The organism is Pedobacter sp. UYP30 (assembly GCF_040547165.1).
In the GTDB taxonomy this organism is placed as follows: Bacteria; Bacteroidota; Bacteroidia; order Sphingobacteriales; family Sphingobacteriaceae; genus Pedobacter.
The window spans coordinates 1-110060 of the sequence record NZ_JBEPPD010000015.1 but is presented as its reverse complement, the minus strand read 5'-3'; the positions used below and the strand labels follow the sequence as shown (position 1 = coordinate 110060).

At 36.8% G+C, this 110060-nt stretch carries 109 protein-coding genes and 3 pseudogenes; 42 read left to right on the top strand and 70 right to left on the bottom strand.

Annotated elements, in window-relative coordinates:
* Positions 1–126: 126 nt before the first annotated feature.
* The 4 genes from ABIB40_RS15705 (at position 127) to ABIB40_RS15690 (ending at position 5448) form a co-directional block, all read left to right on the top strand.
* Complete coding sequence (locus tag ABIB40_RS15705; protein WP_354360335.1) at positions 127–2550, top strand: peptidase domain-containing ABC transporter; 2424 nt, start codon at positions 127–129, stop codon at positions 2548–2550.
* 40 nt (positions 2551–2590) lie between these two features.
* Positions 2591–2887 carry a hypothetical protein gene (locus tag ABIB40_RS15700; RefSeq protein ID WP_354360334.1) on the top strand — a complete coding sequence of 99 codons (297 nt, stop codon included), beginning with the start codon at positions 2591–2593 and terminating at the stop codon, positions 2885–2887.
* A gap of 75 nt (positions 2888–2962) precedes the next feature.
* Complete coding sequence (locus ABIB40_RS15695) at positions 2963–4279, top strand: HlyD family secretion protein (RefSeq protein ID WP_354360333.1); 1317 nt, start codon at positions 2963–2965, stop codon at positions 4277–4279.
* A 389-nt stretch (positions 4280–4668) separates the two neighbouring features.
* Entirely contained in the window at positions 4669–5448 is a 780-nt protein-coding gene (locus tag ABIB40_RS15690; RefSeq protein WP_354360332.1) for a murein L,D-transpeptidase catalytic domain family protein, read from the top strand.
* A gap of 2 nt (positions 5449–5450) precedes the next feature.
* Here the strand turns inward: ABIB40_RS15690 and ABIB40_RS15685 are convergent, their stop codons facing one another.
* The 7 genes from ABIB40_RS15685 to ABIB40_RS15655 all read right to left on the bottom strand — a co-directional run bounded on the left by ABIB40_RS15685 (position 5451) and on the right by ABIB40_RS15655 (position 10053).
* Positions 5451–5888, bottom strand: a complete 438-nt coding sequence (locus ABIB40_RS15685) for a hypothetical protein (protein WP_354360331.1) — start codon at positions 5886–5888, stop codon at positions 5451–5453.
* Between the two features lie 153 nt (positions 5889–6041).
* Entirely contained in the window at positions 6042–6425 is a 384-nt protein-coding gene (locus ABIB40_RS15680; protein WP_354360330.1) for a DUF3037 domain-containing protein, read from the bottom strand.
* The gene (locus ABIB40_RS15675; protein ID WP_354360329.1) at positions 6403–7206 is read right to left on the bottom strand and encodes a HipA family kinase; all 804 of its coding nucleotides are present in this window, start codon (positions 7204–7206) and stop codon (positions 6403–6405) included. The genes ABIB40_RS15680 and ABIB40_RS15675 overlap by 23 nt, the downstream gene beginning before the upstream one ends.
* Positions 7207–7354: 148 nt before the next feature.
* A complete protein-coding gene (locus tag ABIB40_RS15670; protein WP_354360328.1) occupies positions 7355–7561 on the bottom strand; it encodes a hypothetical protein in 207 nt (68 codons plus the stop codon).
* Positions 7562–7782: 221 nt separating this feature from the next.
* Positions 7783–8304, bottom strand: a complete 522-nt coding sequence (idi, locus tag ABIB40_RS15665; protein ID WP_354360327.1) for an isopentenyl-diphosphate Delta-isomerase — start codon at positions 8302–8304, stop codon at positions 7783–7785.
* Between the two features lie 22 nt (positions 8305–8326).
* Positions 8327–9163: a phytoene/squalene synthase family protein gene (locus tag ABIB40_RS15660; RefSeq protein WP_354360326.1), complete on the bottom strand. Its 837-nt coding sequence runs from the start codon at positions 9161–9163 to the stop codon at positions 8327–8329.
* A complete protein-coding gene (locus ABIB40_RS15655; protein ID WP_354360325.1) occupies positions 9160–10053 on the bottom strand; it encodes a MerR family transcriptional regulator in 894 nt (297 codons plus the stop codon). The genes ABIB40_RS15660 and ABIB40_RS15655 overlap by 4 nt, the downstream gene beginning before the upstream one ends.
* A gap of 201 nt (positions 10054–10254) precedes the next feature.
* On the opposite strand from ABIB40_RS15655, the gene ABIB40_RS15650 reads away from it, so the two are divergent.
* From ABIB40_RS15650 to ABIB40_RS15635, 4 genes are all read left to right on the top strand, one after another.
* Positions 10255–10878, top strand: coding sequence for a hypothetical protein (locus ABIB40_RS15650; RefSeq protein WP_354360324.1), 624 nt, complete (start codon positions 10255–10257; stop codon positions 10876–10878).
* Between the two features lie 172 nt (positions 10879–11050).
* Positions 11051–12424, top strand: coding sequence for an exonuclease domain-containing protein (locus ABIB40_RS15645; RefSeq protein WP_354360323.1), 1374 nt, complete (start codon positions 11051–11053; stop codon positions 12422–12424).
* A gap of 2 nt (positions 12425–12426) precedes the next feature.
* Positions 12427–12771 carry an MmcQ/YjbR family DNA-binding protein gene (locus tag ABIB40_RS15640; protein ID WP_354360322.1) on the top strand — a complete coding sequence of 115 codons (345 nt, stop codon included), beginning with the start codon at positions 12427–12429 and terminating at the stop codon, positions 12769–12771.
* A gap of 68 nt (positions 12772–12839) precedes the next feature.
* A complete protein-coding gene (locus tag ABIB40_RS15635; RefSeq protein ID WP_354360321.1) occupies positions 12840–13256 on the top strand; it encodes a VOC family protein in 417 nt (138 codons plus the stop codon).
* 147 nt (positions 13257–13403) lie between these two features.
* On the opposite strand, the gene bioA is transcribed toward ABIB40_RS15635, so the two are convergent.
* From bioA to ABIB40_RS15620, 3 genes are read right to left on the bottom strand one after another with little or no spacing between them, the layout of a single operon-like run.
* Positions 13404–14702 carry an adenosylmethionine--8-amino-7-oxononanoate transaminase gene (bioA, locus tag ABIB40_RS15630; RefSeq protein ID WP_354360320.1) on the bottom strand — a complete coding sequence of 433 codons (1299 nt, stop codon included), beginning with the start codon at positions 14700–14702 and terminating at the stop codon, positions 13404–13406.
* Between the two features lie 15 nt (positions 14703–14717).
* Positions 14718–15170, bottom strand: coding sequence for an NUDIX domain-containing protein (locus ABIB40_RS15625; protein ID WP_354360319.1), 453 nt, complete (start codon positions 15168–15170; stop codon positions 14718–14720).
* Entirely contained in the window at positions 15157–16143 is a 987-nt protein-coding gene (locus tag ABIB40_RS15620) for a cation diffusion facilitator family transporter (RefSeq protein WP_354360318.1), read from the bottom strand. The genes ABIB40_RS15625 and ABIB40_RS15620 overlap by 14 nt, the downstream gene beginning before the upstream one ends.
* A gap of 111 nt (positions 16144–16254) precedes the next feature.
* On the opposite strand from ABIB40_RS15620, the gene ABIB40_RS15615 reads away from it, so the two are divergent.
* Entirely contained in the window at positions 16255–17451 is a 1197-nt protein-coding gene (locus tag ABIB40_RS15615) for a pyridoxal phosphate-dependent aminotransferase (protein ID WP_354360317.1), read from the top strand.
* A 122-nt stretch (positions 17452–17573) separates the two neighbouring features.
* Here ABIB40_RS15615 and ABIB40_RS15610 read toward each other — a convergent pair whose 3' ends face one another.
* Positions 17574–18818, bottom strand: coding sequence for an ABC transporter permease (locus ABIB40_RS15610; RefSeq protein WP_354360316.1), 1245 nt, complete (start codon positions 18816–18818; stop codon positions 17574–17576).
* A gap of 208 nt (positions 18819–19026) precedes the next feature.
* Between ABIB40_RS15610 and queA the strand changes: the two genes are divergently transcribed.
* The gene (gene queA / locus ABIB40_RS15605) at positions 19027–20076 is read left to right on the top strand and encodes a tRNA preQ1(34) S-adenosylmethionine ribosyltransferase-isomerase QueA (RefSeq protein WP_354360315.1); all 1050 of its coding nucleotides are present in this window, start codon (positions 19027–19029) and stop codon (positions 20074–20076) included.
* A gap of 94 nt (positions 20077–20170) precedes the next feature.
* On the top strand, positions 20171–20842 hold the full coding sequence (locus ABIB40_RS15600) for a 2-C-methyl-D-erythritol 4-phosphate cytidylyltransferase (protein ID WP_354360314.1): 672 nt from the start codon (positions 20171–20173) through the stop codon (positions 20840–20842).
* Between the two features lie 52 nt (positions 20843–20894).
* On the opposite strand, the gene ABIB40_RS15595 is transcribed toward ABIB40_RS15600, so the two are convergent.
* The 6 genes from ABIB40_RS15595 to ABIB40_RS15570 all read right to left on the bottom strand — a co-directional run bounded on the left by ABIB40_RS15595 (position 20895) and on the right by ABIB40_RS15570 (position 23936).
* Positions 20895–21053 carry a lmo0937 family membrane protein gene (locus ABIB40_RS15595; RefSeq protein ID WP_354360313.1) on the bottom strand — a complete coding sequence of 53 codons (159 nt, stop codon included), beginning with the start codon at positions 21051–21053 and terminating at the stop codon, positions 20895–20897.
* A 141-nt stretch (positions 21054–21194) separates the two neighbouring features.
* The gene (locus ABIB40_RS15590) at positions 21195–21416 is read right to left on the bottom strand and encodes a DUF2795 domain-containing protein (protein WP_010603503.1); all 222 of its coding nucleotides are present in this window, start codon (positions 21414–21416) and stop codon (positions 21195–21197) included.
* 81 nt (positions 21417–21497) lie between these two features.
* Positions 21498–22046 (bottom strand): cob(I)yrinic acid a,c-diamide adenosyltransferase, encoded by a 549-nt coding sequence (locus tag ABIB40_RS15585; RefSeq protein WP_354360312.1) that lies wholly within the window; start codon positions 22044–22046, stop codon positions 21498–21500.
* A gap of 44 nt (positions 22047–22090) precedes the next feature.
* Entirely contained in the window at positions 22091–22849 is a 759-nt protein-coding gene (locus tag ABIB40_RS15580) for an ABC transporter ATP-binding protein (RefSeq protein ID WP_354360311.1), read from the bottom strand.
* A 68-nt stretch (positions 22850–22917) separates the two neighbouring features.
* Positions 22918–23208: an Asp-tRNA(Asn)/Glu-tRNA(Gln) amidotransferase subunit GatC gene (gene gatC / locus ABIB40_RS15575; RefSeq protein WP_354360310.1), complete on the bottom strand. Its 291-nt coding sequence runs from the start codon at positions 23206–23208 to the stop codon at positions 22918–22920.
* A complete protein-coding gene (locus ABIB40_RS15570; RefSeq protein ID WP_354360309.1) occupies positions 23205–23936 on the bottom strand; it encodes a lysophospholipid acyltransferase family protein in 732 nt (243 codons plus the stop codon). The genes gatC and ABIB40_RS15570 overlap by 4 nt, the downstream gene beginning before the upstream one ends.
* A 376-nt stretch (positions 23937–24312) precedes the next feature.
* Here ABIB40_RS15570 and trpS point away from each other — a divergent pair, with 376 nt between their 5' ends.
* From trpS to ABIB40_RS15525, 9 genes are all read left to right on the top strand, one after another.
* Complete coding sequence (gene trpS / locus ABIB40_RS15565; protein ID WP_354360338.1) at positions 24313–25311, top strand: tryptophan--tRNA ligase; 999 nt, start codon at positions 24313–24315, stop codon at positions 25309–25311.
* Positions 25312–25433: 122 nt separating this feature from the next.
* Complete coding sequence (locus ABIB40_RS15560; protein ID WP_354360308.1) at positions 25434–26375, top strand: hypothetical protein; 942 nt, start codon at positions 25434–25436, stop codon at positions 26373–26375.
* Between the two features lie 4 nt (positions 26376–26379).
* Complete coding sequence (locus ABIB40_RS15555; RefSeq protein ID WP_354360307.1) at positions 26380–27495, top strand: PAAR-like protein; 1116 nt, start codon at positions 26380–26382, stop codon at positions 27493–27495.
* Between the two features lie 4 nt (positions 27496–27499).
* A complete protein-coding gene (locus tag ABIB40_RS15550; RefSeq protein WP_354360306.1) occupies positions 27500–28210 on the top strand; it encodes a HEAT repeat domain-containing protein in 711 nt (236 codons plus the stop codon).
* On the top strand, positions 28207–28935 hold the full coding sequence (locus tag ABIB40_RS15545) for a hypothetical protein (RefSeq protein ID WP_354360305.1): 729 nt from the start codon (positions 28207–28209) through the stop codon (positions 28933–28935). Before ABIB40_RS15550 ends, ABIB40_RS15545 begins: the two co-directional genes overlap by 4 nt.
* 8 nt (positions 28936–28943) lie before the next feature.
* Positions 28944–29699 carry a hypothetical protein gene (locus ABIB40_RS15540; RefSeq protein ID WP_354360304.1) on the top strand — a complete coding sequence of 252 codons (756 nt, stop codon included), beginning with the start codon at positions 28944–28946 and terminating at the stop codon, positions 29697–29699.
* A 384-nt stretch (positions 29700–30083) separates the two neighbouring features.
* Complete coding sequence (locus tag ABIB40_RS15535; protein WP_354360303.1) at positions 30084–30710, top strand: deoxynucleoside kinase; 627 nt, start codon at positions 30084–30086, stop codon at positions 30708–30710.
* A 162-nt stretch (positions 30711–30872) separates the two neighbouring features.
* Positions 30873–31610, top strand: coding sequence for a 3-deoxy-manno-octulosonate cytidylyltransferase (gene kdsB / locus ABIB40_RS15530; protein WP_354360337.1), 738 nt, complete (start codon positions 30873–30875; stop codon positions 31608–31610).
* 10 nt (positions 31611–31620) lie between these two features.
* Positions 31621–32172: a hypothetical protein gene (locus ABIB40_RS15525; protein WP_354360302.1), complete on the top strand. Its 552-nt coding sequence runs from the start codon at positions 31621–31623 to the stop codon at positions 32170–32172.
* Positions 32173–32432: 260 nt separating this feature from the next.
* On the opposite strand, the gene ABIB40_RS15520 is transcribed toward ABIB40_RS15525, so the two are convergent.
* Together ABIB40_RS15520 and ABIB40_RS15515 are read right to left on the bottom strand one after the other, a co-directional pair.
* Entirely contained in the window at positions 32433–32585 is a 153-nt protein-coding gene (locus ABIB40_RS15520) for a hypothetical protein (RefSeq protein ID WP_354360301.1), read from the bottom strand.
* Entirely contained in the window at positions 32575–33036 is a 462-nt protein-coding gene (locus ABIB40_RS15515; protein WP_354360300.1) for a PIN domain-containing protein, read from the bottom strand. The genes ABIB40_RS15520 and ABIB40_RS15515 overlap by 11 nt, the downstream gene beginning before the upstream one ends.
* A gap of 300 nt (positions 33037–33336) precedes the next feature.
* On the opposite strand from ABIB40_RS15515, the gene pyrG reads away from it, so the two are divergent.
* Genes pyrG through ABIB40_RS15490 form a run of 5 tightly spaced genes read left to right on the top strand, consistent with a single transcriptional unit; the run spans position 33337 to position 38829 of the window.
* Positions 33337–34953, top strand: coding sequence for a CTP synthase (gene pyrG, locus ABIB40_RS15510; RefSeq protein ID WP_354360299.1), 1617 nt, complete (start codon positions 33337–33339; stop codon positions 34951–34953).
* A gap of 20 nt (positions 34954–34973) precedes the next feature.
* Positions 34974–36785, top strand: a complete 1812-nt coding sequence (yidC, locus tag ABIB40_RS15505; protein WP_354360298.1) for a membrane protein insertase YidC — start codon at positions 34974–34976, stop codon at positions 36783–36785.
* Between the two features lie 60 nt (positions 36786–36845).
* Complete coding sequence (locus tag ABIB40_RS15500; RefSeq protein WP_354360297.1) at positions 36846–37412, top strand: outer membrane beta-barrel protein; 567 nt, start codon at positions 36846–36848, stop codon at positions 37410–37412.
* A 3-nt stretch (positions 37413–37415) separates the two neighbouring features.
* Positions 37416–38141, top strand: coding sequence for an AcvB/VirJ family lysyl-phosphatidylglycerol hydrolase (locus tag ABIB40_RS15495; RefSeq protein WP_354360296.1), 726 nt, complete (start codon positions 37416–37418; stop codon positions 38139–38141).
* A complete protein-coding gene (locus ABIB40_RS15490) occupies positions 38131–38829 on the top strand; it encodes an AcvB/VirJ family lysyl-phosphatidylglycerol hydrolase (protein WP_354360295.1) in 699 nt (232 codons plus the stop codon). Before ABIB40_RS15495 ends, ABIB40_RS15490 begins: the two co-directional genes overlap by 11 nt.
* On the opposite strand, the gene ABIB40_RS15485 is transcribed toward ABIB40_RS15490, so the two are convergent.
* A complete protein-coding gene (locus ABIB40_RS15485; protein WP_354360294.1) occupies positions 38815–41403 on the bottom strand; it encodes a phosphatidylglycerol lysyltransferase domain-containing protein in 2589 nt (862 codons plus the stop codon). The genes ABIB40_RS15490 and ABIB40_RS15485 overlap by 15 nt on opposite strands.
* Positions 41404–41761: 358 nt before the next feature.
* Between ABIB40_RS15485 and ABIB40_RS15480 the strand changes: the two genes are divergently transcribed.
* The 7 genes and pseudogenes from ABIB40_RS15480 to ABIB40_RS15450 all read left to right on the top strand — a co-directional run.
* On the top strand, positions 41762–42133 hold the full coding sequence (locus ABIB40_RS15480) for a hypothetical protein (protein ID WP_354360293.1): 372 nt from the start codon (positions 41762–41764) through the stop codon (positions 42131–42133).
* A 179-nt stretch (positions 42134–42312) separates the two neighbouring features.
* Complete coding sequence (locus tag ABIB40_RS15475; RefSeq protein ID WP_354360292.1) at positions 42313–43584, top strand: spore maturation protein; 1272 nt, start codon at positions 42313–42315, stop codon at positions 43582–43584.
* 167 nt (positions 43585–43751) lie between these two features.
* Positions 43752–44759 (top strand): sodium:calcium antiporter, encoded by a 1008-nt coding sequence (locus ABIB40_RS15470; RefSeq protein WP_354360291.1) that lies wholly within the window; start codon positions 43752–43754, stop codon positions 44757–44759.
* A 115-nt stretch (positions 44760–44874) separates the two neighbouring features.
* Complete coding sequence (locus tag ABIB40_RS15465; protein WP_354360290.1) at positions 44875–45447, top strand: uracil-DNA glycosylase family protein; 573 nt, start codon at positions 44875–44877, stop codon at positions 45445–45447.
* Between the two features lie 232 nt (positions 45448–45679).
* Positions 45680–45910, top strand: a complete 231-nt coding sequence (locus tag ABIB40_RS15460; protein ID WP_354360289.1) for a ferredoxin reductase domain-containing protein — start codon at positions 45680–45682, stop codon at positions 45908–45910.
* 8 nt (positions 45911–45918) lie between these two features.
* Positions 45919–46350: a ferredoxin reductase domain-containing protein gene (locus tag ABIB40_RS15455; protein ID WP_354360288.1), complete on the top strand. Its 432-nt coding sequence runs from the start codon at positions 45919–45921 to the stop codon at positions 46348–46350.
* 21 nt (positions 46351–46371) lie between these two features.
* A pseudogene (locus ABIB40_RS15450) lies at positions 46372–46857 on the top strand (SPFH domain-containing protein); the annotation flags it as partial.
* A gap of 107 nt (positions 46858–46964) precedes the next feature.
* Here ABIB40_RS15450 and ABIB40_RS15445 read toward each other — a convergent pair.
* The 6 genes from ABIB40_RS15445 to ABIB40_RS15420 all read right to left on the bottom strand — a co-directional run bounded on the left by ABIB40_RS15445 (position 46965) and on the right by ABIB40_RS15420 (position 52757).
* Positions 46965–47747 carry an acyl-CoA desaturase gene (locus ABIB40_RS15445; RefSeq protein WP_354360287.1) on the bottom strand — a complete coding sequence of 261 codons (783 nt, stop codon included), beginning with the start codon at positions 47745–47747 and terminating at the stop codon, positions 46965–46967.
* Between the two features lie 90 nt (positions 47748–47837).
* Positions 47838–48521: an MCP four helix bundle domain-containing protein gene (locus ABIB40_RS15440; protein WP_354360286.1), complete on the bottom strand. Its 684-nt coding sequence runs from the start codon at positions 48519–48521 to the stop codon at positions 47838–47840.
* 145 nt (positions 48522–48666) lie between these two features.
* Entirely contained in the window at positions 48667–49461 is a 795-nt protein-coding gene (locus tag ABIB40_RS15435) for a Fic family protein (RefSeq protein ID WP_354360285.1), read from the bottom strand.
* 33 nt (positions 49462–49494) lie between these two features.
* Positions 49495–49707, bottom strand: a complete 213-nt coding sequence (locus tag ABIB40_RS15430; RefSeq protein ID WP_354360284.1) for a hypothetical protein — start codon at positions 49705–49707, stop codon at positions 49495–49497.
* A 359-nt stretch (positions 49708–50066) separates the two neighbouring features.
* Positions 50067–51497: an ATP-dependent DNA helicase gene (locus tag ABIB40_RS15425; RefSeq protein WP_354360283.1), complete on the bottom strand. Its 1431-nt coding sequence runs from the start codon at positions 51495–51497 to the stop codon at positions 50067–50069.
* A gap of 120 nt (positions 51498–51617) precedes the next feature.
* A complete protein-coding gene (locus ABIB40_RS15420; protein WP_354360282.1) occupies positions 51618–52757 on the bottom strand; it encodes a putative sensor domain DACNV-containing protein in 1140 nt (379 codons plus the stop codon).
* A gap of 117 nt (positions 52758–52874) precedes the next feature.
* On the opposite strand from ABIB40_RS15420, the gene ABIB40_RS15415 reads away from it, so the two are divergent.
* From ABIB40_RS15415 to coaD, 3 genes are all read left to right on the top strand, one after another.
* Positions 52875–53681, top strand: a complete 807-nt coding sequence (locus ABIB40_RS15415) for a DUF3822 family protein (RefSeq protein WP_354360281.1) — start codon at positions 52875–52877, stop codon at positions 53679–53681.
* Positions 53672–54205 carry a 16S rRNA (guanine(966)-N(2))-methyltransferase RsmD gene (gene rsmD / locus ABIB40_RS15410; protein ID WP_354360280.1) on the top strand — a complete coding sequence of 178 codons (534 nt, stop codon included), beginning with the start codon at positions 53672–53674 and terminating at the stop codon, positions 54203–54205. Before ABIB40_RS15415 ends, rsmD begins: the two co-directional genes overlap by 10 nt.
* 99 nt (positions 54206–54304) lie before the next feature.
* Complete coding sequence (gene coaD / locus ABIB40_RS15405) at positions 54305–54769, top strand: pantetheine-phosphate adenylyltransferase (RefSeq protein WP_354360279.1); 465 nt, start codon at positions 54305–54307, stop codon at positions 54767–54769.
* 4 nt (positions 54770–54773) lie between these two features.
* On the opposite strand, the gene ABIB40_RS15400 is transcribed toward coaD, so the two are convergent.
* The gene (locus ABIB40_RS15400; RefSeq protein ID WP_354360278.1) at positions 54774–55388 is read right to left on the bottom strand and encodes an NUDIX hydrolase; all 615 of its coding nucleotides are present in this window, start codon (positions 55386–55388) and stop codon (positions 54774–54776) included.
* Between ABIB40_RS15400 and pyrE the strand changes: the two genes are divergently transcribed.
* A complete protein-coding gene (pyrE, locus tag ABIB40_RS15395) occupies positions 55387–56046 on the top strand; it encodes an orotate phosphoribosyltransferase (RefSeq protein WP_354360277.1) in 660 nt (219 codons plus the stop codon). The genes ABIB40_RS15400 and pyrE overlap by 2 nt on opposite strands.
* 39 nt (positions 56047–56085) lie before the next feature.
* Positions 56086–56484 carry an SRPBCC family protein gene (locus ABIB40_RS15390; protein ID WP_354360276.1) on the top strand — a complete coding sequence of 133 codons (399 nt, stop codon included), beginning with the start codon at positions 56086–56088 and terminating at the stop codon, positions 56482–56484.
* 997 nt (positions 56485–57481) lie between these two features.
* On the opposite strand, the gene ABIB40_RS15385 is transcribed toward ABIB40_RS15390, so the two are convergent.
* Positions 57482–57724, bottom strand: a complete 243-nt coding sequence (locus tag ABIB40_RS15385) for a hypothetical protein (protein WP_354360275.1) — start codon at positions 57722–57724, stop codon at positions 57482–57484.
* Positions 57725–57983: 259 nt separating this feature from the next.
* On the opposite strand from ABIB40_RS15385, the gene ABIB40_RS15380 reads away from it, so the two are divergent.
* Together ABIB40_RS15380 and ABIB40_RS15375 are read left to right on the top strand one after the other, a co-directional pair.
* Complete coding sequence (locus tag ABIB40_RS15380) at positions 57984–58499, top strand: GNAT family N-acetyltransferase (RefSeq protein ID WP_354360274.1); 516 nt, start codon at positions 57984–57986, stop codon at positions 58497–58499.
* A gap of 268 nt (positions 58500–58767) precedes the next feature.
* Complete coding sequence (locus tag ABIB40_RS15375; RefSeq protein WP_354360273.1) at positions 58768–59397, top strand: hypothetical protein; 630 nt, start codon at positions 58768–58770, stop codon at positions 59395–59397.
* Positions 59398–59725: 328 nt separating this feature from the next.
* Here ABIB40_RS15375 and ABIB40_RS15370 read toward each other — a convergent pair whose 3' ends face one another.
* The 6 genes from ABIB40_RS15370 to ABIB40_RS15345 all read right to left on the bottom strand — a co-directional run bounded on the left by ABIB40_RS15370 (position 59726) and on the right by ABIB40_RS15345 (position 65747).
* Positions 59726–62278, bottom strand: coding sequence for an adenosylcobalamin-dependent ribonucleoside-diphosphate reductase (locus ABIB40_RS15370; protein ID WP_354360272.1), 2553 nt, complete (start codon positions 62276–62278; stop codon positions 59726–59728).
* Positions 62279–62573: 295 nt separating this feature from the next.
* Entirely contained in the window at positions 62574–62810 is a 237-nt protein-coding gene (locus tag ABIB40_RS15365; RefSeq protein WP_354360271.1) for a hypothetical protein, read from the bottom strand.
* A 130-nt stretch (positions 62811–62940) separates the two neighbouring features.
* Positions 62941–63567, bottom strand: a complete 627-nt coding sequence (locus ABIB40_RS15360; RefSeq protein ID WP_354360270.1) for a hypothetical protein — start codon at positions 63565–63567, stop codon at positions 62941–62943.
* A 166-nt stretch (positions 63568–63733) separates the two neighbouring features.
* Positions 63734–64099 (bottom strand): hypothetical protein, encoded by a 366-nt coding sequence (locus tag ABIB40_RS15355; RefSeq protein ID WP_354360269.1) that lies wholly within the window; start codon positions 64097–64099, stop codon positions 63734–63736.
* A gap of 236 nt (positions 64100–64335) precedes the next feature.
* Entirely contained in the window at positions 64336–65046 is a 711-nt protein-coding gene (locus ABIB40_RS15350) for a DUF6891 domain-containing protein (RefSeq protein ID WP_354360268.1), read from the bottom strand.
* 194 nt (positions 65047–65240) lie between these two features.
* Complete coding sequence (locus tag ABIB40_RS15345) at positions 65241–65747, bottom strand: hypothetical protein (protein WP_354360267.1); 507 nt, start codon at positions 65745–65747, stop codon at positions 65241–65243.
* A gap of 459 nt (positions 65748–66206) precedes the next feature.
* On the opposite strand from ABIB40_RS15345, the gene ABIB40_RS15340 reads away from it, so the two are divergent.
* Positions 66207–68678, top strand: coding sequence for a bifunctional YncE family protein/alkaline phosphatase family protein (locus ABIB40_RS15340; protein WP_354360266.1), 2472 nt, complete (start codon positions 66207–66209; stop codon positions 68676–68678).
* 379 nt (positions 68679–69057) lie between these two features.
* On the opposite strand, the gene ABIB40_RS15335 is transcribed toward ABIB40_RS15340, so the two are convergent.
* The 3 genes from ABIB40_RS15335 to ABIB40_RS15325 all read right to left on the bottom strand — a co-directional run bounded on the left by ABIB40_RS15335 (position 69058) and on the right by ABIB40_RS15325 (position 71474).
* Positions 69058–69423, bottom strand: coding sequence for a response regulator (locus tag ABIB40_RS15335; protein WP_354360265.1), 366 nt, complete (start codon positions 69421–69423; stop codon positions 69058–69060).
* Entirely contained in the window at positions 69420–70961 is a 1542-nt protein-coding gene (locus ABIB40_RS15330; protein ID WP_354360264.1) for a PAS domain-containing sensor histidine kinase, read from the bottom strand. The genes ABIB40_RS15335 and ABIB40_RS15330 overlap by 4 nt, the downstream gene beginning before the upstream one ends.
* Positions 70962–71297: 336 nt before the next feature.
* On the bottom strand, positions 71298–71474 hold the full coding sequence (locus ABIB40_RS15325) for a hypothetical protein (protein ID WP_354360263.1): 177 nt from the start codon (positions 71472–71474) through the stop codon (positions 71298–71300).
* 678 nt (positions 71475–72152) lie between these two features.
* On the opposite strand from ABIB40_RS15325, the gene ABIB40_RS15320 reads away from it, so the two are divergent.
* Entirely contained in the window at positions 72153–73169 is a 1017-nt protein-coding gene (locus ABIB40_RS15320) for a sterol desaturase family protein (protein ID WP_354360262.1), read from the top strand.
* Positions 73170–73571: 402 nt separating this feature from the next.
* Here the strand turns inward: ABIB40_RS15320 and ABIB40_RS15315 are convergent.
* Together ABIB40_RS15315 and ABIB40_RS15310 are read right to left on the bottom strand one after the other, a co-directional pair.
* A pseudogene (locus tag ABIB40_RS15315) lies at positions 73572–74492 on the bottom strand (IS3 family transposase); the annotation flags it as partial.
* Positions 74493–74531: 39 nt separating this feature from the next.
* Positions 74532–74756: a transposase gene (locus ABIB40_RS15310; RefSeq protein WP_354360261.1), complete on the bottom strand. Its 225-nt coding sequence runs from the start codon at positions 74754–74756 to the stop codon at positions 74532–74534.
* 75 nt (positions 74757–74831) lie between these two features.
* On the opposite strand from ABIB40_RS15310, the gene ABIB40_RS15305 reads away from it, so the two are divergent.
* The gene (locus ABIB40_RS15305; protein ID WP_354360260.1) at positions 74832–75011 is read left to right on the top strand and encodes a DUF4267 domain-containing protein; all 180 of its coding nucleotides are present in this window, start codon (positions 74832–74834) and stop codon (positions 75009–75011) included.
* A gap of 239 nt (positions 75012–75250) precedes the next feature.
* Here the strand turns inward: ABIB40_RS15305 and ABIB40_RS15300 are convergent, their stop codons facing one another.
* The 31 genes and pseudogenes from ABIB40_RS15300 to ABIB40_RS15150 all read right to left on the bottom strand — a co-directional run.
* Positions 75251–75928, bottom strand: a complete 678-nt coding sequence (locus tag ABIB40_RS15300; RefSeq protein WP_354360259.1) for a metal-dependent hydrolase — start codon at positions 75926–75928, stop codon at positions 75251–75253.
* Between the two features lie 154 nt (positions 75929–76082).
* Complete coding sequence (locus ABIB40_RS15295) at positions 76083–78137, bottom strand: M13 family metallopeptidase (RefSeq protein WP_354360258.1); 2055 nt, start codon at positions 78135–78137, stop codon at positions 76083–76085.
* A 618-nt stretch (positions 78138–78755) separates the two neighbouring features.
* Complete coding sequence (locus ABIB40_RS15290) at positions 78756–79484, bottom strand: sialate O-acetylesterase (RefSeq protein ID WP_354360336.1); 729 nt, start codon at positions 79482–79484, stop codon at positions 78756–78758.
* Positions 79485–79694: 210 nt separating this feature from the next.
* Positions 79695–80801 carry an FAD-dependent monooxygenase gene (locus ABIB40_RS15285; RefSeq protein WP_354360257.1) on the bottom strand — a complete coding sequence of 369 codons (1107 nt, stop codon included), beginning with the start codon at positions 80799–80801 and terminating at the stop codon, positions 79695–79697.
* 39 nt (positions 80802–80840) lie between these two features.
* On the bottom strand, positions 80841–81359 hold the full coding sequence (locus ABIB40_RS15280) for an anthrone oxygenase family protein (RefSeq protein ID WP_354360256.1): 519 nt from the start codon (positions 81357–81359) through the stop codon (positions 80841–80843).
* On the bottom strand, positions 81356–81709 hold the full coding sequence (locus tag ABIB40_RS15275; RefSeq protein ID WP_354360255.1) for a DoxX family protein: 354 nt from the start codon (positions 81707–81709) through the stop codon (positions 81356–81358). The genes ABIB40_RS15280 and ABIB40_RS15275 overlap by 4 nt, the downstream gene beginning before the upstream one ends.
* A gap of 3 nt (positions 81710–81712) precedes the next feature.
* A complete protein-coding gene (locus ABIB40_RS15270) occupies positions 81713–82858 on the bottom strand; it encodes an FAD-dependent oxidoreductase (protein ID WP_354360254.1) in 1146 nt (381 codons plus the stop codon).
* 30 nt (positions 82859–82888) lie between these two features.
* Entirely contained in the window at positions 82889–83647 is a 759-nt protein-coding gene (locus ABIB40_RS15265) for a DUF6597 domain-containing transcriptional factor (protein ID WP_354360253.1), read from the bottom strand.
* A 252-nt stretch (positions 83648–83899) separates the two neighbouring features.
* Positions 83900–85177, bottom strand: a complete 1278-nt coding sequence (locus ABIB40_RS15260; protein WP_354360252.1) for a Na+/H+ antiporter — start codon at positions 85175–85177, stop codon at positions 83900–83902.
* A gap of 165 nt (positions 85178–85342) precedes the next feature.
* Complete coding sequence (locus tag ABIB40_RS15255) at positions 85343–85567, bottom strand: helix-turn-helix domain-containing protein (protein WP_354360251.1); 225 nt, start codon at positions 85565–85567, stop codon at positions 85343–85345.
* Positions 85554–85952, bottom strand: coding sequence for a hypothetical protein (locus tag ABIB40_RS15250; RefSeq protein ID WP_354360250.1), 399 nt, complete (start codon positions 85950–85952; stop codon positions 85554–85556). Before ABIB40_RS15250 ends, ABIB40_RS15255 begins: the two co-directional genes overlap by 14 nt.
* Positions 85953–86003: 51 nt before the next feature.
* The gene (locus tag ABIB40_RS15245; protein WP_354360249.1) at positions 86004–86255 is read right to left on the bottom strand and encodes a hypothetical protein; all 252 of its coding nucleotides are present in this window, start codon (positions 86253–86255) and stop codon (positions 86004–86006) included.
* Positions 86256–86388: 133 nt separating this feature from the next.
* Positions 86389–87468, bottom strand: coding sequence for an alcohol dehydrogenase catalytic domain-containing protein (locus ABIB40_RS15240; protein ID WP_354360248.1), 1080 nt, complete (start codon positions 87466–87468; stop codon positions 86389–86391).
* 151 nt (positions 87469–87619) lie between these two features.
* The gene (locus tag ABIB40_RS15235; RefSeq protein WP_354360247.1) at positions 87620–88342 is read right to left on the bottom strand and encodes an SDR family NAD(P)-dependent oxidoreductase; all 723 of its coding nucleotides are present in this window, start codon (positions 88340–88342) and stop codon (positions 87620–87622) included.
* Between the two features lie 149 nt (positions 88343–88491).
* The gene (locus tag ABIB40_RS15230) at positions 88492–89100 is read right to left on the bottom strand and encodes an SDR family oxidoreductase (protein ID WP_354360246.1); all 609 of its coding nucleotides are present in this window, start codon (positions 89098–89100) and stop codon (positions 88492–88494) included.
* Positions 89088–89252, bottom strand: coding sequence for an SDR family oxidoreductase (locus tag ABIB40_RS15225; protein ID WP_354360245.1), 165 nt, complete (start codon positions 89250–89252; stop codon positions 89088–89090). The genes ABIB40_RS15230 and ABIB40_RS15225 overlap by 13 nt, the downstream gene beginning before the upstream one ends.
* Before the next feature lie 265 nt (positions 89253–89517).
* Positions 89518–89673 carry an NAD(P)-binding protein gene (locus tag ABIB40_RS15220; protein WP_354360244.1) on the bottom strand — a complete coding sequence of 52 codons (156 nt, stop codon included), beginning with the start codon at positions 89671–89673 and terminating at the stop codon, positions 89518–89520.
* 883 nt (positions 89674–90556) lie between these two features.
* A complete protein-coding gene (gene bla, locus ABIB40_RS15215) occupies positions 90557–91441 on the bottom strand; it encodes a class A beta-lactamase, subclass A2 (RefSeq protein WP_354360243.1) in 885 nt (294 codons plus the stop codon).
* 2094 nt (positions 91442–93535) lie between these two features.
* Positions 93536–94795, bottom strand: coding sequence for a site-specific integrase (locus ABIB40_RS15210; RefSeq protein ID WP_354360242.1), 1260 nt, complete (start codon positions 94793–94795; stop codon positions 93536–93538).
* A 966-nt stretch (positions 94796–95761) separates the two neighbouring features.
* Positions 95762–96457, bottom strand: a complete 696-nt coding sequence (locus tag ABIB40_RS15205; RefSeq protein WP_354360241.1) for an SOS response-associated peptidase — start codon at positions 96455–96457, stop codon at positions 95762–95764.
* A 68-nt stretch (positions 96458–96525) separates the two neighbouring features.
* On the bottom strand, positions 96526–97767 hold the full coding sequence (locus ABIB40_RS15200; RefSeq protein ID WP_354360240.1) for a Y-family DNA polymerase: 1242 nt from the start codon (positions 97765–97767) through the stop codon (positions 96526–96528).
* Positions 97745–98185: a LexA family protein gene (locus tag ABIB40_RS15195; RefSeq protein WP_354360239.1), complete on the bottom strand. Its 441-nt coding sequence runs from the start codon at positions 98183–98185 to the stop codon at positions 97745–97747. Before ABIB40_RS15195 ends, ABIB40_RS15200 begins: the two co-directional genes overlap by 23 nt.
* A gap of 198 nt (positions 98186–98383) precedes the next feature.
* Positions 98384–99079 (bottom strand): M48 family metallopeptidase, encoded by a 696-nt coding sequence (locus tag ABIB40_RS15190; protein ID WP_354360238.1) that lies wholly within the window; start codon positions 99077–99079, stop codon positions 98384–98386.
* Between the two features lies 1 nt (position 99080).
* On the bottom strand, positions 99081–102164 hold the full coding sequence (locus ABIB40_RS15185) for a type I restriction endonuclease subunit R (RefSeq protein WP_354360237.1): 3084 nt from the start codon (positions 102162–102164) through the stop codon (positions 99081–99083).
* 4 nt (positions 102165–102168) lie between these two features.
* Positions 102169–103488, bottom strand: coding sequence for a 5-methylcytosine restriction system specificity protein McrC (locus tag ABIB40_RS15180; protein ID WP_354360236.1), 1320 nt, complete (start codon positions 103486–103488; stop codon positions 102169–102171).
* 5 nt (positions 103489–103493) lie between these two features.
* Positions 103494–105278 (bottom strand): McrB family protein, encoded by a 1785-nt coding sequence (locus ABIB40_RS15175; protein WP_354360235.1) that lies wholly within the window; start codon positions 105276–105278, stop codon positions 103494–103496.
* 84 nt (positions 105279–105362) lie between these two features.
* Positions 105363–105512 (bottom strand): hypothetical protein, encoded by a 150-nt coding sequence (locus ABIB40_RS15170; protein WP_354360234.1) that lies wholly within the window; start codon positions 105510–105512, stop codon positions 105363–105365.
* On the bottom strand, positions 105509–106678 hold the full coding sequence (locus ABIB40_RS15165; RefSeq protein ID WP_354360233.1) for a restriction endonuclease subunit S: 1170 nt from the start codon (positions 106676–106678) through the stop codon (positions 105509–105511). The genes ABIB40_RS15170 and ABIB40_RS15165 overlap by 4 nt, the downstream gene beginning before the upstream one ends.
* On the bottom strand, positions 106669–109116 hold the full coding sequence (locus ABIB40_RS15160) for a type I restriction-modification system subunit M (RefSeq protein WP_354360232.1): 2448 nt from the start codon (positions 109114–109116) through the stop codon (positions 106669–106671). The genes ABIB40_RS15165 and ABIB40_RS15160 overlap by 10 nt, the downstream gene beginning before the upstream one ends.
* Before the next feature lie 44 nt (positions 109117–109160).
* Complete coding sequence (locus tag ABIB40_RS15155) at positions 109161–109451, bottom strand: hypothetical protein (RefSeq protein ID WP_354360231.1); 291 nt, start codon at positions 109449–109451, stop codon at positions 109161–109163.
* A gap of 331 nt (positions 109452–109782) precedes the next feature.
* Positions 109783–109935 (bottom strand): annotated as a pseudogene (locus tag ABIB40_RS15150) (JAB domain-containing protein); the annotation flags it as partial.
* Positions 109936–110060: the final 125 nt, after the last annotated feature.

Genomic DNA, 110060 nt, shown 5'->3' with positions numbered 1-110060 from the left:
CATCATTCGTTCGGTAACAGATACATGTATTAAAAATGGACAAAATGTTTTAAATGCTTTTAAAACTATTGCTAAATTACAACCTGAATAGTTACAAAATAAATTATTTAATCTAAACGTCTCAAAATGCTCGATAAATTTCCCTGCGATAGACAGTTAGACATGATGGATTGTGGTCCGGCTTGTTTAAAAAATATTGCCAAGTATTATGGGAAATTTTATAGCCTACAATTTTTACGAGACAAATGTGGCGTTACCAAAGAGGGGGTTTCCTTTTTAGATTTAAGCCACGCCGCAGAAAGTATTGGCCTCCGCTCGCTTTCGCTTAAATGCAGCATTGATGATCTGCTTTACAAAATTCCACTGCCCGTAATTGTACACTGGGATAATAGTCATTTTGTGGTGGTGTATAAGGTTGATGCGAAGAGTCGGAAAGTCGTGAAGTCGGTTAGTCGTGGAGACGTTGAGGCGGATAGTCGTGAAGGCGTTGAGGCGGGAGGCGTTGGGGCGGGGGATGTTGAGGCGGATATACATGGCGCCTACAAGGAAAAACGCCCTAAGACAACCGCCCTTCGACAGGCTCAGAGTGACAGAAGAAGTAAAGGAGCGATTTACGTTGCTGATCCGGCGAAAGGACTTGTAAAATATTCTAGTGCCGAATTTGCCGCCAAGTGGCTAAAAGTCTCCCCTTCCGGGGGAGGTTTGGAGGGGGCTGGTGTATTAATGGCCATTGAGCCACAGGCAGATTTTTACGAGCGGCAGGGCGATGAGCGGATGGAGCGTCGCAAAACTTTCGAGAATTTTTTAGGTTATTTTAGGCCATACAAAAAGAGCTTCGTCAACCTTTTTGTGGTTATGCTGCTGGTTACCATTTTACAAGGCATTTTACCATTCATAAGCAAAGCGGTAATAGATGTAGGTATACAAACCCACGATTTAGATTTTATAAATATTGTGCTTATTGCCAATGTGGCCATTATTTTTAGCATGCTGCTAAGCAATTTGGTTAGAGATTGGATATTGCTGCATGTAACCAGCAGAATAAACATTGCGCTTATTTCTGATTACCTGATTAAGTTAATGCGCTTACCCATAACTTTCTTCGAGAATAAAATGACCGGCGATATTTTGCAGCGCGCACAAGACCACGAGCGCATCCGCAGTTTTATCATGAACAATTCTTTGAACATGATTTTCTCTACCTTGACTTTTGTAGTTTTTAGCGTAATTATGTTTGTTTATAATCCAATTATATTCTACATTTTTATTGGCGGTAGCGTTATTTATGTGGGTTGGGTGATGGCTTTTTTAAACATACGAAAAAAGTTAGATTGGGAATATTTCGATTTGGTAAGTAAAAACCAAAGTTATTGGGTAGAAACCATCGCTTGCATACAGGACATCAAGATAAACAACTACGAAAAACAAAAACGATGGAAGTGGGAAGCGATACAAGCTCGATTATATAAAGTAAACCTTCGGGTTTTAAATATCACAAACACCCAAAACTTAGGTGCACAATTTATAGATAGCCTAAAAAATCTTTTCATCGTCTTTTATTGTGCAAAGGCGGTAATTTCTGGTGAGATTACTTTTGGCGTGATGATATCCGTACAGTTTATTATCGGCATGCTAAATGCGCCGGTGGTGCAATTTATACAATTTGTTATTTCCTTTCAGTTTGCCAAAATAAGTTTCTTAAGGTTAAATGAGATTCATCAGCTGGATGATGAACATGACAACGTGGGCACCAATAGCGTGGAGTTGCCCGAAAATAAAAGTTTAATTATCAATAATGTAGCCTTTCAATACACGCCAAACAGCAAATTGGTGTTACAGGGCATTCGTTTAGTCATCCCCGAAGGAAAAGTTACGGCCATTGTTGGCGATAGTGGCAGCGGCAAATCTACCTTATTAAAGTTATTGCTTAGGTTATACAAACCTAGTTATGGCGAGATAATGATTGGGAGCATGAACATCAACAACATCAGTTTGCGCCAATGGCGAGATAAATGTGGCGCGGTAATGCAAGATGGAAAGATTTTTAACGATACCATTATGAACAACATTGTATTAGATGATGAGAAAATAGATTATGAGAAATTGAAGAAAGCTTTGCATACGGCAAACATTGCGCAAGAAATAGAGCAATTGCCTTTGGGCTATCAAACTATGATGGGCGAGCAAGGCAGGGGCTTAAGTGGCGGACAAAAACAGCGTGTCTTAATAGCGAGGGCGCTGTACAAAAACCCCGACTATTTATTTTTTGATGAAGCAACCAATTCCTTAGATACGATTAACGAAAAGAAAATAACAGATGCATTGGATGATGTTTTTAAAGACAAAACGGTAATAGTTGTGGCGCATAGGTTAAGCACAATACGCAAGGCAGACCAGATAATTGTTATGCAAGGCGGGATGGTGGCAGAAATTGGCACACATGTAACGTTAATGGCAAGAAAAGGGCGCTATTTCCAATTGGTGCAATCTCAGGTAGATTTAACAAGTGCAGAGGAAGTAGCTGCTTCTATTAAGGTTTTGGAGAGTTAGAAAAAACGGGTCGTCATTTTAACGGCATTAGTACGATGGGTTGAAACCCACCGCTACAGTTTCGGCCGAGCCGATGGCTCTTTTTTTTAAACTCACTATTGCCGGCTCGGTAGGATTGGCATTGCAGCAGTTTGGAGGAAAAAACGCCAAAAGCTGCTTGCACGGAAATATCACGTTATTGGTACGCAGAGGATTCGCAGCCGTGCGCTGGGCCTGGTTGAGGAAAAGGCCTCGAATCATCAATGTTAAACAGCTTGGAGAGTTTTTACCCAAAGGGATGCCAGCCTTGATTTTTGTCTCTTTTTATCAAGAAAAAGAGAGACGCCCCTCCGGCTAGGAGAGCGTGAGGCAGAGGATTGGTAATTGCAATATTAACGGATTAACTAAAGCGCAAGCGACTAGGTAAAGAAAAATGGATGAAGAAAAGCTACACTTAGTAGACCAACGAACAGAAGAAGTGCAACAAATTATAGAACGTATGCCAACACGCTTTGGCCTAGTCATCTCTTTAATTGTCGTTTTCCTCTTTATCCTACTTGGGGTTTTTGGTTTTGCAATACGTTACCCAGATATTGTTGCCGGCCAAATTACCATAAACGCAAATGCCGCCCCATTAAAATTAGTTGCAAACAGCAATGGCAAATTAAAATTATTGGGATTCAAAAACATGGACTTTGTTAAAGAGGGAGATTTAATTGCCTTCGTAGACAATCCCACTAACCCTAAAAATGTACTTCATATTGATAGCCTTTTAAAATTATATAATCCAAGTGACAAAAGTATAATTACGCTGACTCACCAATTACCCAAAAACTTTTCTCTAGGCGAACTTAACCCGAAATATTATGTGTTTGCGAATGCATTACAAGAATATGCAAATTACGAACAGGATAAACTTTATGACGAGCAAGGAGAAAATTTTCAAGAACTTTTAAGAGAGCAATTAAAATCTATTACTTCCGCAGCTGCGAAAGTTGAGATGGCGAGAAACAGTTTAGCGTTTACACACAAGTTTTTTAAAAGAGATTCTTCGTTATTGCTAAAAAAGGTAATTAGCGAGGCGGAAATGGACAAAAGTCAAATGACTTATATTTCTGCCAAAGATAACTTGCAAAACTCTATTGCCAACCTAATTAATGCTAGGCAAGCGGCTCAACAAACCAAAAGCAAGATACAGGAGCTTGCCATTCAAAAACCAGAAAAAGAACAAGAGCTACGTATCGCGTTAATTTCCGCATACAACGATCTGCTAGATAATTTTAAAAGTTGGGAACAGCGGTATGTATTCAAAGCGCCAATGGATGGGACATTACAGTTTTTGAAGTTTTATAACGAAAATCAATTTCTTCAAGCGGGTGAAGAGGTCTTTACCATCGTACCAAAAGAAGATAAGGCTTTTGGGCAGGTCGTTTTGCCTGCACAAGGAAGTGGAAAAATAAAAGTTGGGCAAGAGGTTATTGTTAAATTAGATAATTTCCCTTACGTGGAGTATGGATCGGTAACAGGTAGAGTGAAATCTATCTCTTTAACAACCAATACCGTGAAAACAGATAAAAACCAGTTTGACACCTATATGGTGCTCGTAAATTTCCCCAATCAACTAAAAACCAATTATGGAACAAAACTAGATTTTAAAGCTGAAGCTAAAGGTTCTGCAGAAATTATTACCAACGATAGAAGGTTAATTGAGCGGTTATTTGATAATCTAAAATATGTTGTAAAGAAATAGGCGTTTTTGAACTGCATTATTATTTTCTTCTGTTTATGCGGCTCTTGGGCTACTTAAGTCGTTAATAAAATAATAACAATGCCGACACCGATGCCAACCACCATAATTAAATACATGAGTATTTCTGTGGTTGCAAAATGCTTGTATTTTTTCCAAAAAGATTCATCCTCACCATTGTCATCCATTTTCGTAAAATTATTCTCAAAGATAAAAACTTAGACCAACTTCTCGCCAGATTGCCTTTGGTTTAATTTTCCGTTTTGAAGCTTTTTAAAATTGTTTGTCATATTTGCGCAATAAGGAATGGCAGCTTAATAGATATTTACTTATTTGGGCACTAACCTTCCTATCCATGCGTATTAAAATGTAAACCTTACAAATTTTTTTAAATGCCAAAGTTTTTCTTAAAGTTTACAACTGTACTTTCTCTTCTTGTTTTTTTTCACATTGCTGAGTCGCACGGTGCTGCCAAGTCATTTTATGGCAATCAGTTTGCCAACGTTATCACTACAGATAGTAGCTATAATTCTTACACGCTCGAGATTTTTAGAGATGCAGGGCTAGACTCTGCCGGATTAGACCCCATCGTTTTCCAAAAGGCCATTACCGGGTTTTATAATCTGCAATTTGATGGGTTTTCTAGCAATTCGAACGTTCTTACCGTGATAGATTTTGATAAAGAAAGTTGCACAAAACGGCTCTTTCTAATTGATATAGTTAATAGAAAATTGCTTTTAAACACTTGGGTGGCTCATGGAAGAAATAGCGGCGACGATAAACCTGAGCATTTTTCTAACGTGGTAAACTCAAACGAAAGTAGTATTGGGTTTTACCTAACGGGCGAAGCTTATTTGGGAAAGAATGGAAGATCTATGCGTTTAGATGGTTTAGATGAAGGTTTTAACGATAATGCGCGCAACAGGGCGATTGTGTTGCATGGCGCAGATTACGTTAATCAAGAAACTATTGACAACCTTGGCAGATTGGGAAGAAGTTGGGGCTGCCCTGCAGTTCCGAGCGAATTAAGTAACACCATCATAGATATAACCACAAACAAAAGCGTAATGTATATCAACTACTCTCAAGATGATTACAATTCGCAATACTTGGATATAAAAACTGCGTCGCTTGTTGCTAGACAAAAGAGCGGTTTTCTTGCTAGCATTTAAATTTAGCGCAAATTAGCAACCCTTAATTCAAGCGGAAAAATTAGCAGAACAATTGACTTAAAGTAAGCAAGTAAATCCCAAAACCAGCGATTGGTATCGCGATTCCGCTCTCCGCAATCAACAACTTTTGCTCTATCAATTAGTTTTTCAAGAAACCTCTTCAGAAAAGCAATTTTCAAATGAGGTAGAATTCTCAATCCTAGGCTATGGCAATACACATGTACCAAAATTTCTACCAACAACGAAGAATCTCGAATGTTTAGTGCTTGACTGTACTTTTCTTTATACCTTTTCTTAATTTCCCCAATTAAAAAAGAAATTTTTTGTTGATCTTTCCCTCTTAAATATCGCCAAAGTTCCAGGTTGCTGAAAACTTTAATTAACCCAGGCTCGAGTTCTACCTTTATGTCTTTAAATTGTATGTCGAGAGGTTGGTTCATTGAAATGATATGCGGATAATTTTAATGGAAAATTATGAATTCTTGATATTTCTATAGAGGATGAAAGCAAAACGCATAAAGCTTAAAAATCTGTATTACAGAATATTATATTGATTATTTATGAGATTAATTGGCGGATGCTGTGTAAATTTCTTACAAAACTAATTGCTGATGCAATTTTACTAAAGTTTTTTGCGGATTTACAGAAAAACCAGGATGCACTTTAGAACATTGAATAATGGTACTTCTTGTTGCTGTAAGCCATCTAAAGCGAGAAGCAATGTCATAAAAACCAATCACACCAGAACCTTTAACTCCCTTTGCAATATTTCCGAAAGCGAGAAGATGATTTTGAAGAACCTGGAAATCTGTCTCACTATTTAAACACATAATTCTGGATTCATCGATAGAAATGCAAGCTTCTAAAAAATTCTTTGCGCTACACAACAAAACCACGCCCACATTTAAAAACTCTTCGCGCTCTACGCGAGGCACGAACCGTATCACAGCGTATTCAAACAGAAATTTCTCTTGCATGGTTTGCCTCGTTTACAAAAATAGTTGAATGCTCCAATCTACTGGTTAAAAATTTTAAATAAGCTGCGCGATGTGCGTCTGTATCGCTAAAAACGCCTTCTGCGCGAAGCCATTGATCTGGAATCAAATCTACTATCGTCTTTAGTCGGCCTTGGGTTAATATGGCTTTAAAAAGCACATCTACCTCCTCCAATCTATTTGCCCAAGGCAATAATGCGTGATCTTTTATCAATATGAAAGGTCTTTCCGCTTGGGATTCCCAATTGTCCCATGAATGATGAAAATACAAGGCTGCACCATGGTCTATCAACCAAAGCTCTTTGTGCCAAACCAACATATTGGTATTCCTACAAGTTCTGTCCATGTTGGTTAAAAAACAATCTAACCAAACTATTTTAGAAGCAAGCAAAGGATCTATATCTCCAACTGTTGCATCGAATGTAATTGCTCCTTGCAGATAGTGTAATGCCAGGTTTAAACCCACACTGGCCTTTAATAAGTCTTGAATTTCCTCATCAGGCTCAGTTCTACCAAATGCTTCGTCTAGCGTAGCAAACACCAATTCGGGTATTTTTAACCCTAATAAACGCGCCACTTCGCCCCCAATTAACTCCGCAATCAGCGCATTTGGCCCCTGTCCAGCACCATAAAACTTCAAAACATATAAAAAACCATCATCTGCTTCTACCAATGCAGGTAGCGATCCACCTTCTCTCAAAGGACTAACGTATCGAGTAACTTGAACTGTTCTCAATATTAACAAGTTTTCAGGGTTATCCAAAAGTCTAAAATTCTAAGGTCTTTTTTTTTGATGCAAGGTACAGAAATAAATAGGCACAGTAACGACGCTAGACGAAGAGCTACTTCGACTATTAACAAGGAAAGAACTAAACACAGCTATAAAGAAACTTAATTTCTTATATGGCTTTCTAAAAGTTTTTATCCCCAATGCTGTTCTCCAAATATTCGTGTCCTTTTTGCGTTAAAGAGGCCGCCCATTGCGCATTTTCTGTATTGTATTTAACCAAACCAAGTTCCTCTAATTCCTCATATTTTTCATCCATTCCCCCAAGAATAGACGAGCTTACTTGTTGATTAATTGTTTCTAATAGCGATACAATTTCTAATTTTTCCATGATGAATAGTTTACAACGAAACACCACCAATCTTAAATTGTTTATCCTACTGATGGGAAAATATTAGCAACCAAATTGTGTACACTTTTTAACTAATTGTGTATTAGTACACTTACAAAATAGTTGAAAAAATATTTTTTTATGTAAAATGTTTTCCTACCTTTGATTCCGAGAGCGTTAATTTAGATGCGGGAGTGTGACTTAGGTTGCATTCCCGTTTTTTATTTAACAAGATTTTTAAATTCAATTACTTTAGAAAGGCAGATCTTTAACCAAGGCGTATATAAAGCGGGTTTTTCATCTATATCTAAGCTTAGCTCTTCTAACGATAAATACCTATAATCGGCGGCTTCTTCAAGATTTAAAATTGGTATCTGGTTTGTAAATCCAAAAAAAACATGGTCGATTTCATGCTCTTTCAACCCATTTTCGAAACTTGCATAATATTTAAAGAAAAATTTATGTTCGAGTTTGCAAAAAATACCCATTTCTTCCATTAACCGTCTGTCTGCGGCCAAAGCATTGTCTTCGCCAACACCTGGGTGGCTGCAACACGTATTGGTCCAAAGACCGCCACAATGGTACTTATCAAAAGCGCGCCTTTGAAGTAGCAACTGGTTTTCGCTGTTAAAAATAAATACAGAGAAAGCCCTGTGTAGCACACCACTTTCATGAACGGCCATTTTTTCCATTTCGCCAATTTCACAATCGTTCTCATCTACCAAAATTATCTGTTGGTTCATTATGCCTTATCTGTTTTTACGATCAAATAACATTTAATTTATGTCTTATCATAGAATCTAGCATCAAACCAATTTTAATTCTATTTGGAATTCTAATGCGCTCGACCATAATACGCTCTGCAGACAGGCGTTGTATTTTATTAAAAAGCTTTTGATAGTATACGTAAGCCAAGTAAACACCGTTTCTAGATTCTACCGGCAGCATTTTTATCCCTTGTAAAGCAACTTCTAAATCTCCTTTAATTTCCTTTTCTATTTCGTGTTTTTGCCTGTCGCAAAAAGCTGCCAAATTTACGTTTGGAAAATAATTCCTACTCAACTCTTGATGATCGGCTTTTACATCCCTCAAAAAATTTATCTTTTGAAAAGCTGCGCCTAATTTCATGGCGTAAGGTTTAAGTCGGTCATACTCTTTATCGTCGCCTTTTGTAAAAACTTTTAAACACATTAGCCCAACCACTTCTGCCGAACCTAAGATATATTCTTCATACAGCGCAGTGGTATACTCTTGCTTTTCTAAATCCATCTCCATGCTTTTAAGAAATTGATTGATTAGCTTGTGATCTATTTTATAGTAATTTACAACGTGTTGAAAAGCATGCAACATGGGATTTAAACTAATGCCTTGCTCAATAGCCTCGAAAGTGTCTTCTTTAAATTTTCTAAGCAAATAAGGCTTATCGAAATTATGGAAAGTATCTACAATTTCGTCTGCTAACCTTACAAAGCCATAAATTGCGTAAATAGGCGAACGCAGATCTTTGTTCAAAAAATAAATACCAAACGCAAAACTTGTGCTATATCTCTGGGTAGTCATTTTACTGCAATCGGCAGCTAGTTGGTCGTATATCGTTTTCATAACACTACAAAATTGTTAATACATTCTTCAAATTGATTTACAGTTTTTAACCAGGTTACGCCTAAAGGTTTTTCTACATGCTCTAAAACTTCTTTATTACCTGCTACATATAAAGGTAAGCCCTCACAGTGTTCAATTAATTTATCAAAGTAATTTTGCGCTTCGTTGCTATTCCTTGATTTTATCATAAACAACAATACACAATCTATAGAAATAGTTTTCACAATGTGAGCTATATCAGGCAACGGTACTTTGCCCCCGAGATAAATTACTTTTTGACCAGCCTTTTTTAATAAATATTTCGCAAAAAGTAACCCAACATCGTGGTCTTCTTGCTCAGGAAGGAACAAGAGCCAAGTTTTTCGAAAATCCTTTACAACTGGAATGGCATCTGTTTCGGCTATAATCTTTTGCCTCAAAATGTTTACTAAAAAATGCTCGTTAGATGGGCAGATATTATGTTTTAGCCACATAAAACCCAACCTAACCAGCAAGGGATACATGATGTTTTTATAACATTCTATCAATCCAAATTTTTGGATAGCCCTATTTAATAATATTTCAACCTTTTGCTCATCAAAATCAAACACATGGTTTAATACCTGCGCAATAATCAGATCAAAGCCACTCTGATTAACTTCCGACTTTTCTGCGCGGGAAATAAGTTTGTTTAAATCAGCCGGAGAAAGTTTAGAAATTTTAGAAATTTTTAAGCCAGATTTATTTAGTGTGGCGATACTTAGAAGCTTCTTCAACTCGTCATCATCGTACTTACGTGTGTTTCCTAGAGTACGTAATGGTTTTAATATCTTATACCTACGTTCCCAAACCCTAATAGTATGAGACTGAATGCCAGATAGTTTCTCTAAATCTGATATATTATAGTTCATATTTTGTTTACATTTTTTATAAAATATCTAAACAAAAATAAACTAAAAAACCATATTTAGCGCATTAAACTAAGTAAAGTTTATGTTTCACAATAATTTTAATAAATACCACTACATTTGGCTTTAGTTAAGATTTTCTGACATGGAAAAAAAAGAAACTTTTTATGTTAAAATTTGTTAAAAGCACTAAATCATACAAACATGAAAGTAAAAATACTTCTACTTACAGGCGCTGCAATTTTTGCTTCTAGCCTTAAAGTTTCTGCGCAACGTGTAGATAAACTGTACACCATGAGCGGTATAGGGTTTTCTTTTCCGGTGGGCGAGACCAACGATTTTTTAACACCAAAATTCTCTACCGCATTGGGTTTAAATCTTGGTCTTGGTAATGGAGGTTTATTCTTATATCCAAAGGTTAGTTTACATTCCTTCGGTTTTAACCAAATCACGCCCGATGCTGGCTTTACCTATAATTTAGAAAAAGGAAAATCTACAACTTACTTGCTTAACATGGCATTAGGATATAGGAAAATTGTAGAAAAATGGGCGTTTTATGGTTTCGCAGGCGCAGGTGGCGGTTTTATTCTTACACCACAGTCTGCAGTTAATTCTGCTAACTCTCAGGTTACTTTAAGCAATAAAACAAACACACTTGGCATTGCAGAGGGTGGCGCAGGGATAGAATATAACATTGGCGGTGCAAATTTATTTATTGAGGCTAGCTATATGTATGGCTTTAGTAAAATTCAAAATAGGGTTTTTAGTGCGGTGCCGATTATGGTTGGGATAAAACCAAACTTAAGCAAGTTATTGAGTAAATTGTAGGCTGAAGCTTAAAGACCAAAGCTGAGCTGAAAGGCTAAAGCTGAAAGGCTAAAGCTGAAAGACCAAAGCGGAAAGACCAAAGTGGAAAGTTAAAAGCGATATAAAAATCTAACATTTTCTTTTTTTACTAATTATTTTAGCATAGCTTTGTTTCGAAAAGATTTTATGCTAGATGTTGTACGCAGTTGTTGATATTGAAACCACAGGTGGCCATGCTTCGGCAAGTGGCATAACCGAAGTAGCCATAAATATCCACGACGATAGCGAGGTGGTGGAAAGATTTTCTACCCTGATAAACCCCGAACGTTATATACCTATTTACATCACGGCATTAACGGGAATAGACCAGAACATGTTGGTTAATGCACCAACCTTTTCTAAAGTAGCTGCAAAAATTTTTGAATTATTGACTAACAAAGTTTTTGTAGCCCATAACGTAAACTTCGACTATTCTTTTTTAAAGCACCACTTAGCAGAGGCAGGCTATGATTTACAGTGTAAAAAGCTTTGTACTGTACGGTTAAGCAGAAAAGTTTTTCCCGGAAAACCATCTTACAGCCTTGGTAAACTTTGCAATTCGCTAAACATTCCATTAAATAACAGGCACAGAGCTGCGGGAGATGCTGATGCAACGAGTATTTTGTTTAATTCTTTATTGCAATACGATCAAGAAGGAATTATTGCTGAAATGCTGAAAAAAACCTCGAAGGAACAGGCACTGCCACCAAACTTAGATAGGAAAGTAATTTTAAACCTACCAGATAGGCCAGGTGTGTATTACTTTAAAGATAAAAAAGGTAAAATAATCTATGTTGGAAAAGCCAAGAGTATAAAGAAAAGAATTACTAGCCATTTTACGGGCAACAGAACAAATAAGCAGCGTCAAGATTTTCTTAGAGAGATTTTCTACATCGAACACACAGTTTGTGGAACTGAACTGATGGCTTTAATTTTAGAAGCTAATGAAATTAAACGTCTTTGGCCAACTAACAACAAGGCTATGAAACGCTACGAACCTAAGTATGACCTTTGTGTTTTCGAAGATCAAAAAGGTTATTTGCGTTTAGCGATAGACAAACATAAAAAAAACTATAAGGCGGTACATTCTTTTAACAACTTATTAGAAGGTTTTAACTTCATCACATTTCTAATAGACAATTATCAGCTTTGCGGCAAACTTTGCCACCTACAAAAACCAGCTACATCTTGCAGCACACATTTAATTGGACAATGTTTTGGCTTGTGCAGCGAAATAGAGACCGTTTCGGTGTATAATCGCAGGGTGCAAAACGCATTAGAGGATATTAAAAAAAATCAACCTAACTTTGCCCTGCTAGACGAGGGAAGAAATGTAGACGAATGCAGTTGTTTGGTTGTAGAACACGGTAAGTTTTTTGGTATGGGTTATCTATCTAACAAAACCGAAGTAGAAGCAGGGCTACCCAATTTTAGGGAAAAACTTTCGTTATACAATAGCAATGATTACATTGTAAATCTTATTTTAAATCATGCAGCGCAACATCCACAAAAGTTGCTTAAATTATAAATATGCCACAAGTAAAACACTTTAAAAACATTGCAAACTCTTTTGAGAGCGTAATTGAAGACACACAAGCAGAGAAAACATCCTTTAAGGTAGAAGATAAGATTTTTGCCACCTTAAACACGCAGAATTTTAAGGCAATACTTAGATTGTCTACTGAAAACCAAATTAAATATAGCGATTTGGATCCTTCTGCTATATATGCCGCACCTGCGGGTTGGGGCAAACAAGGCTGGACCATCTTCGAACTAAAGTTTGTAGAAGAAGTGCTTATTAACAAGGCCTTAACACAATCTTATTGCGAAGTCGCGCCAAAACAACTTGCAGATAAATATGTTGCAGAACACTAATTTTCTTTGTTTTAATTTCTAATAATTACGCTACAAATAACAAAAGCACCTACATCAGAACCGTTTATATGACAAAATCCATTTGGCTTAACCTTCCTGTTAAAAGCGCAGAAAAATCTAAGGAATTTTTTACAGCAATAGGTTTCAAACTTAATTTAGAATATGGCAGTCGACCCGATTCTGCTTCCTTTTGCATTGGCGAGAGCAATTTTGTAATGATGTTGTTCGAACAACCGATATTTGAAGGTTTTGTTGGAACAAGTATTTCGAATACAGATAATGGTAGCGAAGTGCTCCTCTCTATCGATGCAGAAAGTAAAGATGCTATCGATGAGTTGCTTCAAAAAGTAGAAGATGCTGGAGGAACGATTTATGCTTACCCGAACGATGATGGCGGATTTATTTATGGATTTGGCTTTATAGATTTAGATGGGCATCGCTGGAATGCGATTTATATGGATGCAAACAAGATTGCTTTGGGATAATATTCTTAGAGCAGTTTTTTATATTTAACCATAAAAAACTGCTCCTTTTATATTTTTTCATGAGCAGAATTAACGTTAACCCTACAGACTAGTTTTAAAGCATATTAATAATTAAATTTCGGAATACCTGTTTGCTGTAGCCAAAACTCAGCATTCATCGAGCGCCATTTTTATTGCATCGTACACCTCACGCAAATCTTCATTGCTTATAACATACGGAGGCATTATATAAATAATGTTTCCCAATGGACGGAGTACAATACCCTTGCCTAAGAAATAGTTGTATAACTTATTTCTTAATTCGCTAAGGTAAGAAGTTCCGGTTTCTGTCTTCCATTCTATGGCAATTATGGTACCCGTTTGCCTAAGCTCCTTAATTCTTTTATGACCGCGAATTTCTTCTGCAAATTTTGCGTGACTAGCCTCTATCCTCTTAATGTTTTGCATGGTTTTAGGATCTAAGAGAATATCTAAACTTGCCAAAGATGCAACACAAGATAAAGGATTTGCTGTAAAAGAATGGCCGTGATAGAGCGTTTTTACTTTATCCTCACTTAAAAATGCATCGAAAATTTTGTTGCTGCACGTGGTAACACCCAAAGGCATTGTTCCACCAGTAAGGCCTTTGCTAAGGCAAAAAATATCGGGTTTATGCGCTAATCTCTCGCAGGCAAAAAATGTTCCGGTACGACCGAATCCGGTCATTACTTCATCTGCTATGGTCAGAATGTCATTTTCTTGGCAGCATGCAACAAGCTGGTCTAAATATTCGGCTTCGTACATCAGCATGCCTCCAGAACCGAGAATTAGTGGTTCGAAGATAAAGCAGGCGAGTTCTGATTTGAGATGTGAGATGTGAGATGTGAGTTTTGAGATATTAGCTGCGTTAGGCAAATCGATAAACTCAACATCGAATAATAGTCCATTAAAAGCGTCGGTAAAAATACTTCGCCCGCTTACACTCATAGCACCAAAAGTATCGCCGTGATAAGCATTTTTAAACGCTAAAATTTTGGTTTTTGGTTTCTCAATGTTGTTAAAATATTGCAAACACATCTTTAGCGCTACTTCTACAGCAGTAGAGCCATTGTCGGTGTAGAATACCTTATCCTGTTTGCCTGGCAGCAACGGAAGTAAGCGTTCGGCTAATCTAACTGCTGGTTCATGGGTAAATCCAGCAAAAATAACCTGCTCTAAAATAGCTAATTGTGCTGAAACTTTTTCGGCTATATATGGATGTGCATGCCCATGTATGTTTACCCACCAGCTAGAAACCGCATCTATATATCGCTTTCCGTCTTCGTCAAAAATGTGCGCTCCCTCTCCCCTAACTATCGGAATGTGTGGCAGCGCATTCTTCATTTGCGTGTATGGATGCCAAATAACCTTCTTATCTCTCTCTACTAAACTTTTGTTTTCTTCTGTTGATGGTAAATGGCTGCTCATGGTTTTTTATCTTTTCTAATTTAAATTTTCAGAATACGTTTTTAACAACGCGCCTACGGTCTTATCGGTTTTAAAGGTTAGCTCCTCTATGTTTAATTTATCTATTTTTTTCCATCTAAAAGCTTGTTTTATCTCACCTTCGGTATCAAAGTCGAATATTTTTGTTTTAAATGCAAGTTTTAGTGGCGTAATTTCCTTTACGAGATAATAAATGCTAATCACCTGACTGCCATTAAAATGCGATTTTTCAAAAAAATCTGTTGTGTAAAAATGGCTCAGCACTTCTATTGCTATGGCACATTCTTCTACAAACTCGCGTTTTAAACCGTCGATTGTTCCCTCTCCAAACTCTAGTCCACCACCAGGAAATTTGCTGAATTTAAAGCCGTACTCCTCTTCATCGCTGATCAGCACTTCATTGCTTTCATTAATCAGCAAGCCATAAACACGAACATTAAAGTAGCTCATTAGAGAAGTGTTTGTTGTTTTTTACAATGAGTTCTGGTGTCCAAATAATTTCCTTTTTAAATGCTTCTGACCGAACTGGACAATTTTCTATATGACAATAGTGGCAACATTGGGGTAAACAAGGATCTGCATGGACAAATAATTCGGCCTTTCCTATGTTGCTTTTATTTATCAGTTCATCAAAGTCAGAAATTTGTTGATGTACTTCCGTTAACTCGAAATAATAAGGCAAAGTTACATGGCAATCTATATGCAAATCGGCGCCATATTGCTGTGTTCGGAGGTTATGAACATCTATCCAAGCACTTTGCCTATTTTGTTGAAGGGTATTTGACAGCTGAGAAACCAACAAGACATCACTTTCATCCATCAAGCCCGCAACCGAACTCCGAATGAGTTTGTAGCCCACATAAACAATATAAAACGCCAATAAACCTGCGCACAAACTATCTAACCAAACTAACCCGGTAAACTGCACAAGTAGCAAACCAGTTACCACAGCTAAACTGGTGTAGGTATCTGTTAACAAATGCTTGCCATCAGCCTTTAGCGTAATCGACTTTTCTGCGGTCCCTATTTTTATAAGGTACAACCCCATCAATAGATTTGCAAATCCGGTAATGGCGATAATTACAGTACCGAGATAGAGCTGCGACACCGTTTGTGGATAAATAAAATTATATCCCGCTTTAATAATAATTACCAAACCAGCGAGAAGCACCAGAACACCCTCTAAAAAAGACGAGAAAAACTCTATTTTTCCATGTCCATAAGGATGGTTTTCGTCTTTAGGACGACTGGTTAGGTAAATGCTATAGAAAGCAAAGCTGGCAGCGATAACATTTACCACACTTTCTGCCGCGTCGCTAAAAATGGCATTACTATCGGTAAGAAAGTACGCGGCAAACTTGGCCAGCATCAGCACGATGCTCAAACCCAAAGAAATAATTATAGCCTTTTTCTTTATCTCCAAACCAATTTTTTTCCAAAAGTACGGTTATCAGCCAAATTAATTTATAAAAAGCCAGCCTTTTTTGGCTTATAAACCATTTGGTTTATATATTTGCGTTCAAAGTATTTAAACATGAGCATTTTATCGCAAAGAATAAACAACCTATCAGAATCTGCCACACTAAAAATGACAAAATTGGGCAGAGAACTTGCCTCAAAAGGCATTAACATTATTAGTTTGAGTGTTGGCGAACCAGATTTCAATACGCCAGAGCATGTTAAAAATGCAGCGAAAACTGCGTTAGACGAGAATTTTACAAGATATTCTCCAGTTCCCGGCTATCCAGATTTACGCCAAGCCATTGTAAAGAAACTGAAAGAGGAAAATAATTTAGATTATGATATTTCTCAGATTGTGGTTTCCACAGGTGCGAAACAATCGCTTTCTAACGTAATTTTAACGCTCATAAATCCAGGAGATGAGGTAATTATTCCTACTCCTTATTGGGTTTCTTACTCAGAAATGGTAGTGCTTGCAGAAGGTAAATCTGTTTTTATCAATACCGATATTGCAAGTAATTTTAAAATTACCCCTACCCAGTTGGAAGCCGCCATCACACCGAAGACCAAACTTTTTATGTTTTCTTCTCCTTGTAATCCAACAGGAACGGTTTACACTAGAGCCGAACTTGCCGCTTTAGCTAAGGTATTCGAAAAACATCCGAATATTTTTATCCTCTCTGACGAAATTTATGAGCACATTAATTTTGTTGATAAACACGAATCTATAGCACAATTTGAAAACATTAAAGACCGCGTAATTATTGTAAACGGTTTTTCTAAGGCTTTTGCCATGACAGGCTGGAGACTTGGTTACTTGGCTGCAAACAAAGAAATTGCCGCAGCAAACGATAAACTACAAGGACAAACTACTTCTGGAACTTGTTCTATTGCGCAACGCGCAGGTATTGTGGCTTACGAGCAAGGGCTGGAGACTGTAGAAAAAATGAAAGAAGCTTTCTTGCGTCGCCGAGGATTGGTGTATAATTTACTGAATGAAATACCAGGCGTAAAAACGAATTTACCAGATGGCGCATTTTATTTCTTCCCAGAAATTAGCTCGTTTTTTGGTAAAAAAGATGCTGAAGGTAATGTAATCAAAGATTCATCAGACCTAGCTCTCTATTTGTTAAATGTTGGGCATGTAGCAACAGTAGGTGGAGATTCTTTCGGAAATAACAATTACATACGCTTATCTTATGCTGCCGCAGATGATAAACTGGTTGAAGCACTAAAAAGAATTAAAGAAGCGCTGGCTAAATTGAGCTAAAGGCTGAGACTGAGAAATAGAAAATCCCTTTTCAATTTAGGTTGAAAAGGGATTTTGTCTTTTTGTAGGCTTTTGCCAATAAAACTAATTACTTCTAATCCATTGAAAGCATAGCTGATGATTTAACTTCTTATTGCCTCTACCGGATCCAATCTGGATGCAGCATAAGCTGGCCAAAAGCCTGAAATAGTGCCGATAATTACAGAAATACCGATACCCAAAGCAATATTATTAAAGCCGAGTACAATATCGAAATCGGCCACGGCGCTTATTATCTTTGTTAAAATATAAACAAGCACCAGTCCTAAAATTCCTCCCAAAATACAAAGAGAAATAGACTCGAAAATAAACTGCAACAAAATAAAGTACCGCTTTGCACCAAGCGATTTTTGAATGCCAATGATGTTGGTTCGCTCTTTAACCGATACAAACATGATGTTGGCGATGCTAAAACCCCCAACTAAAATTGAAAAACCACCTATAATCCAACCTGCAATATTTACCATATCAAACAATTTATTTAATTGATTGGACAAAATGGTGGTCTTATTTAAAGCAAAGTTGTCTTCTTCGCCAGGTTTTATTCTACGTATAGACCTCATTAGCCCATGCAGCTCACTCTCTACTTCTTCTAGCGAAACTTTTGCACTACCCCGAACGGTTATCTGTGGGTCGTATCTGTCGCTTTGCACGTCTAAAACTCCTTTAGCAAAATTTATGGGGATGGTTACGTTATTGTCTAAAGAAGTGCCGAGCATATCTTCGCCCTCCTTTTTAAAAATACCTATCACGGTTAACCGTCTGCCTAAAACGCTAACTTGTTTGCCAATTGGTTCATCTCCGCCAAAAAGCCCAGTCGCAATTTCGGCACCCAATAAGCAAACAGGCGAACCATTATCGCTTTCAAGTTGGGTAAAATATCTACCGTCTTCCAACTCAAAATTCCAGGTTTTATCAAAATCTTGAGAAACGGCATCTACGTTAGCCCCCTCTACCGAACTACTGCGGTATTTTATAGTACGGTTGTTTGTAGACATTTGATAGGTGATGCCGTCGGCGTATTCTAAACGAGCTCTTAAGGCATCAAAATCCCGCTCAGATGGTTGCGGACGGTTCACATACTTCCACCAAGGATAATTACCACCAAAAGCCCAAGGCCATTTTTGAATGTATAAGGTGTTTGTGCCCAACTTATCTACGCTAGATTGTAACTTTGCCCTAAAGCTATCTACCGCAGAAAAAACTGCAATGATGGTAAAAATTCCTATTGTTATGGCCAATAGCGATAAAATGGTGCGCATTTTATTCTGCCTCAAAGCATCAAAAGCAAAGCGAACACTTTCGCCAATTAACCTAAAAATTATCATAATTAAACTTTAGATTGCTAAATTACTAAAAAGTTACACCAGAATGCGAGATTTGCAACCAACAAATTATGATTTGCCACTGCACAAAAAAAGAGTTTATTTAAGCTAAACAAAACAATCAGAACAAATTAAACCAAAATACGTTGCTATAAATAACAAAACAAATTTTAAATTTGTATTTTTGCACCTCAAAAAATTTGCATCAAGCATGAAATTATCACAATTCAAATTTAACTTACCAGAGTCTTTAATTGCAGAAAAACCATCAGAACACAGGGATGAAGCCCGATTAATGGTTTTACACAAAGACAGTGGCAAGATAGAACATAAAATTTTTAAAGACGTTTTAGGTTACTTTGATGATCAAGACGTTATGATTTTAAACAATACAAAAGTTTTTCCGGCGCGCTTATACGGCAATAAAGAAAAAACAGGGGCAACTATTGAAGTCTTTTTGTTGCGTGAGCTAAATAAAGAATTGCGTTTATGGGATGTTCTGGTAGATCCAGCTCGTAAAATTAGAGTAGGTAACAAACTCTATTTTGGTGATAACGACTTGTTGGTTGCAGAAGTAGTTGACAATACAACCTCTCGTGGACGTACCATTCGTTTTCTATTTGATGGTACAGATGAGGAGTTTAGAAAAAACGTTGAAATTTTAGGAGAAACTCCACTACCAAAATACATCAAACGTAAGGCAACCCCCGAAGATAAAGAACGTTATCAAACCATTTTTGCTAAACACGAGGGCGCTGTAGCTGCACCAACAGCAGGTTTACACTTTAGTAGGGAGCTGATGAAAAGACTAGAGCTTAAAGGTATAAACTTTGCAGAGGTAACTTTGCACGTTGGCTTAGGCACGTTTAGGACTGTAGAGGTTGAAGATCTTACCAAACATAAAATGGATTCTGAGCAATTCATCATCGAGCAGAAAGATGCCGACATGGTTAACAAGGCCATTGAAGAAAAACGCAGGATATGCGCCGTAGGTACTACTTCTATGCGGTCTATAGAATCTGCAGTATCTGCCGGCAGGAGGTTAAAGCCGGCCAACGATTGGACAAGTAAATTTATCTTCCCTCCTTACGAATTTAACATTGCTAATTCGATGATTACCAATTTCCATACGCCAGAATCTACTTTGTTGATGATGGTAAGCGCTTTTGGTGGGTATGAAAATATAATGAACGCTTATGAAGTTGCCGTAAAAGAAAAATATAAATTTTACAGCTACGGAGATGCCATGCTTATAATATAGTAGCAGGTAGCATGTGTCACGTAGCAATTAGCAAGAATTAAGGAGCAAGAATTCAGACCTAAAAAAAAATAATTGGGTTAGAATACTATTTTAGATGAAAAACTATGCAATAATTGTTGCCGGTGGATCTGGCAAGCGAATGAAAACGGATTTACCAAAACAGTTTTTATTGTTGAAAGGGTTGCCGGTACTAATGCACACCATTAAGGCATTTGCAGGGAGTAAATCTCAGCCTACAATTCTTCTAGTTCTCCATAACAGCTTCCATACTTATTGGAGAGGGCTATGTTGTACCTACAAATTCGAAACGCCGCATATTCTAGTTGCTGGCGGCAAAGAACGTTTTCATTCTGTTAAAAATGCACTTGCTAACATAAGCAATGAAGGGCTTATAGCCGTACATGATGGCGTAAGGCCTTTGGTGTCTGCAAATTTGATAGATGCTTGTTTTAACGCTGCCGAGAGGTTTGGCAATGCTATTCCGGCTGTTATGGCCAACGAGAGCGTTAGAAGGAAGGTAGAAAACACTTCTCTCAGTTTAAATAGAGATGAAATTTTTCTGGTCCAAACTCCACAAGTTTTCAGTTCAGTTTTGTTAAAAAAAGCATACCAACAAGAGTTTAGCACAGAATTTACCGACGATGCAAGCGTGGTTGAAAAAGATGGCGCTGAGATTTTTTTAGTTGATGGAGAACGAACTAATTTAAAGATAACTTTTATAAATGATATAGAGATAGCAGAACTATGCTTAAGAAAAAAAAGTTAACCAAGAGGTGCCAAATTAAAATGACATCCCTTGGTTGAACTACTTTATATAATTAGCCCGCTCTGCCTATCACTTTAAGTAAAATTGCAATAACTGCCAATACTAATAAAACGTGTATTATTCCGCCCACGTCACCAAAGCCGTGAAAGATAAATCCTATCACCCATAAAATAACAAGTACGACTGCGACCAAATACAATAAATTTCCCATAATTTTTAGTTTTTTAAGTTTAAAGTAATTTTTATAGAGAGTTAACACCTGTTGGCATTTTTTGTTTTCAAAATGTAATGTTGACGTAAAAAAAAGCCCCTATTGTTTAAATAAAGGCTTTAAAAAAATTTTAAAGATTAATTAATACTCATCTTCATTAAAGAAGAAATCTTCTTTTGTAGGATAATCTGGCCAAATCTCCTCAATAGTTTCATAAGGTTCGCCGTCATCTTCTAGGGCTTGAAGATTTTCTATCACCTCTACGGGCGCTCCGGATCGGATGCCATAATCTATTAACTCATCTTTAGTTGCAGGCCATGGAGCGTCTTCCAAGTGCGATGCCAATTCTAATGTCCAATACATATCTTAAATCAATTTAATGCGGTTTTCAAATATTTCGCAAATAATATCAAAATAATCGAGCAAAGCAAACTTATTTTGAATTTATTTTCTCGGTATCCAAATGTTCTCTTCAACATTAAAATCTTGAGTGATTTTTCTTGAGAGAACGAATAGGAAATCACTCAATCGATTTAAATAGATGGTTACCTTTTCATCTACAAAACTTGTTTCGGCCAATTGGACACTTAATCGCTCTGCCCGCCTGCAAACACACCGCGCAATATGGCAAAATGCCACTATGTTGTTTCCCCCTGGTAAAACAAAATGCTTTAAAGCAGGCAACCTGCCGGTCATCTCGTCCATTTCTGTCTCTAGCAAAACAACATCCGCATCTAAAAGATCAGGAATTTTCATCTTACTTTTCTCGGGATCGGCTGCTAGAGAAGCTCCAATGGTAAACAACCTATCTTGGATCTCTTTTAATAAGCCTTTGTAATGCACATCTATTTCCTGAACGCCAATTAGTCCTATGTATGAGTTTAACTCGTCTATAGTGCCGTAGGCCTCTATGCGGAGGTGAGATTTGGGCACCCTCGTTCCACCAATTAACGCAGTAGTGCCTTTGTCACCGGTTTTTGTATAAATTTTCATAATTCCATCAGATAAAAATTCCCCAATGTAGAAGCTAACGCCTGCTATTTAATATTCTCCCAATCGCTGCCGCTCGCTTTTAAAGCTTCTAATCTTGGCGAAACAGATTTAATATCTATGTTCGGGTCATCGCTTTCTATCAAACCATCTCGCATACGCACGATCCTATGCGCATGCTGGGCAATGTCTTCCTCGTGTGTTACCAAAATAATGGTATTGCCTTTATCGTGTATTTCTTCCAGCAAACTCATAATTTCTACCGATGTCTTGGTATCCAAATTTCCTGTTGGCTCATCTGCAAGTATGATAGAAGGATTGTTTATAAGCGCTCTGGCCACCGCAACGCGCTGCCTTTGCCCGCCAGAAAGCTCATTAGGCTTATGTTCCATTCTATTGCCCAAACCCACGTTTTCAAGCGCTTGTTTCGCCCTTGCATCTCGGTCTTTCTTACTAGCGCCAGCATAAATTAATGGAAGCGCAACATTATCTAACGAAGTAGAGCGTGGTAAAAGATTAAAGGTTTGAAACACAAAACCGATTTCCTGATTCCTAACCTCCGCCAAAGCGTCATCCGTCATGTGGCTTACATTAATGCCATTTAAAATGTACGTGCCAGCCGTTGGCGTATCTAAACAGCCAAGAATATTCATCAAGGTAGATTTACCCGAACCAGAAGGGCCCATCAGCGCCACAAACTCACCTTTGTTTATTTGTAAGGTAACCGATTTTAGTGCATGGATCACTTCTGTCCCTATTACATATTTACGGCCAATTTCTTGTATTTTTATAAGTGGATCTTGCATTCCGTTTTAATTTTAAGACTTCTAAATAGCTGTACTTGTTACACGCACAAAAACTTATTTAACGCCAATTATCTTTCTATAATTTTAGGAACCATAAAATAACTCCCATTTTGCTTTGCCGCATTCTTTAAACCACCTGCGGTTGTAATCTCTTGTTTTACCACATCTTCTCGCCAAACATTCTCAGTTTCCGTCATATAAACAAGCGGCGCTACGTTGCTGGTATCTAATTCATTTAGCTTCTCCATAAACGAAAGAATTTTATTCATTTCCGGAATAAGCTTTTCCACTTTATCATCAGCAATTTCTATTCTTGCCAAATCGGCTATTTTGTGGATGGTATTTTCGTCTAATATCATGTGTAATTTAACTTGCTGTTTATAAGCTCAAAAACCTTTTCTTTTAAATCATCAGCCTCTTCCAACTTCAATTTGTCTGTGTTAATTGGGGCGTGTATGTAAATATCGCAAATTCCTGGCCTAGTTCCATGCTTTTTACCGTCATCCCACATCAATTGCCACAAGTTGCCAAGACTTATAGGCACTAAAGGTATGCTTTTATCAATAGCCAAACGAAAAGGTCCATTCTTAAATGGCGAAAGTTGAGGCGGATATTCCTCTTCTATACCGCCCTCAGGAAAAATAATTAAGCTCATTCCTTTTTCTAAGTTTTCTTCTGCTTTTTTAAACGCTCGAAATGCAGAAATTTTACTATCGCGTTTAACCGTAATGTCAATCGTTCTAAAAAATATGCCCAATATGGGGCTATTTAGCAGCTCTTCTTTGCCCATAAAATGAAAATTCCCCTTGGCAATGATGCAAAGAACCATGATGTCTAAATTAGAACTATGGTTTGCACAGTAGATATAAGTTTGATCTTTATTTAAAGCTGTTTCTAACTCAATCGAAAAAAATATGCCAGATAGCACACAACTGCAAACGCAATTAATGGTTCTTAGCACATTTAAAATAGGATAGTATTTACTACTTCGCGAGCTGAGGTAATAAAATGGATAAAGTAGAACGAAAAAGAAAATAAGCCAAAACAGAAACCATAACCGATGTAATTTTCTAAAAAAAATAACCATTCTTTAAAATGTATTATGCTGTACAATATGTGTTACCAATAGTATAGATTTATAATCGTAATTTAACCCTCTTATTTATAATCGTAATTTAACACTCTTATTTTTTGGGCGTTTTTACACGCTCTTTGCTATATCTTTTCCCGGCAGAAAAGACCTGGAAAAGGATGCCGCGACGATCGTTAACGCATAAATCTCGCGAACAAATAGTTTTTGCAAAAATTTTACTTGTGTTTGTAAAAACCAATTGCAAAACTATTAAATTTAATGATGCAAAAGAGCCAGAAAAATTAAATTCAAAAATCAATTAAACATCAAAACTGCTAAAATTTCCATTTTGCTACCTTTGCTCATATTTTATTTTTAATTTCGGGGCATGATGAAAGAAACGGTTGTAAGCGGCATACGTTCTACAGGAAGGCTACATTTGGGCAATTATTACGGTGCGATAAAGAATTTTGTAGAGATGCAAAATGATTTTAATTGCTACTTTTTCATCGCCGACTTACATTCGCTTACCACACACCCAACACCAGGAGATCTGCATGGACATGTAAAACATGTTTTGGTAGAATATTTGGCAAGTGGCATAGACCCCGAAAACAGCACCATTTATATACAGAGTGATGTGCCCGAGGTGGCAGAACTGTACCTCTATTTAAATATGAACGCCTACATGGGCGAGCTAGAACGAAGCACTTCTTTTAAAGATAAGGTTCGCGCAAATCCAGATAACGTAAATGCGGGGTTGCTAACCTATCCGGTATTAATGGCTGCCGATATTCTGATTCACAAAGCTACAAAAGTACCAGTAGGAAAAGATCAAGAGCAACATTTAGAAATGGCTCGCACGTTTGGAAATCGATTTAATCGTCTGTATAACACAGCATATTTCCCAGAACCATATGCTTTCAACTTCTCAAAAAGCTTGGTAAAAGTACCAGGGCTAGATGGAAAAGGCAAAATGGGAAAATCTGAGGGAGAAGGAAACGCCGTTTATTTATCTGATGGTCCTGAGGTAATTCGCAAAAAGGTAATGAGGGCGGTGAGTGATGGTGGCCCGACAGCAGAATTTCAGGCAAAACCAGAGCCCATCCAAAACCTTTTCGATTTAATGAAGGTAGTCTCTAGTGAAGATACACACAAGCACTTTTCTGATTTGTACGACAAGATGCAAATTCGGTATGGCGATTTTAAAAAGCAATTGGCAGAAGACATGATTATTGCAACGGCGCCTATGCGAGAACGCATTACAAACATAGCGCAAGACGATGCATACCTTAAACAAGTGGCCAGACATGGCGCATTAAAAGCAAGAGAAAGTGCTCAAAATACCATTAGAGAAGTAAGAAATTTAATTGGTTTTAAGAGTTTTTAGTTTTTTTAAGAAGATATGAGATTTGAGACATTATATATAAGACAGGGCAAAGCACTTTAAACAAAAGCAGTAATATGAAATAGCAGTAAACGAAACTACAATCAACTTTAAAAGCCAGCCCTATGGTACAACAACCGACACCAATTGTTATTGATTTAAAAGACACTGTAAAAGAACGAATTTACTGTTTGGAGACGCGTACGAAATTGCGGGTGCAGAAAATGTATTTCGAGAACAATACCACAACGATAGTCAAACAGACGCTGTTGGGCACAAATATTTATAGCAACAACGACCTCTACGAATGTGAAGGTTACATAATTCAAATAGATGTTCTTTCCTTTAAGCAAACTGCGAAAGACGAACTGAACCAGCTCTTCGAAGACATTAACACCGTTACCGATAAACTAGTCTTACAAACAGACAATTTTGGCTGCATACAAGAAGTATTAAATATTGATGAGGTATTGGCCAAATGGACACAGTTAAAGCCTTTGTTGATAGAGAAACATAAAGAAAAGCCAAATGCCTTCGAATTTTTTAATGCTTTTGAACTTAAGCTTAAATCGGCGGGAGAACTAGAGGTTACGATAGAGAACAAAGGCATTTATGGTATTTTATTTGCAGGAATTTACGACAGGGATTTGGGCGAAACCTACGACCTTTACAAAACACTCGATAACTATTTTGCCAACATCAGTTTGCCAATAAAAATAACAAATAAGGTAACAGAAATAACAACCACCAAGGAGATAGCTCCAAAGCCTAATAAATGGTCGTTATTAGCCAACCCAACAAAATATGATTCCATTAAGTTGCTCGAGATAAAATCTATCCATTCATCTATCAATGAAGATGAATTTAAAAAGGGGGAATTTGCTACGCTGATTAAAACAATGACAGATGATATAAAGGCAGATACAACACTCCAATTTTTGTGCGAGGAAAACTATTGTGTTGGGCAAGAAGATGGCTGGCTGGTAAAAGCGAGCCAACTCTTGCGCACCGAGGTAGCGGGCATTTATATGAGCGAAGTTTCCAACAAACTAACCGTGCAGAACTAACACCATGGCCGGAGAAAAATATGTACCGAGCGGCGTATGGCTCACCTGCGACAAAGGCTCTACAACGAGCCAGTTTATCTCTACACCAAAAACGGTAAAGCTGTACGGTGAAGATTATGGTACCGAGGCAGATTTGGTGCCAATGGTAAATATACAGTCCTTCGGTACCTGCAGCATTGATGGTTCTGCTTGCATACCCCAGCCCGTACAATGGCTGGATGTTTTTGACGGCGGTACAACAATTACCTATTTTAAACCATTGCTTGATTGCAGCCAATGCCTTTGCGCGAAGACGGGCAAAGCCATTATACACATAAGCAGAGGTGCGGCAGATGCCCATTTGGCGGCAGAAGGCATTCATAAAGCGGCAGATGTAGCCAAAGAGGTATCTATGTGGGCATTTATTGGCGGCGTTGTGCTGGGGGTGGCTGCAGTGGCATGTGCCTTTACGGGCGTGGGTGCAGTGGCGACCCCATTTTTATTGGCCGCCGCCGGCGAATGTATGGAAGTGGCCGCAGTATCTTTTGAAGTGGGGATAGCGCTAGATGCCACCGCCTTTGCGGTAGAGCCAACAAAAGCAAACGGTTGGGTACTGGTTGGCGATGCGGCGGCATTGCTGGGCGGAAAAATAATTGGCAAGGGATTGGGTATTTTGGCAGAAGATTTGGCGGCCACCGGTTTAGGGAGAAAAATAACCGTTATAATTGAGGATGGCTCTTCGAAGGTAAAAGACCCAATAGGAACTGAGAGAACGCCAACAGGAAAACTAAGAGATGCCAAAACCAAAAAATTTGTAACAGACCCTAATGCAAAGCCAAGTGCAAAGTATAGAAGAAGCATGAGCGAACGAAAAAAGGCATTATTGAGAGATGAAGGCGACCCTAATAGTAGACTGAGTGACGATGCAAGGCAATTTATAAAAGATACTAAAGGGAAGAATGTACCGGAAGGATACGAAGTACATCATAAAAAACCACTTGCAATGTCAGCTACTCTGGAGGGAAAGGCAAATTTAGATAAAGCAGGGAATATGGAAACCATACCTAAAAGTGAACATACAGACCTCCATGTTCGTTGCGGAGATGCCTTTCATTTAATAAAAGAATCAAAGAAAAATTAATAACATGGAACAAATAAATGAAATCGAAAACTTAGTAAAGAAAATTATTTCTGAAAACAATGACTTTATTCCATTAGAAATTACTCTAAAAATGAAATCCATGTTATTGAGTTCTAATATAATTGAAATGTTGCAGTATCACTACTCATTGTTAAAATTAAGGGGGAACAAGGATTTATACTATGACGTTAGAGCAGCATTTAAAGAGCGACCAAAAGAAATAATTGAAGCTTTTTTATTGCAAAAGCTAGCTGCAGAAAAAGACGTTTCATTAAAAGCGGATGTTGTACAGTTGCTTGGGAATATTCGTTCTACAAAAATCTTACCTTATGCTATCCAAAACATCAAATCGGAAATCAGGGATATTCGTTATCGCTGTATTATAGTTGTTGGTTGGGTGGGAAGTAAAGAAAATCTACCGATCCTAAACGAACGACTACTAAATGAACCTGATGATGAATTGAGGGGTTATGCTGCAACTGCTATGCGACAAATTTGGTTTAAGAAAAAGGCTACTGCAGAAGATATTTTGCCCTATCTATATGCAGCCATTGTACGAGAAAATAATGTGGAAACGTTGGCTATGATTATCATCGTCATTCAAGATTTATTAAAACGAAAATTTGGAATGCAGGAAAGGATAGATGATGGCACTATTACAGGTGATGCTATAAAAGCCAAACAAAAAATAATAAAAGCTTTGCTATTAAAATGAAAATATACTATCACGACTATTACACAGATGAAGGCATTGACACGTACAACCCTAGGGAAGCAGATTTACCATATACTTTAGATATTTTCTACAACCTAACAGACGAAGAAAATAATTTTTTTGGAATTGTAGATGGCAATAATAGGTGCATTCAATTTGCATGGGAAAACCAAGATAAATGGTTAGTAGATATTCCCAATCCTCCAAGTGATTTAAATTATCAAACCTATGCAGATTATGACGGATGTATTGCCATGATTAAGGATGTATATCAGCTAAATAAGGTTGTACGGTTTGAGGGTATGGTAGAGGTGGATGCGATGAAAGAGACTCTAAATGAAGTGCTCAGAAAATCTAATAACCCTGGCTATTGGGTAAAAACTCCTGTCGATAGAGGTGATAAATCTGGCACCAAGTCAGAATATCAGGTGGAGACCAAGAACATGAAAAGTGGCAAGAAGAATTTTGATGACTACGACCCTAACACGAAAGAGTTTATAGATTACAAAGACTGGAACAACGGCTATCCACCAAAAACTGGAGCTAAGTTTGATTCTGCCGTTAAAGATGCTGAAACCCAAGCAAGAATAGCACAGGAGCATGGCACAATTACCAGATGGGAAGTACCAAATGAAGCATCAAAAGCGAGAATAGACGAATTGATTAAGGACAATGTTGACAGAGAATTGCAACCATACATCAAGGTAGTGGTAAACCCAAAATAAAATATAATATGAAAGAAAAGAAATTACGATTAAAAGCCTATTGGCAACACGAACCAATGACTATTAGAGAATTTTCAAATAAAGCAAAGGAGTATTTGAAGATATTAACCATACTGCATCCAAAATTTACAAACCTTTTGATATGGAAGACAGGCTTAGATAAAATAGTGATTAAAGATGATTACAGTAATTTTGAAGAACTTTTTTACAAAGGCGCCTATGACAATCAACTTGTCTATACCAATTTAGACCAAAAAGGCTTTATAACCAACGAAAGCACTGGGCCTTTTCGTATAACTTTCTCTAACAAGCGTAAACACACAGATGATGTGTTCTCAATCACGCTAAATGAAAATTACAATCCATTATTCGGTAATTTTAGCTCTATACAATTTAACTTTCCAGAAAACGACCCTTCATTTTTTGAATGGGAATTTTGTAAAAACATATTGGAGCATACCGCCAGTTTCTGGAAAGCAGAGTTTGCCAATATTTACACTTTCGATTTTATGGACAAAGTAGAAAGTATGAATACAACCTTTGGCAGCCTTGGCTGGATAAATTATTTTCCCAACAACAAGGTGTTGGATTTGGTTACTATCAAAGATGTAGACAGCATTATTACATCCTTGGGTAGCGCGCACTGCATCATTACCTTAACAAACGAAATACCCGATGTCAATAATCAAGAAGACATAAATAAAGCAATTTATTTACGGGATATCATTGCGCCAAAAGGCTTTTTAAACTGGGCAAAGCAGTAAGTAAACACACTAGTATGGCCGTTGAAAAGCATTGTCTTAATGGTGGGCCTAAGCTAGAAGAGCAAACTTTTGTTTTAAGATTAACCATAAAAAAATTATGAAACTTTTTGTTAAAAAAGAAAAACAATGGGGTAACGATACGAGACTTGAACGGATTAGGGAGCAAAGACGTGGTGTGTAAAAATAATCGAATGTATCTTATTTGAACAAAAAAAATATGAACAATTTGATTTTAAACACATTAACCTTTTTCATAGGTCATTTACAAATACTAAAAAATAATTTTACAAGATTTGAGGTAGAAGAAGCCAGATTTGAGCCAACTCGCTTAATCTCACATCACATGTCTAAATACTAAAATCTCACATCTCACATCTAAAAAATATGCACATAGCAATTGTAGGAAACATTGGCGCTGGCAAAACAACTTTGACCAGCTTATTAGCTAAAAATTATGGTTGGGAAGCTTTGTACGAAGCGATAGACAACAACCCTTACATGGAAGACTTTTACAACGACATGAAACGTTGGAGTTTTAACCTGCAAATCTATTTCTTAAATAGCCGCTTTCAGCAACTTACAGACATAGGCAAAAACAGTCGGAATGTAATCCAAGACCGCACCATTTACGAAGATGCCTATATCTTTGCAGAAAATTTGCACGAAATGGCCTTGATGACTACGCGCGATTATGAGAATTATAAGGCAATTTTTGAAAATGTTACCTCTTTTATAAAACCACCCGATTTATTGGTCTACCTCCGCGCATCTGTACCAACGCTTGTAAACAACATTCAACGCAGGGGCAGAGAATACGAAGCGGGCATACGCTTAGATTATTTAAGCAAATTGAACGAGAAGTACGAGAACTGGATAAAAAACTACAACCTCGGAAAATTGCTGATTTTGGATAAGGATAAATTAGATTTTACAAACAACCCAGAAGATTTAGGAATTATTTTACAATCTATCGAAGCAGAAATTCACGGGTTATTTCCCCAAAAAGATTAAAACCAAACTGATGCTAGCGTGTTACCGATCTTGCCAATGTTAAGACATAAAACCTGCATCATACCGAACCAGCATTACCCAAAAAAATTGTTGCACAGCTAAAATCAGGAAGTATAAAATATGAACGAGCATAAGGAAAATCCGATTTTTAGAAATTTAGAGATTAAAATTATTGGAATTATTCCCGCCCGTTTAGCTTCCACCCGATTTCCGGGCAAGCCTTTAGCAAATATTGGCGGCAAAAGCATGATACAAAGGGTTTACGAGCAAGCTTCAAAATCTAATTCGCTAGCCAAAGTAATCGTTGCTACCGATGATGCACGAATTACGGAAGAAGTTATACGCTTTGGCGGCGAGTTTGTCCTCACCTCACCCACCCATCAAAGCGGCACAGATAGATGTGCAGAAGTAATTGATCTTTTTCCAAATTTTAATGCCGTAATAAACATTCAGGGCGACGAGCCATTTATAGACCCCGCGCAAATAGATTTATTGGCAAGCTGTTTTGAAGACGCAGAAACTGAACTGGCAACGCTGGTAAAGCCAATTACAAACAACCAAGATTTATTCAACCAAAATGCGCCAAAAGTTATTTTAAATAAAAAAGGCGAGGCCATTTATTTTAGCAGACAAACCATACCATTTATTCGCAGTGCCGAAGAAAAAGACTGGCTTGGTAAACACACGTTTTTTAAACACATTGGCATTTATGGTTACAGGGCCGATGTACTAAAAACAATTACCAAATTGGCCATTTCTCCATTAGAACAGGCAGAACATTTAGAGCAACTTAGATGGATAGAAAACGGTTATAAAATTAAAACCAAAATAACCGAGTTAGAAACGCAAGCCATTGACACGCCAGAAGATTTATTAAAAATTAGCAGCGATTTACTATAACTTACACACGATGAAAAGACCCAACTATTTACTCGTACTCTTGTTTCCCCTGTTGTTTATTGCTTGCACAGGTAACGAAAAAACAGAACAAGAAAAAGAGACGACGTTAATTAAGAACGCTAGTTCTGTAGTTATCAAGTCTTTTTCTAACTTAACTAAATTAGATACCTTTAGGCTAAACCTTAGCGGCACCAAGCCCAAAGAAATGACGCTTACGTTCTCCATCACTAACTACAAGGGTCAAGAAATTTACAGTAAGGTGTTAAAAGGAGAAGAGCTGCTGGGCAGTACCGATCCGAATGTAGATTTGAGAAAGGAGAAAGATCAAATTCGATTTTTAACCACCATTGCATCACAGTTTTTTAATGAGGATAATTTTTTAGAGCCTGCGGTGATGCCCGATGATAAACCTGATAGTTACGCACCCGACAAAGCTTTTTATGATGAACTTAAAGCCACAAAACTAAATGGATTTAAATACCGTTTGGGCAAAGAGAACAACATTTATATTGCTTGGAGCGAAAAAGAACAAAAAGTAAAGGTTTATTATAACTGTTGTTGAAGGAGAAGTCTGAGGTCGGACTTGTAGCTCACGTCTTTTGCGAGGCACTGCCTTTCTCGATATTTCGGAAAAGCAATCTATAAGAGAGATATTTTTCTTGATAGCTATGTTTAAAATTAAACCCAGCCTTTCGGGATGTTAAGTTTGCGCATTCCGAAGCAGGGATAACGTCGATTTCTGAATCCCCTCGCATTAAAATGTTCGGTTACTTTTTCTTATCGAAATCGCAAATCCCGTTTTATCCAAAGTTAGCGGGAAATTTATTTTTTCTGAGCTTGCAACTTCTTTCCTTCCAAGTAGGCATTGAATTGCTCAAAGTTCATTCCCTTAATCTCTTGTGATATCTTGTCCTTTATTTCTCTGAAAGTTTTGACGGTGTCAAAATCCTTTTCTATTTTTGTTTTATTGTTCATGTCCTACAATTTCTTTTGGTGAATGAATGTTTAGATTTAAGTATCCTAAACGTAAATTTATAGAATTATAACCTCTTATTCTGTAAACATTTACAATATGTTTGAAATTCCAACTTACCAAGATGTCAACTTTGTTCAGTGTTGCTGTTGCTATATGTAAACAGTCGTCGAAACTGGTTTCTCCTACAACTTTTTCGTCAACATATGTTTGTGCAAGTTGGAAGGCTTCTGGCGTAACGAGTACTTTTTCAAGACGTTCTGGTTTTAGTTCGTTGAAATAGTTCCTAATTCTTTCAGGTGCCTTTTCTAGTTCCGATTCGGTTAGATTTGAATAAACACATCTTATTAACCCCAACTTTACCCGTTCAAAAAGCAAAAGTGTTTCTTCTTCAAATTCGATGTCGAAAACACCGCCGAAAGCTGAAGTGTCAAAATAAAAACGTTGTTCCATACCCCAAATTTACGAAATTTCTCTGCTTTGATGTTAGTAGTTCTGTTCGGCGAAACTTACCGCCAACTTTCCGATTGCTCAGAATCTCTCAGAAAATCTCACAAAAAAAAATGCCATTGAAAACAAGCGTAATAATAAATTAGGCATCAAACCCCTAAAATACCAAAACAGAAATAAAACTTTTGTCATGATATAAAACTATCTGCATTTAGCAGAGCATAAGTGAGTATTTTTTCTACCTTTGTACCCCGTACAAAAAGCCGCAATTCTATTGTATTGCAGTAAAAAAAACACAAATAAATGACGAAGTATATTTTTGTTACGGGGGGTGTTACTTCCTCTTTGGGGAAGGGAATTATTTCTGCCTCGCTAGCCAAACTTTTACAGGCAAGGGGATACCGGGTAACCATCCAAAAGTTCGACCCATACATAAATATAGATCCCGGGACACTAAATCCTTACGAACACGGCGAATGTTTTGTTACAGAAGACGGTGCAGAAACCGACTTGGATTTAGGTCATTATGAACGCTTTTTAAACGTGCCTACTTCACAAGCAAACAACATTACCACCGGCAGGATTTATCAAAATGTTATAGATCGCGAGCGTAGGGGCGACTATTTGGGCAAGACGGTTCAGGTTATCCCCCACATTACCGATGAAATAAAGCGCAACATGAGCATTTTGGGCGAGAGTGGCGACTTTGACATTGTTATTACCGAACTTGGAGGAACAGTGGGCGATATTGAATCTTTACCTTTTGTAGAGGCGGTAAGGCAGTTTAAATGGGAACAAGGAAGCTCTAACGCCATAGTAATTCATTTAACGTTGGTTCCGTATTTAGCTGCTGCCGGAGAGCTGAAAACCAAACCTACCCAACATTCCGTAAAAACTTTGTTAGAATATGGTATTCAGCCAGATATTTTAGTTTGTAGAACAGAACACCATTTAAATCAAGAGCTAAGAAAAAAAATCGCACTTTTTTGCAATGTAAACATCAATGCAGTAGTAGAATCTATGGATGCATCTACCATTTACGATGTGCCTTTGCTTATGCTAAAAGAGCAACTAGACAAAACGGTACTTGCCAAATTAAAGCTTCCATCCAAGACTGAGCCAGATATGGACAGCTGGAAGTATTTCTTGGGAAGACTTAAAAATCCCACATCGGAAGTAAGAATTGGTTTGGTTGGAAAATACGTAGAACTACCCGATGCTTATAAATCTATCATAGAATCTTTTATTCATGCTGGATCTAAAAACGAATGCAAGGTTAGAGTAGAATACATCCATTCTGAAGGTATTTTTGCAGATAATGTTAAAGAAAAGCTTGGCCATTTACACGGCGTGCTAGTTGCGCCGGGTTTTGGAAGCAGAGGCATTGATGGTAAAATAGACACCATAAAATTTGCGAGGGAAGCTCAAATACCATTTTTTGGTATTTGCTTGGGGATGCAATGTGCTGTAATAGAATTCGCTAGAAATGTAATTGGCTTAAAAGACGCACATACCACCGAGATAGAAGAAAACACAGAAAACCCTGTCATTAACATGATGGAGGAGCAGAAAAAGGTTACAAACAAAGGTGGCACCATGCGTTTGGGATCTTACCCTTGCGACGTTAAAAAAGGAACTAAAGCCTTTGCCGCTTATGGCAAACAACACATTAACGAACGCCACCGCCATAGATACGAGTTTAACAACGCATATTTAAAGCAATTTGAAGAAGCAGGAATGGTAGCTTCTGGCATAAACCCAGAAACAAACTTGGTAGAAATAATTGAATTAAAGAACCATCCTTTCTTTATTGGCGGTCAATTTCACCCAGAATTAAAATCAACGGTTGCCAATCCTCATCCACTTTTTGTTAAATTTGTGGCCGCCGCAATGGATTACGCAAAAAAATCAAAAAATTAAAAGCAGTATATAACACACTAATGGATAAAAATACATTTACGGGACTTTTCTTAATAATGATCATTTTAGCAGGATCATTTTACTTTTTAAAGCCAAGCACCGCAGAAATAAAAAAAGAACAACAAAACCAAACAGCAGACTCGCTTAAAAAAGCTGGGGTTCAACCAACTGTAGTACAAAAAGACACCCTAGCTGCTGTTGTAGCAGCAAAAGCTGTAGCAGATTCGGCAGCATTTACTGGGCCATTTGGATCTGAAATGAAGGGCACTGAAATTACGTCAACTTTAGAAAACGACCAGCTTTTACTTACGTTATCAAACAAAGGTGGAAAGATTTCATCGGTACAAGTAAAAAATCAGAAAACGTACAATGGCAAACCTTTAATTTTGTTTAAAGGAGATGCCAATAAATTTGGGCTAGACTTAAACGTCAATGGAAAAGTAATCAATACCAATAATTTATATTTTACGGCTACCAAAACGGGCAATACAGTAAGTATGCGTGCAAACTATGCGGCTAATGCCTACATAGAATACCTATACACAGTTAAACCAAAGAGCCCACAAGTTGCATTTAAAATTAATTTGGTTGGCTTACAACAGGCAATAGTTGGCAATAACGTTACTTTAAACTGGCAAGAAACGCTTTTGCAGCAAGAGAAATCTGTAGAAGGCGAACACCGATATTCTGCTCCATATTATAAATATGTAGATGGCGATGTTGATCACCTGAGCGTGAGTAAAGATGACAAGGAAGATCTAGCTAAAGGTAAAATACAATGGTTCTCATTTAAACAGCACTTCTTTTCTGCCGCACTTATTAATAAAAGCGGTTTTGAGAAAGGAAGTTTGGCAGTTTCCATTCCAACAACTCCTGGTGTAATTAAAACGTACACTGCAAACATGCAACTGCCTTTTAAACAATTGGCATCGCAGAGTTACGACATGGATTTTTACTTCGGAACAAACCAATTCTCCGAACTTAAAAAGCAAGGCTATGAGTTTGAAAAACAAGTAGACATGGGCTACTGGCCGCTTAAATACATAAATAGATTTGTTGTACTGCCGGTTTTCAATTTCTTAGAAGGCTTTGGTTGGGGCTATGGTTTAATTATTTTGGTGTTAACCATTTTGTTAAAGCTAGTGCTTTCTCCACTAACTTATAAGTCATATTTATCTATGGCGAAAATGCGTGTGCTAAAGCCAGAGATGGATGAAATTAAGGCAAAACTTGGCGATGACAAAGCCACACAGGTTCAACAAGAATATTTAAAACTCTATAAAAAGGCCGGGGTCAACCCGCTCGGGGGGTGTTTGCCAATGGTTTTACAGCTACCATTGGTTATGGCATTCTTCTTTTTCTTTCCAAATCTTTTTGAGCTTAGAGGGCAAAGTTTTCTTTGGATGCACGATTTATCAACCTATGATGAATTTATCCGCTTTGGCGTAAAAATACCATTTATTGGTGATCACTTAAGTTTGATGTGTGTATTGATGACCATCTCTACGCTTATTATGACTTATTTTAACAACCAGGTAAGTGGCGCAACCGGACAAATGAAATACATAGGTTACGTAATGCCTGTTATATTTTTAGGTGTGTTAAACAGTTATCCGGCAGGCTTAAACTACTACTATTTCTTAGCCAACTTAATGACATTTGGTCAGCAGTTTTTAATTAGAAAAATGGTTGATGACGATAAGATCCATGCATTGATTCAACAGAACAAGGCACGGCCAACCGATGGGAAAAAGAAAAAATCGAACTTTCAGCAACGTTTAGATGATTACATGAGGCAACAACAAAAACAGTTACCTGCAGGAAAAAAATAAATTGAAAGCACCAAATTTGGTGCTTTTTTTGGTTCACACGTCAATTTTAATAACCTCTAAATGAAACTTTTTAAATACCTTATTATCTTTAGCTGTCTGCCAGCTATTGCTTTTGCCCAGCGTAAAAATGATAACAATGTGGGTTTTAAAATATCGCCCGCTTTCGAATTAATGAGGAGTACACATAGCAACTTGTTTTACGCGCCATCATTAAAGGCAAATTATCTATTCGAAAATGGTTGGGAACCGGGAATAGGCATTGAATACAGTACAACGCCAGTACACCACGACAATGGCTTTGTTCTAAGAAAAATTCATTTTCTGCCTGTTTTCGCTAATCTAAAGTATAATTTCAACACAAAAAAAATAGTTAAACTTTATGCTGAAACTTCATTAGGCTACAGTTTTAACAAATATGACCGCGCAACAGACCAAGAGCCTCATAAACAAAGAAAAATTAAAGAAGGTGGCGTCTATTTTTATACAGGACTTGGCACAAAATATGCGTTAAGTGAAAAAGCAGACATATTTTTTGCTGTGGGATTTAAAGGCTATAAGTTTAGCACAAACAACTTAGACATTAATCCACACGGCGTTTCTTTTACACTTGGCTTTAGCCTATTTTAAAACATGAAACTTAGTCTTTATCTATTTCTTTTTTCGCTTACACTTAGCAGTTGTGCTCTTTTTAAACGAAATAGAGTACTCAAAAACAAAGAGCTAGAAAAGACAGAAGCTGGTTTCAATACCTTCTATTATCCCTCTAAAATAGAAGACAGTAAAACCTTGGTTGTTTTTTTCTCTGGCGACGGCGGTTGGTTAGACTTTGATGCCGAGCTATGCAAGAAATTGGCAGCCAACGGATTAAAAACCCTAGGCATAAACTCTAGAAGCTACTTTTGGAAGGAAAGAACACCAAGGGCAACAAGTAAGCACCTGCGAGAATTAATAAGAACATACGACCATAAAATAAATAACATTTACCTGATTGGCTATTCTTTTGGCGCAGACATAACGCCCTTTGTTTATACGGGTCTACCTTTTTTTATGAAAATGCGGGTAAAAAAATTAGTGCTTTTATCCCCATTTGCAACAACCGATTTCGAAGTACATCTATCAGATTTGATGGGCAGCAACGCCGATGACTATAAATACAACGTAAGGGATGAGGTTGCTAGGATAAAAATTCCAATTTATTGCTTTTATGGCGAGGGAGAAGAAAAAGCGCTAGATAACATTACCCAGAAAAACTTTAACCTTAAAATTTTAAAGGGAAACCATCATTATGAAACGCAAGAGAGTCAAAAAATTATACAGGCTATTATAGAAAAAAGCAATCAAAAAGATGAAACATAAAATCCTAACGCTAGCACTTCTAATTGTCGGTATAACAAAAATTTATGCTCAAACCGCCGCGCAAAAAATATCAGCGCTTCCTATAACAGTTAACACCAAAGGCACAAATGCAACGCTGGTTTTTTACCTTACCGGAGATGGAGGAATGAACAGTTTTTCTACTAAACTTATAGAAAATTTAGCAGCACACAACTATAAGGTAATTGCTCTAGACAGCAAGAAATATTTTTGGGAAGAAAAAGCGCCCGAAAAAATGTCAAAAGAACTTTCAGGAGCGATTGACCATTATCTGAAGCAAACCAACACGGTAGACTTTGCGTTATTGGGTTATTCCTTTGGTGCAGATGCCAGCATTTTTTTGGCAGCAAATTTACCATCTTCTCTAAGTGGGCAGCTCAAGGGGATTGTACTTTTATCGCCATCTATGGCCACAGACCTGGAAGTAAAAGTCTCTGACCTTATTGGATTTGGAAACAACGTTACCGGCAAATATAAAACTTTGGTAACGGCCAGAAAATTAACGAAACCTATTTTTTGCGTGGCAGGTGTAGATGAGGAAAACAGTTTTTACGATAGCTTGAGCAAAACAAAACTCGTTAATAAAAAAACAATACCGGGTTCGCATAAATACAACAACAATGTTTCGCTGGTAGCGGCCACAATTGTTAATGGGCTAACTTCCTTCTGAAATTCTCTTTAAAGCTCGTGGAACTTGCAGCAAATGGTATTGATGGCTGTACACCAAGTATTTCTTTTTCCATGATGGGAAAAATTTATCCTTGTATCGCCTCAATCCTTTAAATTGCGCAAAAGCTTTTAAATTTTCGTAAGCGTATTTAATGGTTTTTTGGGTTAAGTCTACCCCGTCAATTCCAGAAAGCGGTGCTAAGCCCATATTAACAGCTTCAAACCCTTGCTCTTTTAAATAAAGAAAGGTCTTTGCAAGCAGCATATCCAGCACACCGTTTGGTGCGTCTGTAGCTTTACGGATCAAATCATAAGTCGCCTCATTTGGTGCATAATCGGGCACTAGGTTTAAGAAAGCGTATATTTTTTCTTCTGTATCTTCTATGGTTAAAATGGTTTGATGTTTCAAAATATTCTTATCAAAAACACCCTGGGTAAATGCCACTTCTTTCTGATCTAAATCTTTTAGCCACTGATCAGAAACTGTTTGTAACTTTTGCAAAAGTCCTTCTTTTTGTGGCCCAGTATAAGATTTAAAAACATATCCTTCGCCAGTAAGCCTATTTACCGCACTTCTTGTCGTTTTCATCTTGCCCCCATCCAACGTAAAATTGCTTAAATTTAAAACAGCCTCCTCTCCTATCGGGATGAATTTTTTCTTGATGGAAGTGTAAAAATGCAAGGATTCTTCGGGTACCCTGTAATAGGCCGCTATAAATCCATTCTCCTTGCACCATGCCTCAAATTGGTCTATCATCAATAATTTATCATCAATAGTTGAAGCTACGGGATCCTCCAAAACCAAGGCAAAATGTCTGGTTACCTTAAAGCTGATAAAAGCTGTTCTATCATCACTAAAATGAATGAATTTGTCGGGATAGGTTTTAAAATAATCTAACGCAGAACACCCGCTTTGCTTAACTAAATCTTCTGCCGCTGCAAACTCTTCTTCCGTGTTGTAAGGTTTGGTAAAATAGGGTTTAAAAATACTGAATACGATAAATAAGATCACCAGGCCACTGGCCAAATAAATAGATTCCTCAAAGCGATGACCAAAGGGCGTTAATGGAACGAGCGCTTTATCATCAATAAAAAATATAACCTTTAAAACAGCCTTGCAAGATTGCACGAAGGTAAAATCTACCCCAAAATGCCTATTGTTAATAAAGTAAAACCCTAAAACTCCATAAACAAAAACAGCAGCAATGGCATAAATAAATATGAAGTAACTAACCCTTATAAATTTTGGACTGGGCTTAAGTTTATAGCTAGATTTTGTATAAAGCAAAGTTATACAAGCCAATAACGCAAGCAATGCTTCTTCGTAATCGGCGGCTTTTAGCAAATGGCCAACAATAGAAAGTATGGTTAGCGTAAAAGCCACATACCAAGCGCGTTTGCTGCCAATCAACAAGAAAATGCTTATTAATATAAAAATTAATCCGGTTACCATTACCAATGCATTGCTGGTTACAATAAGGTTTTCGGGCAAAATATCTCGCACCAAGCGCAGCCTAGCAGGTATAGCCGGACTAATGGCAGAAATAATGTTTACAACCCCAAGTATCAAAATAATAACAGCGGGAAGTATACGGAGAATGAGGTTGTCTTTTTTGGCGATGAAACTTAGCAGACCGCCAGCAAGCGGAAGCCAAAACTCAAAAAACCTAAAAAGAAGGGTAATGGTTGCAGCTGCAAGAATAGGGAACCCAAATTGAGCTAAAATAAAGGTAAGCGAAACCTCGATGGTTCCCAATCCTCGTAAAAATGGAGACGCAATAAGCAGAATAACCATTACAATATACCCCAAAACAGCTGCCGCAATACTTGCGTGAAGGCCCAAGGCCAACATGCAAATGTATAGGTGTGCTATGCCGATAAACTCTATAAAAATAGAAACGAGTAAGGTAAGCCAAAACTGCTTCTTATCTACTTTTTCATCGACCATTTCATCTAAAATAATGGCTAATGATGGGCGCAAATTAGACAGCCAGCGGTAGGCCCAACCCTTTTTAGAGATGGAATATACCATTGTGATGATAACGGCAGTAAGTACCAGCAAAAAACAAAAACTTATCAGTTCTATTTGTCCTAGTTTGGTTGTTAGCAACGCAATTCCCAGCACGGGAATGGCAACAATAACCACAGATAATATACCGCAAAACGCAAATATTGTAGATGAAAGATGTATTTTAGATTTTGTTACCCCTTCGCCATCTATCCCCTTGGTAAAAAAAGCAAGTGACGAAAAACCCCCGGCCGGAAGGAAAACACTTATTAAATTGCGCTTTAAAAACAGCAATATGGCTTGCCAAAGCGTAACCTTAACTTTTAAAGCCCTAAAGCTATGCACATACATTTGCCCCTGCGCCAAAATATAAACTATAGTTATAACTAGCCCAAGCAACACATAATTTAAATTTGCATTTGCCAGTTGCTCCTTGATCTGAAAAAGCTCTATATGTTGGTCCTTTATAAAAAAGATAGCCATACCAAGCATAAACAGGGCGAGCAACGCCTGCCAAAAGAATTTTCTGTAAAACAACTGGGATAGGAAATTTTTAGCGCTAATCATATTATAATTAAAATTCTAAACCATTAATTTTTATTCATCTCCCCCTGCCGAATGTTGTTGAGCGATATAAGCCCATTTCATCAAGCTCTAATTCGGCTAAATTACCAACAATTATCTAAGCGTTTGAGAAATTTCCAATCTTTCGACAAAGGGTCTCTCCAATCGTTGTTTTTTTTTGTGAGTTTTAAAACGATTATTGGAACGGGTGCAAACTTTCTTCGTTAAAAAATTGACGCGAGAGGCCGTTCTGAAGAATTGTTAAAGAACATATAAAAACTTTGATTCGGTTGGACTACTTTTTCTATCCAAAAAATGATACTTTTAAGGCTGTTAAAAAACTAAGACCAAACTTCTAAACATGAACAAGAGATTTACCATCTTATTTCTTTTTGTTGCTTCGATAGCTTACGCACAAAAAAAGCCTTTAGATCATTCGGTTTATAACACTTGGGAGAGCATCGGTTCAAAGGTTCTTTTTAACAACGGACTTTGGGCAAGCTACGGCGTTGTGCAGCAAGAAGGCAATTCGGTGCTCTATTTTTATAATACTAAAGAAAGCAAAAAGATAAACTTTCAACGAGGTGTAAAACCAGGGTTCAGCAACGACTCTAAATTTGCCGCCTTTTTGATCCGCCCGTTTTTTAATGCTTTGCGTGAAGCAAAAATAAAAAAGGCAAAACCAGAGGCAACGCCAAAAGATTCGCTGGGCATTTTAAATTTGTTCATTTAAATAAACAACTTAACCAACTCAACGCTTTAAACGACTAAACAACTTACCAACTTAACGCCTAAACACCTAAACAACTTAACGCCTCAACAGCTAACCGACTTAACGCTTAAACAGCTAACCAACTAACTCTAACCGCCTAACCCCTAACCCCTAACCACCTAACCCCTAAAACCTTACACATGGCATTAAGCAGAATTTGGGCAGCATTTTTTATCGTCGCTATTGTGGTGGCCAGTATTAAATGTTTCTTTTTTGGCCAAACCGATATTTTTAATTGGATGGTTATCGGCAAGGCGAGCGACCCAGCAAATCCATTAAAATTAGACGGCTTGATAGAAACCTGTTGGGTGGCGGTAGAAATCTGCCTAAGACTCGTTGGTATTTTGGCTCTTTTTATGGGCTTAATGTCCATTGCAGAAAAAGCTGGAGGCATTCGTTTATTGTCTAGAATTGTAGCACCTTTCTTTTCAAAATTATTTCCAGACATCCCGAAAGGACACCCTTCTATGGGCCACATGATCATGAATTTTTCTGCAAACTTATTGGGATTAGACAACGCAGCCACTCCTTTCGGGTTAAAAGCGATGGAAAGTTTGCAAGAGCTAAACCCAAATAAAGATGTGGCATCGAATGCTCAGATTATGTTCCTTTGTTTGCATGCGGCAGGTTTAAACCTAATTCCGGTCAGTGTTATCGCCATCCGTGCCTCGCAGAATGCCAGCAACCCAACCGATGTCTTTATTCCATGCCTTATTGTAACGTTTACCGGTACCATGGCTGCCATGATTATCGTTTCCATCAAACAAAAAATAAACCTTATTCAACCCATTGTTATCGCTTGGGTATTGTCTTTATCTGTTGTTATTGCTGCGCTTGTGTTATACATCACTTCTTTAAGTGCAAGCGGAATCGCAAGTTTTTCTGGGGTTTTGAGCAACGGTTTAATTCTGTTTGTGTTCCTAGCAGTTATTCTTGGTGGGCTTTATAAAAAGATAGATATTTTCGATGCCTTTATAGAAGGAGCCAAAGGCGGTTTTGATACTGCAGTGCGCATCGTTCCTTATTTAGTAGGCATGTTGGTGGCCATAAGTTTGTTAAGAACAAGTGGCACTTTCGATGTAGTAATTGGCGCTATAAAGTATTTTTTCGCCATGCTGGGAACCGATACCCGCTTTGTAGAAGGTTTACCTACGGCTTTAATTCGTCCGTTAAGTGGTGGCGCGGCGCGCGGAATGATGGTAAGCACCATGCAAACTTATGGGCCAGATTCTTTCGCCAGTAAGCTAAGCGGCGTTTTTCAAGGCGCTTCTGATACTACCTTTTACGTTATTGCTGTTTACTTCGGTTCGGTAAGCGTAAAAAACACCCGCTACGCAATCGGTGCTATGTTATTGGCAGATTCTGTTTGTGTGCTTACCGCAATAAGCGTGGCCTATTTGTTTTTTGGATAATCGCAAAACGAACGTATTTGCAATTTGCATGCAATGGTTACGAACTTATGCTATCCAATGTTTTTGCTTAGAGACCGTAACATTTTTAACAGCCGACTGTTAATTCTTAGGCGGTTTAGAAATGTGGTGGCATGCATATTTCAGAGTGCCCCATCTAACACATTCGCATGAACCTAAATTTATCTTTTAACCTGAGCATCGTAATATTTAGCGTCTCTATTTTCCTACTGTGGTATTTCTGCAGTAAGCTTTCTTCCATTGTCGATTTTATAGACGACAAATTTAAATTAGGCAACGCATTCGGCGGCACCATCATCCTATCGGTCGTAACCAACCTCCCAGAAACAGCCATCATTATCAGCGGAGCCATAAAAGGCAATACAGATTTGGCTGTGGGGAATATTCTTGGTGGTATCGTTATCCAGTCGGCATTACTTATCCTATTCGATTTTGCTAACCGAAAAGAAACGAAACCACTAAGCACGCTCACAAATAGCAAAACAAGTATTTTACAAGGGTTATTTCTTGTTCTTATGCTCTCTTGTGTGGTTGTGGGCACACAACTAAAACCCACCGTAATTTTTGCACGGGTAACCCCTCCCGAGCTCCTTATGCTCTTTTTATGGCTCATCAGTATTTTTGCCATGAGCAAGTTTCAAACCCCAACTAAAATAGAAAACAAAACAGCAAAAAAGACAAGCTCAAAGCTCAACAAAAAATCTGCCGTAATATGGCTTATAGTCATTTCTATCGTTGTGCTGGTTTTTGGGGTATTGTTAGAAGCCACAAGCGATACGATTGCTAAAAAAATGAACATAGAAGGCGTAATATTCGGCGCTACCGTATTGGCACTTATTACCTCGTTACCCGAAATTTCTGGCGGAATTTCATTCCTTAAAAAACGCACTTACCAACCTATCATCAGCGATATTTTTGGCGGCAATACATTTTTGCCCGTATTGTTTTTACCGGCAACAATCATCACAAATAAAGCCATATTGCCAAAAGCTAGTCCGCTTAATATCTACCTAGCTACCGTTGCCATCATTATAACTACCATTTATGTAATAGGCATGATGTTGTCTCGAGCAAAGAAATTCCGACGGCTTGGCATGGATTCTTGGGTTGCATTGCTTATCTATCTTTTATCTGTGATTGGCATGTTCTTCATTTAAAAACCAGATCAAATCAGTATTTAAACGGCTTTAAATTTTAGCGTAACTTTGCATCAGGCAAGCGTTTGCTCTTCATACAAAAATCAATGTTTCCTAAATTTCTCAGTTCAACCCAATGGATTCACTTTTAGCACAAATTAGAAACTGTAAACGCTGCGAAAAACATTTAGAATTTGGTGTCAACCCCGTAATCGCAGCAAGTAAAACAAGTAAAATTCTCATCATCGGACAAGCGCCGGGTATGGCGGTGCATCAAACAAGTATTCCATGGAACGATAAAAGCGGGCAAAACTTACGCAGTTGGATGGGCATAGACGAAGCAACCTTTTATAACCCGACCGAAGTTGCCATTATGGCCATGGGATTTTGCTTTCCGGGAAAAGGGAAAAATGGCGATTTGCCCCCACGAAAAGAATGCGCAGATTTATGGCACCAGCAACTTGTAGATGCCATGCCAAACATTAGGTTAACACTATTAATAGGACAGTACGCACAAAAACACTACCTCGGTAAACAAGCAAAAAGCAATTTAACCGAAACGATCAAAAACTTCCGCAGTTACCTGCCAACATACTTCCCACTTCCACATCCATCTGGCAGAAATAACATTTGGCAAGCAAAAAACGAATGGTTTAAAAGAGATGTGCTGCCAGAATTAAAAATGGAAATTCAAAACGTCTTAATATAAAACAGCTATGCATTCTTCTCCTTTTTTGTAAAGCAGTTTAAGTGGTTTTTGGGTCAATGTGGCCCTGTTTTCCGCTTTACGCCGTTTCACTTCGTGCCCGCTTCACCCAGGTTTAGGTAGTTGGGCTGCTGCAAAAAAAAACTTGTGGTTTTCAACTATCGCCTAAACAAACGTCGGTTAATTATTGTATATTAGGCAACAGGACAACGGTTTAACAATTATTTCGTAAAACATGGCAAAGCATAAAGTAAACGTAAAATCGGTAGTAAAGGTAACACACAATGTATTGCAGATTACCACCGAAAAACCATCAATATTTGATTTTACCCCTGGACAAGCCACCGAGATTTTTTTAAATAAAGAAGGGTGGGAAGAAGAAGGTCGTCCATTTACCTTTACCTGTTTACCAAATGACGATCATTTAGAATTTACCATAAAAACTATCCCGAAAGGAAAGGAGTAACCAACGAATTGCTCACATTAAAAGCGGGCGATCAACTTTTTGTAAACGATATATTTGGAGATATTGCCTATCAGGAAGAAGGGATATTTATTGCTGGAGGCGCTGGAATTACGCCATTTGTAGCTATTTTTAAAGAGCTAAACGCGGAAAATAAAATTGGCAATAACAAGCTTATCTTCGCAAATAGCACAAAAGCCGATATCATCTACAACGATGAATTTCATACCATGCTCGGCTCAAATTTTATCAATGTGCTCTCAAACGATAAAGGAGAGGGCTACGAGCATGGATACATTACAAAAGAACTTCTAAAAAAATACACCAATCAACCTGTTAAAAATTACTATGTGTGTGGCCCGCCACCAATGATGGAAGCAATTGAAAAAATGCTGAAAGATTTAAAAATAGATGAAAAATCAATCATCAAAGAAGCCTATTGATAACAGGTTACCTTAAGACAAGAAACTGCAAGCTGGGGTATTGTAATCATCAGAACTGAATTAAAAGAAATAGATCCACCTCGCGATGTGCATGAAACCATGAACAAAGTGGTAAAGGCAGAAAATGAAAAAATAGCCGCTATAGATTATGCCACCGCAGCAGAAACAGTAGCAGATGGTGTAAAACGATCTAAAATTAAAGAGGCCGAAGGATTTAAAAGAGCAAAAGTGCTGCATGCAGAAGGAGAAGCCGAAGCAATTATGCTGGTTAACGAAGCTGCAGACAAATATTTTACCGGAAATGCGCAACTCTTAAAAAAATTGGAAACGGTAGAAGCTTCGTTAAAACACAATGCCAAAATCGTAATCCCAACTGGATCTGAACTGGTAAATGTAATTGGAGATATGGCTGGCGTACTTCCATTGTTTGGGAAGCAAAAGAATGAGTCAGCACGAAATCCCACCGAAGACCAATATCTAGGTAATGCTGAAGGGCGTAATACATAAACAAAAGCGTGTATGTTTCTGCAATTCTTATAAATTTATAAACAAAAAATAAAATCCCCGCATTGGTTAAGCAATGCGGGGATTTTAACAGTCTGTATAATTAAATCTTAGGAATTTAAGACGCTATTCTTAGGTACTACAACATTTTCGTTCGGCTGTAAATCTACCGTCTTTAACCTAATAATCCCCACTTTATGCATCAGCGTCATAACAAAATAACCAGGATCAAATTCAAACCATTTGATGGCGTTGTTGGTTCTACCCGGATACTTATGGTGGTTGTTGTGATAAGCCTCTCCCCAAAAAATTAAATCTAATGGCAAAATATTTCTAGAGGTATTATTTACAGTAAAATTTCTATACCCAAACTTATGTGCCCACCAGTTTACCGCAATACCTTGAAGCGCACCCATTGCAAATGTAATTGGCAAAAATAACCACTGCCACCATGCAGTTGCAAAAACAGCGTAAAAGCTTACATAGAAAGCACCCCACAAAACCCTTGCTATCCAATTGTGCGCAATTTTATCAAAAGCTTCCCAAACGGGTAAATCTTTTTTATACTTCTCGTGCACAGGTAATTTGCCCATAAATATACGGTGATAATTTGTGCGCGTTTGCCAAAGCAACATAAATACATTATCGGTATATTTTGGCGAATGTGGATCTTGTTCGGTATCAGTATGCGCATGATGAAGTCTGTGCATCATACCATAAGCGCTTGCGCTGATGTAAGATGATCCTTGCGTAAAAAAGCAACAAAGAAAAAAGAATTTTTCCCAACCCCTACTCATGCTAAAATGATTGTGTGCCGCGTAACGATGATGGAAAAACGATTGGAAGAAAAGAGAAGCGTACCAATGTATAAGCAAGAAAATAAGAATAACCATAAGCTTTATTTTTGTTTAATTACGAAAAATTAAGCAAAACGGATGGGCTACTGATGGTTTTGGTTAAAATTAAGTGCCGCAAGTTAGCAATTAATTAAGGTTAAATTTATCATTTCTGATATTTACCGCCTTAGCTTCGCCAATTATTCCCACAACGAGTAAGCCAATGCTTATAGCGAGTAAAACCTGTATGGTAGAGTAAATTTTAACGCCAGATATCCAAGTCTGTGAATCTACCATCAGTTCATCTCCCACCGTCAACTGTATTTTTATTAATTTGCCCAAAGAGGAAAAAGTATGGGCATTTAGCGCTCGATTTTGAATATGATAAACTTTTAAAGCTTCTGCTGTATTTCTTCTATATATGCTTAGCAACACAGTTTCTTGTTTATCTTGTGCTGTCAGCGCTTTCTTAAAGTCTGCCAAGTACAAATTTTCTTTATCAACAAATTTTGTTGCCTCGTATTTCTTAAGTACAGAATCTATCTTCCCGTTTTGTGTCCTCATCGCAACTAAATGTTCGGCAGGAGACACATTTGTTCCCCCCAAACTAAATGCGTCTTGCCACAGGTTACTTTTCTGACGCAGATGCTCGGCTATAAAAAACAAATCAGTGGCTGGCACAAGCCTATCTTGGTGCATAGATACAAAGGCTTTGTTAATCTCCGTTACATTTCTATCTCCCAAAAAATTGATAAGCAGGCTGCAGCTTGCGATGCAAAAAAGCAAAAAGGCCATCTTCAATTTGTTTTTAAGGCTAAAGGCAATTTTCATAACTGCATTGATATAGATAAAAATTAGTTTCTAAAAGTGAATTAAACTATCTCGGGGCAGAGCCACAGAGGTGTTTGAACAATGCTAACTGTCAAAGTCACACAAAAAATCGAAGCAGAACTTCGAGGAATCAAACCAAAAGAAATTAAAACAAAAAGCTAAAACCTCTACCCTTTTTGGGGTGTTTTATTTCTTGAAACCTTTGTATTTCACTTTTTAAAAGGTGGGTATATTCCTTATCCATAAAACCTCTAAAAACGCTAAGGTCTTGTTTTTCTCGGGTATCGATTAATGCTTGAATGTAGTCGGCTTTATTTTCTTTATGTACTATAGCCAATGGCAATTTGTAATAATGTTGAATGTAATTCATCAATAACCTCGAAGTTCTACCGTTCCCATCATAAAAAGGATGGATGCTTACTAAGGAATAATGAGCATCAAATGACAGCCTTAATTGGTCGACTACAGAAATATTACTTTTCATCATTCCACTAATTTTATCAGCCAAATCTCTGGTTAAGTCCTTGACCTTATCATAGTTAGGAAAGTAAGTATTTCCTGCTGTAACATTGCCCTTTCTAAATTCCCCTTTAGTAGCATCTACCACACCCAAGATAGTATTATAAACACTACCAGTATTTCTAATCGCCAAAGAATTAATTTCTTGAATTAATGGAACGGATATTGGTCTTTTTTTTCCTGCCTCTTTTAAAATAAACTTTAAGGCTGAAAAATGGTCTGTTACCATTAAACTATGAATAATAGGCTTTCCTTTTGGTGTAAGCCCCTCATTTATTAAAACCTGTGTTTCTACCTCCGTAAGAGTTGAACCTTCTAAGACGGTTGAATGATGTACTACAGATATATTATTAAACTTTTCATGGTCTAAAATATCTGCAATACCCAAGGCTTTATATTTTTCTATTAGTTTTAAGTCCATTTTCTAATCTTTCACTACCTATATTAACAACAATTATTTTACGCTTTTTCTATTTTTCATTATTCTGTCTAGTCGCTCCTCTGCCTTTTCCTCGTCTGATTTTTCTTTTACTGGGGCAACTTTTATAGTATCTTTTTTAATGGTATCAACATTTTGAAGATCAATTGTGTCATTGCCATTGGCTTTCTTGCTTTCAGAACCGCAAGCCGTTAAGGCGATTGATAAAACAAATAATAACTTTTTCATAGTAGAGTCGTTAAATTAATAAATCTATAAAGATATTTTTGCTACATCAATCGCATAAACTATCGATTTAGCAAAACATCCTTCGTTGTTTTCTAACGGTGTACCTGATACCAATTTTTTTCCTTTCTCTAACATAAAATCAAATTGGTACCCCAATAGTAAGAAGTTCTGAACAAAAAAACTCATTAGCCATATCAAAACCTTCAAAATCTGTTTTTGACTAAATTACCTCGGGGCAGAGCCACAGAGGTGTTAGAACATTGCTAACTGTCAAAATTACACAAAAAATCGAAGCCGAGCTTCGAGGAATCAAACCAAAAGAAAATAAATAAATAAGAATTTTATAAGGTTTTAGAAAATCAATACTCATCGGCAATGCTATTTTTACCGAACAATGCCGCAGCAAAATTTACAAGGTACAATTCTCGTTTTGCCCTGGTTACAGCAGTATATAGCCAACGTAAAAAATCTAAATCGATCATGTCTTCCGTTAAAAAACCTTGATCGGCAAAAACGGCATCCCATTGGCCACCTTGTGCTTTGTGGCAAGTTACCGCGTATGCAAATTTTATTTGTAAGGCATTGTAAAACGGATCTGCTTTAATGGCAAGCATGCGTGCGCGTTTATTTGGGATGTGGCTGTAGTCTTCATTTAATCCTTCAAAAATCTGCTTACTTTTTTCATAAGGTAAATTTGCGCTCTCTATGGTTAGGGTATCTAACAAAACTTTACAGCTTACTTGGCCGGCAGCCTGGAAATCTAGAAACTCTAGCGTGGCATCTGCAAACCTAAAGCCGTATCGTTCTTCTTCTCCCCTAACGCGTATTACTTTAGCCATATCGCCATTGGCTATAAAAGAAGCTTCCTCATTTTCTGGCAACCAAAAGTAGTTGTTCTTCACCACCATTATTTGATCGCCGCCTGTAATCTCTTCTTCCCTATACAGCAGCCTCGCCCTAATTTGTTGGTTGTAAATGTTCGCAGATTTATTAGACCTACAAACTACCAAGGTATTTTCCATCCCAAATTTCCCGTAGGCATACTCTAATCCTTCTACCAAACGAGCACCTGTCATGTTAAAAATATCTTTAAAGCCAGTTGTAATAAACTGCGGAAATGGATCTTCTGGATGATCAGCAATTTGCGCCCTAAGCATGGTAGCATTCGCCAATATACCCGACTTTTTTTCTTGCCTAACCACCTCGGTAAGTTCAACCGAAGTTAGGGTTAAATTAAATTTGTCTTTTAAATACTGTGGGTTTAAAGCCGGACTTTCCAAACTTCCAACTGGAGGAAGTTGGGCACTATCGCCCACAAAAAGCAACATACAATTTTGGTCGTTGTACACAAACTCCAACAAGTCTTGTAAAATAGAGCTTCCTGTCTGGTTGTATTCATCGGCAATCATCGAAGCTTCATCTACAATAAAGAGCGTATTTTTCGAAAGATTTGGTGCAAGCTGAAAAACCATATCTGGCGACGCAGCCACTTTTTTCCGATAAATGCGCTTATGGATGGTTAAGGCCTTTACACCAGCATATTGCCCCATAACCTTTGCAGCCCTACCCGTTGGCGCTAAAAGCTCGCTCCGTAAATTAAAATTTCTTAAAGATTTAACCAAAGCAGCCACAGAAGTGGTTTTACCAGTACCAGCATATCCCTTTAATACAAAACACCTATCGGGATAATTTGCTTGCAAAAAAGTAGCCATCCGCTCGCAAAACAACAACTGTTCTGCTGTTGGCTCATGCTCATAATGGTTAGCAATTATTTGCGAAGAAATATGCATTCTTTTGATGTCAGTTTATGATGTCAGTTTAAAATCCGTAAAAGTAAAGCGTTTGTGCGTCATTGGTTCTATCCAAAGTCGCAAACTTATCTATACTAAAAAACAATGCCGACTATTTTTTTACATCAACAACGTTTCTATGCGATGTGCCATCACCAATTCTTGCTTCTTACTCCAACTAAAAATGGTAAAGTGCCCATCTTGCGAGGCGACCAGGGCAATGGTTTGGGGCTGATCGTTTACAAATTGAGCTGCAGAGAAATGTCTGGTTCCGCCAAGTTCGCCGGGCAACAAAATCTTTTCTTCATTACCCAAAATTGGTTCCGAAAACAAAATCTTTGCAACGGTTGGTTTGTATTTGGCCCTTCCTATTTTCGCACCAAAAGCAACAAGCTCAAAATCTTCGGTAATAATGGTGGCACCATCTACCGCGGTTAAACCTGCAACATACTCTACCTCGCGCCTAAGCGCACTTTGAGAAAATATTTCTGAATGGCTACCGCCGCGAGAAGCAAGGCCAGCTAACCCTTTGTAAGAAGGATTTGATAAATATTTTACTGGATGGATGATCGAATGTTTCCATTCTTCATCATTAGTGGGAATTATGAGTAAGGCACCGCCCCTTTTATGCGCGCGCATAGATGCAGCAAATTGTATCAATATATTAATTGGGTCGTTCCAGGTGGCGTTTACCGTTAAATCTAAAAGTGCCTTTAACACCGGCGGGCAATCTCTATTTAAACAACTGTTTTTATCTATAATTCTAATCTGCTCGCCTTTTAAAACAGCTACATTGGTATACTTGCCAATGCCATAAATTCGGCGGTGTTTTACAACCACCACACCGGGCTCAGAAACATCAACCACAAAACAAAAATTTGGAATATTTAAGCTACTTCCCCAGATGTATAATTCGCCTTTCTTATGCCAAACGCACAAATGAATCCCTGCACGCTCCAATCCAGGTGCAATTTTCGAAACAGTATCGGCATTAAATTTTATTGGTTGATCAAACACCAGTGGTTTAGAGGTTTGCTCGGGCGATAAAAATGCGATTGAAATTTTAGGTAAATAACCTTCCTCTCGACGCAAGCTGGTCCAAAACGCAACGTCTATTAAATATTCAACCTCCTGCTTATTCGGCTTTGCAGCAAGTTCGCTTTCGCCCAAGGCCAAGGCCGTATGGTGTAGCTCATCAAAATGCATCGTTATAAGGTGGGCGGCAGTATTTGCGGCTTTATAGGTGGGCGTATAGCTCATGCTTCGAAATTAAGCCGAATTTTCTATTTTAACGCCTATTAAAAGTTTAATTTTCGTAAAAATTAGGAGCTAAGACAGATTAGGCTAGCTTACATAAATTAGCTATTTTTGCCATCGATGGAAAAAAATTCTCTTTTGTTGGCAGATAGTAGTTTTACATCCCAGCCATCGCAGGGATGCCATTTATTAATGCAGGTTACAGAAGATGGTTTTTCTTATGCCATCATCAATCAAGACGATAATACTCCAAAAGTGCTTTTTTCGGTACAACAGCCGGGTCCGCTCAACCATGAAATTTCTCAAGCCTTTAGCAATGACCATTTTTTATCGCTAAAATTTGCGAGTGTTAAGGTTGCTGTGCAGACATCCAATGTTCTTTTTCTACCAGAGGATTTGTATGAGGAAAAACAAACCGACAATTACCACAGCTTTGTAGATCGTCCAGATGAAATAACAAAACATCGGCATGCAGATCTGAAGATGGTAACACTTTTTGGCATAAACCCAGAGTTAAAGAATTTGTTACCAGCACAAACCATTTTTTTTCCGATTTTATCGCCTTTATGGATTTGTGCAAATCAAGGTCTTTCCTCTTGTTTTTTGGTAGATTTTGGTTCGAATCTCGTTACGTTTTTGTATCAGAAAGATGGAAAACTTATTTTCCAAAATAGTTTTGCTGCAAGCAATATAGAAGAGTTTAATTACTTCTTGCTACTTGTAAAGCAACAACTTAGTTTAGAGGAAACAACCCCAATTTTAATGCAGGGTTTGGTAGAAAACGGCGATGATTATGCCAATTGCCTTCAAAAATATTTTTTAGACGTCAAAATAAATCTTCCAAAAACCCTATCTTACAACGAGTTAACCGCGCAAATGCCACAACATTATTTCAACAGCTTACTTGCCATTCTACTATGCGAATAATTGGTGGAAATTTAAAGGGAATACGTTTACAACCCCCAAATAATTTACCGGTTAGGCCCACTACAGATATGGCCAAAGAAGCGCTGTTTAACATTTTGCAAAACCGCTTCGATTTCGAAACCTGCAAGGTGTTAGATTTATTTGCTGGCACAGGCAGCCTAACCTTAGAATTTGCTTCTCGCGGTAGCGAAAAAATTCTTGCGGTAGACCAACATTTTGGCTGTATAAAATGGATCAAGGAAATGGCAGAAAAACATCATTTTAACACAATAGAGGTGCGCAAAGCTGATGTTTTTAAGCTCTTAAACCAACTTATCGAAACGTACGACATTATTTTTGCCGACCCGCCCTATCATTTAGCTACCATACCCCAAATTCCAGTTATCGTAAAACAAAAAGGTTTGCTGGCGCCAGGTGGTTTGTTGGTTGTGGAGCATCAGAGCAACATGAAAATGGATGCTCAGCCCGGCTATTTAGAGACTCGAAAATATGGCAATTCTTCCTTCAGTTTTTTTGAGTTCTAAAACTCGTAACCGTTCGAAAAGTTGATCATAATTCACATCTAATGGTTTCCGTATTATTAGCGTATTGTCTTCCGAATTAAAAAAATCTATCTTTGAAAGATGAAAATAGCGTTATTTCCTGGCTCTTTCGACCCGATTACCATTGCACACGTGGATATTCTACGCCGTGGAATGCCACTTTTCGATAAAATTGTCGTCGGAATTGGACTGAACAGCTCTAAACAAAATTTTTTAACCGCAGAAAAGAGAGAACAAATCCTAAATATTGTGTTTGAGGGGTTTAAAAACGTAGAAATTCAAACCTACGAGGGCTTAACCGTAAATTTTTGTCGAAAAATTAATGCCAGTTACATGCTTAGGGGCATTAGGTCTGCGTCAGATTTTGAGTACGAACGTGCCATTGCCCAAATCAATCAAACCATGATGCCAGAGGTAGAAACTATTCTTTTGTTAAGCAAACCGGAATACTCGGCCATAAGCTCTACCATTGTTAGAGATATTTTAAGAAACCAAGGAGATGTAACCCCATTTGTACCAGAAAAAGCCCTAAAACTGTTGAAATAACAACCTATTTAATCAGTTTACTGATTTTTAATACCTCAATAATGGACGGAAATGTATTCTGTACAACCGTAGCAATTTCGTAACTGTTAAGCCAAACCGCTTTTTCTATCCCCTCTTCTTTTTGTGGCACCAATTTAGGCTCGCCCTTAACAGTCATCTTATACCAATTGGTTTTCTTGATGATCATTTTAGTTTCAAGCGGATAAATATGATAGGTTTTGCACAGCTTTTCGCCCAGCTTGGCTATTTTAACCCCACACTCCTCCTCCACTTCCCTAACAGCAGTCTCGCTCATTTTCTCGCCTTTTTCTAATTTGCCTTTTGGCAAATCCCAGCGTTTATTTCTGAAAATAAACAGATAGTTTTTTTCGGCGCTCTCTACAAGTCCTCCTGCGGCTTTAATTAACGTACTGTCTTTTTTAAGCTTCTTAAAGGTTTGTTTTGGGTTTTTGGTTAGAAAAATGTAGGTCTTTTTACTATTTTTTGCTAATTTTTTGCAAAAAGTTTGTAAATCAAAATCCTGAATTTCAAGTTGTTGTATTTTTTCTACCTGTTGGGGTAAAAATTCAGCTATCAATAGGGTATTATCGCTGATATATATTCTGTAATTTTGAGCCATGGATAATAAAAGTGAAATCGAAATAAAGGTAGCAGAATTTTTATTACAAATAAAAGCAATAAAATTACAACCTGCTAATCCTTTTACATGGGCGTCTGGTTGGAAGTCGCCAATTTACTGCGATAACCGCATTTCTCTTTCGCACCCACAGGTTAGAACTTTTATCCGTCAGAAATTAGTTCAAGTTATTCAAGAAGAATTTGGATCGGTTGATGTTATTGCGGGCGTTGCCACAGCAGGCATTCCACAGGGTGTATTGGTAGCGCAAGAACTTGGTCTACCGTTTATTTATGTGCGTTCGAAAGCAAAAGACCATGGTACAGGAAGCTTAATTGAAGGCGAATATGTAGATGGACAACGCGTGGTGGTAATTGAAGACCTTATTTCTACCGGAAAAAGCAGTTTACAGGCTGTATCTGCATTAAAAGAAGTAGGTTTATCTGTAGTGGGCCTAGCGGCGATATTTAGTTATGGCCTCGAAGAAGCAACACAAAATTTTGCAGAAGCAAAATGTAGGTTCGAAACACTCTCTAATTTTAGTGCCTTGCTCCGTTACGCTGCAGAGCACAGCATTATTGCTCCGAATGATGTGGAAATGCTTAATAAATGGCGCTTAAACCCATCGAAATGGCACAAGGAAGAACCTGTAAATGGATAAAGAACAACGATAAACCTCTAAACTAAAGCTTATCATCGTATGACTATTATAGAAAGTGAAGTAACAGTTGGCAAACCGGTTGAACAGGTTTATGCATTCTTGGCAAACATGAACAACCACCAACAATTAATGCCGCCAAACATTTACAACTGGGAATCTACAGAAGATGAAGCGAGTTTTACCATCCAAAACATGGCCAAGCTTGCCTTAAAAATCAGCAATAGAATAGAAAATCAAGAGCTAACGGCCGTTCCTTCTGAAAAAGCCCCCTTTGAGTTAGAGTTAAAATGGATTGTGTCTTCAATAAACGATTCTAGCACAAACGCCAAACTGATTATTTCGGCAGATTTGAACCCGATGATGAAAATGCTTGCTTCTAGTCCACTGCAAAAGTTGGCAAACCATCAAACCCAAAAATTAGAAGAAATTTTGCGATAACAAATATTAAAAATTGAAATGTATTTTTTTCTGGCGAAGCAACCCTTCGCTTTTTTTGCTCAAAAGATTAAGAGCCTTTTTAAATTCTACAGTTTTATTGTTTATCTGAGGCTTCTGATCAAAAAGACTTAGAAAGGCTATCATTTACTTTTTTGTAAGTTGTTAATCTTGAAGATAATTGCATTCTACCTCCTTTTTCTCTGCGGGCTTCAACCTTACCAAAATAGGCCTCTGCTTTACCTAAGCTGTCCTATCCGGACAGGAGTTCTACTTTTTTCTACTATATAACAAATTACAGTTAGTAGATTTTTAAGGAATCGCCCACAAAGTCATCTATTTTTGAGATTCGGTCCCACAGCCAAATAAACCGGATTTGAAAATAATGTTCTTTAAAATTGAAACCAAATACCTTGCCCTTGTAAATCTCCGCAACCTGAACCGGAACGGTTCAAATGTTTATAGCGCCAATTCCTTATTGCAGCATACGACCCCGACAGGGTCGCATAATTTTTAATACAATGTTTTCTATAAACATTCAATCCCTTCGGGATTGCGAACGGTATTCCAAAATTGCTGTTTTAGAACTCCGTGTTATCCAAATTTCGATATATCTTCTGCCGTAAATAGAATTATTTTTGGCAAGGTTTCTAAGCGCCCTGCCACAAATTTATCTATTTTTGAGATTTGGTTCTGCAACCACATAGACTTGAAAAAAAAGTCGCAGAACTGAGCATTTCTGCGAGATCATGAACGCATTTAATCAATAAACACTCGTGAATAAACTCAAGGCTGGCACCTCTTTGGGTAAAAATTCGCCAAGCTTTTTATTATCGATGATTCGAAGCCCTTCCTTTGCTTTATTCCCGCGCGCGGCTGAGAATCCTCTTCGCAGCAGCTTCAGGCGTTTTTTCCTGCAAACAGTTGCTAGGCCAACCTCACCGAGTTGGCTATAGTAATTTTATTTATCCAAATTGATAAAGGGTCTAAGACCTAAGAATTATGTTGCTGATTTAGCTCCCGATATCTTGATGATGATTTCGTCTAGCGCCTCAGCATCTATCATCGCGTTTCTAGAAGCGCACCATTTGGTGTTCCTGTCATCCAACCAAATACAGAACGAATGATAGCCATCTAGCACCACTGCGTAGGTTTCGTGAAAATCATCCTGAATCTTCACACAAAAACCTTTAAAGATCTTTCCTTTAAGGCTAAATTGTAGAGTGGAATAATCTGCTATCATGGCTCAGGGTTTTGATTAAAACAACCCGTGCAGATAAAGGTTTGAGGTGTTGATAAAATTAAGTAGGAACAAAGACTAAAGCTAAAAGACTAAAGACCAAAGAATAAAGACCAAGAATAGAGAATTTGGGAAATTAAGGCAGCATAACAAAGTAACATATCAATTTATTAACTTGACCAAAAAATAAACGCAACGACAATACAGATATTTGGTTGGTGCAAATACTTTGCAGGCGGGAGGCAAATTGAGCAACACAAAAATGATTTTAAGAAAAGCTTCTTTTTCAGAGCAGCCCATTATTTGGGAAATTTTACAACAAGCCATTGAGCAGAGAAAACAAGACGGAAGCACGCAATGGCAAAATGGGTATCCAAACGAACAAACCGTAAACAATGACATTGCAAATGGCGCTGCTTTTGTACTTATCGACCAAGGGCAAATCATTGCTTACGCAGCAATCCTTAACGGTATAGAACCTAATTACGCTGAAATTGAGGGAGCGTGGCTGAGCAACGACGATTATTTAACGGTGCACCGGGTAGCAGTATCAAACAAATTTAAAGGCAAAGGCACCGCGACACAGTTATTTAACCTAATCGAAGAAATATGCATTAAGCAAAAAACCTACAGCATTCGGGTAGACACCAATTTTGACAACGTGCCTATGTTAAGAATTTTGGAAAAGCTAGGGTACACTTACTGTGGAGAAATCCTTGCTGATGGAGCTCCGCGTAAAGCTTTTGAAAAACGGATAGGGAAACTCACCGCGAGCTAAATTGGAGTTCAAAACAGCAAATCATTTTAACATTATTCAAAATCATACTTCATATAAAATAGGAGTATTAGCTAAAATTACAAAAATTGAGGGGAAGGTATTTATCAAACTAATCTCTTGCATTGTATAAAAAACCTAGGGAAGCTTGCAGATTAAATCTTAAATTTACCTTTAAAAAATCTAGTAAACTTTAAACATTAGCCACTTCGCAAAGGGGAACAATGTTGACAGCTGTTAAAACAGATTAAATTAACGATCAAAAAACCAAATGACAAAAATACTTCCCTTTTTATTGGTTGCCCTTTTCGCAATAAGCGGTTATGCACAAACTTTTGAAGGAAAAATAGTTTATAGAAATGCTTACAAAAGTAAAACACCCAAAATGACCAACGAGCAGTTGACCACCATGATGGGTTCGGCCCAAGAATATTTTATAAAAAATGGCGACTATAAATCGGTTACCAATGGTTTATTTATTAACTGGCAACTTTATGTAAATAAAGACAACAAACTTTACAGCAAATTAAAAAGTTCTGAGACGCTAATCTGGAATGATGCATCTATCAATACTGACAAGATCTTAAAAACCGAAATACATAAAAATGTGATGAAAATTTTAGGCTATCCGTGCGACGAACTGATTTTAACTTGCAAAAGTGGGATACAAAAATATTATTTCAACAAAAACCTTTCGGTTAACCCAAAACTCTATATACACCACAAATTCGGAAATTGGTACGACGTGCTTTCGCGATCAAATTCATTGCTTTTAAAAGTGATTGTGGAGACCGACCAATTTTCATTCGTAAGTGTAGCAACTGGAATAAAAAAGATGAAACTTGATGAAAGCTTTTTTGATTTGCCGAAAAACCAAAAGACAATAAGAAATCTTTACTGACCATAAACAACCGCTTGTTCAGCTAAATCTTCGTTTTAGGCTATGATTTTTCAACTTTAGCATTAGGGCTGTTCGACGCGTTCAGCATTGCCATATCCAAACCTGGAAACACGGTGGCTGCAATCTATATAAATTACAGCTTTAACGTATTTTGTTGTTTGGGCATTCGGAAACCAGTTTCAAACAATTTCGGGATGCGAAAGCTTAACATCCCAAAGCGCGCGAGAGCGAGATTAAATGTCGCCCTGCAATTAACCGCATCCAGTCAAACCTACCGCCTATAACCTATAACCCAACACCTGTACCCTATAACCTTTAAATCTTCTTATTACCCACACTTCGAACTGCCACAATCCTTGCACGTAAGGCAGCCTTCTTGGTAAATAAGCGAGGTACTGTTACAGTTTTCGCATCGTTGTTTACTGCTTTCCGTTCCATCTGCTACGTAGCGTTTTAGGGCACGCGCAACACCGTTTTTCCAAGTGTTGATGCTTTCTGTATCCAACTGAAGGCTACTGATGAGCTCAACTGCTTTTTCAATAGGCATTCCGTGGCGCAGCGTGCTGGAAATTAGTTTGGCATAATTCCAAAACTCCGGATTGAATTTATGGGACAAACCTTCGATAGTGGTTTTATAACCTCGTTGGTTCTGATACTGAAAATCATACCGCGAACTCCCATCTTCATTCCGGTTTTTAATAATCACCCCTTCATTTACCCAACGCGGAATCAATATTCCATCTTCATCATCTGCAAAACCTGTAAAAATTTCGTAAGGCTTTCCATCGATCAAACCAATAAAGGCAATCCATTTATCTTTGCTGTTTTGAAAACGTACCACATCGGCATTTAACATTTCAGGCCGTTTGGTTGGGAAGGCTGTCAAGGTTTCTTTCTCGTCTTCTTTCTTCTCCTCATTAGAAATTAAAACGCCAGAGCGAGATCCATCTCGGTAAACGGTAACACCTTTGCAGCCTGCCTGCCAAGCTTCTAGGTAAAGTTTACCAACCAGTTCTTCTGTCACATCGTTGGGCAAATTAATGGTTACAGAAATAGAATGATCTACCCATTTCTGCACCGCGCCCTGCATTCTTACCTTACTCAACCAATCTACATCGTTAGAAGTTGCTTTGTAGTATGGCGATTTCTTTACAATCTTATTCAGCTCTTCCTGACCGTAATTTTTATCAATCGCGATGCCATTGGCTTCCATCCACTGCTTAAAACGGTGATGAAAAACAACGTATTCTTCCCAACTGTCGCCAACTTCGTCTACAAAATCAACACGTACGTTTTTGTCGTTTGGATTTACTTTTCTTCTTCGTTTGTAAACAGGAAGAAAAACGGGTTCGATGCCCGAGGTAGTTTGCGTCATCAAACTGGTGGTTCCTGTAGGGGCGATTGTCAACAAGGCAATATTCCTCCTACCATATTCCAACATATCAAGATACAATTTTTCATCGGCTTCTTTTAGGCGAAGAATAAAAGGATTTTTCTTTTCACGGTCCGCATCAAATATTGCAAAAGCACCTCGCTCTTTCGCGGTATTAACCGACGCACGGTAGGCTTCTATGGCGATGATTTTGTGAATTTCGACAGAAAAATCGACACCTTCTTTGCTGCCGTATCTTAATCCCAAAGCGGCAAGCATATCCCCCTCGGCAGTAGTGCCAATTCCGGTTCTTCTTCCCTCTTCTGCCTTCTTTTTAATGTTTAGCCAAAGATTTTTCTCTACCGCTTTTACTTCATCCGATTGCGGATCTGCATCTATTTTGGCAATGATGGCACCTACTTTTTCCAGTTCGAGATCGATAATGTCGTCCATTATTTTTTGGGCAATGCTGATGTGTTTCTTAAAAAGCTCGAAATTAAATTTTGCCTTGGTTGTAAAAGGGTCTTCAACATAAGAGAACAAATTGATCGCCAACAACCGACAAGAATCATAAGGACAAAGCGGAATTTCGCCACAAGGATTGGTAGAGACTGTTTTATAGCCTAGATCTGCATAACAATCTGGCACAGATTCTTTAATAATGGTATCCCAAAAAAGAATGCCGGGCTCAGCAGATTTCCAAGCATTATACACAATTTTTTTCCAAAGCCTTCCAGCTTCAATCTCTCTAGTATTTTTCGGGTTTTCACTAAAAATAGGATATTTTTGGGTATAGCTTTTTCCATCTTTTACAGCCTGCATAAAAGCATCATCCATCCGCACAGATACATTTGCGCCCGTAACTTTTTCCTGTTCCAGTTTAGCATCGATAAAATCTTCAGCATCTGGATGGTTTATAGATACGGAAAGCATTAAAGCCCCGCGTCGACCATCTTGCGCCACTTCTCGAGTTGAGTTTGAATAGCGCTCCATAAAAGGGACAATCCCTGTAGAAGTTAAGGCCGAGTTTTTTACCGGAGAGCCTTTTGGCCTGATGTGCGACAGGTCATGGCCTACTCCACCTCGACGCTTCATTAATTGCACTTGTTCTTGGTCGATTTTCATAATACCACCGTACGAATCAGAATCGCCATCATTACCGATCACAAAACAGTTGGAAAGAGAAGCAATTTGATATGGATTGCCAATTCCGGCCATCGGGCTGCCTTGCGGAACGATGTATTTAAAATCTCTGATCACTTCAAAAACCTCTTCCTCACTCAGTGGGTTGGGATACTTTTCCTCCATCCGTGCAATTTCGCCTGCAATGCGATAGTGCATATCGTCTGGAGTATCTTCATAAATATTTCCCTCAGAGTCTTTCAACGCATATTTATTTACCCACACGCGTGCTGCAAGTTCATCGCCTTTAAAATAAACTACAGAAGCTTGATAAGCTTGTTCTTGTGTGTAAATAGCTTTGTTTTTGGGTGGATTTTCTATCTGCATGATTCGACTATTTTAGGAATTTGTACTTGTTGTGACGAAGGACAAATATACAAAAATAGAAAACTACAAAAACTAACACAGAGCATAAGTTATCAAATAGACCACCTTAATAACTTGATTAACAGAAATCTAATAATTTATCAACACTAAAATGTTTACAAAATTTGAACATAATTTAATTTATAGCGTAAATATTTATTAAGCGAATTTGTTTCTTTATTTACTTTAGTAGAATAATATTCGAAAATATCCTTTAAATTTCTGGTTGCAAAATCAGTCCAAACTATTTTCATTCTTACCAATTTCCGGATATTTTCTCTAAATCTTCTTGACTTTTAAAATTCCCGTTTATAAAATCCAATTCCGATTTCTCAATTCTATTAATGAACTCTTCAACGATAAACGGTTTTAAGTCAAGATTATGTTCAAACTCCCTTTTTAGAATATAACTTTCCAATCTATCAAAAAATATTTCGTCCTTAATTTGAGCCAAGTAGGTTATTAAATTCAGTTTCCTAGTTTGTAAATCCATAGTTAGCGTATTTACTCAAAAATAAAATTTTTTACCAAATGTTTAATTGAAAAACGATTTTTCTGGTATTTCTGGCAACGGTTTAAAAACTTATGCACAAATGCCATTGCTTGCAGAACCATTGTCGTTGTCATTCGAAACCTCCTTGAATAACCGCAAGAAGTAAAAGTGTAGAGATTATTAAACCAATTATAAGGGGTTTCCAAATTGGTTTAGTTCTGTATTTAGTGTTCTTGCCAATATATTTTTTCCAAAAGAAATGGTTCATTAATAAAGCTCCGGCCAAACTAAAAACAAGAGTAAGTCCCGTACTCCTTGGTATCATTGAGAGGACCCAAAGTTGCAACCCTGTATAAACAACACCAAAAGCAATAACTTCCCACACACCTTTTTTCTCGTTCGTGCTACGGCAGTTTATTGCTAAAAGAACAGCACCAAAAATTGCACTGAAAAGTATTGAAAAAATATAGATTGCTCTTTCAGAATAATACGCTGGAGCATTTTCGTCTGTCACAACATTTTTCTTCCATTGATTTCCGAAAAATTCATTTTTCTCTTTTTCTGCCGCTTCTCGTTTCGCTTGAAACTCATTTCTATAACTGTCAAGTTCTTCCTCAGAGAATACTCGGCCGCGCTTTTGCATTTCAGCGACTGCTGATTCAATAGCTTCTGGTACGAATTTCGTCCGATTGTCCAGATATTTTTGAAGTTCATCGTCCGATTTATTTGACATTAATTTCTTAAAGTTAATTTCCATTTGTCAATTTGTATTATGTTGTCTGGTTTGTGTTTGCACGATAATCATTTGGTGACGCATAAGTGAGTTACGCAAAGGAATTGTACCTCTGCGTTGTCACAGCACCGTACGTAAAAGTCTCCCTTCATACAGCCTGCCCCGCCCAATGTGGGGGCTCTTCATGTTTTTAAATCACGTAAAGATAATTCATCTTTGAGGATGTAACAAAGCCCAATGGGCAAATAATAGGGGGATTTCTTTGTATTTCTGTCTGAGCCATCTTAGGACTGCATAGTTGCACAAACGGTTTGTGAAAATACGACATTATGGTTTTCTGAGCAGCACCTGAAAGCGTAAAAAGATGAAAAGCCTGCAGCAGAGCCTCCATGTTATCGTCGTCGAAAAAAGAGAGAAAGCTCCATTGCCAAGAAAATGTAGCTGCTGCAGAACAGGCAACCTGCATACCATACTGCTGTTCGATGGACGGGGCCCGCCCGCCGCTTTCATCGGTATTCGCCAAAATACTGTTCCCCGTATCGCCAGCTAGCGGCATGGGTAGGGGAATCTATGCCCAGTCGCGGAGGAAAAAACGATAGACACCAAGTCTATCTTACCTCCACAAAAAAAGAGGAATCAGTTCCTCTTAAGATCTTTCAAATTATTTTACGAAAAACCCATAAAGGGAGGGAATGTAACCGGTTCTCCCGTACCGACGGGACAGGCTGTTCAACCGAGTCCTCATTGTCGGCTCTGCGAGCCCAACGAAGCCTTAGCTGTTAGCGGTAGTTTTTATTCTATTCTCTTATTTAAATATTCCATTGTTCTTGTTATTCCCCAAGGTTGACCGTCTGGTATTTTCTGCCAAGAAATATTTTTGATTTCAATTCTTTGTTCTATTGTTCCATTCCATTCGACAATAAAGCCTTTTTCGTGTAGTTTTGACACAATTTTTTGCCCAATTAAAATCGATTCTTCCGTGTTTTGTTTAATGTCGTCGAATGCGAGAAATAGATTTTTGCCTGTAGGGTCAATTGCTCTTTCCAAATCTTGCGTATGATAAAAACAATAGCCTAAAGGAATAATATTCCCATCTTTAAGTAAATGAACAACTTCACTTACATCACTATAACCGTCTTGTTTTGTATAACCTGCTTTATGCAAAGCGATTATTTTTTCTTGATTTAATTCGTCAAACACATTTGCTAATTTGTCAAAATCAGTTGGTTTTGTCCATCTTTTACTTTCTGTTTGATTTTGGCTGTAATGCTCTGCAATTATTTGTTTCAGCCACTCTTCATTTAATTGGTCTTCATTCTCAAAACCTGCAGTCCAAACAGCTTCAAGAATATCTGCTTGATTGTCAAACCCAAATTTTATTTCTTGTCGTATAAATTCTAAAACTTCATTTTTTAATTCTTGGTCTTGAGGTTCTTTAGATTGTAATATGTTTTCCGTTTTAGACTTTAGATTATTATTTTTTAAAAAGTCGAATATTCCCATAGCTATAAAGTTTTTTTAATTCGTTTTTTCTTCGTGAGGGTCGGTCGGTAAAATTACCGCTAACGTTTTTCGGCTTGGCGATGTGGCGGATAAAGAAGCCGAAACTTTCTATAATCACCAACCTTCAAAGGAAGCACAAATCTTTGATTTAGCACCAAACCCGCCATATTGCCAAACCGATGTTGTGTGCTGGCTTATTCTGTCCACCAAAAAACTTTGTCTGCTTTTTGGTTGGCAATCGTATTTACAGAATTAAAAATCATTTCAAAATGAATAATATCCGATTCGTAGTCAAAATTCTTTGGGTCGAACATTTGTCTTATGGTTACATTATATGACCCATTAGTCATTTCAATTTTAAGATGTGAATTATACTTTGCCGATATAACCTCACTTTCAAATTGTGCAACCATAGTCAAGTCATCATAAGGAACAAGGTATAAACATTCGTTTGTCACAACAATAGGGAAACTAAAATGCCTAAACTCGTCATTTAAAGAAGGACGGTTTGATATGTGAATATTCCATTCGTTCCCCCCATCTTCGTTGCTTGTCCAAATAATTATATTACGGTCATTCATTTGGTCAACGAAATGATTGAAAAGCTGGTCTAAACCCCAATCATTATCAACAAAACCCTTATATTTGTCAGCATTTACAATTGATATAAAACCGTCTCCATCCGAAAATTCAAAAGTCATAGATTATATAGTTAAGTGTCAATTGGTGGCCGCAAGCTTGCAGACAACTCTCAAATATACGCAACTTTCTTTTTTAAAAATCTTGTTTTAACAAAATCAAGGCACATTTCAGTTGCGTTTTTTAAATATACTTTTTCGCAAAAACATCCAAAGTATTTCTATAAAGTTAAGCGCATAAAAGTGTGTTTGCTCGCCCAAGTTAACCGCGATTTTTCATATTAAAAAACGGGAAACCGTAAATAGCTTTTTTTATTAGGTTGGCTCAAAAATCCATTAAATATCCATTTTAACAAGAGTTTACAGCTTGGATGCAGCATTAATTTTCGGCTAAGCAACCAGCCTAGGTTGAACAATTAAACACCATAAAAAACAAATCCCGGAAGGATGATAATTTACGGTAGCTTAATGCTAAATTTACATAGGTTTAAAAGAGCGCTCGTATTTTTGCAACAAAAAAACATGATGAAAAAGCTCCTCTCGTTAACTTTTTGCATTTTTTCGGCACTCCCGGTATTGAAAGCTCAAACCGACAAACAAACTTCTCAATATTCGGCGAAAGCACAAACACCTAGCAATAACCCACATGCTAAAAGTATTCTGCTGCCCAACGGTTGGTCTTTAAGTCCGGCGGGAAAGTCCTTACAGCTGGGAGATTTGCCCTTAAATATTCAGTTGTCTCACAATCATCAATTGTTGGCAATTACCAACAATGGCCAAAGTACCCAAAGCATACAATTGATTGATGCAAAATCTGATAAAATTTTAGACGAGCATCCCATTAAAAAAGCTTGGTACGGATTGCAATTTAGTGCGGATGATAAAAAACTGTATGTAAGCGGCGCCAATGATAACATCATTTTAATTTATCCCATCATCAAGCAAAAAATAGGAAACGCCGATACGATAACACTCGGCAAAAAATGGCCAAATAAGATTAGCCCAACGGGCATTGCCGTTGATGATAGAAATAAAATTTTATATACCGTAACCAAAGAAGATAACAGTTTGTATGTGGTAGATTTAAAAAGCAAAAAAATTAAAAATCATATTTCCTTGGGCGCAGAGGCATACTCTTGTGTCCTCTCTCCAGACCATAAAATGCTTTACATCTCTTTATGGGGCGCTGCAAAGGTGGCGATTTATGATGTTCAACAGCAAAAAATAACAGAGAGCATCGGGGTAGAAAACAATCCGAACGAAATTATCCTGAATAAGAAAGGCAGCGTTTTATATGTTGCAAATGCCGGAAATAATTCTGTTTCGGTGATTAATACCGACAGTAAAAAAGTAATAGAAGTTATTTCTGCTTCGCTGTATCCAACAAACTTAACAGGTTCTACAACCAATGGTTTGGCTTTATCTCAAGATGAAAAAACCCTATATGTAGCCAATGCAGATAACAATTGCTTAGCTGTTTTTGATGTGAGCAACGCCGGCAACAGCGTTAGCAAAGGCTTTATCCCGACAGGATGGTACCCAACTTCTGTAAAAAGTTATGGAGATAAAATATGGGTTGCCAACGGAAAGGGCTTTACAAGTTTGCCTAATCCAAAAGGGCCTCAGCCAATTAGCAGGAATGATGACAGCGGCTATCAAAAAAGCCCCACGGCAAAGAAAGATGTGCAATATATTGGCGGATTATTTAAGGGCACACTTTCGATTATTAAACAGCCCACTGTTGAGCAATTGGCTAAGTACAGCAAGCAAGTTTACAACAACTCTCCTTTTGGTATAAAAACGATAAACCCCGCTGTTAAAAATCCTATTCCTTTTAAATTGGGAGAAAGCAGCCCAATTAAACATGTTTTTTACATCATTAAAGAAAACAGAACTTACGACCAGATTTTGGGCGATGTAAAAAGAGGAAATGGAGACAGCAATCTTTGTCTTTTTCCAGAAAAAGTAACGCCAAATATTCATGCCTTGGCGAATGAATTTGTTTTGCTAGATAATTTTTATGTAGATGCAGAAGTAAGTGCTGACGGACACAATTGGAGCATGGCAGCTTACGCCAATGATTATGTAGAGAAAAGCTGGCCAATAAGTTATGGTGGTCGCGGCGGAACGTATGATTTTGAAGGTACCCGAAAAATTGCTTTTCCAAAAGATGGGTTTATTTGGGACTATTGCCAAAGGGCTGGAATTAGCTACCGCACTTATGGAGAGTTTACCGACGGAAAAACTGCAAATATTAAATCGTTAGAAAACCACTTTTGTCCGGGTTATGCGGGTTTTAACATGACCATAAAAGATACCACCCGTTTTACTGCATGGAAAAAAGATTTTGATTTATTATTGGCTCAAAACAAAGTTCCTCAATTTAATACGGTGCGTTTCTCTAGCGATCATACCAGCGGACAAAAGATTGGCGCGATTACGCCCACGGCTGCTATTGCAGATAATGATCTTGCTGTAGGTTTATTTGTAGATTATCTTTCGCACAGCGCAATCTGGAAAGAATCGGTAGTTTTTGTGTTGGAAGACGATGCCCAAAATGGCCCCGATCACATAGATGCACACCGATCGCCAATTTTGGTTATAAGCCCTTACACAAAGAGAAAAGAAGCTATCCATACCATGTATTCTACCAGTGGCGCTTTACGAACAATGGAGCTTATTCTCGGCCTGCCGCCGATGAGCCAATATGATGCGGCCGCAAAACCCTTTTTCGATTGTTTTACTCCCAATGCAGATTTTTCGCCTTATCAACACCTAAAATCATCTACAAACTTGGACGATAGAAATGTAGCCGTAAACAAAAGTTCTAAAAAATCGGCAGCCTTTAATCTTAAAAAAGAAGATGAAATACCCGACTTGGAGTTGAACGCCGTTATTTGGAAATCTGTAAAAGGGGAAAACTCTACTATGCCCGCGCCACGCAGAAGTGCCTTTGTAGTTGCCGAAAAGAAGGCAAAACACGACGATGATTAATTTATGAAGAGAACTAAAATTTCTTCTAACCGAGACAAGAATAAAAGCTCCTGTTTGGGTGAGACGATTTACCCAAAACCTAAAGACCTAAAACCTATTACCTAAAACCTGTCGCCCATAACCTCCCTCCTATTTCCAATCAGCTAAAAACGCCGTCGATATAATTTTTGGTGCGTTCATCTCTAGGATTTTGAAAAACCTCGTTACTCGGGCCATATTCTACCAACTCGCACAACAAACAGAATTGTGCAGCACTTCTGCACCCATGTTTTGTTTTTGCTCATCATTTAGAGGCGCATCTCATGCGCCAAAATCTATGGTTTTATTGGTTAGCTCTTTTGGCGATAACTTAGATATGGTAATACCTTACGGTTAAATGTCACTTTTGATTAAGTAGCTTATAAATAATGTTAGTCAACACGTCCACATCAAAAGGCTTTTCAAGATAATCGTCGGCGCCTGCTTCCATAGCTATCTTCCTGCCATCAGCACTAGCAGATACGACCAATATAGGTAAGTTAGCAGTTTTAGGGTTTTTTTTGAGATTTTTTAAAATCACATCTCCGGATAACACAGGCATCCAGAGATCTAAAATAAGAAATTCTGGTTTTTCCTGTTCTATTAGTGCGTAGATATTTGCGCTGTTATTTTCCGTAATTATGTTAAAATTTTCTTCCAGCACTAAAGCAAGCATGTCTAAAATACCTTCATCATCATCACAAATCAAAATTTTTATAGGCATCATAAGCCTTCAATTGGTAGCGTAAAACTAAAATTAGAACCTTTTCCCTTTTCACTTTCTACCCATAACGACCCGCCATGGTTTTTGATGATTTCTGCGCACACATACAGGCCAACTCCCATACCAGGAAATATTTTTTGCACTTCCCCAACACGAAAGAAACGATCAAATATTTTTTTCTGATCATCTTGGCTTATTCCAATTCCATTATCTATTACAGAAACTTTTACAAAAGTACTTACCCGAGAAAGTTGGATTAAAACATGGTCGTTATCTGGAGAATATTTAAGGCCATTAGACAGCAAGTTATTTACCACTTGAATAATGTGAGATTCGTCTCCGCTTAGCATAGCTTTAGTAGCACCTTCTACAGTGATTTGGCAATTTAGACGTGCCATCTGCATCCCCTCTACAGTTTCCGCTATCATTTTATCAAAATCGAACTCGTTTCTATATATTTCTAACTTGCCCGTTTGAATCTTGGAAACATCCAATAACTCATTAATCAAATTGTTCAATCTTCCTAGATAAAAAACAGTTTTTCCAACAATGGATTTAAATTTATCAGAAGAGTTTTCAGGAATCATCCGTTGTATCATCTGCATATATCCCTTAACCGTTGTGAGCGGGGTTTTCAGCTCGTGGCTCGCTATGCTCAAAAAATCGTCTTTCCTTCGCTCTAATTCCATTCGATCTGTAACATCTTCAATAACGAGCAAAATTCTATCTTTATAGTTCCCTTCCAATTTTATACGATATCCATTTATCAACATAAATTTCTTCCCAATGTGTAGAAAATCATGTTCTACCACTAAATCCTCAATTTGGCTGTTGGTTGGTAAAATTTTCTCCAACATTTCTTTTAAATGAGGAATATTCCATTGGCCATTACCCAACTCATAGAAAGACTTTCCTTCACTCTCGTTTGCAGACACTTTAAAGGTTTGTAAAAAGTGTTTGTTTACGCTCAATATTTGCATGTTTTTATCTAATACAACCAAACTTTGTTTTACCGTTTGGATAATACTTGCTAAATATTCCTCGCTCTCCTTAATGGAATTTGTGCGTTCGACGATTTTTTTTTCCATCGTTTCTTGATGTTGGATCAAATCGAGATCGGTTTGTTTTCTCTTGCTCACATCATTTTGCACGCCAATAAAATGGGATATTTTACCCTCCGAGTTTTTGACGGTCGATAGGTAGAGCTCATTCCAAAACAGGTCTCCGTTCTTTTTATAATTCCTTATTTCCACCATACATGGCTCGCCCTTTTTTATCGCCTTGCGCAAAACATCAATTGATTCTTGCCCCTTGTCTTTCGCTTGCAAAAAACGGCAGTTATGGCCTATGATTTCCGAATGGCCGTAGCCTGTCATATTTTCGAAAGCCTTATTGCAATAAATAATTGGGTTATCGGGCTGCTGGTTATCAGTAATGATAATTCCCGAAATACTAGAATCTAAGGCTCTTTTTATCAGCTCGAGATCTGTTTGCAAACCATCGTTTGTAAATGAAATTCCATTTGGGTTAAAATTTTTCAAGCGAATATATTTAGTGAACACTTAGTCAATTGCTATAATACTAAACAACTAAACCCTTTTTTTTTAAATTTGTTAGGAATAATTTGATTTTCGAGTATTAGTTTTTTAAATAATTTTTTTGAAAATCTTAACCTAAGAGACCAAAGCATTATATACTGACTAGCTTAAGTTTAGGCCAAAAAGAATGTAAAGCTTTCTAAAAAAAAATCTGTGTGAGCAACTTTTCGAAAAAATTTACTAAAACTGGATTGTTAAAAATTTGCATTGCTTTAAGCAATAACCTGCATCATCAACCTAACCTATCTGCCAACATCCAACTTGCTCCAAACGCGCAACCTACCACTTAATAACTGGCCGTACTTTTTTGCCAATCCTATTAGCAGCTTTTTTTAATGCCGTTGCGATAAGGTTGTTAACAGATTTTCTAGATAGTTCAATATGATGGTAAATCTTCTTTAGAAACAGATTCCAATCGTCTTCTCGAAACAAAAAACGGATTCTCTGAACGCCCATTCTGTTAACTGCTATCTATAAATTTGTTCTCGATATAGGTCTTTCCTAAATATCGCTTTGAAACCTTTTACCAGACACTAGGATAGATCTACAACTAGGATACATCTACAAAAATGATTTTTTTACACACTAAATTTAGGGGGGGTCTTTTATTGTGAACAAATTCTAAATGTTGGTGTTTTTTGAATTCACCTTAAACGACAGAATGTTGGATAAAAATCCAAATCTCAAAATAATCAAAAAACTGCAAATCAGTTTGCAAAGCTTCTACCATACTTATTTTTATGGGTTTTATTTGTTCCAAGAAGCATTTTTGGGGAATGCAAATTGTCCCCTATTATTTACGAATCTATACAACAAACATAACGAGAGACTAAGGGAGTGTAATGGATGTTAAATAAATTCTTTTGCTCTTAGTAATTCTGAGTCTTTGTGTTTTTTTCAATTAACATTAGTTACAAAATTAGGCTTCAGGCATTCAAAACTAGCCCGATTTTTTGTAATCCACTAGAAAATCCGTATCTATGTTGTCGTTAGTTAAGATGCAGTTACGAAATATTTTTTAGCAACTGCGATTAATTTCTTTCTCACAAAAACTCGCTCTCCCATTATTAGTTTTATTTGTTCGCTTCGCATTGGTTTATTATGCAGCAAACAATTGCACAATTAAATTTTTATATGACTATTAACCTTTTTGGCGCAGCACCCATTGAACTAGATAACCTGAAAAACATAACTGCTAACGCACCAGAAATTATCGTTTGGGCAGCCCCTGTAATGTTCTTGTGCGTGCTTATAGAATGGTTTATTTCGCATAGGCAGCATCGCGATATCTATAATAAGGAAGAAACAATTGCTTCTATTCTTGTTGGCATAGGAAATGTTTTTGTTGCATTTTTATTGAAATTCGGCCTGTTTTTTCTTATAGTAGCCATTTATAACCTGCTGCCTTGGCGGATGTCTTTAACTTGGTGGACAATTATACCGTGTTATATCCTTCTCGACTTTTGTAGTTATTGGTCGCATCGCATTTCGCATCATCAACGATTTTGGTGGGCAACTCATATCGTTCATCATAGTGGGGAAAATTACAACCTTACCGTTTCTTTTAGGCTGAGCTGGGTTCAGCACATCAAAATAATTTTCTTTTTGCCTGTAGCCCTTGCGGGATTTCATCCTGTTGTGTTCTTTGTGGCCAACCAAATTGCTGTACTCTTTCAATTTTGGGTGCATACAGAATATATTAAAAAATTACCTCGCCCTTTTGAATACCTGTTTGCCACTCCATCTAACCATAGGGTACATCATGGGTCTCAGGAAAAATACATTAACAAGAATTTTGGCGCTACCTTTATTATTTGGGACAGAATTTTCGGCACCTACGAGCCAGAGCATGAAAAGGTAATTTACGGCCTGACCCATAAATTAGAAAAAAAAGGAAATCCATTCTACATTAATTTTCATGAATTTATTGATATATGGCGAGATGTTCGCCTTGCAAAAGGGTTTAGAAAAAAGATGTTTTTTCTATTTGGAGATCCTTCAGATATTGAGAAAGAAAGGCTGAACACGCTGAATAAACTCGAGCAAGGAAACCGAGCCAACAATAAATGCGCACCACCAATAAATTATCATGCGCTAAATGAAAATGATAAAGGATACAAGATAGCTCATCATGAAATGCAAAGTCGTTAAAATTACTTTAAGCATTTATCACTCGCTCGCTTAAAAACCAAAAAATATTTGGATAACATAAACGTTTCATCCAAATCATTTTTGCACATCTTTTAGGTTTTAAAATAATGTCAATCGCTTTGCGGATTGCCAATGTTTAGAATTAGACAATTTTGCAATTTTTACGACAATTATTAAAGAACAACCATATTTTCCCGACTGAGCACTGAAAGATCCCTAGATTTTTAACTACCTTTTTTGTCAGCTTAGCGAAATCCTGATGAACTTTTTCGAGACAATTGCGCACAATATGGATTTGCAGTCTCCATTATTATGACGAATCAGCCTATTGGAATTGCAATAGTAAAGTGGAGACATTTCATTTTTTTTGAGAAGCATTACTTTAGATATTATTGATTTTCTTTATGTTTCATTTTGCATCATCATCTCACGTTTTCTTTTAGAGATGAGGGATTGCTCGAATGCTTTCGGGGTTAGGTAACCCAGTGCCGAATGGATTCTGTTTTTATTGTACCAAACTTCTATATAATCAAATATTTCTAGTTTTGCCTCTGCCCTGGTTGTGAATTTCCTGTGGTATATCAGTTCGGTCTTTATCGTCTTGAAAAAGCTTTCTGCCACGGCATTGTCCCAACAGTTTCCCTTTCTGCTCATGCTTTGTACTATTGGCAGACCATCAAAAACATTACAGAACTCCCCGCATGCATATTGTACGCCCCTATCGGAGTGAAAAAGGAGCTCTTTTACAATGGGCCGGTTTTTCACGGCCATATTCCATGCGGCAACCGTGGTTTCGCGTGCGGTCATGTTATCGGCCATGCTCCAGCCAACAACCTGTCTGTCGGCGAGGTCTGTCACCGATGCCAGGTAGAGCCAACCTTCTCCGATCGGGATATAGGTAAAGTCGCCAACCCATTTTTGAGCGAGTTCGATTGCCACAAAATCCCTGTTCAAATGATTTTCTGGTACAATATAGTCATGGTTGGAATCGGTAGTGTTGCGATATCTCTTCCTTGTTATGCTACATATGTTGTTTTTGGACATCAACCGCGCAATACGTGGACGAGATGCCGCAATTCCCTCCAATTTTAGGGAGGCTGCTATCCTGGGGCTACCATAACGCTTCTTACTGGCATCATATACCCTTTGTATGTTCTTCAACAGGATGATGTTTTCTTTTTCACGCTTGCCAACAGGTGTCCCCAACCATTTATAATAGCCGCTGCTGCTCACTTTTAAAACGACGGACATCTTTTCAACGGGGTAGATTACTGCGTGCTCTTTCATGAACCCGTATATCGCCCGTCTCCCTTGGAAAAGATGCCCACCGCCTTTTTTAGGATGTCCCGTTCCAGTTCCGCATTATGGAGCGCCTTCTTTAAACGCCTGATCTCTTGTTGGTCCTGACTGAGACCGGCAGCGTCCATCATATTTTTTCCCCCCTTTGTAGCGGGGGTCGTTGCGCCACTTGCTCAGTCTGGAGGCATCGAGGTCTAGTTCAATGGCCGTCTCTTTTACAGATTGTTTTACTTCAGAAAGTGAAATAGCCATTTTCTTGAATTCATTGTCAAACTCCCGCTTTTTCATATTGGTCAAATTTATAGGTTCCTTTATATTTAGTCTATAAAATGTCTCTACTCAAAGGTAGCAACTCCATTAGCGATGGGCATCAGACAATTTTCAATTGGATTAATGATAACTATACTCGTTTTTTCTAATCAATTAAAAGCGCTCGGCCTTGTAATGTTGGTTAGAGCACTTGATCCAATAACCGACTTTTTTGTATTTAGTTCTTCAATAGGTTGGGTTTCCGCATTACTACATGCAGCATCTGTGCTTTAATATTTGGATTGGGTCTATATCTAACTCAAATAACCCGGAACGTATAATGAAACGGGCAATAGTAAAGACAAACATTTTAGAATTTCCAACCTGCAAAGTCTTAGAATGCAATAGTTGTTCTTAAGTTTAGCCATAAGCTAAATCGTCTTACAATGCTGTGTCAATCAATCTCAAAAAGTCACCCTTCTCCCTTTCTTGCTTTTTCAATTTATGGTGCTAAAAAACAGCTCCTCAAAAGTCTATAAAGAGATTGTCTCGCCAATAGAAGGCAATAACAATGTCTTATTCTCTCTCTTAAATTTTTCAATCGCTTCTTTGGTATCTATTTTTATAGTAAGAGACGTATTATAGTGCACTCCAATCACCCTATCACAATTAACGTACCTCGTTGCAATTAATGCATCTTCTATGTCCAGAGTATAATTTCCTCCAATGGGTAAAATAGCATAATCTAATTTGTAGAGATCCGCCAATATTTTCATCTCCAAGGTCAGGCCTGTATCACCTGCAAAATAAATTTGCTTGCCTTCTAATTCTAGCACAAAACCAGCAGGATTTCCGGCATAAGATCCATCTGGCAAACTAGACGAATGAAGCGCTGAAACCATCCTTACTTTACCAAAATCGAAAGTGTAACTTCCGAAATTCATGGGATGAATATTCTTTATCCCCTGGGGCTGTATCCATCCGGTTATTTCTGGCGTGGCCACCACGGTTGCATTTGTTTGCTTGGCAATAGTAACTAAATCTGCCACATGATCAATATGTCCATGACTTACAAAAATGTAATCTGCCTCTATCTTATTTACATCTATTTCTTTTGCCAAAGGGTTTCCCGAAATAAAAGGATCGAACAAAAATTTTTTTCCTGCGGCTTCTAAAAGGCAGCAAGATTGCCCATAATACGTATAGTTCATATTTTTTTGAATAATTATTTTTTATTGTAATATTGATCAAGGAGTATTAATGTCATTTCAACACTAACCCAACTGCGTCTACATGAATCTTTAAGTTTCCACCGATAAAGCATTGTAATCATTAAAAGGATTTTAGAAATTTCCAATTAAAAGACTACCATATTTTTATTCTGTCTTCTGGTTTTTTATACAATTTATCACCAGGTTTCAAACCAAACGCTTTATAGAAAGCATCGGTATTTACCAATGGTCCGAATGATCTGTAAAAACCCGGCGAATGTGGATCTGTTTTCGCGGCGTTCATTTTGCTTTGATCAGTCGCTAAAGTTCTCCAGATGGTTGCCCAGGAAAGGAAAAATCTTTGATTTTGCGTGTAACCGCTTATTTTAGCTGGAGCGCGATGATCTTTTAAATACATCTGTAACGCATCAAAAGCGATATTTACACCACCAAGATCAGCGATATTTTCACCGTTGGTAAAAGTTCCATTTACGAAAGTTCCTTTTACGGGTTCATAAGCGCTGTATTGAGCAGCCAAAGCCTTGGTTACCTTAATGAAGTTTGCTTTATCAGTCGGGGTCCACCAGTCTTTTAAATTCCCATCACCGTCAAACTGCGCGCCTAAATCGTCAAAACCGTGTGTAATTTCATGACCAATTACCGCGCCAATTCCACCGAAATTTATGGCAGGATCTGCTTTAAAATTAAAAAATGGCGGCTGTAAAAATGCAGCAGGGAAAACGATCTCATTATTTGCAGGGTTATAATAGGCGTTTACCGTTTGAGGCGCCATGATCCACTCTGACTTGTCAACCGGTTTGCCAATCATAGCAATATTTCTAGTGTTTTGCCAAGCTGCGACATTTGCTAAATTCCTGTAAAGTGACCCACCGTTTGCTTCAGATTTAATATCAAGTTTAGAATAGTCTTTCCATTTATCAGGATAAGCTACTTTAGCTGTGAATTTATTTAATTTTTCTAAAGCTTTTTCTTTGGTTGTGCCGGACATCCACTCTAAATTGTTGATGTGATTCGCAAAACTTTTTTTAAGATAGCCGATCATTTCCTCCATCTCCGTTTTCGCTTCTGCAGGAAAATATTTTTCAACGTATAATTTACCGAAAGCTTCACCTAAAACAACGTTAATTAACTGGTAGCCTCTATTCTTCAAGGTGCGTCTCTCTTTTTGCCCAGTTAGATACTTGCTGTAGAAATCAAATTTAGCATTACCTAAAGCAGTATTAAGATATTGCGCATGACCTGAAACTAAATGAAATTTCATGTAATCCTTAAGAAGCGGCAGGTTCTCAGTTTTAATAAAACCATCTAAATTCTGATAATATTTTAATTCGCTTACAATAACTTTATTGGTGTCTACACCTACACTTTTTAAATAATCTGGAAGATCTACATTTTTAACTAACGTAGAGAGTTCAGCTAAAGTTTTCGGATTATAATGTAGGTTAGAATCATGAACTTTCTCATTTGTGAGAAGAGATTGCGCCACATTTTTTTCAAAATCTACAATTTTTTTTGCCGTAATCAAAGCGTTCTTATAGCCTACCTTACTTAAAATCTTCGAGACGTATTTAGTATATTCTGAAAGAACTTCGGTATTCCTTGGACTTGTTTTCTGATAATAGTCTCTGCCAAGACCCAAAGTTGCTACACCCAAATAAACTGTATTCATCTTTGAATCTTTCAGATCTGCACCAACAATCCATCCGTAAAAAGGATTATCTCCTTTTGCCGTTGCTTCGTCAATATATTTCTGAAAATCAGCAAGGTTTTGAATGGCGTCAATTTTCGCGAGATCTCCTTTGATGGGATTGATTCCCTCAGCATCTCTTTTTGTAGTATCCATGTAAGAACCATAAAGATCTTGGATTTTCTGTCCTTCGCTGTTTGGCGCAAATTTTTCAGAAAGAAGAGAATTTAAGAGAGATATAGAATTACTATCTGTCTGTTCTGCTAATTTATCTAAACTGCCCCAGCTAGTTTTATCCAAAGGAATCTTAGCAGTTTTCATCCAGTTCCCATTTACATAATTGTAAAAATCGTCTTGAGGCCGTACGGAAGTATCGAAATCCTTAAGTGTTAAACCGTTTTCAGCCATTGCTTTTGTTTGTTCCTGCACCGGCGGAGATGTGCAGGATTGTATCGACATCAATCCTGCTGCTGCAATAACTGCTATAATTACTTTTCTCATTTTTTTTCAATTAAATTTTTGTCTAAATCCTGAAGGTTCTGTAAATGCTGAAAACTTTTAGGATAGAGTTCTGTAAGCTTTTCTACCGCATCTATCCCCTTCATTTGTCACGGCATACTAAGTATACAAAATACCCTTTCGTGCCATCTTTTTGACAACCTCAATTCCTATTCCTTTGTTTGCACCTGATATCAATCGTTTTCATTAGTTATCTTTAATCCTATAATGACAAAGCTGCCGGGATATTTCTAAAGCGCTGTATTCAAATCGACTTTTATCGTAGTCAAAAATGGAATTAAGAAATGGGTCGTAACTGGAGCATTCTACCGGTAAATTGTTTTTGCATAACATAAAGATTTTTTAAAAATGGGCATCATTCAACAATACCAAAATTATTGCTTGTCGTTTAGCAACTTGCATCCAAATTCTGCTCCCCCGAAACTCCATTTAACATGTAGTCAATTTAACACAATATTGTAGATAGACTTGGCAATAAAGCTATTATATTGGTAACTGCTTTTTTTAATCTTTGACAAAGTTTATAGTCTTCTTTGATGTTTAGTTGTTCAACTCTTATCTAAGATATTAGATCTTTCATGTAACAGTTTGCTAAAACAGTTATGGTGTACGGTCGATTACATTTAATATATTATTTTCATCCACCAAAGGCTCCAAAATATGCTCTTGGCTATTAAATGCCTCAAAGTATCGAAGACCGAATTTCCTTTGGGAAGCTGCATCAATATGGATAAAGTCTGGATTGGAAGTTAGGCCGGAAGCAGTTACAAAATAACAATTAGGATTAGTTTGGGTAAAATCTTGTAATGCCCTATTTACAACTTGATATGCTGAAAAATATGCGCTATACTCACCTTCAGTCAAAAAGTCTCCAAGTCCACCAATTATAATTGGGAGATTCGGAAGATTGAGCTCACTGCGAAACGCCTTAACAATCAAAGAGAACCTTTCTTCATATACAATGGCACTATCCATCGTAGAATCATTTTCTCCCTGATGCCATAGAATGCCTTCTAAATTACTTGTTTTTTGAGCAAGCTTTGCTTGTAAAACTGCATGTTCAAATAGCAGTCCATCAATTGCCCAATCGTTTAGGCTCGATCCCCCATCTGCGCATGGAATCAAACCAATATCTTCGGTTTCATTTTTCAGACGCCATGCTGCTGCAAAAGAAGCGGCTAGACCTATACCGGCATTTGGTCGATCATAATTTATTGGTTCTTCCATCGTCTGCCATCTTCCGTTTCGCAGCATCTTTATATGTTCATCACAAATAGCTGGAATTTCATTTAGGAAACCACGTCCTGCCATGTTTGACTGGCCAACCATTAAAAAAGAGTGTATCATTTTGTTATTTAATTATTATTAACTTTTATAAAAGGGTGCAATGCTACTTAACATTGCTGCTAATTGATAAACATCTAGCCTATCCCGTAGAGCGCGTGTTCTAAAAAGATAATCCAAATTATCGATCGATAGCATACATGCTCCTCGTGATGCTATTCCCATTGTTATATCTGCAACGTATTCCTTACCTATTCAATGTTTGTTCTTAAATCTATCGATAGCTTCCTGAAAACCTTCTTCGGTCTCGGGTAGCCACCAATTCAATCCGCGGTAAATTCTTGCTTGAACATCTTCTATCAATGGACTAAATGACTCATAATAGTTTGAAAATGCTGACCCATAATCTCCTTTACATGATCGAAGATTTTCTGCTAAAATACTTGCGCCGTGCATCGCAAGACTTGTACCCATACCTGTTGGAAAACCAGCAGTATAGGCTGCGTCGCCTAACAGTGCAACACGTTGTTTTGACCAGGACTGCATTTTGATTTGAGCAATTTCATCAAAATATAAATTATCGGAAGCAAGCATCTCCTCTAGAATTTCCGGTATCTTCCATGAGGGATCTTTAAAATTATCCAGCAAAATTTGCTTATGCTGTTCTACATTCCTGTAATCAAATTCCAACTTGGGTGATCTGAAGGCCAGTAAAGCGGTCACGTTTTCTTGGAAGTTATATAGTGCTGCCATTTTACCCACTTGTTTGTACATGACGCCTGAGCTTGGTTTATTGGATTTAATAGCTGTTGCGCTACCAATAGCTGTGTAGGCACCGAGAAATTGAGAATAATTTTCCTCCTTGCCAAAAACCAACTTTCTAACTCCAGAATGGATCCCATCTGCTCCAAACACAAAATCAAAATTTCTGTACTGTTCATTTTTAAAGACTACCCCGATAGTATCCTCATGTTGATTTAATTCTACAATTCTGTTTCCAAAGAGAATTTCGACCTCGTTAATCGGAATGCTTTTATAAAGTATATCCATCAGGTCATCTCGATGAATCTCAATATCGCCGAGATATTCATCCTGTGCATTTATTGAAAAAGTTACGAGGGTTTCGTCTTCTGCATTGACAATTTCATTGGTATGAACAAATTCCTTGGCCTTAATTTTCTCTAAAACACCCATTTGTTTGGCAACTTCTAAAGCTTCGCCACGAACATCAATTGGAGAACCGCCAGTTCTTAAACTGTCGGAAATTTCTACCAAGGTTACCTGATATCCGTATCTATTTAGCAAATGAGCCAAGGTTAAGCCAGCAATACTTGCTCCAGATATCAACACACTTTCTTTCATAACTTCTAGTTTTAATTTATAGCCTTAAAAATGTGACCACTAACTTGCGGCTCGTATTTCATCTACATTTACTTGTTTGGTTTTGAGAAAGTTATTTAGCGAAAAACAATACAATACAACAATTCCCAAAATTATAGTCGACCTTGCCCAATTCATCGTATTCCATTCATTGCAAGCGAGGGTTAATGTCTGTATATCTGCACTACTGCTCGAGCCAAATATTAAATCATTTCGAGGGAAAAAATAAAAGGCTGTAAGCAGGTCTGTTGTAAGAATTAAGGCAAGTGCAGAAATAGTGTAAAGCCTAATCTTCTTATCGGCATTCCAAAAACGTATTACACAGTTTATTGCTATCACATGAATTACAATCCCAAATATTTTAAAAAAATCGGTGGGACTTTTTGTTGTAAAATAATTTCTGGCAATTTCGATAGAAGCTGGGATATTGGAGCCCCAATTTGCGCTATCGACAAGAGAATTATATATGTTAACGAACAGCAAACCACCATTTACGATGACTGCTAAAAAAAGCAAAATTATTTTTATTTTATTTTTCATGATGTATGATTAAACGTATAGCATGAAACGATCATAATTAATAGTAGAATCAGTGGCAACGCAATTGATTTCTTTGAATCTCCAACGGAAAGATGCGCAATGATGGCACTGCCCAATAAAATTAAAAAACCAGCGTATGTCCAATCCCTAACAAAGTTTGGAAGAAATGGAATAAGCAAAAGAATTGCTCCAAGTATCTTAGAAATGGCAACTTCCTTTCTGAAATAATCGGGAAAACCAAGGCGTTTAAAATCGTGGATCAGTTTTGCCGATTTCAATGTTCCTATTCCGCTCAGAAGCATCGCAAATGAAAAAACGGCAGTACTCGCCCAATATGCTATTGTTTCCATCTCTTACTTGCTAAAATCATTGAACATATCTAACATAAATTGTAGTCCGTTCTGTTTGTGAAGTTGAACGGTATTCATCATCGTCAATGCTGTAATTGCGCTAGCTCGTTCGAGCATTTTACGCTCAAAGTTTTCGAAAGCCAATTTCAAGTTTTTGCCATTAAGCATAGCTTCGCTTAATTCTAAGGCATCCAGCATTGCCATATTTACTCCTTCCCCTGCGTATGGAGGCATTACGTGAGCCGCATCTCCAATAATGGTAAAATTGTCTTGAGTCTGCCACTGCTGGCTGGCCTCATAATGATAAAGAGGTCTCGGCACGATACTTACTTTGTCGGTTTCAAAAAGTTCGTGATAAACAGCGTTCCATTCCGAAAAATGAATATTGAACCATTGTTTTACCTCAGTTAAGTTTTTGAAATCAATATTACTATCCCTAACCCAATTTTCATCTACAACTTCGCCCGTATAAAAAGCAACACTGCCATCCCCTTTTGTGCTGAGGATAATAGATTGTCCGTTGCCAAATGCAAATATTTTCCCACCTTTTAGAAGCTTAAAAATATAAGGCACGTTTTGCGATGCATCGTCTATGTTACCTTCTATAATGGTAACACCCGAATAAATGGCCTTTCCATCGCTTAAATAAGGCCTAATTTTAGAATTTGCACCATCGGCTCCAATTACGATGTCTGCGTAGCATTGTGTTCCGTTCTTAAATAGTAGTTCCCAACCATCCTTTTCTTTGTGCATAGACACGAAATGGCTGTCCCAAACAACGGTATTATCTTTTAAGGACTCCAGTAGAATTTTCCTCAACGGACCTCTGTCGATTTCAGGACGATGTTCTGCTATATGAGTTTCAGTGTGATCGTCCAGATAAATTTTGCCATCACTGTCCATCAATCGCAGCTTGCCTGCATCTGGCAGATAATTGGCATAAAACGCATCTAATAGGTCGGCTTTTTTGAGTGCGGCCAAACCTGACTCTTCGTGCAGGTCAAGATTGCCTCCCTGTACTCGAGCATTCTTATCAAGGTCGCGCTCATAAACTTTTATATTGCAACCGCCTTGTTGTAAAAGCCTCGCTAAAGTCAATCCTCCCGGACCACCACCAATAATCGCTATTTTTTTATTTTGAACATTCATTGCCGTAAAATATTTTATTACGGCACAAAGTTAATCCTCGGGCAAGGTTGAAAATTGTATAAATCGGTCGTTTTGATTTAGAACCAGTTGTTTGGGATTGACACCCGCAAGCTTCCTGACTTCTCTTATAAAATGAGCTTGGTCGGAAAAATTTTGTTGCGGAAATAATATTCCCTCTTTAAGGTGTCCAAAGGAAGCCCGAAATCGGACAATATTGCAATAGGTCTTCAATGAAATACCATACTGTTGATTGAAATAGCGGTTCATCTGCCTGCTGCCCCAGAAAACTTTTTCAGAAAGTTCGGCGACCGATAACGCTCCATTTGAATTGTAAATCAAGTCAAAAAGTTTATGTTTTCTATGATCGGTTTCCTTTGGCAGGATTGATTTAATTTGTTGGGTTGCTTTTTTACTAAATAGATCAAAATCTTCCAAGTCTGTGGAAGTAAAGCCCCAAAAATCATTAGCCAAATTTTTAGCTTTATTCAATAATTCAGAAATGCTTTCTTTTAGGATGTATTCTACTGATAGTGGTTTAAAGCTTATAGCGAAAGTTGTCCTAGTTGCTTTTATGGTAGATTTTTCTGGTTGTGTTCCTATTCCTAAAAGCGTGCAGTGAAAAGGATCCGTCAACGACCGTGTAAAAAACAGGTCTACGCTACCGTCAGGTAATATAACAACCTCCTTGTCGCTGTCTGAATGGTTTTGCAACATCCAAATGCGCTCTACAAAGTCGGACAGCGATTTGTCTGGTGTTACGAATTGATATGCTATGTCGTTATTTATCAAATCCCGTGTTTGTTGTCTTGTTAGAAGGTTTCTCCAACATTTGTAATGAGAGCTGTTATATTTGATATAAAGCTAACAAATAGACACGAATATTTATACTGTTTCTCTGTACACCGCTGGAATTAATTTCGCGATACTATTATTAGCTAATTCCAATCATCTAATAATTTTCTAGCCAGAGCACGCCCCAAACCTTTTAATGCACCAGTTTGTAGTTAAATTTTTTCTCAAATTTAAAGTTCCCTATTAATTCTATTTTATAACAGCGGTTGTTGACCGCTTAATGAATATGGGCAAAATCAAACCCTGTCCAACAATGCTGAATAGAATTACCATACATGTTATAAATAGTATGGGGTCACGCATCGGAAATTGAGTACCATCCCTCAAATATTGAGGTAGAGCAATTGCGATCGTGAGAGACACGATACCGCGCATGCCCGACCAGCTAATTATTAAGCTTTCTCGAACGCTTAGCAATATATTTTCAGAGAAATTTCTCATTTTATTGTTAAACTTGACTGTTTTATATTTCTTGTAAGCAAATTCAGAACTTTTCATTTTTAAGAAAACCCTCAAGGTCCTTAATATAATAGCTACTACGGTAATTATAAATGCATATAAACTGTACCAGAGTAGAGCGTTTAACTCAAAGTTTTTGATAACTATCCTCAATTCAAGACCAATTAAAATAAAAATCAGACCATTTAACAAGAAGATGATGACATCCCAAATATTTTTAGATTGTTGTCGGAGCGGGTCAGAGAATTTCATTTTACTTAATTTAGAAATACCAAATCCTAAAATGACGACAGCAATGACCCCTGAAACTTTTAATTCTTCTGCTATCAAGTAGGTTATGAACGGGGTTAGAACTATAAAGCTAGTTACTGCGGTAGAATTATCTTTTACAATTTTTAAAATCCTCGCCAAAACAAAGGCTATGATTATCCCTATCACTGCACCCCCGGCTAGTAAAATTAAAAATGATAGTGCAGCTTTCCATATTAAAAATGCAGATCCCATAACGGCTGCCAACGCAAATTTATAGGCTACTAATGCAGAAGCGTCATTAATCAAACTTTCCCCTTCGAGGATCACTTTTGTATTGTGGGAGAGTTCGAGATTTTTGGTAATGCTAATGGCAGCAACGGCATCAGTAGCCGCCAATATAGCTCCCAATAGAAAAGAGAGTTCCCAAGTCATTCCCGGAATCATATAATAAGCTATTAATGCTATTCCGGCAGTGGTTAAAAACACTAGGCCAAAAGCCATAGAACTAATAGTCCCCAAATGTTCTTTAAAATCTTTAAACGGTAAATTGAACGCGGCATCGTAGAGCAGTGGAGGAAGGAATAATAAAAAAATAATTTCCGGATCGATACTTATTTCTGGGACACCGGGAATAACACTCAAAACAATCCCTGCCGCTATTAATAAAATTGGGCTAGATAATTTTAGCTTTTCCGCTATAGCACTCAAAAAAATCATGAGGCCTAAAAGGGATAATATTATAGAGTAATTCTCCATTATTTTGATGTTAATCTATGTTTATATAGATGTATGAATTTATACTGCGGTTGACTTTAGCATACCAATTAAATAAATCTGTTTTGATTTCTAAATAAAATAAATAATACTCCCAACGTCATCAGTAACTGGGTTTCTTTGATAGATGAATGATGTTTTATTTTTTTAATTAAATTTTTGTTTGAATTCTGAAGGTGTTAGCTGAGTCTTCGTTTTAAATAACTTGCTGAACGACTGCGAATGTTCAAACCCTAAAGTATAGGCCACCTCGCTTATAGTGAGATCGGTTGTAGATAATCTTTCCTTAGCATTTTCAATAAGTTTATCGTGTATCATTTGTTGGCGGCTCTTCCCTGTTATTATTTTAAGCAAACTTCTAAGATAACTCATAGACACGTTCAAAGACTGCTATAAGGTTTACCTGTGGCAATCCTTTTAAAATAAGATTCTCGCTACTGAAATATTTATTCAAAATGTCTTCAAATCGATCGATAATCTGATGAGTACTGATTTTCCGGGTAATAAACTGTCTGTTATAAAACCGATCTGCATAGTTTAACAATGTTTCGACTTGAGAAATAATAATATCTTGACTAAAAGTGTCAATATTTGTATGATACTCTTGGCGTATATTGTCGATAATACCCATTATATTAATCTCTTCTTTTTTCGACAAAAAAAGTGCTTCGTTAGTAGCGTAGTCAAAATATTGATATTTTTTAATGTTTTTTGCAAGCACGGAATTGTATAGAAAATCTGGATGAATCAGTAACATCCAACCAGATTTTTCAGGAACATCATTTGCGTTTCGGGCGATGCTGAAAATCTAACCCGGCGAGATAAAAAACATTACACCCTCATCAAAATCATATTCCTGTTGCCCATACCTAAATTTTCCAGGAATATTTCTTTTTATAGCCATACAGTAGATCTCGAATGACCAGCTCTTGTCCAAGTATTCCGTACTGACATGCACATCTGCATAATTGACAATGCTGATTAATGGATGCTCAGGCTCTGGTAATCCTTTTGTTTTATGAAAAATGCTTATAGTTTTTATGTTTTGTATGTCCCGCATCGGCTCAATCTTTTTATGTTAATATGAATTTAACATGGAAATTCACAATCTGAACGAATAAATTATTGTATTTCTATATTATCGATAGCCTCCACCTCAATGTATGGAGTACGGTTACACATTTTTTTGCTGTTTAAGGTTTTACTACAGTTAATTTAAAAGCACCTTTTTCATTTGCCGCGTATTCTACAGCTTCATTAATGTCCTCTAAATTAAACTCGGTTATTTCAAAATGGTCTAATGACAAAAGTCCAGCTTTTACCAAGGAGATTAATTGCTGTGGAGCTTCCCGCCGATACATCCATTGTCCTTTTATCGTAACAGAGTTCCTCATAATCCAGGTATAAGGTAATTCTAAATCTTTTCCTCCTAGCATTCCAACACCGCCCATTAGAGAAATTCGTCCATATTCCCTGACCGTCATTATTGCGGTGCGTACTACATTTGCACTGACGGAGGGCGGCAATATATCTAACACGCAGTCTATAAGATTGGGGGCCGTATTTTGTATTTTCTCTTTATCCGTTTCTTCATCTCCTGTTAGTACAACCGGACGAACTCTATCTCCAAATATACTTACTAAATGGTCTAGAGCCGTTTTATTTCTACCAAGTGCTAATACACAACCCGCACCCATAGCTAACGCAGTTGCTACTGCTGCGCTTCCATAAAATCCAGTTGCCCCGCTAATCGCAATAGTTTCCCCCGCCTTTAAATCAATTGATAACAATCCTCCAAACGGAACCAAAAAAATATTTAAGGCAGACCACTTGACTGCTTCATCATTTGTAAGGTTTCCAATAAGGATTGCGTTTTCAGTAGGGATTCTCATTTCTTCTGCAAATGAACCATCCCTGTAATATTGTTGCAATTTTAGACCACCTTTACCGCGTGCACTTATGCCCTGTAGGGCAATGTCTGGGTTGACCGAATTATCTCGTGACCGAACCGTTGGGTCACACAACACCCAGTCTCCTTCTTTCAGTTTGGTCGAATCTGGCCCAACAGCGATAACTATTCCTATTCCGCCTGCGCCGGGGGCTAAAGGTAATTCTAACATATACTGTCTCTCACCGCTGAAAACGCTTTTGGCGTAGTGAGGTATTGGAGCAGCTATAACCTTTACAATCACTTCTCCTGTACCCAATTTTGGGCTTTCTACTTGTTCTAAATAAAGTGGTTTACCAAAATCTTTTAAGATTGCTGCTTTCATATTTTTATCTTGTATTAAACTAACTTAATATCGTTAACGATAGCATACCGTTACATTAACCAGCTACTAACGTTTTTACTTTTTTTTGGACGTCAATTATTATCCCAATAGCTTTTTTGCACAGTTCTAAACCCTGTTACTCAATCAGGAGTTACCAAGGAAGTTCACCATCTGCACTAAAAAATTTTCCTGTAGGCCCATTTTTATCTATAGTTGCCAATTTTACAATCGGTTCGGCACCTTGCGCCGCTGTTTTAAATCCTGCAAAACCATTTAGGTCAGTTGCGGTATATCCTGGGGTTACGCTATTTATCTTAAATCCTGCGCTGTCCAGCTCGTTTGCTAAACCTAAGGTAAAAGTGTTCAATGCTGTTTTTGTCGCTCCGTAGAAGTGATACTCGTTCCAATTGGCTTTTCTGTCTGCGCTAGTTTGCATGGAGAATGAGCTTAATTCACTTGAAACATTTACTATAACAGGGAGTTCAGATTTTTTCATTAGAGATAAAAACTGTTGTGTGGTTTGGATTACACCAAAATAATTGGTTTCAAAAATCTCTCTAATCATTGCGATATTGCCTGTCGCTGGTTTTTGCGGCTGTTCCCCGGGGATACCCGCGTTATTGATTAAAACATCAAGTATTTCAACTTTCGATTCCAGTTCTTTTCTAGCATTCTTAACTGATTCCAAATTACTTACTTCAATTTGTAGAAATTCAGTATTCATAAATCCTTGCTCTTTTAGCTTTTCTACGGCATCTATGCCCTTATTTTTGTCACGGCATCCCAAGTATACAAAATACCCCTTTTGTGCCATCTGCTTGGCAACTTCAAATCCTATTCCTTTGTTTGCTCCTGTAATTAATACTGTTCTCATGTTCTATTTATTAAATGTTAGTGCAAAAATCCTTTGCAAAATTTTCAATTTTAACTTTACCCAAAACTGGCCTGTTGCGATAATAATCTTCGTAGAGCTTTCCGCTACCTTGACTTGCTTGCATTGCAACGAAACCTTTGGCAATCTATTTATTCATCCCATTTTTTTACCCAGATATCCAATAGTTCTTCATCAGTGATTACTTTCCATTGCAGCTCTCGTTTTCCGATTGCTTGCCCGAGCGTTATTGCTATTTCGTTTGGCGATAATTCATCGCTTGCGATATAGCGAATCGTTCTGCCTTCAAAAGGCATATCTATTTCTTCAGCGACGACATCCGTGATATCGTACGGAGAAACCCAAAGTTCCTTTTCGTTTCCACCATAATTCGAAATGATATGACCCTCATTTTTAATGGTCGATATAAGTGAAATCATATTTATGTAGAACCCCACCGGACGCACCGTTTTGATGGAAACATCTTTAGGCAACTGTTTGAGAATGTTTTCTACGTTGTGGTGAAAAACAAGAAAACCGTTCCCTGTACTCATATGAGCGCAGATACTACTAAGATGTACGACCTGCTTTACACCAGAATTTTCAATAGCTCTTTTATAATTCCAGCCGATATCCCTTATGGCTTCTAATAAATCGATATTATCGTCGTGTATATCACCTACTACGGTATCTATTGTTTCCATAAGATACACACAGTCCGCGTGTTTGAATGTTGCTGAAAGAAAATCTATATCCTGCATTTTACCAATGGCATGTTTGCGCCTAATGCTTCAATTTCTTTCGCCCGATTTGAACTGCTGCTTATCACAGTAATAAAATGGCCATTCTTCACCAACACTTCGGTGAGTGGTTTTCCAATATGGCTAATAGAACCTGTTAATACAATTTTCATCAATTTATCTTTTAATATTTATAGTGCAAAGGTCTTAAAATTCAATGAGTAGAATGTATTCAAATCGACTTTTATCGTAGCCAAAAATGAAATAATCGACCAGATAGGTTGCGTTTTTAACGCTATAATTCGAATAATTATGATGCAGAAAATGACTTGATTACCAAATCAGCTAGTTTTTCGGTTGTAAAAAATGGTGATTGCAATTATTGTGTTCTGGAACATCAAAAGATTGGCTTTTACAATGGCTGCCACTCAAGACTTATCATGTCAACCTAGTGGAGATCCTTGTAAACCCGTATTTTGTCAAAATCTCTTTTTTATATATTTTTACATTGCATCCTTTCATTTGCAAAAGCCTTGCAAGCGTAAGACCACCAAGGCCACCACCCACTTTTGCTATTTCTCTATTTTGGATCATAACCTCATTTTTTTTACCTGACAAAATTATTTATTCTCTAACGTCAAAAATTGTAAAAATCGGTCATTTTTATTTTTAGATAATTCTTCAGAATAAACTCCCGACAGTTCTCTAATCTCTTTGATAAAGTGAGATTGATCCCAAAAATTCATTTGTGGAGATAAGATTCCGTCTTGAATGAATTGAATTGAGACGATGGAATGAAGGATATTGTAGTAAATTTTAGTGAAGGTCCGAACTGTCGGTTAAAAATCAAGATTAATTTAGTTGCTACTCCAAAATATTCTCTCTGAAATACTCTTGACGCTCAGTTCACCGCTTGAAGAAAAAATGAGTTCAAACAATTTGCGTTTTCTTTAATCAATTTCCTGAGTTAAAATTGATTTAATCTTGCAGGTTATTTTCTTCTAAAACGTATCAAAATCGTCCAAATCCTCTACAATAAAACCCAAAAGGTTATCCGGTAAAAGTTTACTTGTGTTTAATATATCTGCAATAGAAAATTGGAAAATGTATTCTAAGGTAATTGGATGGAAACTTACTGCAAAAAAACTTGAAATATCCTGTTTTGGAACAGATTTAGGTCTTGTTTCCAAACCCCTAAAGACATATGAAATTTGTTATTAGCACTTTTGGAAAAAATTAGATCAATTTTTCCGTTTGGAATGATGATACCTTCGGATATGGTTGATGTTTTCTATAAGGATGAAAACAGAGACAAAATCATTGTAGATTCGTCGGGTTCAACCATATTAAAATTCACATCTTCACTCGGGCTCGATTAACATTTTGTTTGGAATGTAAATGGTGATTCGTTAGCCGATAAAATTTAAACTCATATCTCCCACTTAAATAAATGTGTAGAATCACTCAAGTTTGGTTCTTATTGTTTGCTATAAAAATCGTAGGTTGCTTTTGCTATGTCAGCAATAATCTTTTGGTTTGAGGCTGAATTCTCACTTGAGTTTGTAATAAGAATGCTAATAAAAAAAACACTTCCATCTGGTAACTTTACGACACCTATATCGTTTGTAGCGGCTGTAATATTGTTTTTTATTCCCGACGTTCCGGTTTTATGGGCTAAAAACGTGTTTTTTGGGAGTTTACCTCGCAGCATTTTTTCTCCAGTCGACGTGTTTTCCAAAATTTGCCAAATAAATTGATAATTATTTCTAGATAGCAGATGACTATTCAAATCATAAGCGCGCATTAATAAGTTGGTAAGCGCTATTGGAGTTGACCAATTCATAAATTGGATATTCCAATTCTCAGCCGATTTTTTTTCGCTCGCTTTAACGGAGATATCTGATAACTTGTTTCTCAAAAGAAAATCCTCCACTTTATCTGTTCCACCAATAAGTCTTAATAATATGTCGCAGCCGTTATTATCACTTTTGGAAACGGTATATCTAATGATTTCTGCTATAGTCATTTCGGTTCCGTTCGGGAAACGCTCGCGTATTGGGCTCCACGTATCAGGGAGCAGATCGCTTTTAGCAATTACAATTTTTTGGTCTAATTTTAATTTCTTATCATCAACAACAGACAATACTGCGAGTGCTATAGGGAATTTATAGACACTTTGCATCGGAAAATGCACATTTCCATTGACAGATATGGTGTCGTGAAAATTATTCGCTACAATCGAGATGCCAACAGTCGCTTTCTTGTTTTCTATAATTTTTTGGATTTCGGCTTTTAACCTGGCTGTTTGGGCAAAAGAGCTACAACCGAAGAATAATAAACAGGCTGTTGATATCAATTTCATATATGACTATTAAATTTATAATAAATTTATCTTTTGGTGCGGAGTGCAAAATGTTGGCCAAATTGACGCGGATTACTTCGGTATATTATTCAGACCTTTCCATTTCGAGACCTCAGTATTTTACTCCAATACTTTCTCTCTAGATTAAAACCCCTTTTTTCATCACTTTGTACGCTTCGCACAAAAATGACCATATTTTTATGAAAAAAGCACCCTAATTAGCAAAATAACACCCTAAGAACATAATTATAAAAGATTACTTCATTTTTTACAGCCGATTAATGCTTTATTAGCATTATCGTCTCTCGTTGCAATCTGGTTTCTATAATTTCTCACTTTGGAAATTTCCTTGTACTTGGGCATTAAACTGTAGCTCAATTGTACCAAGCCGATCAGTGAAGCAAATGTTTAAAGTAGAATATGCGCTTCATGGATAGGGTTTTTACCGGCTCCCAAAAAAAATGCCCTGCTCATGAGCAATCTCATTGTATTTAGACCGTTCAAAGTATCGGACAAATATTTTAACGGTAGAATAGACATAAAGTCACGGTTGTTTGGTACGGACGTTAGTAATACTCCAACCGTCTATTTTTTTCGTATCGAAAGAAAGGTAAGGGTTTGGGTTTATGTAATTACTTCCAATAACTAGAGTTTTTAAACAGACGAAAAATAAGATTGCATGATAAAATTAGATTTTTTTAAGATTAATAATTACAAAAGTTTAATACTTTGTATGGTATGTTCTGCTTTAGTTTTTGTTCTCTTGGGGATTAACTTTTTTAGCGTTTACCAACTGGTTCCGATTTTGACCTTTTATATCTTTCAACGAACGACATTCCATGACATACATGGCTTATACTTGAAGTTGTGCCACCTTTTGTCCATAATCGCTTTCCTTGTATATCCACTTTCAATGCAGATAGGCTGGTATTTTGACATCAACAAAATGGCATCAGCATCATCCACCAGCGGCTTGTTATTTGTTTATCTTCCAATCTACTCAACAATCTTGGGGCTAATTCCGTCTTTGGCAGCTATTGTCATAAAAAGATTGCAAGCTTAGTTTTTATGTAGGGCTAGACCGCTAATTTTTACTAAAGTTTAAAAACATAACCCACGCAGCGAGTACTACACAATTCAGTTGATATTGTGATATTTTATTATAAATTATTAATTTAACCGTCAACCCTGTTTTTCACTATTTCTGGCTTTTTAAAAAATGTCTTTTTCTATTTATTGGCACCGTTAACAATTTCACTCATACGAAAAGGATAAATAATATGGGTGTTCACATTAATCCAACATTTAATGATAGATAATAAAAGTATGGTCAATTCCGACCCACACCAATTTTTTAAGAATTAAAAATAAAAGGAGCTTTATTGAAATAAGCGTCCTCAAAAAGTTGTTCGATAAGGAAAGCAGCAATATTTCCAGCATCTATTTTCCTAAATAATCGTCCAAGTTAACCCTTACATGGCCTGTATAAGTATTAAAGTTAATAAACGGTACTCCTGCCAATGTCCAATTGATATCTCTGTCGTCCAAAAGGGTATAAGGTTTCTGCCTACCCTCCTGAATTGCAGAAAAGTTTGTTTTACATATAGTCGATGGCTGTTGTTATTTCAGGCCCTTTATTGACAAACGGAGTATCAATATTAATACCTGTAACTAAAATATCGAGCTACATCATAAAATGACATCTTATTTAACTCATGTTACGCAAAAAACCACAATCAAAACTGGGTTATGCCGCTTGAGGTGTTGATAACTTTTTGAGTTCTGCATATGCTGCCTGCTTTGCCGATAAATAGATCTGATTTTTCATTGCGAAATGGTTTTTGCCCGTCCGTTGCTTCAGCCATTCCAGTTTTATATAGGCGGCTATAGACAATACAAAGTGATTGGTCTGGGTCGGGTTTGTTTTGCGTAAGCTGCTCTCTCTAAACCACTTTGTTGATCTTCGACTATAATTTTACCCACCTGAAAATAGGTAAAGACCATTGTGGTATTTACATCTTACAACAGAATTTCTTGATTCCTCGATTAATTCTTTAATTGTTTTATATAGATTATCATTTAATAACTCGCTCATTATTTTGCCCTCCTTAATATTAATTTACTTTTTTCATTGCTGTCCAATATATTTCTAAGGTTAAGCATGTCTTTACTAACCTTTTGTTCAATGACCTTTGCGTAGATCTGAGTGGATCTGATACTTGTATGCCCCAACATTTTACTGACAGTTTCGATAGGCACTCCATTGGAAAGCGTTACAGAAGTTGCGAAGGCATGCCGTGCTAGATGGAAGGTTAAATTACTTTTGATGCCACAGAGGTCAGCAACTTCTTTTAAATACGAATTGAGTTTATGGTTTGATATGATTGGAAAAACACTTCCTTTCGCAATTGATCTTGGATTGTTTTTATACTTTTCTATAATTAGAGCAGCTTTTGGCAAAATCGGCACGTTAAAAGACGTATCGGTTTTTTCTCGCATTGCTTTAATCCAATAATTCCCATCCAATCCGAGGATTATATTTTCAGGCGTTAATTGCATCACATCGATATAGGCAATGCCCGTGTAGCAGCTAAATACAAAAAGATCTTTTGCGTACTGAATTCGTTGTAGGCTAAAATCTTTATCCTCGATAGCAGCAAGTTCGTCGCTGGACAAAAAACCACGCTCCACTTTTTGTAACTTAAGCTTAAAGAATTCGAATGGATTTTTATCTATCCAACCAAGCTTAGTACCCAATCGAACCATTTTCTGTAGCCTCTCCAAATGTTTCATCACGCCGTTATTTTCCATTCCCTTATGATGGTCTGTCGGTTGATAAACTCTTAAGAAATATTCAAAATGGGTTATAAACTCATAATTGAGCTCCGACAGATACAAATCATGTTTTTTGAAATGTTTAAGTACAAACTCTTTGAGATACCTTACCGTTGTGAAATAGTTTTTAATGGTTCCAGGCGCAAGAACTTCTTTCATGTGAAGATTATGGTAATCCATAAGGGATTGAAGGGTATTTTCTTGCTCTTCGATTCCCAAAAATTTATTTTTCACTGCCTCAGCGGTAACCAGTTCTTTATTGACTATAAATTCTTGGTAATGTGTTGCTAATAAGCACCTAGTTTGTTCCAAATAACTGTTTAGGGATTTTAGCGTCTCGTTCTTAGGTTTGGCTAAACCTTTAGACTTATTCCAGTCTGCGAGATTCACCATTCTTTTAAGCGCAACTTCGCAGCGGCTCTTGTTTACTACAATACGAACGTAGATAGCTGCCTTCCCATTCTTGCCTCGATTCATTCTCAACACGAAATGAATTCCGAAAGTGTTTGTTGTTCTCATCCTTAATAATTTAAATACTTACATGAATTGATATAAACTAGTTAATCAAAACAGTTCGCCAGATAAACAAAAAGGTAGTTCATTTTGATACAAATGAGTTCAAATAAAATGCATCCAATTATTTGATTACCAATCAGTTAAACCATATCCGGTGAACAAATATAAATATTAATTCTGTTCACCTTTTTGTTCGCATGACAGGAGGAATAGTATGTACTGAAAAGGACTACTTAAAAGCAAAAAACCCTCTAAATAATGATATTTAGAGGGTTTTGCATCCAGATGAACTGGAAGTGGTCGGGGTGGCAGGAGCCGAACCCTATCTTCTATATATCTTGTTATCAGTATTTTATAATTTCAATCCAAACTGGGGTAACCTTTCAGTTCTCATCCCGTTTGTAATACAAATATAGTACAAATTGTAAGAGCTTAAAATAAAATTGTGAAGTTAAAAGCATTTTTTGCCCTGCTAAACTGCGAGTGTCGAATGAGTAAGATAAATCTTTCTAAAATGGAGATTTCCAAACCGCTGACCATACGAGTCGTAGTGGATTGATAAGCGAAAATTGCCGCACTTTCTTCGCAGGCATCTATTTTACAAAAGAACCCAACTCGGTTTTTCGAAATGTAGTGGTCAAGCCTACTGAAATCTCCAAATAGTAGAGGTTACACGATTTGACAAGATTGCTAAAAAAGTGATTTTTTATTTTGACAAAAAAGCAATCTCTATATTGGATGTCGAACTAAAAACAGATTTTCTTTCTAAAAAAATCAAAATTATTATTCATCGCATATTCGCATCGAATTTGTATATCCACATCCTAAAGAAAGAATTTATTGGTTTTGGTTATTTAATATTAAACTCTATCTTTATGTTGAGAGCGTTAATGGCAGGGATATCGAAAGGTATCTCTGCTTTTTCTTTAAATTAACGTCCGCAACGCTTTGTAAGCTATTTACCTTTCGTCAAATAGGAATTAAAGCCTCAGGACTGTTTCCAATTTTGATCAAATTCCTATCCACTCGAAACGCAGCCATTCTGCTGTCGTCACAAGGCTCCATTAAGTGAGTAATTTCCTCCTTGCTTGCATCTACATTGAGCCAATTGTCAATCTGATCTGTATCGATCATAACAGGCTGTCTTTTTTTGGTATTGTGGATATCTGTCATCAACTCATTTGCCGCTCCTGTAACAATTGAAAAAGTTTGTAACCACTGGTCGGTCGCAGGGTCTTTATAGTTTGAGAAAATGCAGGCAAGATTAAAATAACTCTGCTCTTTTGGATGGATAAAAAACGGAAGTTTATCGCCATCTTCATGCTTATACTCAAAAAATCCGTTCACGGGAAGAATAGCCCGAAACTTCATGATCGAATTTTTAAATGATGCTAGGTCAAAGATCGTCTCACTCTTCGCATTGAGTGTGTTATTGCTCATTTTTAGCATATCGGTGTAAGGCTTTTTCCAATTTGGGATTAAGCCCCACTGCATCCGATCTATCACCCGCCGGCCATCTTGTTTTAAGACCATCGACAGCTTTGGATGAGAAAAACCACCCGCCAAGTGGAAACCCTCTGAATCATCTAAATGATCGGTGTAGAGCGCATCAAAATCTACGGCAAGTTTTGATGCACTTACTTGCTGACTTACATAATAACACATCGCTTTAGTTTTTAGGAGAATTACTCATGTAGCTAAAAATTTATTCGCTAATCTAAATTTCAAATCAATCAATGCACTTTTATAATATCCTCCCATGAATTGGTATAATCTGGGGTCAAGAAATTTCTTCTCATGTCCCATTTCTTTATGAGCCCTTCACTTGCTATCTTCACCGTGCCCTTACCATAATATCGGTTAATGTTATCCAACACCTTGCTTATCTCATTGTTTTCCGTTTTATATGGATTGAACATATTTAACTGCACCTCCGCTTCGGGGATTAAACTTGTAGCAGTTACTTCTACTTTCTGGAATTTATATCCTTTTACAAATACTTTTTTCAAACCAAGCAGTGCAGCCCTAATTAAGTCGGGCGTATTATTTGCCGGGTGGTCTAACTTTATGGTGATACATGGATAGATTTGTTCGAGGTCTGTTATAAAACGATTTGTTAAAAGCCTGATCGTAATTACATTGGTACACAATTTTTCTTTCCTCAACTTCATTGCTAAGCGAGCTGCATAACTGGCCGTCGCCTGCTCCATTTCCGAATAGCTTTCCACCAACTTTCCAAAAGATCTACTCGTACACATGGCTTTCTTTGGATTCAAATGTGTTTTGAGGTGTAGACAGCTCTCCCCTTTCAATTCTTTCCAAAGCCTTACCCCAACGATAGACATATTTTTATTTACCCATTCCATCGGGAGCTCTCTGAATTTTTTGGCCGTATCGATGTGTATGGAGATCAGTTTTGCGGCATATTGGCGGCCTATCCCCCAAACGTCGCCTACAGGGTAGTTTTTGACCGCCTCATTTATCTTTTCCTCCGTATCCAACATCATTACCCCTGTTCCTTTTTTAGCCAGTTTATTTGCGAGTTTAGCCAGCGTTTTTGTCGGGGCGTAACCAACGCTGACAGGAATACCAGTATTTTTGATGATGGTATTTCGAATTTTAAAGAGATAAGACTCGATCTCGGCGAAGCCTTCCAACTTCAAGAAACATTCATCAATGCTGTAAACTTCTACATCCGGACTAAATCGGGCGAGGTTGTTCATTACCCTTTCGCTCATGTTACCATATAATGCATAATGGCTGCTGAACACAATAACGTCTTTCTCTTTTACCAATGCTTTGATCTTGAAATACGGGGCGCCCATCTCAATCTTTAATGCTTTGGCCTCATTGCTCCTGGCAATCACGCAACCATCATTGTTGCTTAAGACCACTACAGGCGAAGTTCTGTATTGCGGCAACCACAATCTGTGACAACTCGCATAGAAATTGTTACAATCTACTAGGACGTACATACTTGCTTTTCTGAGGTACGCAATGCCAGGTTACCGCACCGAAAATTTCTATGTCTCTTCCTGTAATTTCAATGGGCGGCTTTTGCTTTGAAGCATAAAGAAAAATCTGTTTATTTTTTCTAACGATAAATCTGTTCAGCCACTCTCCTTCTACATTACAGATAATTAGGGAGCCGTTCATAATCTCTTTTGACCTGTCTACAATGATGATGGTTCCCTCGGTGATTCCATGCTCTTTCATCTCGTCGTTAATGGCCTCGAAATAGAACGTATTGGTGGGATCAGAAACAATTCGTTGAGCAATATGCAGTCTTCGATCCTTGTAATCTTCTGCCGGACTTATAAAACCGCTTACCGATCCTGCATTCTCCAGTGGTTCTTGTTCGTCGTTCTTTGGAATCTCTATCTCTCTTAGCATATTGGAAATTATGCCACAAAATAATGCTAATATTTTTAGTATTACAAATTAATTCTCATCGCTTTAGTGTTCATTTCACTAACGACTTTGTTTGTACTCTGAATATTACGTGGTTAGATACAGTATCGTTAAATAAAATTATTTTGTACTTATTTTTCACGATGAAACACAAAGGGCGAGAAGCAAAGGTATTTGAACCTATATCGGAAATTCATTCAAAATCTTTTTTTGAACTCGCCAATTTGGGAAGAATTGATTCATCAAAATCACAAAGTTCTTATTGTGGTTACGCTCCAACAAATGGACTAATTCGTGAACTAAAATATATTCTAAACACTGTGTCGGTTTTTTTGCCAATTCAAGATTAACCCAAATGCGTTTTTGTTCTATATTACACGTTCCCCATTTTCTTTTCATCTGCTTCACGCCCCAGTCTGAGACACTAACACCAATAATCTTTTCCCATTTTTCTATCAGCTGTGGGATTTGATTTTTTAATCGTTTGCGATACCATTCATTAATGCAATTCTGTCTTTGCTCTACTGTTGCATTTGATCTGATAAATAAATCGATGTATGTTTTTGTTTTTATTTCTACTCTTGGTGGCGCATTTTGTTCTGTTACTCGCAATAAATATCTTTTGCCTTCGAAATAATGACTTTCTCTTTGCTCAAATATTCTGGGCATTTGTCTGTCTTGCATTTCAAATTTTCGTTGGTTCTTTTTTATCCAGGCTAATTTTGAAATCGCAAATAATTTGACCGCTTCATCATCGACATTTAATGGTGCCGCAATTCGTACCCGACCTGTTGGTGGATATACGGAAAGGTGCATATTTTTTATACTTTTTCTAATTACATCAATAGAAAAATTACTAACTTCGATTTTGTGCATTTTAATATTCTTTTTGATTTGAAACTATATCAAATATTTTGCTAAATACGGTTTCATCCGTAATATTATTTTTTTCTAAAACGTCTTTAATGGTTAACTCCACTTTCCTACGTTTGATGTGGGTACTTCGCCAATCATCATCTTTTACATAACGAACTTTTTCATCCATCAAGATTGCCAATTGTTCATTCCCTTCTAAATTATCATACAAGGCTTGTTTCGGCCTTGTATCAATATCTTTTGGATAGGATTTTTTTGTGTTAGGCTGGATGCTTCGTGCTAAACTTTCATATTCTTTTAACAGCTCTTCATACGAAATTGCTCCTTCTTTTCTCAATCGAATTAATTCTACTAATAAAACACTCATTTTTTCATAATATGCCGGATTGATTGGCATTTCTTGAATGATTGTTTTCCGCATATTGTTTTCAATGGTTTCACTCATTGCACTGCGGTTTCCCTTTATGCTAGCAGGAAGTTTATCAGCTGCTTCTTCTATACCATTATCTACAATTAATTGTAAAAGTGTAGCTTCTCCCAAATTAGATAAAACACGGCTTGGATCTGCTGTTAAATACATATCTAACATTTGACGCATATCTGGTTCATACTTCTTCAAATCGATATAATCAGAAGAATAATGTTTGATACTATTTCTTAATTCAGCATAGTAATTTACTTTGTCTTTTATTTTATCAGCTTCTGCTTGAGTGTAACCTGCCTCTATTATTTCTGAAGCAATGTTATTGTACGCTCTAATTAAGGCGACTACCAATTTATATAGCGTCAAACGCTTTTGTTCGTTGTCTTTTAAATCATCTCTGTTTGTTGGGTCACCACAGAAATAATTATAATATTGTTCCAATTGTTTTGGAGCTGGAACGTCTAAACATAATTGGTGTAATACTTCAATAGCATCTTCCAAACGTTCTTTTGCTTTATCTAATCGGTTAGTTAACAATCCTTTTACATCATCAATATCGTATTCATCAAAAGCATCTGATGTATAATCAGAAATTGATTTGTTTAAGTTTTCTAATAAGTTTTTATAATCAACTATGTATCCAAATTCTTTGTAATATGGATCGTTCTCTTCTTCTTTTCCTAATCTATTTGTTCTACAAATTGCCTGAAATAAACCGTGGTCTTGCATTTGTTTATCGATATACAAATATGTACAGTGAATTGCATCGAAACCAGTAAGCAGTTTATCTACAACAATAAGCAATTGCATATTTGCTGGTTCTTCTTTGAATTTCTTTTTCGCAAATTTCTCAAACGTTTCAGCATCTTTAAAATCATAATCTTTGAGCATTTTTTGATAAATTTCAAATTGCTCCTTCTTTTCGGTTGCTCCAGCTCCAGTTTCTTCTATTTTGATGGTATTCTCATTTGGTTCAAAACTTGTGATAATACCACATTTTTTTAATCCGAATGATTGGAAAATTTCATAATAACGGCAAGCTTCATAAATGCTTCTTGCTACTAAAATAGCATTCCCTCTGCCGTCTTTTAATCTTGGTTTAGTAATGAAATCTTTTTTGATATCGAATACAATTTTTTCTAAACGATTTTTAGTACTCAATACTTTTTGCATCGTACCCCATTTTTGCTTGAGTTCCGCTTTAGGAATATCATTCATTCCGTGAGTGACAATTGCAAACCATTCATCAATGCCTTTTTGGTCGAAAACGTGTTGGTCCACATCACGTGCTTCATATAACAAATCTAGTACCACACCATCTCTAACCGCTTCATCAAATTTGTATGAATGAATGTATCTTCCAAAAATTTCTAAACTTTTTTTCTTGTCTTTTTTCAATAAAGGTGTACCGGTAAAACCAATAAAAATGGAATTATCAGGCAAAATACTTTTCATAGCACTATGCAGTTCACCACTTTGAGTTCTGTGGCACTCATCTATGAAAACAATAAAATCTCCTTTAGCTTGAAAAGCTTTTGAAATTTTTAGTTCCTCAATAAATTCATTGGCTGAATTGTCTTCTTTACCACCAAATTTATGCACCAAACTACAAAGCAATCTTGGTGTAGTATTGTTAAGTCTTGCTATTAAATCTGCACCGCTTTTAGTTCTTATAATGGTTTCACCAACTCCTAGAAAAACGCCTTCAATTTGTTCGTCTAAATCTGTCCGGTCTGTAACGATTAATAATCTAGCTTTTGGATTGTTTTCTAAAACCCATTTTGCCAACCAAACCATTGTTAAACTTTTACCACTTCCTTGTGTATGCCAAATAATACCGCCTTCTTTTCTTGCAATAAATTTTTGTGCTTCCTTTATACCAAAATATTGATTTGGACGACATAGTTTTTTTGTGCCGTGGTCAAATATTATAAAATCGTGAACTATTTCTAACAATCTTTCTCTATTACAAAACTGTTCAATGTGCTTGTCTAAAAGAATAACATTAGGATCATACACATCGTTATCTTCTTTCCATTTTAGGAAATATTTTTCTTCTGTTTTAGTCGTTCCATAATACAATCCATTGCTATCATTACCTGCTAATACAAATTGTATAGTGGTAAAAAATGACTTATTGAATAAATGTAGTTGATTGCTTAAGTTTTGCCTAATTCCTTCACTGACCGAAACACTTGCTTTTTTTAATTCTAAGACACCAAAAGCAATACCATTGATGTAGATTACAATATCAGGTCTTCGTTCTTTAGCTCCTCTAATAGTTACTTCTTCTGCAATAGCAAAATTATTATTTATTGGGCTATCCCAATCAATGAAATCAACGTGTTCTGGTCGTTTAATGGCTTCTACTTTTTTGGAAGTACCATAACGCAATAAAGAATAAACCTCTTTGTTGGCGGTAAAAAGGTCGTCGTTAGAATTTATAGTAGCCTCTTTTTTCAAAGCGAATATCGCTTTGTTTATCAATTCCTCACTATACTTTTTAGTGCCTTGCAGGTATTTACGCAATTCTTCTTCTTCGATATTGCTGTTGCCATCTCTTTCTTCCCAATTACCCAAATAATCGTATTTCAAAGTGTCTTGAAACAATTTCACAATACGGTTTTGTGTTGCTCTTTCTATTTGTCCTACTTTACTCATTTGTTTATCGGTCTATTATTGCGGAAATTCTATCAAGAAAACTCACTTCTTCAGTATTAATTTTTTCATCAATTACATCGGAATAATCAATTCCGTCAACTACAAATTGAATCTTGTTCTTTTCTTCGGAATATAAACTATTTGCTTTGTTTCGATCTTGTCTATAACTATCAAACTCCTTTGAAAAAGGATATAACAAACCACCAGCCACGACATTTTTACTTTGCTTAAAATAAGTAATATAGGTGTGTATTTGAAAAAAATCGGCTCGATCATAGTCAAAATAAACAAACTCCATTCGTTTGTATTTAGCATCCCAAACCATTACATCATTGCCTTTTTCTAAAACTATATCAGGAATAAGCGTTCTGCTAAAATCTTTGTTTTTGTATGCTGTAATTTTATCATTTCTAATTATCCAGCCGTCTTTTAAAAACCGTCTTTTTAAAATTGCCCTTAAATACATTTCCCATATTTCAGCCACATCAATAAAAAAACTTAAACCCTGTTTGTTTTTATCCTCACTATTACCAAAATTCTTTTTCTTTATTATATCCCAAGATAAATCTACAATTGGTTTATATGATAAATAAATATCTCGATACTCTATTTTATTATAATCGTGTTCAGAGATATATCCGCTATCAATTTTTGATGTATATAGTTGTTCTATTGCATTTTTAGAACTCATTGATATCATCTCATTTGTTAAATGAAACTCTGATTTCAGCATTCTATGTGCATTTTTTAAAATACTTGTAATTATTTTATTAGGTGTTTTTTGGTGAAACTTACTGATGATTTTTTCTTCTGTGTAAATTGGTAAAATTGATTTTCTGATGTCTAATTTCCCAATTATATTAGCCCCTTTTTGAAACTTAATACTGTTGTTTTTTGGAATTCCGTGTTTATTGGCTTTTGATAAAAGATTTAGCCATAAAAAAGCAATTAATTTTTTTATGAGATACTGGTATTCTTTTTGTTTTTCTAAATTGTTGTTTGACCGAGGAAGTTTGATATTATAAACTTCTTCCAACATCCTAAAAAGTTGTGTATTCCCAAATCTAGGATTGATTTTTATTTTGTATTTTAAATTATTAAACTCAAATACCGCCTCACCAATAAATCTGCCAGCATACCATTTGGCATCACGATAATTAAAGTATGCAATTTCTTCTTCTTCATCTTTAGTGTTTTTACCAAAACTAAAAATATTTAGATTGTTTTTTTTAGATATAAAATACTGAATTGCTTCACCGTGTCCTTCCTGATTTTTAAAGGAACAACAATCGTTAGCTTCTAATATGATAGTTTCTAAACTCACTATTATTATTGATTGTAAATAATTTTTAACTCTTTTAATATTTCATTTTGAACTTCTAATTCCATATTGCCAAGAAATGAAACTAAGATTGGTTCTAATGAAATTTTCCATAAAATATTGGTAGCACCATCACCTCTATATAACTGATATCTTAAAGATTTATAACCACCAATTTCTTTGTAGCTTTTGTAAATCTCTACTATTTCAGCAAAAAAAGTATGGCCAATTTGGTATTGTTTCCCTAGTTCAGGTATAGAAGAAATCTTGCGGTTAAGTTGCGTAGCATTTCTTATAAATCTATTCACCTCCTCATCCATTCTTAACTTAGCACCCAAGGTTCTGTTTTTGTGGTGAATGATATTTCTCAATGTATTTTCATCGTAACCATAGAAAAACCATAGAAATCTTCTGCGTAAAGCAAAATCTATTCTTTCTAGTGAGAAATCAATTTCGTTCATTGTTCCAATAACATACAAATTTCTTGGAATTGTAAGTTCTAAATCCCCAATCCCTACTTGAATGGGTTGATCTCTATTTTCTAAAGCTGAAAAAACTTCCCCAAATAATCTGGATAAATCAATTCTATTGATTTCATCAAGAATTAATACGTGTGGCATATCGTGGTTTGGTGTAGCACCCAAATCGTCTTTTGCTTTCTCACAAATTTTAAAAAGTGTACCTGGTGTTTTTTTAGTATTACCATCTTTTAATTGGTAACCGGCAATAAAATCTTCATAAGTATAATTGGGATGTAATTGCAGATGGTGAATTCTATCCTTTGTTACATCTGGTTTTTCTCTAAAAAAGGTTGTGACATTTGCTTTGTTTTTGAGATAAGCATAGGTAATTAATGCATCAGCTAAATGCTTTGCAGTAAATGTTTTACTTGTTCCTGGAGGACCATATAATATTATTGCTTTTTTGTATTGTAATCCTTGAACTTCCGAAAATCCTTCCTCTGTTAAAGAATAGTTCCAAATTCTAGCATAATCAAATTCATAAAAATCAAAATTAGGATATGTTAATGTACCAAGTTCCTTTCTGATTAATAGAATTTTATCATCTGTGTTTAGATTTTCATCAACTTTTTGTCCTTCGGTTAATAAGCCCCAAAAAGAAATAAGGATTTGATTTTTGTGATTTTCAGACGCTATTCTTTCATAATTATTTGGATTACCTGCATAAGTAAGAATATTCGTTACGGCTAAACTTTTTTCTTGTAATTCATTTTTAAAGGCATCAGGCAACATATAGGCTGTGTTTTCTGTACCGTATTTTTGGAACAAACAAATATATTCAATCCAATCTTTAACTTCCTGAACTGTTGTAATTTCTCCAAGAACAACTTTCTGTCTTATGAAACGAATTAGAATTAAAATGAATTTAATCTCATCGTATTTATTATTTGTATGCCATTGTCCTGCACTACCAAAACCAACTGGATAAATAGTATCCAATAATTCTTCATCGTCTAGATTAGTAATTCTTTTAACATACCCTTTTTTTGTTGGAATTCTTATATCGTCAACTGCAAAAGACCACAACCATTCTGCGTGTGCAAAAACTAAGCGAGTAGGTAAATCTGCATTTTTAAATTGATCTGTTACTTTAGCATCAAAACTGCCGCTGGTGTCATTGTAATTTTCGATATAATTAAAGAAACATCCTTTGATGGTAGCATCATTTAAAATAGCTATGTGGTTACTTAAAATGCTATTCCCATCAATTAAAAAATCTTGAATGAATTTATCATAAAATTGATAAATATCTTCAGCGTGGTGTTGTTTCATAATAATCTAATTTTACTATAAGCATTTTTGTAATATCTTTTTAACCCAATCTTTGAATATTAAATCGTTTGAATATAAGGTGGATCAAATTTTAATATCTCTAAGTTCATTTTCTAATTTTTCCAAATCCTTAAGATTTACTATGTCACCTAATATTTCCCTAAATTGATTGTCCATGTTTTGTGATTTAATTGCTGCACAAATCTCTTCTACTATTTTTTCAAAATCAATCATACCAACCTTATTTTACCTGTTAATAGATTTTGTGACATTCCTAATCTTAACTTCTTATATTTTTCAAGCTTATTCTCTAAAGCAATTATCTCTGAATTCATTTCGGAAATAATTCTAGCAATATTTTCTTGAATTTCTTTATTTGGAAAAGACACCTCAATTGGATTTAAATCACTTGGATGAATATGAGGTTGCGCACCACCCGTTTGCATATTATAAATTTTTTCTTGTAATAGTTGCAAAAGGTTAAAGACATACTCAATTGAATAATCTTTATGTTCTTCAATTGTTGAACAATCAGAGGCAAATATTGGATAATCGTGAAATGAAACAAAACCTGCACTAGCACCAGAACCACTAATTGTAATTGTCTTACCAAAACGATTTGGTTTGTTATGATAATAAGCAGGTGTCTTGCCTCCTGCGATTACGGGTATATAACCAAAAACAGTAGCACTTTCTGTAATAATTTGTCCTTTTCTAATATTTACAACATCACCCAATTTCTTCACTTCCCAACTTTCTTTAGGTTGCAATAGTTTTTGCATTGCACCCTGCTTGATATTGCGTTTTTTTGTAATGATTTTTTCTAAGCCTTTTATTAAACTATCACTATCAGATAAGGCTTTTGCTATTGCAACTTGTTCTACGAGTGTTGGAGGAAATGGCACTTTAATGTTACCAATTAAACTTGTATTCAAATTTGGCTGACCATTACCTGTAGCAACTACTTCTCTCAAGTATTTGATTTGAGTATTAATAAAATAAGCCAAATAATGTTTACTTGTTTCTTTATCAAAATCAAATAAAGCTGCAATACCGTCATTTGCACAGCATTTTATTGCTAATAATTTTGCTACTCCTAAAGTTGCACCACTATTAGCTATTATTAATGTTTCCTTTTCTAAAATTCTACTATAATGTGAACCTTCTTCAGTTAAACGAGTAGATGTTTCAGAAACATATATTTCTGATAAAGGGATGTTTGTTAATGCAGCTACTGTAAGCCACGGAATAAAATTACCGTTGAAATATTTGGGATCTCCTGCTGGTCTAGGTGAACCACCTCTAACAGGATTTGATATCTCTGATATTGTTTTAATATTCCAGTCTTCTGGAATTAAACCCAGATCTGTTTTCTTATATTTTCCAGTTATTAACTCCATACAAAACCCATTTTTTGAAGGTGAGCAGTTACTTTGCATTCTAAATCGGCAACGTCCTTGGTTTGTTTGGGTAATGGAGTTTCGTATAGTTCTGCCATTTCTTTAATTCGAGTAGCAAGTCTTTGGCTAATACGTTCCATTTCAAATTTTATATTTTTTTCAATAGTTGTCATCCATTTATCATCAACCACCAATTGTTTAATTTCATCAATCGTTAGTATTTTATATTTGGCTAATACTTTTTTGTCTAATTCGGAAGTAGCTTCCTTAATTTTTTTAGTTAGTGCTGCTTGATCATCAATCAATTTTAAATAGGTTTTCAGTACAGTAATTTCTTCTGCATTTTCTGCTTTTAGTTTTGGTGTGTCAATGGCTTTTAATCTTTTTTGAACCGAACCCTTATTGATTTTATCAAAATCAGAGAAAATACCTTCTACTGTATCGTGTTCTTCCTCTAGTTCTTGTTGGGTTGCAGCTAAAGTTTCTTTATCGGTTTCTAATTTTTGAAGTGCTGTTTTTTCTGGCATAAAATAACGGTCAATGACTAGACCTTTTGGCACCAAGTCGCAATCCCAACCTTTATCTATTTCTACACCTTTTTTGTTTTTAACCAATATTCTAAATGGTTCTGCCTTCCAACCGTCTACTGCAATGATGTATGTGTCGTCTTGCATTGTTTCATTCCAATAATTCATTACGTGTTGGTACACATCATATTTATTCATCAAGGCTTTGCTTGTGTAGGAAGTTAATATAGCTTCTGAGATTAAATGAATAATTTTTTTAGGTTTAATACCAGCAGTTAATTCTTTTAGAAAAATGGTGTTATTCGTTTTCCATTCAGTGAAAACTTTGTCCATTTCCTTGCTAAACGCAACAAATTCTGGATGATTGAAAACAATTTGTTTTATATCTTCTTTAGCGATTTTTAGGTCGCTGTAATTTGTTCTTTTGTTAGTAACAAATAATTCCTTTTTAAGAGAAGGATGTACTTCCCAATACTGTTTTAAGGCATCGATATCTTCGTTTGGAATTCCACCTAATAAATGAGCTTCAATATCTTGTGTATCTTCTTCTTTTGGATTGTCTATGTATCTTGTAATATTCAGACTAAAATTATTTTTTGGGTCAATTATCTCCGAAACGCTTACTAAACGACTAAAACCAAATATTTCGGTTTGTTTGTTGAAAACATCAGTTATTTTATGAATATCTTGTTCTCTTAAACGGTTTTTGTTTCCGTCTTTTATAAAACCTTTGCTGGCATCAACCATAAAAATTCCTTTTTCATCATCGGAAAGATCTTTGATGTTTTCGGCATTTTCCATATCTATTACAATAACACAAGCTGCTATTGGAGTGCCGTAAAACAAATTGGTGGGTAAACCTATTATGCCTTTGATGTAGCCTTTTTGAATTAGGCTTTTTCTAATTTCTTCTTCTACATTACCGCGAAACAAAACACCGTGTGGCAAAATACAAGCTGCTTTACCTTTGCTTTTTAATGATTTTATAATGTGCAATAGGAACGCATAATCTCCATTTTTTGGTGGTGGAATCTTTCCTTCTTCGAAACGCTTGTAAATATCATTTGCTGGGTTAAAACCATCAGTCCAGTTTTTGGAAGAAAAAGGAGGATTTGCAACTATGTAATCAAATGTTTTTAAATCTCCTAACTCATTTTTATGCAATGGATTGGAAATTGTGCTTTGTCCTTTTTCGATAACTGCCTCTGGGTTATTATGTAAAATCATATTCATACGAGCTAAAGAAGCATTGGCTGTTTCTTTTTCTTGTCCGTATAAATTGACTTTATTTTCAGCTTCGTCAGCCACTTTTAACAACAACGAACCTGAACCACAAGTTGGATCGTAAACGGTTTGTTTTACTTTATTTCCTTTGTTGACTTGGATTACTTTTGCCAATACACGACTTACTTCAGCAGGTGTATAAAATTCGCCCTTACTTTTTCCGCTTTCAGAAGCAAAATGTCGCATTAAGTATTCATAAGCATCACCCAATATATCATCACCTTCAGCTCTATTTTTGCTAAAATCTAAAGCTGGATTTTCGAATATTGTAATAAGCCCTGTTAGCTTATCGACCATTTCTTTTCCTTTTCCTAACTTTTCTTCGTCCTGAAAACTGATAACATCAATTACATTTACTAAATCATTCTCTTTAGCTAATTTAGTAATGGCCATATCCATTTTTTCTCCAATATCCTTTTGCCCTTTAAGAGCTTGCATATCTTTAAAACTACCACCTTCGGGAATAAAAATTAATGCGTTTGGGTCATTAGAATATTTATCACTTACATACTTTACAAACAATAATACTAATACATAATCTTTGTATTGACTGGGTTCCATAGAACCTCTTAATTTGTCACAACTAGCCCAAAGTGAGCTATATAATTCGGATTTTTTGATTGCCATTTTTTGAGGGGAGTAGTTAGTAATTAGTATTTATGCGAGATTAATCAATTGCTTTCCTTCAAGCTGTCTAAACACTCTTGCCATTCGCTGGTTAGGCTTTCCATCGCTTCAACTGCAGCGTTGTAATCTACATAAGTAATCGAAACGTTGTCATCTATCTTTTGCTTGATATACTTATTTTTATTGGGATTGAATATGTATTCGTATCTTAAATTAAAATCAATTACTAGAACATTAGTGTCGCCGAGGGTAGAGTTTGTATTTACTTTAATGGCTTTAATTTGAGACAAGTCGATACTAAAACCCGAAACGTTTATAATTTTTGATTGTTGCATGTTGGAGATATTTGAAATAGTTGAGGTTGAGCGTGAGGTGAGGTAAGTTGCAATGTGGTAAATATGGCGAAAAAAGCGGTTAAATTCAATTATGAAACTAGCATTTTTAACTTCCAAAGTTTAATTTCCAATGATAATTAAGATTTTGCTGATCTCATTACGGTTTCCCGTAAACAGATAGTACTTTAGTTCATTGTTGAATTTTATCAATAGCTAGTTTTTATAGTCTGTTGTAAATTGTCTAGCTAAGGTTTTCTGGCAAAACCAAGAAATGTAACCAATCATTTCTGATTTCTAAATTTCCAATCAGCAAAAAAAAGGGGTTTCTCCCTTAAATTATTCCTTCATCTGCAAAGGAGTAATAGCCTTCGCTAGTTATAATGAGGTGATCATGGATTCCAATATCTAAAAAGCTTGCTGCACTTTTCAGTTTATGTGTTAACGCAATATCGGCTTGACTTGGTTTTAAATTTCCAGAGGGATGGTTGTGGCTGTTATGTAAAGCTTTACATAAGGCGCATTATGCAAAGCATTTAGTTATGTAAAGTATCTGTATAATCGATTGATAGTTAAAGCAATTTTAGGATATTACTTTACATAATATTGTTT

Bases quoted from the DNA above. Each gene is read 5' to 3' on its own strand.
- ABIB40_RS15705 (WP_354360335.1), top strand. From the start codon at position 127: ATGCTCGATAAATTTCCCTGCGATAGACAGTTAGACATGATGGATTGT.
- ABIB40_RS15695 (WP_354360333.1), top strand. From the start codon at position 2,963: ATGGATGAAGAAAAGCTACACTTAGTAGACCAACGAACAGAAGAAGTG.
- ABIB40_RS15690 (WP_354360332.1), top strand. From the start codon at position 4,669: ATGCCAAAGTTTTTCTTAAAGTTTACAACTGTACTTTCTCTTCTTGTT.
- ABIB40_RS15685 (WP_354360331.1), bottom strand. From the start codon at position 5,888: ATGAACCAACCTCTCGACATACAATTTAAAGACATAAAGGTAGAACTC.
- ABIB40_RS15680 (WP_354360330.1), bottom strand. From the start codon at position 6,425: ATGCAAGAGAAATTTCTGTTTGAATACGCTGTGATACGGTTCGTGCCT.
- ABIB40_RS15670 (WP_354360328.1), bottom strand. From the start codon at position 7,561: ATGGAAAAATTAGAAATTGTATCGCTATTAGAAACAATTAATCAACAA.
- idi (WP_354360327.1), bottom strand. From the start codon at position 8,304: ATGAACCAACAGATAATTTTGGTAGATGAGAACGATTGTGAAATTGGC.
- ABIB40_RS15660 (WP_354360326.1), bottom strand. From the start codon at position 9,163: ATGAAAACGATATACGACCAACTAGCTGCCGATTGCAGTAAAATGACT.
- ABIB40_RS15655 (WP_354360325.1), bottom strand. From the start codon at position 10,053: ATGAACTATAATATATCAGATTTAGAGAAACTATCTGGCATTCAGTCT.
- ABIB40_RS15650 (WP_354360324.1), top strand. From the start codon at position 10,255: ATGAAAGTAAAAATACTTCTACTTACAGGCGCTGCAATTTTTGCTTCT.
- ABIB40_RS15645 (WP_354360323.1), top strand. From the start codon at position 11,051: ATGTTGTACGCAGTTGTTGATATTGAAACCACAGGTGGCCATGCTTCG.
- ABIB40_RS15640 (WP_354360322.1), top strand. From the start codon at position 12,427: ATGCCACAAGTAAAACACTTTAAAAACATTGCAAACTCTTTTGAGAGC.
- ABIB40_RS15635 (WP_354360321.1), top strand. From the start codon at position 12,840: ATGACAAAATCCATTTGGCTTAACCTTCCTGTTAAAAGCGCAGAAAAA.
- bioA (WP_354360320.1), bottom strand. From the start codon at position 14,702: ATGAGCAGCCATTTACCATCAACAGAAGAAAACAAAAGTTTAGTAGAG.
- ABIB40_RS15625 (WP_354360319.1), bottom strand. From the start codon at position 15,170: ATGAGCTACTTTAATGTTCGTGTTTATGGCTTGCTGATTAATGAAAGC.
- ABIB40_RS15615 (WP_354360317.1), top strand. From the start codon at position 16,255: ATGAGCATTTTATCGCAAAGAATAAACAACCTATCAGAATCTGCCACA.
- ABIB40_RS15610 (WP_354360316.1), bottom strand. From the start codon at position 18,818: ATGATAATTTTTAGGTTAATTGGCGAAAGTGTTCGCTTTGCTTTTGAT.
- queA (WP_354360315.1), top strand. From the start codon at position 19,027: ATGAAATTATCACAATTCAAATTTAACTTACCAGAGTCTTTAATTGCA.
- ABIB40_RS15600 (WP_354360314.1), top strand. From the start codon at position 20,171: ATGAAAAACTATGCAATAATTGTTGCCGGTGGATCTGGCAAGCGAATG.
- ABIB40_RS15595 (WP_354360313.1), bottom strand. From the start codon at position 21,053: ATGGGAAATTTATTGTATTTGGTCGCAGTCGTACTTGTTATTTTATGG.
- ABIB40_RS15590 (WP_010603503.1), bottom strand. From the start codon at position 21,416: ATGTATTGGACATTAGAATTGGCATCGCACTTGGAAGACGCTCCATGG.
- ABIB40_RS15585 (WP_354360312.1), bottom strand. From the start codon at position 22,046: ATGAAAATTTATACAAAAACCGGTGACAAAGGCACTACTGCGTTAATT.
- ABIB40_RS15580 (WP_354360311.1), bottom strand. From the start codon at position 22,849: ATGCAAGATCCACTTATAAAAATACAAGAAATTGGCCGTAAATATGTA.
- gatC (WP_354360310.1), bottom strand. From the start codon at position 23,208: ATGATATTAGACGAAAATACCATCCACAAAATAGCCGATTTGGCAAGA.
- ABIB40_RS15570 (WP_354360309.1), bottom strand. From the start codon at position 23,936: ATGGTTATTTTTTTTAGAAAATTACATCGGTTATGGTTTCTGTTTTGG.
- trpS (WP_354360338.1), top strand. From the start codon at position 24,313: ATGAAAGAAACGGTTGTAAGCGGCATACGTTCTACAGGAAGGCTACAT.
- ABIB40_RS15560 (WP_354360308.1), top strand. From the start codon at position 25,434: ATGGTACAACAACCGACACCAATTGTTATTGATTTAAAAGACACTGTA.
- ABIB40_RS15555 (WP_354360307.1), top strand. From the start codon at position 26,380: ATGGCCGGAGAAAAATATGTACCGAGCGGCGTATGGCTCACCTGCGAC.
- ABIB40_RS15550 (WP_354360306.1), top strand. From the start codon at position 27,500: ATGGAACAAATAAATGAAATCGAAAACTTAGTAAAGAAAATTATTTCT.
- ABIB40_RS15545 (WP_354360305.1), top strand. From the start codon at position 28,207: ATGAAAATATACTATCACGACTATTACACAGATGAAGGCATTGACACG.
- ABIB40_RS15540 (WP_354360304.1), top strand. From the start codon at position 28,944: ATGAAAGAAAAGAAATTACGATTAAAAGCCTATTGGCAACACGAACCA.
- ABIB40_RS15535 (WP_354360303.1), top strand. From the start codon at position 30,084: ATGCACATAGCAATTGTAGGAAACATTGGCGCTGGCAAAACAACTTTG.
- ABIB40_RS15525 (WP_354360302.1), top strand. From the start codon at position 31,621: ATGAAAAGACCCAACTATTTACTCGTACTCTTGTTTCCCCTGTTGTTT.
- ABIB40_RS15520 (WP_354360301.1), bottom strand. From the start codon at position 32,585: ATGAACAATAAAACAAAAATAGAAAAGGATTTTGACACCGTCAAAACT.
- ABIB40_RS15515 (WP_354360300.1), bottom strand. From the start codon at position 33,036: ATGGAACAACGTTTTTATTTTGACACTTCAGCTTTCGGCGGTGTTTTC.
- pyrG (WP_354360299.1), top strand. From the start codon at position 33,337: ATGACGAAGTATATTTTTGTTACGGGGGGTGTTACTTCCTCTTTGGGG.
- yidC (WP_354360298.1), top strand. From the start codon at position 34,974: ATGGATAAAAATACATTTACGGGACTTTTCTTAATAATGATCATTTTA.
- ABIB40_RS15500 (WP_354360297.1), top strand. From the start codon at position 36,846: ATGAAACTTTTTAAATACCTTATTATCTTTAGCTGTCTGCCAGCTATT.
- ABIB40_RS15495 (WP_354360296.1), top strand. From the start codon at position 37,416: ATGAAACTTAGTCTTTATCTATTTCTTTTTTCGCTTACACTTAGCAGT.
- ABIB40_RS15490 (WP_354360295.1), top strand. From the start codon at position 38,131: ATGAAACATAAAATCCTAACGCTAGCACTTCTAATTGTCGGTATAACA.
- ABIB40_RS15485 (WP_354360294.1), bottom strand. From the start codon at position 41,403: ATGATTAGCGCTAAAAATTTCCTATCCCAGTTGTTTTACAGAAAATTC.
- ABIB40_RS15480 (WP_354360293.1), top strand. From the start codon at position 41,762: ATGAACAAGAGATTTACCATCTTATTTCTTTTTGTTGCTTCGATAGCT.
- ABIB40_RS15475 (WP_354360292.1), top strand. From the start codon at position 42,313: ATGGCATTAAGCAGAATTTGGGCAGCATTTTTTATCGTCGCTATTGTG.
- ABIB40_RS15470 (WP_354360291.1), top strand. From the start codon at position 43,752: ATGAACCTAAATTTATCTTTTAACCTGAGCATCGTAATATTTAGCGTC.
- ABIB40_RS15465 (WP_354360290.1), top strand. From the start codon at position 44,875: ATGGATTCACTTTTAGCACAAATTAGAAACTGTAAACGCTGCGAAAAA.
- ABIB40_RS15460 (WP_354360289.1), top strand. From the start codon at position 45,680: ATGGCAAAGCATAAAGTAAACGTAAAATCGGTAGTAAAGGTAACACAC.
- ABIB40_RS15445 (WP_354360287.1), bottom strand. From the start codon at position 47,747: ATGGTTATTCTTATTTTCTTGCTTATACATTGGTACGCTTCTCTTTTC.
- ABIB40_RS15440 (WP_354360286.1), bottom strand. From the start codon at position 48,521: ATGAAAATTGCCTTTAGCCTTAAAAACAAATTGAAGATGGCCTTTTTG.
- ABIB40_RS15435 (WP_354360285.1), bottom strand. From the start codon at position 49,461: ATGGACTTAAAACTAATAGAAAAATATAAAGCCTTGGGTATTGCAGAT.
- ABIB40_RS15430 (WP_354360284.1), bottom strand. From the start codon at position 49,707: ATGAAAAAGTTATTATTTGTTTTATCAATCGCCTTAACGGCTTGCGGT.
- ABIB40_RS15425 (WP_354360283.1), bottom strand. From the start codon at position 51,497: ATGCATATTTCTTCGCAAATAATTGCTAACCATTATGAGCATGAGCCA.
- ABIB40_RS15420 (WP_354360282.1), bottom strand. From the start codon at position 52,757: ATGAGCTATACGCCCACCTATAAAGCCGCAAATACTGCCGCCCACCTT.
- ABIB40_RS15415 (WP_354360281.1), top strand. From the start codon at position 52,875: ATGGAAAAAAATTCTCTTTTGTTGGCAGATAGTAGTTTTACATCCCAG.
- rsmD (WP_354360280.1), top strand. From the start codon at position 53,672: ATGCGAATAATTGGTGGAAATTTAAAGGGAATACGTTTACAACCCCCA.
- coaD (WP_354360279.1), top strand. From the start codon at position 54,305: ATGAAAATAGCGTTATTTCCTGGCTCTTTCGACCCGATTACCATTGCA.
- pyrE (WP_354360277.1), top strand. From the start codon at position 55,387: ATGGATAATAAAAGTGAAATCGAAATAAAGGTAGCAGAATTTTTATTA.
- ABIB40_RS15400 (WP_354360278.1), bottom strand. From the start codon at position 55,388: ATGGCTCAAAATTACAGAATATATATCAGCGATAATACCCTATTGATA.
- ABIB40_RS15390 (WP_354360276.1), top strand. From the start codon at position 56,086: ATGACTATTATAGAAAGTGAAGTAACAGTTGGCAAACCGGTTGAACAG.
- ABIB40_RS15385 (WP_354360275.1), bottom strand. From the start codon at position 57,724: ATGATAGCAGATTATTCCACTCTACAATTTAGCCTTAAAGGAAAGATC.
- ABIB40_RS15380 (WP_354360274.1), top strand. From the start codon at position 57,984: ATGATTTTAAGAAAAGCTTCTTTTTCAGAGCAGCCCATTATTTGGGAA.
- ABIB40_RS15375 (WP_354360273.1), top strand. From the start codon at position 58,768: ATGACAAAAATACTTCCCTTTTTATTGGTTGCCCTTTTCGCAATAAGC.
- ABIB40_RS15370 (WP_354360272.1), bottom strand. From the start codon at position 62,278: ATGCAGATAGAAAATCCACCCAAAAACAAAGCTATTTACACACAAGAA.
- ABIB40_RS15365 (WP_354360271.1), bottom strand. From the start codon at position 62,810: ATGGATTTACAAACTAGGAAACTGAATTTAATAACCTACTTGGCTCAA.
- ABIB40_RS15360 (WP_354360270.1), bottom strand. From the start codon at position 63,567: ATGGAAATTAACTTTAAGAAATTAATGTCAAATAAATCGGACGATGAA.
- ABIB40_RS15355 (WP_354360269.1), bottom strand. From the start codon at position 64,099: ATGCCGCTAGCTGGCGATACGGGGAACAGTATTTTGGCGAATACCGAT.
- ABIB40_RS15350 (WP_354360268.1), bottom strand. From the start codon at position 65,046: ATGGGAATATTCGACTTTTTAAAAAATAATAATCTAAAGTCTAAAACG.
- ABIB40_RS15345 (WP_354360267.1), bottom strand. From the start codon at position 65,747: ATGACTTTTGAATTTTCGGATGGAGACGGTTTTATATCAATTGTAAAT.
- ABIB40_RS15340 (WP_354360266.1), top strand. From the start codon at position 66,207: ATGATGAAAAAGCTCCTCTCGTTAACTTTTTGCATTTTTTCGGCACTC.
- ABIB40_RS15335 (WP_354360265.1), bottom strand. From the start codon at position 69,423: ATGATGCCTATAAAAATTTTGATTTGTGATGATGATGAAGGTATTTTA.
- ABIB40_RS15325 (WP_354360263.1), bottom strand. From the start codon at position 71,474: ATGGGCGTTCAGAGAATCCGTTTTTTGTTTCGAGAAGACGATTGGAAT.
- ABIB40_RS15320 (WP_354360262.1), top strand. From the start codon at position 72,153: ATGACTATTAACCTTTTTGGCGCAGCACCCATTGAACTAGATAACCTG.
- ABIB40_RS15310 (WP_354360261.1), bottom strand. From the start codon at position 74,756: ATGAAAAAGCGGGAGTTTGACAATGAATTCAAGAAAATGGCTATTTCA.
- ABIB40_RS15305 (WP_354360260.1), top strand. From the start codon at position 74,832: ATGGGCATCAGACAATTTTCAATTGGATTAATGATAACTATACTCGTT.
- ABIB40_RS15300 (WP_354360259.1), bottom strand. From the start codon at position 75,928: ATGAACTATACGTATTATGGGCAATCTTGCTGCCTTTTAGAAGCCGCA.
- ABIB40_RS15295 (WP_354360258.1), bottom strand. From the start codon at position 78,137: ATGAGAAAAGTAATTATAGCAGTTATTGCAGCAGCAGGATTGATGTCG.
- ABIB40_RS15290 (WP_354360336.1), bottom strand. From the start codon at position 79,484: ATGGTTGGCCAGTCAAACATGGCAGGACGTGGTTTCCTAAATGAAATT.
- ABIB40_RS15285 (WP_354360257.1), bottom strand. From the start codon at position 80,801: ATGAAAGAAAGTGTGTTGATATCTGGAGCAAGTATTGCTGGCTTAACC.
- ABIB40_RS15280 (WP_354360256.1), bottom strand. From the start codon at position 81,359: ATGAAAAATAAAATAAAAATAATTTTGCTTTTTTTAGCAGTCATCGTA.
- ABIB40_RS15275 (WP_354360255.1), bottom strand. From the start codon at position 81,709: ATGGAAACAATAGCATATTGGGCGAGTACTGCCGTTTTTTCATTTGCG.
- ABIB40_RS15270 (WP_354360254.1), bottom strand. From the start codon at position 82,858: ATGAATGTTCAAAATAAAAAAATAGCGATTATTGGTGGTGGTCCGGGA.
- ABIB40_RS15260 (WP_354360252.1), bottom strand. From the start codon at position 85,177: ATGGAGAATTACTCTATAATATTATCCCTTTTAGGCCTCATGATTTTT.
- ABIB40_RS15255 (WP_354360251.1), bottom strand. From the start codon at position 85,567: ATGAGTTATCTTAGAAGTTTGCTTAAAATAATAACAGGGAAGAGCCGC.
- ABIB40_RS15250 (WP_354360250.1), bottom strand. From the start codon at position 85,952: ATGTTACTGATTCATCCAGATTTTCTATACAATTCCGTGCTTGCAAAA.
- ABIB40_RS15245 (WP_354360249.1), bottom strand. From the start codon at position 86,255: ATGCGGGACATACAAAACATAAAAACTATAAGCATTTTTCATAAAACA.
- ABIB40_RS15240 (WP_354360248.1), bottom strand. From the start codon at position 87,468: ATGAAAGCAGCAATCTTAAAAGATTTTGGTAAACCACTTTATTTAGAA.
- ABIB40_RS15235 (WP_354360247.1), bottom strand. From the start codon at position 88,342: ATGAGAACAGTATTAATTACAGGAGCAAACAAAGGAATAGGATTTGAA.
- ABIB40_RS15230 (WP_354360246.1), bottom strand. From the start codon at position 89,100: ATGCAGGATATAGATTTTCTTTCAGCAACATTCAAACACGCGGACTGT.
- ABIB40_RS15225 (WP_354360245.1), bottom strand. From the start codon at position 89,252: ATGAAAATTGTATTAACAGGTTCTATTAGCCATATTGGAAAACCACTC.
- ABIB40_RS15220 (WP_354360244.1), bottom strand. From the start codon at position 89,673: ATGATCCAAAATAGAGAAATAGCAAAAGTGGGTGGTGGCCTTGGTGGT.
- bla (WP_354360243.1), bottom strand. From the start codon at position 91,441: ATGAAATTGATATCAACAGCCTGTTTATTATTCTTCGGTTGTAGCTCT.
- ABIB40_RS15210 (WP_354360242.1), bottom strand. From the start codon at position 94,795: ATGAGAACAACAAACACTTTCGGAATTCATTTCGTGTTGAGAATGAAT.
- ABIB40_RS15205 (WP_354360241.1), bottom strand. From the start codon at position 96,457: ATGTGTTATTATGTAAGTCAGCAAGTAAGTGCATCAAAACTTGCCGTA.
- ABIB40_RS15200 (WP_354360240.1), bottom strand. From the start codon at position 97,767: ATGTACGTCCTAGTAGATTGTAACAATTTCTATGCGAGTTGTCACAGA.
- ABIB40_RS15195 (WP_354360239.1), bottom strand. From the start codon at position 98,185: ATGCTAAGAGAGATAGAGATTCCAAAGAACGACGAACAAGAACCACTG.
- ABIB40_RS15190 (WP_354360238.1), bottom strand. From the start codon at position 99,079: ATGCACAAAATCGAAGTTAGTAATTTTTCTATTGATGTAATTAGAAAA.
- ABIB40_RS15185 (WP_354360237.1), bottom strand. From the start codon at position 102,164: ATGAGTAAAGTAGGACAAATAGAAAGAGCAACACAAAACCGTATTGTG.
- ABIB40_RS15175 (WP_354360235.1), bottom strand. From the start codon at position 105,278: ATGAAACAACACCACGCTGAAGATATTTATCAATTTTATGATAAATTC.
- ABIB40_RS15170 (WP_354360234.1), bottom strand. From the start codon at position 105,512: ATGATTGATTTTGAAAAAATAGTAGAAGAGATTTGTGCAGCAATTAAA.
- ABIB40_RS15165 (WP_354360233.1), bottom strand. From the start codon at position 106,678: ATGGAGTTAATAACTGGAAAATATAAGAAAACAGATCTGGGTTTAATT.
- ABIB40_RS15160 (WP_354360232.1), bottom strand. From the start codon at position 109,116: ATGGCAATCAAAAAATCCGAATTATATAGCTCACTTTGGGCTAGTTGT.
- ABIB40_RS15155 (WP_354360231.1), bottom strand. From the start codon at position 109,451: ATGCAACAATCAAAAATTATAAACGTTTCGGGTTTTAGTATCGACTTG.